Source organism: Kytococcus aerolatus (assembly GCF_900187395.1).
Lineage (GTDB): Bacteria > Actinomycetota > Actinomycetes > Actinomycetales > Dermatophilaceae > Kytococcus > Kytococcus aerolatus.
Genome location: NZ_FYEZ01000002.1, coordinates 168,837 through 281,085 on the forward strand (window position 1 = coordinate 168,837; position 112,249 = coordinate 281,085).

General features: G+C 72.2%; 104 protein-coding genes, 3 tRNA genes and 1 pseudogene (2 of these 108 only partly in view). 79 read left to right on the plus strand and 29 right to left on the minus strand.

Features of this window, described 5'->3' with window-relative positions; translation table 11 throughout:
- The 3 genes in view from CFT82_RS07775 to pepN are tightly spaced (at most 22 nt apart) and all read right to left on the minus strand, a layout consistent with a single transcriptional unit that may run on beyond the window.
- Positions 1–199, minus strand: partial view of a globin gene (locus CFT82_RS07775; protein ID WP_088818516.1) — the beginning only. Its footprint begins 344 nt before the window's first position; 199 of the gene's 543 nt are visible here — the first part of the coding sequence; its start codon is at positions 197–199; its stop codon lies off the left edge, out of view.
- Positions 183–1,085 carry a mechanosensitive ion channel family protein gene (locus CFT82_RS07780; RefSeq protein WP_088818517.1) on the minus strand — a complete coding sequence of 301 codons (903 nt, stop codon included), beginning with the start codon at positions 1,083–1,085 and terminating at the stop codon, positions 183–185. The genes CFT82_RS07775 and CFT82_RS07780 overlap by 17 nt, the downstream gene beginning before the upstream one ends.
- Before the next feature lie 22 nt (positions 1,086–1,107).
- Complete coding sequence (gene pepN / locus CFT82_RS07785; RefSeq protein ID WP_200815097.1) at positions 1,108–3,681, minus strand: aminopeptidase N; 2,574 nt, start codon at positions 3,679–3,681, stop codon at positions 1,108–1,110.
- Between the two features lie 106 nt (positions 3,682–3,787).
- Between pepN and CFT82_RS07790 the strand changes: the two genes are divergently transcribed.
- Both CFT82_RS07790 and CFT82_RS07795 read left to right on the plus strand, forming a co-directional pair.
- Complete coding sequence (locus tag CFT82_RS07790) at positions 3,788–4,438, plus strand: DsbA family protein (RefSeq protein ID WP_088818518.1); 651 nt, start codon at positions 3,788–3,790, stop codon at positions 4,436–4,438.
- An 87-nt stretch (positions 4,439–4,525) separates the two neighbouring features.
- Positions 4,526–5,008 (plus strand): ribose-5-phosphate isomerase, encoded by a 483-nt coding sequence (locus tag CFT82_RS07795; RefSeq protein ID WP_088818519.1) that lies wholly within the window; start codon positions 4,526–4,528, stop codon positions 5,006–5,008.
- A 325-nt stretch (positions 5,009–5,333) separates the two neighbouring features.
- Here the strand turns inward: CFT82_RS07795 and CFT82_RS07800 are convergent, their stop codons facing one another.
- Positions 5,334–5,534: an antitoxin gene (locus tag CFT82_RS07800; RefSeq protein WP_088818520.1), complete on the minus strand. Its 201-nt coding sequence runs from the start codon at positions 5,532–5,534 to the stop codon at positions 5,334–5,336.
- Positions 5,535–5,983: 449 nt separating this feature from the next.
- A tRNA-Gly gene (locus tag CFT82_RS07805) sits at positions 5,984–6,057 on the minus strand.
- Between the two features lie 95 nt (positions 6,058–6,152).
- On the opposite strand from CFT82_RS07805, the gene CFT82_RS07810 reads away from it, so the two are divergent.
- From CFT82_RS07810 to CFT82_RS07835, 6 genes are all read left to right on the plus strand, one after another.
- Positions 6,153–6,229, plus strand: a tRNA-Pro gene (locus CFT82_RS07810).
- A gap of 67 nt (positions 6,230–6,296) precedes the next feature.
- Entirely contained in the window at positions 6,297–7,592 is a 1,296-nt protein-coding gene (gene tig, locus CFT82_RS07815) for a trigger factor (protein WP_088818521.1), read from the plus strand.
- A gap of 120 nt (positions 7,593–7,712) precedes the next feature.
- Entirely contained in the window at positions 7,713–8,420 is a 708-nt protein-coding gene (locus CFT82_RS07820) for an ATP-dependent Clp protease proteolytic subunit (RefSeq protein ID WP_088818522.1), read from the plus strand.
- A gap of 53 nt (positions 8,421–8,473) precedes the next feature.
- A complete protein-coding gene (locus CFT82_RS07825) occupies positions 8,474–9,124 on the plus strand; it encodes an ATP-dependent Clp protease proteolytic subunit (protein ID WP_088818838.1) in 651 nt (216 codons plus the stop codon).
- 161 nt (positions 9,125–9,285) lie between these two features.
- Complete coding sequence (clpX, locus tag CFT82_RS07830) at positions 9,286–10,557, plus strand: ATP-dependent Clp protease ATP-binding subunit ClpX (RefSeq protein WP_088818523.1); 1,272 nt, start codon at positions 9,286–9,288, stop codon at positions 10,555–10,557.
- Between the two features lie 14 nt (positions 10,558–10,571).
- Positions 10,572–11,144 carry a hypothetical protein gene (locus CFT82_RS07835; RefSeq protein ID WP_088818524.1) on the plus strand — a complete coding sequence of 191 codons (573 nt, stop codon included), beginning with the start codon at positions 10,572–10,574 and terminating at the stop codon, positions 11,142–11,144.
- Positions 11,145–11,160: 16 nt separating this feature from the next.
- On the opposite strand, the gene CFT82_RS07840 is transcribed toward CFT82_RS07835, so the two are convergent.
- From CFT82_RS07840 to valS, 3 genes are all read right to left on the minus strand, one after another.
- A complete protein-coding gene (locus CFT82_RS07840; protein WP_088818525.1) occupies positions 11,161–11,502 on the minus strand; it encodes a hypothetical protein in 342 nt (113 codons plus the stop codon).
- A gap of 26 nt (positions 11,503–11,528) precedes the next feature.
- A complete protein-coding gene (locus tag CFT82_RS07845; protein WP_407656030.1) occupies positions 11,529–11,987 on the minus strand; it encodes a hypothetical protein in 459 nt (152 codons plus the stop codon).
- Between the two features lie 234 nt (positions 11,988–12,221).
- Positions 12,222–14,876: a valine--tRNA ligase gene (gene valS, locus CFT82_RS07850; protein WP_088818527.1), complete on the minus strand. Its 2,655-nt coding sequence runs from the start codon at positions 14,874–14,876 to the stop codon at positions 12,222–12,224.
- A gap of 193 nt (positions 14,877–15,069) precedes the next feature.
- Here valS and CFT82_RS07855 point away from each other — a divergent pair, with 193 nt between their 5' ends.
- From CFT82_RS07855 to CFT82_RS07915, 13 genes are all read left to right on the plus strand, one after another.
- Positions 15,070–16,641 (plus strand): alanine/glycine:cation symporter family protein, encoded by a 1,572-nt coding sequence (locus CFT82_RS07855; protein ID WP_088818528.1) that lies wholly within the window; start codon positions 15,070–15,072, stop codon positions 16,639–16,641.
- A 332-nt stretch (positions 16,642–16,973) separates the two neighbouring features.
- Positions 16,974–20,321 (plus strand): isoleucine--tRNA ligase, encoded by a 3,348-nt coding sequence (gene ileS / locus CFT82_RS07860; protein WP_088818529.1) that lies wholly within the window; start codon positions 16,974–16,976, stop codon positions 20,319–20,321.
- Positions 20,318–21,715: a bifunctional folylpolyglutamate synthase/dihydrofolate synthase gene (locus CFT82_RS07865; protein ID WP_088818530.1), complete on the plus strand. Its 1,398-nt coding sequence runs from the start codon at positions 20,318–20,320 to the stop codon at positions 21,713–21,715. The genes ileS and CFT82_RS07865 overlap by 4 nt, the downstream gene beginning before the upstream one ends.
- On the plus strand, positions 21,712–22,122 hold the full coding sequence (locus tag CFT82_RS07870) for a DUF4233 domain-containing protein (protein WP_088818531.1): 411 nt from the start codon (positions 21,712–21,714) through the stop codon (positions 22,120–22,122). Before CFT82_RS07865 ends, CFT82_RS07870 begins: the two co-directional genes overlap by 4 nt.
- A complete protein-coding gene (locus CFT82_RS07875; protein WP_088818532.1) occupies positions 22,122–22,964 on the plus strand; it encodes an undecaprenyl-diphosphate phosphatase in 843 nt (280 codons plus the stop codon). The genes CFT82_RS07870 and CFT82_RS07875 overlap by 1 nt, the downstream gene beginning before the upstream one ends.
- Positions 22,965–22,994: 30 nt before the next feature.
- Positions 22,995–23,456, plus strand: a complete 462-nt coding sequence (gene ndk, locus CFT82_RS07880) for a nucleoside-diphosphate kinase (protein ID WP_088818533.1) — start codon at positions 22,995–22,997, stop codon at positions 23,454–23,456.
- A gap of 85 nt (positions 23,457–23,541) precedes the next feature.
- On the plus strand, positions 23,542–24,573 hold the full coding sequence (gene mreB / locus CFT82_RS07885) for a rod shape-determining protein (RefSeq protein ID WP_088818839.1): 1,032 nt from the start codon (positions 23,542–23,544) through the stop codon (positions 24,571–24,573).
- Positions 24,573–25,829 (plus strand): rod shape-determining protein MreC, encoded by a 1,257-nt coding sequence (gene mreC, locus CFT82_RS07890; protein ID WP_088818534.1) that lies wholly within the window; start codon positions 24,573–24,575, stop codon positions 25,827–25,829. Before mreB ends, mreC begins: the two co-directional genes overlap by 1 nt.
- Positions 25,829–26,317, plus strand: coding sequence for a rod shape-determining protein MreD (gene mreD / locus CFT82_RS07895; RefSeq protein WP_088818535.1), 489 nt, complete (start codon positions 25,829–25,831; stop codon positions 26,315–26,317). The genes mreC and mreD overlap by 1 nt, the downstream gene beginning before the upstream one ends.
- Complete coding sequence (gene mrdA, locus CFT82_RS07900; protein ID WP_088818536.1) at positions 26,314–28,563, plus strand: penicillin-binding protein 2; 2,250 nt, start codon at positions 26,314–26,316, stop codon at positions 28,561–28,563. Before mreD ends, mrdA begins: the two co-directional genes overlap by 4 nt.
- Positions 28,564–28,656: 93 nt before the next feature.
- Complete coding sequence (gene rpsO / locus CFT82_RS07905) at positions 28,657–28,929, plus strand: 30S ribosomal protein S15 (RefSeq protein WP_088818537.1); 273 nt, start codon at positions 28,657–28,659, stop codon at positions 28,927–28,929.
- A gap of 175 nt (positions 28,930–29,104) precedes the next feature.
- Complete coding sequence (locus CFT82_RS07910; protein ID WP_088818538.1) at positions 29,105–31,630, plus strand: polyribonucleotide nucleotidyltransferase; 2,526 nt, start codon at positions 29,105–29,107, stop codon at positions 31,628–31,630.
- Positions 31,631–31,782: 152 nt separating this feature from the next.
- Positions 31,783–32,763, plus strand: a complete 981-nt coding sequence (locus tag CFT82_RS07915; RefSeq protein ID WP_088818539.1) for an acyl-CoA thioesterase — start codon at positions 31,783–31,785, stop codon at positions 32,761–32,763.
- A gap of 27 nt (positions 32,764–32,790) precedes the next feature.
- On the opposite strand, the gene CFT82_RS07920 is transcribed toward CFT82_RS07915, so the two are convergent.
- The gene (locus CFT82_RS07920) at positions 32,791–34,014 is read right to left on the minus strand and encodes a heparan-alpha-glucosaminide N-acetyltransferase domain-containing protein (RefSeq protein ID WP_159461892.1); all 1,224 of its coding nucleotides are present in this window, start codon (positions 34,012–34,014) and stop codon (positions 32,791–32,793) included.
- Between the two features lie 94 nt (positions 34,015–34,108).
- On the opposite strand from CFT82_RS07920, the gene paaA reads away from it, so the two are divergent.
- From paaA to paaE, 5 genes are all read left to right on the plus strand, one after another.
- A complete protein-coding gene (gene paaA, locus CFT82_RS07925) occupies positions 34,109–35,173 on the plus strand; it encodes a 1,2-phenylacetyl-CoA epoxidase subunit PaaA (RefSeq protein ID WP_088818541.1) in 1,065 nt (354 codons plus the stop codon).
- The gene (gene paaB / locus CFT82_RS07930; protein ID WP_088818542.1) at positions 35,170–35,457 is read left to right on the plus strand and encodes a 1,2-phenylacetyl-CoA epoxidase subunit PaaB; all 288 of its coding nucleotides are present in this window, start codon (positions 35,170–35,172) and stop codon (positions 35,455–35,457) included. Before paaA ends, paaB begins: the two co-directional genes overlap by 4 nt.
- On the plus strand, positions 35,454–36,383 hold the full coding sequence (gene paaC / locus CFT82_RS07935; protein WP_088818543.1) for a 1,2-phenylacetyl-CoA epoxidase subunit PaaC: 930 nt from the start codon (positions 35,454–35,456) through the stop codon (positions 36,381–36,383). Before paaB ends, paaC begins: the two co-directional genes overlap by 4 nt.
- A complete protein-coding gene (gene paaD / locus CFT82_RS07940) occupies positions 36,380–36,898 on the plus strand; it encodes a 1,2-phenylacetyl-CoA epoxidase subunit PaaD (protein ID WP_088818840.1) in 519 nt (172 codons plus the stop codon). The genes paaC and paaD overlap by 4 nt, the downstream gene beginning before the upstream one ends.
- Before the next feature lie 67 nt (positions 36,899–36,965).
- Positions 36,966–38,081, plus strand: coding sequence for a 1,2-phenylacetyl-CoA epoxidase subunit PaaE (gene paaE / locus CFT82_RS07945; RefSeq protein ID WP_088818544.1), 1,116 nt, complete (start codon positions 36,966–36,968; stop codon positions 38,079–38,081).
- A 184-nt stretch (positions 38,082–38,265) separates the two neighbouring features.
- On the opposite strand, the gene CFT82_RS07950 is transcribed toward paaE, so the two are convergent.
- Complete coding sequence (locus CFT82_RS07950) at positions 38,266–39,258, minus strand: dihydrofolate reductase (RefSeq protein WP_088818545.1); 993 nt, start codon at positions 39,256–39,258, stop codon at positions 38,266–38,268.
- A 212-nt stretch (positions 39,259–39,470) separates the two neighbouring features.
- Positions 39,471–40,265: a thymidylate synthase gene (locus CFT82_RS07955; RefSeq protein ID WP_088818546.1), complete on the minus strand. Its 795-nt coding sequence runs from the start codon at positions 40,263–40,265 to the stop codon at positions 39,471–39,473.
- Positions 40,266–40,371: 106 nt separating this feature from the next.
- Between CFT82_RS07955 and CFT82_RS07960 the strand changes: the two genes are divergently transcribed.
- The 3 genes from CFT82_RS07960 (at position 40,372) to CFT82_RS07970 (ending at position 43,579) form a co-directional block, all read left to right on the plus strand.
- The gene (locus tag CFT82_RS07960; RefSeq protein WP_088818547.1) at positions 40,372–41,094 is read left to right on the plus strand and encodes a B3/B4 domain-containing protein; all 723 of its coding nucleotides are present in this window, start codon (positions 40,372–40,374) and stop codon (positions 41,092–41,094) included.
- On the plus strand, positions 41,094–41,741 hold the full coding sequence (locus tag CFT82_RS07965; protein ID WP_088818548.1) for an FMN-binding negative transcriptional regulator: 648 nt from the start codon (positions 41,094–41,096) through the stop codon (positions 41,739–41,741). Before CFT82_RS07960 ends, CFT82_RS07965 begins: the two co-directional genes overlap by 1 nt.
- A gap of 155 nt (positions 41,742–41,896) precedes the next feature.
- Positions 41,897–43,579, plus strand: a complete 1,683-nt coding sequence (locus tag CFT82_RS07970; protein ID WP_088818549.1) for a ribonuclease J — start codon at positions 41,897–41,899, stop codon at positions 43,577–43,579.
- 64 nt (positions 43,580–43,643) lie between these two features.
- Here the strand turns inward: CFT82_RS07970 and CFT82_RS07975 are convergent, their stop codons facing one another.
- Both CFT82_RS07975 and mce read right to left on the minus strand, forming a co-directional pair.
- On the minus strand, positions 43,644–44,633 hold the full coding sequence (locus CFT82_RS07975; RefSeq protein ID WP_234994353.1) for an AI-2E family transporter: 990 nt from the start codon (positions 44,631–44,633) through the stop codon (positions 43,644–43,646).
- 119 nt (positions 44,634–44,752) lie between these two features.
- On the minus strand, positions 44,753–45,190 hold the full coding sequence (gene mce, locus CFT82_RS07980; RefSeq protein WP_088818550.1) for a methylmalonyl-CoA epimerase: 438 nt from the start codon (positions 45,188–45,190) through the stop codon (positions 44,753–44,755).
- 82 nt (positions 45,191–45,272) lie between these two features.
- Between mce and CFT82_RS07985 the strand changes: the two genes are divergently transcribed.
- The 4 genes from CFT82_RS07985 to CFT82_RS08000 all read left to right on the plus strand — a co-directional run bounded on the left by CFT82_RS07985 (position 45,273) and on the right by CFT82_RS08000 (position 49,719).
- Positions 45,273–46,844: an amidohydrolase gene (locus tag CFT82_RS07985; protein ID WP_088818551.1), complete on the plus strand. Its 1,572-nt coding sequence runs from the start codon at positions 45,273–45,275 to the stop codon at positions 46,842–46,844.
- A gap of 87 nt (positions 46,845–46,931) precedes the next feature.
- Entirely contained in the window at positions 46,932–48,137 is a 1,206-nt protein-coding gene (locus CFT82_RS07990) for an acetyl-CoA C-acetyltransferase (protein WP_088818552.1), read from the plus strand.
- Between the two features lie 5 nt (positions 48,138–48,142).
- Positions 48,143–48,445 carry a thiamine-binding protein gene (locus CFT82_RS07995; protein WP_088818553.1) on the plus strand — a complete coding sequence of 101 codons (303 nt, stop codon included), beginning with the start codon at positions 48,143–48,145 and terminating at the stop codon, positions 48,443–48,445.
- A gap of 203 nt (positions 48,446–48,648) precedes the next feature.
- Complete coding sequence (locus tag CFT82_RS08000) at positions 48,649–49,719, plus strand: co-chaperone YbbN (protein WP_088818554.1); 1,071 nt, start codon at positions 48,649–48,651, stop codon at positions 49,717–49,719.
- Between the two features lie 37 nt (positions 49,720–49,756).
- On the opposite strand, the gene glgB is transcribed toward CFT82_RS08000, so the two are convergent.
- Genes glgB through CFT82_RS08015 form a run of 3 tightly spaced genes read right to left on the minus strand, consistent with a single transcriptional unit; the run spans position 49,757 to position 57,362 of the window.
- A complete protein-coding gene (glgB, locus tag CFT82_RS08005) occupies positions 49,757–53,485 on the minus strand; it encodes a 1,4-alpha-glucan branching protein GlgB (protein WP_088818555.1) in 3,729 nt (1,242 codons plus the stop codon).
- On the minus strand, positions 53,482–55,239 hold the full coding sequence (gene treS, locus CFT82_RS08010; protein WP_088818556.1) for a maltose alpha-D-glucosyltransferase: 1,758 nt from the start codon (positions 55,237–55,239) through the stop codon (positions 53,482–53,484). Before treS ends, glgB begins: the two co-directional genes overlap by 4 nt.
- Positions 55,236–57,362 carry an alpha-1,4-glucan--maltose-1-phosphate maltosyltransferase gene (locus CFT82_RS08015; protein ID WP_088818557.1) on the minus strand — a complete coding sequence of 709 codons (2,127 nt, stop codon included), beginning with the start codon at positions 57,360–57,362 and terminating at the stop codon, positions 55,236–55,238. The genes treS and CFT82_RS08015 overlap by 4 nt, the downstream gene beginning before the upstream one ends.
- 93 nt (positions 57,363–57,455) lie before the next feature.
- Here CFT82_RS08015 and CFT82_RS08020 point away from each other — a divergent pair, with 93 nt between their 5' ends.
- Positions 57,456–57,833: a hypothetical protein gene (locus tag CFT82_RS08020; RefSeq protein WP_088818558.1), complete on the plus strand. Its 378-nt coding sequence runs from the start codon at positions 57,456–57,458 to the stop codon at positions 57,831–57,833.
- On the plus strand, positions 57,833–58,303 hold the full coding sequence (locus CFT82_RS08025; RefSeq protein WP_234994354.1) for a hypothetical protein: 471 nt from the start codon (positions 57,833–57,835) through the stop codon (positions 58,301–58,303). The genes CFT82_RS08020 and CFT82_RS08025 overlap by 1 nt, the downstream gene beginning before the upstream one ends.
- Here CFT82_RS08025 and glgX read toward each other — a convergent pair.
- Positions 58,275–60,530 (minus strand): glycogen debranching protein GlgX, encoded by a 2,256-nt coding sequence (glgX, locus tag CFT82_RS08030; RefSeq protein WP_234994355.1) that lies wholly within the window; start codon positions 60,528–60,530, stop codon positions 58,275–58,277. The genes CFT82_RS08025 and glgX overlap by 29 nt on opposite strands.
- Positions 60,531–60,610: 80 nt before the next feature.
- On the opposite strand from glgX, the gene CFT82_RS08035 reads away from it, so the two are divergent.
- The 6 genes from CFT82_RS08035 (at position 60,611) to hisS (ending at position 66,465) form a co-directional block, all read left to right on the plus strand.
- Positions 60,611–61,246: a T3SS (YopN, CesT) and YbjN peptide-binding chaperone 1 gene (locus tag CFT82_RS08035; RefSeq protein WP_088818559.1), complete on the plus strand. Its 636-nt coding sequence runs from the start codon at positions 60,611–60,613 to the stop codon at positions 61,244–61,246.
- The gene (locus CFT82_RS08040) at positions 61,243–62,034 is read left to right on the plus strand and encodes an enoyl-CoA hydratase/isomerase family protein (RefSeq protein WP_200815098.1); all 792 of its coding nucleotides are present in this window, start codon (positions 61,243–61,245) and stop codon (positions 62,032–62,034) included. Before CFT82_RS08035 ends, CFT82_RS08040 begins: the two co-directional genes overlap by 4 nt.
- Positions 62,035–62,215: 181 nt before the next feature.
- A complete protein-coding gene (locus tag CFT82_RS08045) occupies positions 62,216–63,004 on the plus strand; it encodes an electron transfer flavoprotein subunit beta/FixA family protein (protein WP_088818560.1) in 789 nt (262 codons plus the stop codon).
- A 26-nt stretch (positions 63,005–63,030) separates the two neighbouring features.
- Positions 63,031–63,984 (plus strand): electron transfer flavoprotein subunit alpha/FixB family protein, encoded by a 954-nt coding sequence (locus tag CFT82_RS08050; RefSeq protein ID WP_088818561.1) that lies wholly within the window; start codon positions 63,031–63,033, stop codon positions 63,982–63,984.
- 419 nt (positions 63,985–64,403) lie between these two features.
- Entirely contained in the window at positions 64,404–64,970 is a 567-nt protein-coding gene (locus CFT82_RS08055; RefSeq protein ID WP_088818562.1) for a type 1 glutamine amidotransferase domain-containing protein, read from the plus strand.
- Positions 64,971–65,055: 85 nt separating this feature from the next.
- Positions 65,056–66,465 (plus strand): histidine--tRNA ligase, encoded by a 1,410-nt coding sequence (hisS, locus tag CFT82_RS08060; protein WP_088818563.1) that lies wholly within the window; start codon positions 65,056–65,058, stop codon positions 66,463–66,465.
- A gap of 114 nt (positions 66,466–66,579) precedes the next feature.
- Here hisS and CFT82_RS08065 read toward each other — a convergent pair whose 3' ends face one another.
- Positions 66,580–68,181: a catalase gene (locus CFT82_RS08065; protein WP_088818564.1), complete on the minus strand. Its 1,602-nt coding sequence runs from the start codon at positions 68,179–68,181 to the stop codon at positions 66,580–66,582.
- Between the two features lie 196 nt (positions 68,182–68,377).
- On the opposite strand from CFT82_RS08065, the gene CFT82_RS08070 reads away from it, so the two are divergent.
- The 20 genes from CFT82_RS08070 to gatB all read left to right on the plus strand — a co-directional run bounded on the left by CFT82_RS08070 (position 68,378) and on the right by gatB (position 89,321).
- Entirely contained in the window at positions 68,378–68,689 is a 312-nt protein-coding gene (locus CFT82_RS08070; protein WP_234994356.1) for a YerC/YecD family TrpR-related protein, read from the plus strand.
- A 75-nt stretch (positions 68,690–68,764) separates the two neighbouring features.
- Positions 68,765–69,691: an ATP phosphoribosyltransferase gene (gene hisG / locus CFT82_RS08075; protein ID WP_088818565.1), complete on the plus strand. Its 927-nt coding sequence runs from the start codon at positions 68,765–68,767 to the stop codon at positions 69,689–69,691.
- Positions 69,691–71,016 carry a histidinol dehydrogenase gene (hisD, locus tag CFT82_RS08080; protein ID WP_088818566.1) on the plus strand — a complete coding sequence of 442 codons (1,326 nt, stop codon included), beginning with the start codon at positions 69,691–69,693 and terminating at the stop codon, positions 71,014–71,016. Before hisG ends, hisD begins: the two co-directional genes overlap by 1 nt.
- On the plus strand, positions 71,013–72,302 hold the full coding sequence (locus tag CFT82_RS08085; RefSeq protein WP_088818567.1) for an aminotransferase class I/II-fold pyridoxal phosphate-dependent enzyme: 1,290 nt from the start codon (positions 71,013–71,015) through the stop codon (positions 72,300–72,302). The genes hisD and CFT82_RS08085 overlap by 4 nt, the downstream gene beginning before the upstream one ends.
- Positions 72,299–73,381 carry a bifunctional histidinol-phosphatase/imidazoleglycerol-phosphate dehydratase HisB gene (gene hisB, locus CFT82_RS08090; protein WP_088818568.1) on the plus strand — a complete coding sequence of 361 codons (1,083 nt, stop codon included), beginning with the start codon at positions 72,299–72,301 and terminating at the stop codon, positions 73,379–73,381. Before CFT82_RS08085 ends, hisB begins: the two co-directional genes overlap by 4 nt.
- Complete coding sequence (gene hisH, locus CFT82_RS08095; RefSeq protein WP_088818569.1) at positions 73,378–74,109, plus strand: imidazole glycerol phosphate synthase subunit HisH; 732 nt, start codon at positions 73,378–73,380, stop codon at positions 74,107–74,109. Before hisB ends, hisH begins: the two co-directional genes overlap by 4 nt.
- A gap of 40 nt (positions 74,110–74,149) precedes the next feature.
- A complete protein-coding gene (locus CFT82_RS08100) occupies positions 74,150–74,971 on the plus strand; it encodes a 1-(5-phosphoribosyl)-5-[(5-phosphoribosylamino)methylideneamino]imidazole-4-carboxamide isomerase (protein ID WP_200815099.1) in 822 nt (273 codons plus the stop codon).
- Positions 74,968–75,765, plus strand: coding sequence for an imidazole glycerol phosphate synthase subunit HisF (hisF, locus tag CFT82_RS08105; protein WP_088818570.1), 798 nt, complete (start codon positions 74,968–74,970; stop codon positions 75,763–75,765). Before CFT82_RS08100 ends, hisF begins: the two co-directional genes overlap by 4 nt.
- Positions 75,762–76,376, plus strand: a complete 615-nt coding sequence (gene hisIE / locus CFT82_RS08110) for a bifunctional phosphoribosyl-AMP cyclohydrolase/phosphoribosyl-ATP diphosphatase HisIE (RefSeq protein WP_088818571.1) — start codon at positions 75,762–75,764, stop codon at positions 76,374–76,376. Before hisF ends, hisIE begins: the two co-directional genes overlap by 4 nt.
- A 65-nt stretch (positions 76,377–76,441) precedes the next feature.
- On the plus strand, positions 76,442–77,653 hold the full coding sequence (locus CFT82_RS08115; protein ID WP_234994357.1) for a cysteine desulfurase family protein: 1,212 nt from the start codon (positions 76,442–76,444) through the stop codon (positions 77,651–77,653).
- A 157-nt stretch (positions 77,654–77,810) separates the two neighbouring features.
- Positions 77,811–79,151, plus strand: a complete 1,341-nt coding sequence (locus CFT82_RS08120; protein WP_234994358.1) for an HNH endonuclease signature motif containing protein — start codon at positions 77,811–77,813, stop codon at positions 79,149–79,151.
- 136 nt (positions 79,152–79,287) lie between these two features.
- A complete protein-coding gene (gene mnmA, locus CFT82_RS08125; protein WP_088818849.1) occupies positions 79,288–80,433 on the plus strand; it encodes a tRNA 2-thiouridine(34) synthase MnmA in 1,146 nt (381 codons plus the stop codon).
- 118 nt (positions 80,434–80,551) lie between these two features.
- Entirely contained in the window at positions 80,552–81,925 is a 1,374-nt protein-coding gene (locus CFT82_RS08130) for an NAD-dependent succinate-semialdehyde dehydrogenase (protein WP_088818572.1), read from the plus strand.
- Between the two features lie 133 nt (positions 81,926–82,058).
- Positions 82,059–84,305 carry an NAD-dependent DNA ligase LigA gene (gene ligA / locus CFT82_RS08135; protein ID WP_200815100.1) on the plus strand — a complete coding sequence of 749 codons (2,247 nt, stop codon included), beginning with the start codon at positions 82,059–82,061 and terminating at the stop codon, positions 84,303–84,305.
- 3 nt (positions 84,306–84,308) lie between these two features.
- Positions 84,309–84,770, plus strand: a complete 462-nt coding sequence (locus CFT82_RS08140; RefSeq protein ID WP_234994359.1) for a glutaredoxin domain-containing protein — start codon at positions 84,309–84,311, stop codon at positions 84,768–84,770.
- Positions 84,767–85,153 (plus strand): DUF488 domain-containing protein, encoded by a 387-nt coding sequence (locus CFT82_RS08145; RefSeq protein ID WP_088818574.1) that lies wholly within the window; start codon positions 84,767–84,769, stop codon positions 85,151–85,153. Before CFT82_RS08140 ends, CFT82_RS08145 begins: the two co-directional genes overlap by 4 nt.
- A complete protein-coding gene (locus CFT82_RS08150; RefSeq protein ID WP_327078687.1) occupies positions 85,150–85,809 on the plus strand; it encodes a P-loop NTPase family protein in 660 nt (219 codons plus the stop codon). The genes CFT82_RS08145 and CFT82_RS08150 overlap by 4 nt, the downstream gene beginning before the upstream one ends.
- 10 nt (positions 85,810–85,819) lie before the next feature.
- Entirely contained in the window at positions 85,820–86,116 is a 297-nt protein-coding gene (gatC, locus tag CFT82_RS08155) for an Asp-tRNA(Asn)/Glu-tRNA(Gln) amidotransferase subunit GatC (RefSeq protein WP_088818575.1), read from the plus strand.
- Between the two features lie 8 nt (positions 86,117–86,124).
- Positions 86,125–87,753: an Asp-tRNA(Asn)/Glu-tRNA(Gln) amidotransferase subunit GatA gene (gene gatA / locus CFT82_RS08160; RefSeq protein WP_088818576.1), complete on the plus strand. Its 1,629-nt coding sequence runs from the start codon at positions 86,125–86,127 to the stop codon at positions 87,751–87,753.
- A 2-nt stretch (positions 87,754–87,755) separates the two neighbouring features.
- Positions 87,756–89,321 (plus strand): Asp-tRNA(Asn)/Glu-tRNA(Gln) amidotransferase subunit GatB, encoded by a 1,566-nt coding sequence (gatB, locus tag CFT82_RS08165; RefSeq protein ID WP_088818577.1) that lies wholly within the window; start codon positions 87,756–87,758, stop codon positions 89,319–89,321.
- Positions 89,322–89,376: 55 nt separating this feature from the next.
- Here gatB and CFT82_RS12085 read toward each other — a convergent pair whose 3' ends face one another.
- The gene (locus CFT82_RS12085; protein ID WP_234994360.1) at positions 89,377–90,066 is read right to left on the minus strand and encodes a hypothetical protein; all 690 of its coding nucleotides are present in this window, start codon (positions 90,064–90,066) and stop codon (positions 89,377–89,379) included.
- Positions 90,067–90,091: 25 nt separating this feature from the next.
- On the opposite strand from CFT82_RS12085, the gene CFT82_RS12090 reads away from it, so the two are divergent.
- The 5 genes from CFT82_RS12090 to CFT82_RS08190 all read left to right on the plus strand — a co-directional run bounded on the left by CFT82_RS12090 (position 90,092) and on the right by CFT82_RS08190 (position 94,360).
- Positions 90,092–90,466: a class F sortase gene (locus CFT82_RS12090; protein WP_234994361.1), complete on the plus strand. Its 375-nt coding sequence runs from the start codon at positions 90,092–90,094 to the stop codon at positions 90,464–90,466.
- 17 nt (positions 90,467–90,483) lie between these two features.
- Entirely contained in the window at positions 90,484–90,999 is a 516-nt protein-coding gene (locus CFT82_RS08175) for a SixA phosphatase family protein (protein WP_088818579.1), read from the plus strand.
- A gap of 27 nt (positions 91,000–91,026) precedes the next feature.
- Entirely contained in the window at positions 91,027–92,055 is a 1,029-nt protein-coding gene (locus CFT82_RS08180) for a 2-hydroxyacid dehydrogenase (RefSeq protein ID WP_088818580.1), read from the plus strand.
- Positions 92,052–93,146: a hypothetical protein gene (locus tag CFT82_RS08185; protein ID WP_088818581.1), complete on the plus strand. Its 1,095-nt coding sequence runs from the start codon at positions 92,052–92,054 to the stop codon at positions 93,144–93,146. The genes CFT82_RS08180 and CFT82_RS08185 overlap by 4 nt, the downstream gene beginning before the upstream one ends.
- Positions 93,147–93,238: 92 nt before the next feature.
- Positions 93,239–94,360, plus strand: coding sequence for a branched-chain amino acid aminotransferase (locus CFT82_RS08190; RefSeq protein ID WP_088818582.1), 1,122 nt, complete (start codon positions 93,239–93,241; stop codon positions 94,358–94,360).
- Positions 94,361–94,462: 102 nt separating this feature from the next.
- Here CFT82_RS08190 and CFT82_RS08195 read toward each other — a convergent pair whose 3' ends face one another.
- Positions 94,463–95,194, minus strand: a complete 732-nt coding sequence (locus CFT82_RS08195; RefSeq protein ID WP_088818583.1) for an alpha/beta fold hydrolase — start codon at positions 95,192–95,194, stop codon at positions 94,463–94,465.
- 69 nt (positions 95,195–95,263) lie between these two features.
- Here CFT82_RS08195 and CFT82_RS12275 point away from each other — a divergent pair.
- Together CFT82_RS12275 and CFT82_RS12280 are read left to right on the plus strand one after the other, a co-directional pair.
- Positions 95,264–95,437: pseudogene (locus CFT82_RS12275) on the plus strand (HTH domain-containing protein); the annotation flags it as partial.
- Positions 95,438–95,512: 75 nt separating this feature from the next.
- Positions 95,513–95,962, plus strand: coding sequence for a helix-turn-helix transcriptional regulator (locus CFT82_RS12280; protein WP_327078692.1), 450 nt, complete (start codon positions 95,513–95,515; stop codon positions 95,960–95,962).
- Positions 95,963–96,023: 61 nt separating this feature from the next.
- Here CFT82_RS12280 and CFT82_RS08205 read toward each other — a convergent pair whose 3' ends face one another.
- Positions 96,024–96,956 (minus strand): 3-methyladenine DNA glycosylase, encoded by a 933-nt coding sequence (locus tag CFT82_RS08205; protein ID WP_088818584.1) that lies wholly within the window; start codon positions 96,954–96,956, stop codon positions 96,024–96,026.
- Positions 96,957–97,013: 57 nt separating this feature from the next.
- Between CFT82_RS08205 and CFT82_RS08210 the strand changes: the two genes are divergently transcribed.
- Positions 97,014–97,640 (plus strand): M23 family metallopeptidase, encoded by a 627-nt coding sequence (locus CFT82_RS08210; protein ID WP_088818585.1) that lies wholly within the window; start codon positions 97,014–97,016, stop codon positions 97,638–97,640.
- 90 nt (positions 97,641–97,730) lie between these two features.
- Entirely contained in the window at positions 97,731–97,889 is a 159-nt protein-coding gene (locus CFT82_RS11750) for a hypothetical protein (RefSeq protein WP_159461893.1), read from the plus strand.
- On the opposite strand, the gene CFT82_RS08215 is transcribed toward CFT82_RS11750, so the two are convergent.
- Together CFT82_RS08215 and CFT82_RS08220 are read right to left on the minus strand one after the other, a co-directional pair.
- On the minus strand, positions 97,854–98,840 hold the full coding sequence (locus CFT82_RS08215; protein WP_088818586.1) for an IS481 family transposase: 987 nt from the start codon (positions 98,838–98,840) through the stop codon (positions 97,854–97,856). The genes CFT82_RS11750 and CFT82_RS08215 overlap by 36 nt on opposite strands.
- 69 nt (positions 98,841–98,909) lie before the next feature.
- On the minus strand, positions 98,910–99,275 hold the full coding sequence (locus CFT82_RS08220; protein WP_088818587.1) for a VOC family protein: 366 nt from the start codon (positions 99,273–99,275) through the stop codon (positions 98,910–98,912).
- Positions 99,276–99,363: 88 nt separating this feature from the next.
- Here CFT82_RS08220 and CFT82_RS08225 point away from each other — a divergent pair, with 88 nt between their 5' ends.
- The 7 genes from CFT82_RS08225 (at position 99,364) to CFT82_RS08255 (ending at position 105,171) form a co-directional block, all read left to right on the plus strand.
- Positions 99,364–100,347, plus strand: coding sequence for a helix-turn-helix transcriptional regulator (locus CFT82_RS08225; protein WP_159461894.1), 984 nt, complete (start codon positions 99,364–99,366; stop codon positions 100,345–100,347).
- 5 nt (positions 100,348–100,352) lie between these two features.
- Positions 100,353–100,823 (plus strand): HIT family protein, encoded by a 471-nt coding sequence (locus CFT82_RS08230; protein WP_088818589.1) that lies wholly within the window; start codon positions 100,353–100,355, stop codon positions 100,821–100,823.
- Between the two features lie 138 nt (positions 100,824–100,961).
- Complete coding sequence (locus CFT82_RS08235) at positions 100,962–101,741, plus strand: fumarylacetoacetate hydrolase family protein (RefSeq protein ID WP_088818590.1); 780 nt, start codon at positions 100,962–100,964, stop codon at positions 101,739–101,741.
- A 186-nt stretch (positions 101,742–101,927) separates the two neighbouring features.
- Entirely contained in the window at positions 101,928–102,746 is an 819-nt protein-coding gene (gene murI, locus CFT82_RS08240; protein WP_088818591.1) for a glutamate racemase, read from the plus strand.
- Positions 102,743–103,558 carry an MBL fold metallo-hydrolase gene (locus CFT82_RS08245; RefSeq protein ID WP_088818592.1) on the plus strand — a complete coding sequence of 272 codons (816 nt, stop codon included), beginning with the start codon at positions 102,743–102,745 and terminating at the stop codon, positions 103,556–103,558. The genes murI and CFT82_RS08245 overlap by 4 nt, the downstream gene beginning before the upstream one ends.
- Before the next feature lie 99 nt (positions 103,559–103,657).
- Entirely contained in the window at positions 103,658–104,464 is an 807-nt protein-coding gene (rph, locus tag CFT82_RS08250) for a ribonuclease PH (RefSeq protein WP_088818593.1), read from the plus strand.
- On the plus strand, positions 104,464–105,171 hold the full coding sequence (locus tag CFT82_RS08255; protein ID WP_088818594.1) for a non-canonical purine NTP pyrophosphatase: 708 nt from the start codon (positions 104,464–104,466) through the stop codon (positions 105,169–105,171). The genes rph and CFT82_RS08255 overlap by 1 nt, the downstream gene beginning before the upstream one ends.
- Positions 105,172–105,196: 25 nt before the next feature.
- Here the strand turns inward: CFT82_RS08255 and CFT82_RS08260 are convergent, their stop codons facing one another.
- The 3 genes from CFT82_RS08260 to CFT82_RS08270 form a co-directional block, all read right to left on the minus strand.
- On the minus strand, positions 105,197–105,571 hold the full coding sequence (locus CFT82_RS08260) for a hypothetical protein (protein ID WP_088818595.1): 375 nt from the start codon (positions 105,569–105,571) through the stop codon (positions 105,197–105,199).
- Positions 105,572–105,612: 41 nt separating this feature from the next.
- Complete coding sequence (locus CFT82_RS08265; protein ID WP_088818596.1) at positions 105,613–106,902, minus strand: DUF3238 domain-containing protein; 1,290 nt, start codon at positions 106,900–106,902, stop codon at positions 105,613–105,615.
- Between the two features lie 223 nt (positions 106,903–107,125).
- Positions 107,126–107,539 carry a hypothetical protein gene (locus tag CFT82_RS08270; RefSeq protein WP_088818597.1) on the minus strand — a complete coding sequence of 138 codons (414 nt, stop codon included), beginning with the start codon at positions 107,537–107,539 and terminating at the stop codon, positions 107,126–107,128.
- A gap of 313 nt (positions 107,540–107,852) precedes the next feature.
- Here CFT82_RS08270 and CFT82_RS08275 point away from each other — a divergent pair, with 313 nt between their 5' ends.
- Positions 107,853–109,019: an aminotransferase class I/II-fold pyridoxal phosphate-dependent enzyme gene (locus CFT82_RS08275; protein ID WP_088818598.1), complete on the plus strand. Its 1,167-nt coding sequence runs from the start codon at positions 107,853–107,855 to the stop codon at positions 109,017–109,019.
- Here the strand turns inward: CFT82_RS08275 and CFT82_RS08280 are convergent.
- A complete protein-coding gene (locus CFT82_RS08280) occupies positions 109,010–110,506 on the minus strand; it encodes an alanine/glycine:cation symporter family protein (protein WP_088818599.1) in 1,497 nt (498 codons plus the stop codon). The two genes, CFT82_RS08275 and CFT82_RS08280, sit on opposite strands and share 10 nt — an antisense overlap.
- A gap of 301 nt (positions 110,507–110,807) precedes the next feature.
- Here CFT82_RS08280 and CFT82_RS08285 point away from each other — a divergent pair, with 301 nt between their 5' ends.
- Entirely contained in the window at positions 110,808–111,893 is a 1,086-nt protein-coding gene (locus CFT82_RS08285; RefSeq protein WP_088818600.1) for an endonuclease/exonuclease/phosphatase family protein, read from the plus strand.
- A 10-nt stretch (positions 111,894–111,903) separates the two neighbouring features.
- On the opposite strand, the gene CFT82_RS08290 is transcribed toward CFT82_RS08285, so the two are convergent.
- Together CFT82_RS08290 and CFT82_RS08295 are read right to left on the minus strand one after the other, a co-directional pair.
- Positions 111,904–111,986 (minus strand) — tRNA-Leu (locus tag CFT82_RS08290).
- 26 nt (positions 111,987–112,012) lie between these two features.
- Positions 112,013–112,249: the 3' portion of an LSm family protein gene (locus CFT82_RS08295; protein ID WP_015778992.1), read on the minus strand. The gene runs 210 nt beyond the window's last position; only the last 237 of its 447 coding nucleotides appear in the window; its start codon lies beyond the right edge, outside the window — the gene reads right to left on this strand; the stop codon is at positions 112,013–112,015.

A 112,249-nucleotide genomic window follows, 5' to 3' on the forward strand; every position in this document is an offset into this window, starting at 1 on the left:
GGTCCTCCTCGGGGTACATGTCGCGCAGCGGCGGGTCGGCGGCGACGCCCTCGTAGAACAGGCGGGTGAGTCGCACGAAGGTCTCGTGCCCGCCGACCATCTCGTAGACGGTCTGCGGGGCCTCCTGGCCACCGGGGGCGGTCGTGTCGGCGGGGGTGCTCCCGACCGAGGGAGTGGGGTCGTCAGCGGGGCGGCTCATGGCCCCAGTCTCGCACCGGCGGTCCGGGCACCCCCGCGGCGTCCAGGGCCGCCTTCGCCGCCTGCCGGATCTCCCGGGCCGCCGCGTACTGCTGGCCCGGCACGCAGTCGGCCAGCACCCGGACGGTGAACATGCCGTCTCGCACGTCCTGCAGGCCAGCCACCGTCGGCCCGTCCCGGAAGGTGCCGGCGGAGCGTTCGCGCAGCCCGACCATCGCCTCGGTGAGCAGGTCGATGACGCGGCCCGGGTCGGCGCTGTAGGCCACCGGCACGTCCACGGTCACCACCGGGGCGCCCTGGCTGGTGTTGCCCACCCGCAGGATCTCGCCGTTGCGGATGTACCAGACCACCCCGTCGGCGGCCCGCAGCCGGGTGACGCGGAGGGTGACCTCCTCCACCTCGCCGGCGGCCTCGCCGAGGTCCACCCAGTCGCCCACGCCGTACTGGTCCTCCACCATGAGCATCACGCCGCTGATGACGTCCTTCACGAGCGACTGCGCGCCGAAGCCGATCGCCAGGCCGCCGATGCCGGCGCTGGCCAGCAGCGGGGCCAGCGGGAGGCCCACCTGGTCGGCCAGCATGAGGATGGCCACGGTGGCGATGGTCACCGAGGCCACGCTGCGCAGCAGGCTGGAGAGGGCCAGTGCCCGCTGGCGTCGACGCTCACGCCCGAGCGGCCCGCCCGCGCCGTGCTCGTCGACCATCCACCGGGTGAGCCGGGCGATGAGCCGCCGCGCCAGGGCACGCAGCACGAGGGCCCCGACGACGATGAGGACGATCGCCAGCCCGTGGCCGAGCAGCCAGGAACCGACCCGGTCGCCGACCGCCTGCACCCGGGGGTCCAGGGCGGGCAGGAGGCCGACGGCGGGTCCGGTCAGCGGGTTCATCGAGCTCAGCGGGGGCAGCGCCTCAGCAGGACGCGTCGAAGCGCTGGGCGGCCAGCGCGCGGATCGTGCCGTCGCGGTTCTCCGCGATGACGCGGCGCAGCGCACCGGAGGCACCCGGCTGGCTGTCGAGCCAGCTGTTGGCCGCGTCCACCAGCTCCTGGGTCACCAGGGCGTGCGGGTAGAAGCCGCCGGCGATCGCCTCGGCGATTGCGTGGGTGCGCTCGTCCCACATCGCCCCCACCTGCTCGAAGTAGGGGGCCACGAAGGGCTCCAGGTCGGCCGGGTCGGCCACCCGCTGCCAGCCGGCCCCGGTGGCTACGACCTCGGCGTTGGGCAGCGAGGGGGAACCCCAGACGGCATCCCACGCGGCCCGCTTGCTCGCGGCGTCCGGCCGGGCGGCACGGGCCCGGGCCAGGCGCTCGGCGCCCGACGCGGTCCGGTCCCGCTCGCCCTCCAGGAGGAGGGCGTCCTCGGTGAGCGCCCCGTTCTTCGCCAGACCGGTGACCAGGGCCCAGCGCATGTCGGTGTCGATCGGCAGGCCCGGCAGCTCCTCGGTGCCGTCCACGAGGGCCTGCAGGAAGCGCACGTCCTCCTCGCCGACGGCCGCGGCGGCCCAGGCGGTCGCCAGCTGCAGCTGCAGGTCGGATCCCGGGGCGGCCTCGCGGACCATCCGGCGCAGCTCGGCGGCCAGGTGGTGGGCGGCCTCCTGCCGGTGCTCGGGGGCCACGTAGCGGGAGGCGGCGGCCTCCATCTGCGAGAGCAGGATCCGCACCAGGGTGGAGTCGGTCTCCCCGGGCAGAGCGCGCAGGGCCAGCGCGAGGAAGTCGCGGGCGGACATCTGGGCGTCGCGGGTCATGTCCCAGGCGGCGCCCAGCACCACGGCGCGCGGCAGCGAGCTCGTGAAGGCGTCGACGTGGGCGGTCGCGGTGGCCAGGCTCACCTCGTCCAGGCGCACCTTGGCGTAGCCCAGGTCGTCGTCGTTGAGCAGCAGCAGGCCGGGGCGCTTCCGGCCCACCAGCTGCGGCAGCTCGGTGCGCTCGCCCTCGACGTCGAGCTCCCAGCGGTCGGTGCGGACCAGCTCGTCGTCCTGCAGGTCGTAGGCGCCGACCGCGATCCGGTGCGGGCGCAGCGTGGGCAGCACCGCGGTGGCGGTCTGCAGGATCGTGGCGGCGGTGACGGTCCCGTCGGTGTCGGCCTCGACGACCGGGGTGAGGGTGTTGACCCCGGCGGTCTCCAGCCAGGCCGCCACCCAGGGGGCCAGGTCGCGCCCGGAGGTGGCCTCCAGGTGGCGCATGAGGTCCACCAGGGTGGTGTTGCCCCACTGGTGCTCGCGGAAGTAGCTGCGCAGCCCCTCGCGGAACTCGTCCTCACCCACGTAGGCGACGAGCTGCTTGAGCACGCTGGCACCCTTGGCGTAGGTGATGCCGTCGAAGTTCACCTCGACGTCGGCCAGGTCGCGGATCTCCGCGACGATCGGGTGCGTGGAGGAGAGCTGGTCCTGGTGGTAGGCCCAGGTCTTCTCGCTGATCGCGAAGGTGGTCCAGGCGGTCTCCCACTGGGTGGCCTCGGTCTGGCAGGTGGTGGACGCCCACTCGGCGAAGGACTCGTTGAGCCACAGGTCGTTCCACCACTTCATGGTCACCAGGTTGCCGAACCACATGTGGGCCAGCTCGTGCAGCACGGTGAGGGCGCGGCGCTCCACCAGGGAGTCCGGCACGGCCGAGCGGAAGACGTAGATCTCGGCGAAGGTCACGCAGCCGGCGTTCTCCATCGCTCCCATGTTGTACTCGGGCGTGAAGATCTGGTCGTACTTCGTGAAGGGGTAGGGCTGGTCGAAGTACTCCTCGTAGAAGCCGAAGCCGGCCTTGGTGATGGCGAAGATGTTCTCCGCGTCGAGGTGCTCCTGCAGGCTCCGGCGGGCAAGGACGCCCAGCTCCACGATGCCCCGGCGGGTCTCCACCCGGTCCCCGCGGCGGATGTACGGGCCGGCCACCAGGGCCGTGATGTAGCAGGACATCCGGGGGGTGGGGGCGAAGGTCCAGGTGGCGCACTCCACCGGGGTGTCCCCGGTGAGGGTGCCCATGCCGGCCGGCTCGGGGGCCGGGGTCGGCTCGTTGGAGACGACCTCCCAGTGCGCCGGGGCGGTCACGGTGAACTGGAAGGTCGCCTTGAGGTCCGGCTGGTCGAAGACCGGGAACATGCGGCGGCAGTCGGCCACCTCGAACTGGGTGTAGAGGTACACCTCGCCGTCGGCGGGGTCCACGAAGCGGTGGAGGCCCTCCCCGGTGTTCATGTAGCGCCCCACGCCCTCGATCTCGAGCTCGTGCTCGCCCGGGGTCAGGCCCGTCACCGGGAGGCGCGCGCCGTCGAAGGTGCTCGTGTCCAGCGCGATCCCGTCGAGCGCGGCGGAGGTCACCGAGTCGCCGATGAAGTCCACGAAGGTCGCGCCGGCCTCGTGGCAGGTGAGCACGATCCGTGACCGGGTCGCGAACGTGGTGGGGCCGGTGGTGACGTCCACCTCCACCTCGTAGGAGGTGACCTCCAGGAGCGAGGAGCGCTGCATCGCCTCGTCGCGGGTCAGGTTCTTGCCGGGCACGGGGACCTCCGGGGTGGTGGTGGCGGGACGGCCAGAGTGTTTCACGGATGTGTCGATCATCACGTCCCCGGCCGAGCGGGCGGGGCCGGCTGGCAGGATGGGGTCCATGACTGCTGAGGCCACGACCCGCACGCCCGTCGAGATGTTCTTCGACCCGACCTGCCCATGGGCCTGGATGACCAGCCGGTGGCTCCAGGAGGCCGCCGAGCTGCGCGACCTGGACGTCACCTGGTCGCTCATGTCGCTCGCCGCGCTCAACGAGGGGCGCGACCTGCCGGAGGACTACGCCACAGCCATGGACCACGCCTGGGGGCCGGCGCGCGTGATCTCGGCGGCCGTCGCCGCCCACGGCCAGGAGGTCTCCAAGCCCCTGTACGACGCGATGGGGGAGCGCTTCCACCCCGGCGGTCGGGGGAACGTGGAGGAGGGGCCGGCCGTCATCGCCGAGTCGCTCGCCGAGGTGGGGCTCCCGGCAGAGCTGGCCGAGGTGGCCTTCCCAGAGGGCGTCGGCACGGTGCCGGAGGACGAGATCACCGCCGACCTGCGGACCCGCCAGCAGCGCGTCGTCGACCTGGTCGGCGGCGAGGTGGGCACGCCCGTCATCGCCCTGGAGGGCACCGCCTTCTTCGGCCCCGTCGTGACCCCCGCCCCCACGGGCGCGGAGGCGGCCCGCCTCTGGGACGGCTGCGTGCTCGTGGCCTCGACCCCCGGCTTCTACGAGCTGAAGCGCACCCGCGACGCCGGTCCGCAGTTCTGAGCCTTCCGGGGGGCGTCCGCCCGCCAGGGGCCCGTCCCCTGATCCGCTGATCCCCGCACGAACCGCCGAACTGACGAGGAGCACGTCGTGCCCGAGCCCACCCCTGCCCGCACCGTCCACATCGGGGGCGACCACGCCGCCTACGAGCTGCAGCGCGAGCTGGTCCGCTGGCTGGTCGAGGAGGGCCACCAGGTCGTCGACCACGGCCCGCTGGAGTACGACGCGGCCGACGACTACCCGGTCTTCGTGCTGCCGGCCGCCCGCGCCGTCGCCGCCGACCCGGAGGCGCGCGGCATCGTGCTGGGCGGCTCCGGGAACGGGGAGCAGATCGCGGCCAACAAGGTGGCCGGGGTGCGGGCCGCGCTGGCCTCCTCGCCGGAGCTGGCCGCCCTGGCCCGCCAGCACAACGATGCCCGGATCGTGAGCATCGGGGCCCGCTTCACGGACGTGGCCACCGCCCAGGAGATCGTGCGGGCCTTCCTGACCACGGAGTTCGAGGACGAGGAGCGCCACGCCCGCCGGGTGGCCATGCTCGAGGCCTACGAGGCCGACGGCACCCTCCCGGCCTGAGCCCGGGAGCCCGGGGGGAGGCCCCCTCCGGGCACGGTTGCGCGGGTCCGGACCGTCCTGGCCCTCCTGGCTGGTGGGGCCGTCGGGGAGAGGCCCTCGAGGATCTCGCCGACCTTGTCCTTCATGCCGCCGGAGTCGTTCGTGGCCATGGGGCCTACTGGTGCTGTGGGGTGTGCGCGCCGAGCGGCGCGATCCGCGTCAGCCTCACACGCGGCCCGGCGGGGCAAGGCGATCTCCGGGGCAGGTGGGCTGCGGCGCTGCTGGAGCGGGAACGACCGAGCCCCCGGAAGGGTTCCGGGGGCTCGGTGCGGGGTGGTGCAGGGGGTCAGGCGTTCTGGTCGCCGGAGAAGCCGTCGAGGGTCTCACCGACCTTGTCCGCGCCCTGGTCGATCTTGTCGCCGTGCTTGCCGCCGGTCTTCTGGTCGGCCATGTCAGCGGCCTTGTCCAGGCCCGCGTCGGCCTTCTCCTTGTTGTCGTCGTAGGCCTGGCCGGCCTTGTCCTTCATGCCGTCGAGGTTCATGCCCATGGTGTGCCTCCTGTGTTGCATCCGTCGGTCGGGCCCGTGGCCCGCGGTTCCTCACCACCCTCGCACAGGGGGCCGGAGGACACAAGGATGGGTGAGGGAGGCCACGTCGAGGGTTCGCCCTGGCCGTCGCCGCGCCACTGGGAGCAACCGGTCAACCCCGGGACTGTCGTGGGGTCAACCGGTTGCCTCCGGTCAGCCGCGGGGAGCAACTAGTTGACCCTGAGCGTGTCGAGCAGGGCCCGGGGAAGGAGCAGGTGGTGACCGGGCAGTCGAGAAGGTAACCGGTGCGCATCTCGTGCGTCATCGCGTGGCCGGATGCGGACCGGTACGCATGTGGACTGTCGGGCTGCGGACCGGTGCGCAGGTCGTCGAGCGGGGCGGCCGAGAGGGGCACGGGTGCGCGCGTGGTCCGGAGGGAGGGAAGCGTCCGCTGCGGCTGGGGCAAGACGTGGAGCGGGCGACGGGAATCGAACCCGCACAACCAGTTTGGAAGACTGGGGCTCTACCATTGAGCTACGCCCGCAGGACATCCGCCGGATCCTTTCCCGAGCCGCTAGGCGGACGGGTTGGTGGCGAACGACCGGCAGCGTACCCTACGCCGGTCCCCATTCCGGGTGACGGGGTATGGCGCAGTTTGGTAGCGCGTCCGCTTTGGGAGCGGAAGGCCGCCGGTTCGAATCCGGCTACCCCGACCACCTAGCATGACCAGCCAACGCAGGGTCGACGACCGCCCCTGCCCCCCACGCAACGGAGACGAGAGACGTGAAGAGTGCCGTCGAGAACGTGAACCCCACCCGCGCGAAGGTCTCGGTGGAGGTTCCGCACGAGGAGCTGAAGCCGGCCATGGACGAGGCCTACAAGGTCATCGCCGGCCAGGTGCAGATCCCCGGCTTCCGCAAGGGCAAGGTGCCGGCGCGCATCATCGACCAGCGCTTCGGTCGTGGCACCGTGGTCCAGGAGGCCGTGAACTCGGCGATGCCGGACCTGTACGCCCAGGCGATGGTGGAGAACGAGCTCTCGCCGATCGGTGAGCCGGAGGTCGAGATCACCGACGTCCCGGTCGCCGACGGCGACCCGCTGAAGTTCACCGTCGAGGTGGACGTGCGCCCGACGATCGAGCTGCCCGACACCGACGGCCTCGAGGTCGAGGTCGACGCCGTCGAGGTGTCCGACGAGGACGTCGAGAAGCGCATGGAGGACCTGCGGGAGCGCTTCGGCACGCTCAAGGGGGTCGACCGGGCCGCGCAGGCCGACGACCACGTCTCCATCGACCTCAAGGCCGAGATCGACGGCGAGGAGATCGACACGGTCGAGGGCGTGAGCTACCAGATCGGCCAGGGCACCATGATCGAGGGGCTGGACGAGGCCCTGACCGGCATGGAGGCCGGCCAGACCAAGACCTTCACCGCCCCGCTGGCCGGTGGCGAGCGTCAGGGCGAGGACTCCGAGGTCACCGTGACCGTCCAGTCCGTCAAGGAGCGCGAGCTGCCGGAGGTGGACGACGAGTTCGCCCAGCTGGCCTCCTCCTTCGACACCGTCGACGAGCTGCGGGAGGACCTGCGCAAGCAGGCCGAGCGCAACGCCGCCTTTGGTCAGGGCGTGGCCGCCCGCGACAAGATCCTCGAGAAGCTCCTGGCGGAGATCGACATCCCGGTGCCGGAGAAGATCGTCGAGGCCGAGGTCGTGGCGCACCTGGAGGGCGAGAACCGCCTCGACGACGACGCCCACCGTGAGGAGGTGCGCACCAGCACCGAGGAGGCGCTGCGGGCCCAGTTCCTCCTCGATGCCCTGGTGGAGCGCGACGAGGTCGAGATCGAGCAGAACGAGCTCCTCGAGTACCTCATGATGTCCGCCCAGCAGTCCGGCATGGACCCGAACCAGTTCATCGGCATGCTCGACCAGCAGGGCCAGATCGGGCAGGTCGTCGAGGAGGTCCGCCGTCGCAAGGCGCTGGCCAACGTCCTGGAGACCGCCAAGATCGTCGACACCAACGGCCAGCCGGTCGAGCTCGACGCGCTGGACGAGGACGAGGACGAGGCCGCCGACGCGGCCGAGTGACCTGACTCCCGCCCCCTTCCGCTGGGGGCGAACAGCCGCACCCCCGGGACGAAACCCGGGGGTGCGCGCGTTAGCGTCCAACGAAGAGACGCCCGACGTCCGACGAAGGAGAAGACGCACGTGAGCGAGCACAACGCACCGATCCCTGCCCAGGCCTCGGAGGGGGCCCGGCTGGCGGGGCTGGACGACCAGATCTACAACCGGCTGTTGAAGGAGCGCATCGTCTTCCTCGGCTCCGACGTGCGTGACGACAACGCCAACGCCATCTGCGCGCAGCTGCTGCTGCTCTCGGCGGAGGACCCGAATGCCGACATCTGGCTGTACATCAACTCCCCGGGCGGCTCGGTGACGGCCGGCATGGCGATCTTCGACACCATGAACTGGATCCCCAACGACGTCGCGACCGTGGCCATGGGCCTGGCCGCCTCGATGGGCCAGTTCCTCCTCTCGGCGGGCACTCCGGGCAAGCGGTACGCGACCCCGCACTCGCGGGTGATGATGCACCAGCCCTCCGGCGGCGTCGGTGGCACGGCCTCGGACATCAAGATCCAGGCCGAGCAGCTCCTGCACATCAAGCGCCAGATGGCCGAGCTCATCGCCCAGCACACCGGGCAGACCGTCGAGCAGATCACCCAGGACTCCGACCGAGACCGCTGGTTCACCGCGGCCGAGGCCAAGGAGTACGGCTTCGTCGACCACGTCTTCCAGACCTCGACCGACACGCGGGACGTGCAGAAGAGCGAGGTCGCCGGCGAGGAGCACGCCCACGGAGCCCCCGACCAGGGCGAGGGCGACCCGGCCTCGCCGTCCGGGGAGGGGGAGAAGTGAGCCTGCCCCTCGACCCCACCGCGTACCGCACGCCCCAGATGTCCGGAGGGACCATGAACCACGCCGAACACGGCCGCCTGGCCGTCCCTGGCCCCAGCTCCCGCTACGTGCTCCCGCAGTTCGAGGAGCGCACCGCCTACGGCACGAAGCGCCAGGACCCCTACACCAAGCTCTTCGAGGACCGCATCATCTTCTGCGGCGTCCAGATCGACGACGCCTCGGCGGACGACATCATCGCCCAGCTGCTGGTGCTGGAGTCGCAGGACCCGGACCGTGACGTGCTCATGTACATCAACTCCCCGGGCGGCTCGTTCACCGCGATGACGGCCATCTACGACACGATGCAGTTCATCCGCCCCGACGTGCAGACCTTCGTGCTCGGCCAGGCCGCCTCGGCCGGTGCCGTGCTGCTGGCGGCCGGTGCGCCGGGCAAGCGCTTCGCGCTGCCGAACTCGCGCATCCTCATTCACCAGCCCGCGATGGAGGGCATGGGCGGCATGGCCTCCGACCTGGAGATCACCGCCAACGAGGTGCTGCGCATGCGCACCTGGCTGGAGGAGACCTGGGCCAAGCACTCCGGGCAGACCGCGGAGAAGGTCCGCCAGGACATCGAGCGCGACAAGATCCTCTCCGCCGAGGAGGCCAAGGAGTACGGCCTGGTGGACGCCGTGCTGCCGAGCCGCAAGGCCGCGCTGGAGGGCTGATCCCCCCGGCACCCGCGCACCGCACGACGAGGCCGTCACCGGAGGGTGGCGGCCTCGCTGTCGGTGGGCGGAGGTAGCGTGAGGGCAACGCCCGACGGGGCGCCCGCAGGGGGCGTTCCCCGGTGCACGGACGTGCGGCGGGCAGCACGGGAGGAGTGGCCATGACGCGTTCCGGCACGGGTGCCGACTACCTGACCTGCTCCTTCTGCGGCAAGAGTCAGAAGCAGGTCCGCAAGCTCATCGCCGGACCGAGCGTGTACATCTGCGACGAGTGCATCGAGCTGTGCAACGAGATCATCGAGGAGGAGTTCCCCACCGCGACCGTGGAGAGCCTCGAGAAGATCCCGACGCCGCGGGAGATCCACGCCTTCCTGGGGGACTACGTGGTCGGGCAGGAGGCCGCCAAGCGGTCGCTGGCCGTCGCGGTCTACAACCACTACAAGCGGGTCGAGGCCAGCGGGTCCCGCCCGGAGGACGACGAGGCGCCGGAGGTGGCCAAGTCGAACATCCTCCTCATCGGGCCGACGGGGACGGGCAAGACCTACCTGGCCCAGACCCTGGCCCGGATGCTGCAGGTGCCCTTCGCCATCGCCGACGCCACCGCGCTCACCGAGGCGGGCTACGTCGGCGAGGACGTCGAGAACATCCTGCTCAAGCTCATCCAGGCCGCCGACGGGGACATCGCCCGCGCGCAGACCGGGATCATCTACATCGACGAGATCGACAAGATCACGCGCAAGAGCGAGAACCCGTCGATCACGCGCGACGTGTCGGGGGAGGGCGTCCAGCAGGCGCTGCTGAAGATCCTGGAGGGCACCACCGCCTCGGTGCCGCCGCAGGGTGGGCGCAAGCACCCCAACCAGGAGTTCGTGCAGATCGAGACGCACGATATCCTCTTCATCGTCGGGGGTGCCTTCGCCGGGCTGGAGGACATCGTCCGGGAGCGGGAGGGCTCCGGGGGGCTGGGCTTCGGGGCCTCGCTGCAGGTGCGGCAGGCCGAGGGGGAGCTGCTGCGCAAGGTGCGCCCGGAGGATCTGGTGCGCTTCGGGCTCATCCCAGAGTTCATCGGCCGCCTGCCGGTGCTCACCACCGTCGACGCGCTGGACACCGAGGCCCTGGTCGACATCCTCACCACCCCCCGCAACGCCCTGGTGAAGCAGTACCAGCACATGTTCTCCCTCGACGGGGTCGAGCTGGAGTTCACCGAGGGGGCCACCCGGGCGGTGGCCGAGCGCGCCATGGAGCGCGGCACCGGTGCGCGGGGGCTCCGTTCGATCATGGAGGACATCCTCCAGCCGGTGATGTTCGACATCCCCAGCGACGACGAGATCGAGCGGGTGGTGATCTCCGAGGAGGTCGTCGCCCACAGCGCCGAGCCGCTGGTGGTGCGCCGCGGCGAGGGCTCCAAGCGTTCCCGGCGCAAGAGCGCCTGAGAGGGGAGCCGGGCGTGCGGACCACCCTGGAGGCCGGGCAGCAGCTCCCGCGACAGTCCACCGGCGTGACCTGCGGGGCGGCCAGCCTCGTGGTGGCCGAACGGCTCCTGGAGGGGATGCCCCTGCCGGCCCCGGACGACACGGTGGAGGCCGAGGACTTCCGGGGAGCCGAGCTCACGCGCTTCGGCCGCACCAACAACCCGTGGGAGGCACGGGCTCTGCGCGCGCCCTGGCCGATGGCGCTGGGCACCCCGCCGTGGGGCGCGCTGGCCGAGCTGCGGGGCGTCGTGCGTCGGGAGCGGGGCGGTTGCCCGCGCTACGTGCTGCGCCAGGTGTGGCGCGGGGGAGCGGAGGCCCTCGCCGGGGCGCTGGAGGGGATCGCGGCGGACCTGCCCGCCCTGCTCTACGTCGGGCAGCGGACCATGCCCCGCCACGTCTGCGTGGTGGCGGCCGACTCCTCCGGCCGGTGGGTGCTCTACGACCCGGCGGCCGGCACCGTCGTGCCCGCCGACGTGGACGCCCTGGCGGCCGGGGAGCAGCGGGTCGCGGGCTGGCGCCAGCCCTGGCTCGTCATCGCACCCCGCTGACGAGCCAGGGGCGGGGTCAGGACCCCCGCAGCTCCGGTTGGTGCTTACCGATCCGCCACGGCAGCAGCCACGCCACCAGAGGGACGGCGGCCAGCGCCCAGAGGGCTGGCCACGGCAGGTCGGTCGCCCGCCATGCGGCCAGGGCGGCGAGGGCGGTGAGGACCGGCGGAACGATCGCCACGAACCGGTCGGCACCGCGCGGTTCCCCCTTCGTGCGGCCGCTGACGAAAGCCAGACCGGCCAGGAGGGACACCACGAGGCAGACGGCACCAACCACCAGGAGCCCCTGGCCCCCCAGCGACACGGCGGCCGACCCGAACAGAGCAGCAAGGAGCCATGGGATGTTCATGCGTGTCATCGGCTCGCCCCTCTCATGTTCGGGTGTTAGCGCGACCACGGAGTGGCGCACCACGCACCGCCGGCCGCGAGGGAGGCCGCGAGCCCCACAGCGCCGCCCTTGACGGCCTGGCGGCCCAGGAACTTGACCATCGCCTCAGCGGCGTCCTTCCACGCGTGCCGGTTGATGTAGCCAAGGATCGTACCTTCGGCTGAGCCGAAGATGAGACCGAAGCCGGTGTAGTTCAGGACACACTCGCCATAACTCGTTCCGGCTGTGTGTACCAGGCCATCCCGCTGGCTGGAGGAAGCATCGGTGCGCGCCACCTTCGTGAACTCATGAATGATGGCCCCGCCCTCGACGGGGCCAAAGCGCTCAATGATGCCAGCGCGGTCGATCACGAACGTACCGTCGGGGCGCTGCTGCATGCCATCGGTGAAGAGAGCCTCGAGGTCAGAGGCCAGCTGGTCGACCTCCTCCGGACTGACGGCATCGGAGGAGGTCACGCCCATGTCGTCTGTGGGTGTGGTTGGGGAGGCCGCCGCTGTGGAGACAGAGGTTAGACCGAGTGCCACTGCGGCAAGACCTGCGGGGACGGTTCGAGAGAACATGAAGTCTTTCTCAGGTTGCGAGGTTCTTGCCCGTGCACCCTGACAGGCGCCCGGGGGGGGGATGTCAAACTCCGGGTCCCCGCACAGCGCCCGGTGGTTGGGGCGGTTCAGGCTGTCTCGGTCGGCCTCTCAGTCCTTCTTCGGCTTCTCGACCTTGACCAGCTCGGTGTCGCGGACCTCGAGGGTGTCGGCCTCCACCTCGGTGACCTCGCAGACCACGTGCCCGGAGGCGACGACGTCCTCCCAGGCGCGGTGGGCGGCCTCCCGCTGGGCGGCCGGACCGGCCAGGGTCATGGCGGTCACCTGGGCGCGCATCCCCAGCTTCGCCTCGGACTTCGCCTTGCGGATACCGGCCAGCACGGCGGCGGCGGCCGCCTTCACCCCGGCGGCCTCGGTGGCGCCCTCGGGGGTCACCTCGGCGGCGGTGGGCCAGGCGGCGCGGTGCACGGAGCCGCTGTGCCACCAGCTCCAGACCTCCTCGGTCGCGAACGGGATGAAGGGGGCCAGCAGGCGCAGCTGCACGTCCAGGGCCACCCGCAGGGCAGCGCGCGCGCTCGTGGTCGCGGCGGAGGCCTCGGCCTCGTCGCCCCCGTAGGCGCGGGCCTTGACCAGTTCCAGGTAGTCGTCGCAGAACGACCAGAAGAACGCCTCGGTCACCTCGAGGGCCTTGGTGTAGTCCCAGGCCTCGAAGCCCGCGGTGGCCTGCTCGACCACCCGCGCCAGCTCCAGCAGCAGCGACTGGTCCACCGGCTCGGTCACCTGCGCGAGCAGCTGCTCCGGGTGCTCGGCACCGTCCACCTCGCCGAAGCCGAGGGCGAACTTCGAGGCGTTCAGGAGCTTGATGGCCAACCGGCGGCCGACCTTCATCTGCTGGGCGTCGAAGGCGGTGTCCACGCCCTGGCGGGCCGAGGCCGCCCAGTAGCGCACCGCATCGGACCCGTGCTCCTCGAGCAGGTCCACGGGGGTGACCACGTTGCCCTTGGACTTGGACATCTTCTTGCGGTCCGGGTCCAGGATCCAGCCGTTCAGGGTGGCGTTCCACCACGGCACGGTGCCGTGCTCGTGGTGGGCGCGCACGATGGTGGAGAACAGCCAGGTGCGGATGATGTCGTGCCCCTGCGGCCGCATGTCCATCGGGAAGACCATCTCGAACAGCTCGGGGTCGTTGCGCCACCCGCCGATGATCTGCGGGCTCAGCGAGCTGGTGGCCCAGGTGTCGAGCACGTCCGGGTCCGCGGCGAACCCGCCCGGCTGGTCGCGCTGGGACTCCTCGTAGCCCGGTGCGGTGTCGGTCTGCGGGTCGACGGGCAGGTCGGCATCGGCGGGCGTGATGGGGTTCTCGTGGTCCGGCTCGCCGTCGGCGTCCAGCGGGTACCAGATGGGGAAGGGCACCCCGAAGAAGCGCTGGCGGCTCACCAGCCAGTCGCCGTTGAGGCCCTCGATCCAGTTGGCGTGGCGGCGCTCCATGTAGGCCGGGTGGAAGTCCACCTCGGCCCCGCGTTCGATGAGGGCGCGGTTCAGCTCCGCATCGCGCCCACCGTTGCGGATGTACCACTGGCGGGAGGTCACGATCTCCAGCGGCTTGTCACCCTTCTCGAAGAAGTTGGCCTTGCGCTGGGTCTTCTCCGGCTCGCCCACCAGCTCGCCGGACTCGCGCAGCGCGGTGACCGTGTTCTCCCGCGCGGTGTGCACGGTCTTGGTCGCGAGCTGCTCGGCGTAGAGCTCCGCACCGGGGCCGTCGGCCAGCCACGCGGGGGTCTCGCCGGTGAGGCGACCGTTGCGGGTGATGACCGAGCGCGTCGGCAGCTGCAGCTCGCGCCACCAGGTCACGTCGGTGAGGTCACCGAAGGTGCAGCACATGGCGATGCCGGCGCCCTTGTCCATCTCGGCGGCCGCGTGGGCGATGACGGGCACCTCCACGCCGAACAGCGGCGTGCGCACCGTGGATCCGAACAGGTTCTGGTAGCGCTCGTCGTCGGGGTGGGCGATGAGGGCGACGCACGCCGGGAGCAGCTCGGGACGGGTGGTCTCGACCTCCACGTCACCCTGCGGCCCGTGGAACGCGATGCGGTGGTATGCGCCCGGGTAGTCGCGGGCCTCGAGCTCGGCCTGGGCCACGGCCGTCTGGAAGGTGACGTCCCACAGCCCCGGCGCCTCGGCGGAGTAGGCCTCGCCGCGCTGGAGGTTGCGCAGGAAGGCCTGCTGGCTGGTGGCCCGGGCGTTGTCGTCAATGGTGCGGTACTGGTAGTTCCAGTCCAGCGAGAGGCCCAGCCGGCGGAAGAGCTCCTCGAAGGCCTTCTCGTCCTTGACCGTCAGCTCGTGGCACAGCTCGATGAAGTTGGGGCGGCTGACCGGCTGCTGGTTGGCGGCCTTGGTGGACTTGCCGTCGCCCCCCCGCTGCGGCGGCTCGTAGCCCTCCACGTAGGGCTGGGTGATGTCACCGCGCACGCCGTAGTAGTTCTGCACCCGGCGCTCGGTGGGCAGACCGTTGTCGTCCCAGCCGATGGGGTAGAACACCTCCGCGCCGGTCATGCGCTTGTAGCGCGCCATGCAGTCTGCCTGCGTGTAGCCGAACACGTGCCCCACGTGGAGCGACCCGGAGGCCGTCGGGGGAGGGGTGTCGATGGTGAACAGCTGCTCGCGGGGGAGCGACGCGGCGCGGGCGCGGTCGAAGGCATAGGTGTCCTGCTCCTCCCATACGCCCGTCCACCGGTCCTCGAGGCCGTCGAGGGACGGCTTCTCGGGCAGGTGGGCGGGGCGGGTTCCGGCGGTGGAGTCAGTCATGGGGCCATCTTCGCACTTCCCGGCGCCCCGTCGGCAGCCCCTCGGAGAGGCGGTGCAGCGCAGGTTCGTGCCGGTGCCCCCCGGGGGCTGCTGGTCGGCGGAGGTCACCCTGAGGTGTCGGGTCGATAACGTTTTGTGCACGATGCGTCTCGTTTGCTAGTGGCCCGGGGCGGGTGTTGGTTCGGTGGCGAACATGAACTCACTCAGCCCCGTACCAGTCCGGGCGGACTGGAAGACATCCCTTGAACAGAACATCAACGATTTCTTCGATCCGATCCAGGAGAAGTTCGCGGAGATCATCTTCTACCCGATCACCTTCGGCGACGTCGAGGTCCCCTTCGTCGTGATCTGGCTGGTGCTCGCCGGCATCATCGTCACGCTGTACACCGTGTTCATCCAGTTCCGGGGCCTGCCGACGGCCCTGGACGTGGTCCGCGGCAAGTACTCCACGGAGTCCGACCCGGGCGAGATCACGCACTTCCAGGCACTGTCCTCGGCCCTCTCGGGCACCGTCGGCCTCGGTAACATCGCCGGTGTCGGTGTTGCCGTGGCCGTCGGTGGACCGGGTGCCACCTTCTGGATGATCCTCTGTGGCCTGCTCGGCATGGCCACCAAGTTCGCGGAGTGCACCCTGGGTGTGAAGTACCGCGAGGTCCGCGAGGACGGCACCGTCGATGGTGGTCCGTTCAAGTACCTGCCCGTGGCCTACGGCAAGATCCACCCCGTCGTGGGCACGCTCATGACCGGCCTGTTCGCCATCTCGATCCTGTTCTTCGGCGCGGCCGGCGGCAACATGTTCCAGTCCAACCAGACCTACGCGCAGATGAAGAGCGTCACCGGTGGTGACGACGGCTTCCTCGGCGGCGCCGGCGCCTCGCTGTTCTTCGGCCTGGCCCTCGCCGTGATCGTCGGTCTGGTGATCATGGGTGGCATCAAGTCCATCGGCAAGGTCACCGAGAAGCTGGTCCCGGCCATGGGTCTGCTGTACCTGGTGGCCTGTCTCGTGGTCATCGTGGTCAACATCGACCACGTGCCGGACGCCGCGACCCGCATCGTGACCGACGCGTTCAACCCCGAGGGCGTCGCCGGTGGTGTCATCGGCACGCTGATCGTCGGCTTCCAGCGCGCGGCCTTCTCGAACGAGGCCGGTCTGGGTTCGGCCCCGATCGCCCACTCCGCGGTGAAGACCCGTCGTCCGGTCTCCGAGGGCTTCGTGGCCCTGCTGGAGCCCCTGGCCGACACCGTCATCATCTGCACCATGACGGCCCTGACGATCATCATCGCCGACACCCCGGAGTACAACCAGTCCATCGCCAACGCGACGGACGACGACCCGGCCACCCAGGCCCTGGACGGCGTGCTGGTGACTTCCAACGCGTTCGAGACCGTGATCCCCTGGTTCCCGTACGTGCTGGCCGTGGCGGTGGCCCTGTTCGCCATCTCCACCCAGATCACCTGGGCCTACTACGCGATGCGTGCCTGGGCCTACCTGTTCGGTGACTCCCGCGGTTCGATGTTCGCCATCAAGGCCATCTACCTGTTCTTCACGGTCATGGGTGCGGTGCTGACCCTGACGGCGGTCATGAACTTCGCCGACAGCTGGTTGTTCCTCTGCGCCTTCGTGAACCTGCTCGGTGTGTACCTGCTGCTGCCGGTCATCAAGCAGGAGATGAAGGAGTACCTGGCCGACCGCAAGGCGGGCCGCCTGGACATCCTCGGCGAGGACGACCGCGAGGGTGCGACCCGCATGACGGTGGGCAGCTGACCCCACCGACTCCGGCCCCGGCCGGACAGATCCCCGGCGGCCCCGACTCACCACGAGTCGGGGCCGCCGGCCCGTACCCGGTAGCATCTGCACCACAGGCACTGATCCGGCCATCACCGGGGAGCCTCCGGAAGAACGGTGCAGGACCCCGCGGGGCCGGCGCTCAGTAGAACCGGGCGGGTAGGCCCGTCACAGCCGTCAGGAAGTGGTCGCACAAGGCCGATCGAGAGGTCGACCGGCGCGGCAAGCGAGGTGGTACCGCGGGACCGTCCCCACCGACGGGCTCGTCCTCGAGCAGAGTGCAGCAGCACCGCCCGAGGAGAGGACCCGCGATGAGCACCGCAGAACAGCCCCAGAGCACCCCCGCCGGGGACGACGCAGCCACCGCGCGCGGCGTGTACCCCCTGGCCCGCACCGGCACCCCCGGGGAGCCGGGCACCGGCGTGGCCGCCCCCTCCTTCCCGGAGATCGAGGCCGGGGTGCTGCGCCACTGGGAGGCCGGCGACGTCTTCCGTCGCAGCGTGGAGAACCGGGACGCCGGGGAGGACGGCAGCAACGAGTACGTCTTCTTCGACGGCCCGCCCTTCGCCAACGGCCTGCCCCACTACGGCCACCTGCTCACCGGGTACGTCAAGGACGTGGTGCCGCGCTACCGCACGATGCGCGGTCAGCGCGTGGAGCGCCGCTTCGGCTGGGACACGCACGGTCTGCCCGCCGAGCTGGAGGCGATGCGCCAGCTGGGGATCACCACCAAGGACGAGATCCTCGACCTGGGCATCGACCGCTTCAACGCCGCCTGCCGGGAGTCCGTCCTGCGCTACACCGACGAGTGGCAGGACTACGTCCACCGCATGGGCCGCTGGGTGGACTTCGAGAACGACTACAAGACGCTCAACCCCGGGTACATGGAGAGCGTCATCTGGGCCTTCAAGCAGCTCTACGACCGGGGCCTGGCCTACCAGGACTTCCGGGTGCTGCCGTACTGCTGGAAGGACCAGACCCCGCTGTCCAACCACGAGCTGCGGATGGACGACGACGTCTACCAGATGCGCCAGGACCCGGCGGTGACCGTCGGCCTGCGCCTGGAGACCGGGGAGATCGCCCTGGTGTGGACGACCACGCCGTGGACCCTGCCGAGCAACCTGGCGATCATGGTCGGCCCGGAGATCGACTACGTCGTCGTGGAGTCCGACCCGGCCACCGACCCCACCGGCTCCTCGCAGCGCTACCTGCTGGCCGAGGCGCGGCTGGAGGCCTACGCCCGGGAGCTGGGGGAGGACCCGGCCTCGCGGATCGTCGAGCGCCTCAAGGGCTCCGAGGTGGCGGGTCGCTCCTACACCCCGCCCTTCTCGTACTACGCCGGGGCCGAGAACGCCCACCGCGTGGTCGAGGCCGAGTTCGTCACCACCACCGACGGCACGGGGCTCGTCCACACCGCCGGCGCCTTCGGTGAGGAGGACAAGGTCGTCACCGACCGGGAGAACATCGAGCCGGTCATGCCGGTCGGCCCCGACGGTGCCTTCACCACGCCGGTGGACGAGTACGCCGGGATGCAGGTCTTCGAGGCCAACGCCCCGATCGTCGCCGACCTCAAGGCCGCCACCCGGGGGGAGACCGCCGGCAGCGTGTCCCCAGGCACCGTCCTGCTGCGCCACGAGACCTACGACCACTCCTACCCGCACTGCTGGCGCTGCCGCACCCCGCTCATCTACAAGGGCGTGGAGTCCTGGTTCGTCAAGGTCACGGAGATCAAGGACCGGATGCTCGCGAACAACGAGCAGATCACCTGGGTGCCGGAGAACGTCAAGCACGGCCAGTTCGGCAAGTGGCTGGAGGGCGCCCGCGACTGGTCGATCACCCGCAACCGCTTCTGGGGCAGCCCGGTGCCGGTCTGGGTGTCCGACGACCCCGCTCACCCTCGAGTCGACGTCTACGGCTCGCTCGCCGAGCTCGAGGCCGACTTCGGGGAGCTGCCGCGCAACGACTCCGGCGAGGTGGACCTCCACCGCCCGTGGATCGACCGGCTCACCCGGCCGAACCCGGACGACCCGACGGGCCGCTCGACGATGCGGCGTGTGGAGGACGTCCTCGACGTCTGGTTCGACTCCGGCTCCATGAGCTACGCCCAGAACCACGTGCCCTTCGAGAACGCCGAGTGGTTCGAGCACCACTTCCCGGCCGACTTCATCGTGGAGTACATCGGCCAGACCCGCGGCTGGTTCTACACGATGCACGTGCTGGCCACCGCCCTGTTCGACCGGCCGGCCTTCAGCAATGTCATCTGCCACGGCATCGTGCTGGGCAGCGACGGCCAGAAGATGAGCAAGTCGCTGCGCAACTACCCCGACGTCTCGGAGGTCTTCGACCGCGACGGCGCCGACGCGATGCGCTGGTTCCTCATGAGCTCCTCGATCCTGCGCGGCGGCAACCTCGTGGTCACCGAGCAGGGCATCCGCGAGGGCGTGCGGCAGGTGATGATCCCGCTGTGGAACGCGTGGTCCTTCTTCGCCATGTACGCCAACGCCGCCGCCGAGGGCGGCCACCGGGCCCGGTGGTCCACCGCCTCGGCCGACCCGATGGACCGCTACGTCCTGGGCGCCACGGGCGACCTGGTGCGGGCGATGACCGAGGCGATGGACGAGAACGACATCGCCCGGGCCTGCGAGGAGCTGCGCGACTTCCTCGACACCCTGACCAACTGGTACGTGCGCCGCTCGCGCGACCGCTTCTGGGAGGGCACGGACACCGCCGCCTTCGACACCCTGTTCACGGTCCTGGAGACGGTCGCCCGCCTGGCGGCCCCGCTGCTGCCCTTCGCCGCCGAGGAGATCTGGCGCGGCCTGACCGGCGGGGAGTCTGTGCACCTGGCCGACTGGCCGACCGCCGAGGACTTCCCGAGCGACGCGTCCCTGGCGGCGTCGATGGAGGCCGCCCGCCGGGTGACCTCCGCCGGCTCGGCCCTGCGCAAGGGCGCCGGCCTGCGCAACCGCCTGCCGCTGCAGAGCCTGACGGTGGTGCTGGAGGACCCGACCGTCCTGCGGGACACCGGGGCGCTCGTGGCCGACGAGCTCAACGTGCGCGAGGTGCGTCTGCTGGCCCTGGAATCCGACGAGGCCCGTGAGTACGGGGTCGAGCAGCGCCTGGTGGTCAACGCCCGTGCCGCCGGGCCGCGACTGGGCAAGGACGTCCAGACCGTCATCAAGGGGTCCAAGTCCGGGGACTGGTCGGTGGCCGAGGACGGCACCGTCACCGCCGGTGGCATCGAGCTCGTCGAGGGGGAGTACACCCTGGAGACGGTGACCGGTGACACCGCCGAGGGCACCGCCACCGGCATCCTGCCCGGCGGGGGCTTCGTGGTGCTGGACACCACGGTCACCGACGAGCTGGCCGTCGAGGGCACCGCCCGTGACATCGTCCGTGCCGTGCAGGGCGAGCGTCGGGCCGCGGGGCTGGAGGTCTCCGACCGGATCAGCCTCACCCTGCTGGGGGACGAGCAGGTGTGGGGCGCCGCGGTGACCCACCAGCAGCTCATCATGGACGAGGTCCTGGCCGTGCAGTTCGGTGCCGGCCCCCGGGACACCCCGGTGCCCGAGGGGGCCTTCGAGCACGTCGCCGAGGTCGACCTCGGCGAGGGCCGCAGCGTCCTCGTGCACCTCTCCCGGCAGGAGGGCGGCCGATGAGCCCCACCGGTTCGCAGGACGCCGCCAGGGCGGCCGCCGAGGAGCTGGAGACCCGGCGCCGGGTCCGCGAGGTGACCGACGCGCTCATGGCGCGCCTGCCCGAGTCCGACGCCGTGCCCACCCTGGACCGGGTGGCCCGGGCGATGGAGCTCCTCGGGGACCCGCAGCGCACCTACCGGGTCATCCACCTCACCGGGACCAACGGCAAGACCTCCACCACTCGCATGGTGGAGCGGATCCTCCGGGAGACCGGTCTGCGCACGGGGCGCTTCACCTCCCCCCACCTGCACAGCCCGCTGGAGCGGATCACCATCGACGGGGAGCCCATCTCCGGCGAGCACTTCCTCGCCGTGTGGGACGACGTGGCCCCCTTCCTGGCCATCGTCGACGCCGAGGCCGAGGCGGCCGGCAACCCGCCGCTGAGCTACTTCGAGTGCATCACCGTGCTCGGCCTGGCCGCCTTCGCCGACGCCCCGGTGGACGTGGCCGTCGTCGAGGTCGGGCTCGGAGGGCGATGGGACGCCACGAACGTGGCCGACGGCGACGTCGCGGTGCTCACGCCCATCGGCATCGACCACGAGCGCTTCCTCGGCAGCGAGCTCACGGACATCGCGGCCGAGAAGTCCGGGATCATCAAGCCCGGCGCCCGCGTGGTGAGCGCCGAGCAGGAGGAGGACGTCCGGGCGGTCATCGCCGAGGCCGCCCACGCGGCCGGTGCCCGGGTGGCGATCGCCGGGGTCGACTTCGGGGTCGACTCCCACGACGTCGCCGTCGGCGGACAGCTCGTGGGGCTGCGCGGGCTGGCGGGCTCCTACGAGGACCTGCTCCTGCCCCTCCACGGCCGTCACCAGGCGGAGAACCTGGCGCTCGCCGTGGCCGCCGTGGAGAGCTTCCTCGGGGACGGCGGTCAGGCGCTGGGCCCCGAGCTGCTGCGCGACGCCGTGGGCGACATGAGCACCCCGGGCCGGCTCGAGGTCGTGCGCCGCTCGCCCACCGTGGTGGTGGACTCGGCCCACAACCCGCACGGCATGCTCGCCCTCGCCCGGGCGATGGAGGAGTCCTTCACCTTCGCTCGGTTGATCGGTCTGGTGGCGATCTTCGAGGACAAGGACGTCGAGGGGCTGCTCTCGGCGCTGGGGCCGGCCGTGGACCACCTCGTGGTCTCGCGCAACACCAGCCCGCGCTCGATGGAGCCCGAGGCGCTGGGGAGGGTGGCCCGCGAGCTGCTCGGCGAGGACATGGTCACCGTGGTCCCGAACCTGCCCGACGCGCTGGACCTCGCCGCCGAGCTGGCGGACGAGGGCGGTGTCTCCGGGGGCGTCCTGGCGACGGGCTCGATCACGACGGCTGCCGACGTCCGCACCCTGCTGGGCATGGGAGACTCCACCCCGTGAGTTCCATCCCCCTCGTCGGTCCCCTCGGGAAGATGTCCCGTCGTTTCGCGGCGGTGACGCTCTTCTTCCAGTCGTTCGCCCTGTTCTTCGGGGCCCTGGCGGTGCGTGGTCTGGCCCATGCCCGTGGTGACGACTTCTCCACCTGGTACCTCGTGGGCGGCTGCGTGCTGGCGGTGCTCTGCCTGGTGACGATGGTGCTGCTCAAGAGCCGCCCCGGCGTCACCGTCGGGTGGCTGCTGCAGCTGCTCACCCTCGCCTGCGCCCTCGTCGAGCCGGCGATGCTGGCCGTCGGTGTGATCTTCCTGGTCATCTGGGTGCTCGCCCTGTGGCAGGGGGACAAGATGGACGCCCTGAGCCGACAGTTCGAGACCGGCACGCACCACGTGGCCGGGGAGGAGGGACGCTGATGGGTTGGCTCGAGGCCGTCGTCCTGGGGCTCGTGCAGGGGCTCACCGAGTTCCTGCCGATCTCCTCCAGCGCGCACCTGTCCATCGTCGGCCGCTGGTTCGGCGGGGACGACCCGGGTGCGGCGTTCACCGCCATCACCCAGCTCGGCACCGAGGCGGCCGTGCTCATCTACTTCCGGAAGGACATCTTCCGGATCATCAGCCGCTGGTGCCAGGCGCTGGTCGGCCGGATCCCGCACTCGGACCCGGACGTGCGCATGGGCTGGCTGGTCATCGTCGGATCCCTCCCGATCGGTCTCCTGGGTCTGCTCTTCCAGGACGTCATCGAGGGCCCGCTGCGCAACCTGTGGCTCACCGCCTCGATGCTGCTCTTCTTCGGTCTGGTCATCGGGTTCGCCGACCACCTGGTCGCCCGGCGCCCGGCGGAGCGGACCAAGGAGCTGGAGCACCTCTCCTGGGGCGACGGCCTGAAGTTCGGCCTCTGGCAGGCCCTGGCTCTCATCCCGGGCGTCTCGCGCTCGGGCGGCACGATCGCCGGTGGTCTCTTCATGGGCTACTCGCGCGTCGCTGCGGCCCGCTACTCCTTCCTGCTGGCCATCCCGGCGGTGCTCGCCTCCGGCGGGATGCAGCTGCTGAAGATCGCCGACGACCCGGTCGAGCCCGCCTGGGGCCCGATCGCGGTGGCGACCCTCATCAGCTTCGTGGTCGGCTACGCGGTGATCGCCTGGCTGCTGCGCTACATCTCGACGCACGACTTCAAGCCCTTCGTGATCTACCGGGTCGTGCTCGCGCTGGTGCTCTTCGGCCTGCTGGGCACGGGCGTCCTGCCCGCCACGGCCTGAGCGGGGTCGGGACGCCGCTAGGGTGGGGGCGTGACTGAGAACACCGCCGCCCCCGCCCAGAACGACGACCAGGTCGAGCGCTCGCTCGTCCTGGTGAAGCCCGACGGCTACCGCCGTGGCCTGACCGGTGAGGTCCTGTCCCGCATCGAGGCCAAGGGCTACCGCCTGGCCGCCCTCTCGGTGGTCGAGGCAACCCCCGAGCAGCTGGCCGCCCACTACGCCGAGCACGAGGGCAAGCCCTTCTACGAGCCGCTGGTGGAGTTCATGTCCTCCGGCCCGCTGGTGGCCGCGGTCATCGAGGGCCACGGCTGCATCACGGGCTTCCGCACGATCGCCGGGACCACCGACCCGACCACCGCCGCCCCCGGCTCCATCCGCGGCGACCTGGCCCGTGACTGGGGCCTCACGGTGCAGCAGAACATCGTGCACGGCTCGGACTCCCCGGAGTCGGCCGCCCGCGAGATCGCCATCTGGTTCCCGAACGGCCTGTGACCGGTGTCCCGACCGTGCCGCGTGTCACGTCGGCATGGTCGGGGCGCTCCCGCGGGGGTGGGGCGGGGGACATACGATGCCCCTCATGAGTTCTCCGTGGCAGCGGCTCCGAGGTGGAGACCTGGCGATCGATCTGGGTACCACCAGCACCCTGATCTGGCGCAAGAAGAAGGGGGTCGTCCTCGACGAGCCGTCCGTCCTCGCGGTCGAGGGGGGAACCGGGAAGGTGCTGGCCGCGGGGGAGCGGGCCCGGGGGCTGATCGGCCGCACGCCGGCCCACGTGCACATCATGCGTCCGGTGCGCGACGGGGTGATCGTCGATGCGGACGTCGCGGAGTCGATGCTCCGGACCTTCATCGACCAGGTCCACGCCGGCTTCCTCAACCGACCGCGCGTCGTCGTGAGCGCCCCCTCCCAGATCACCGCCGTCGAGCGGCGCGCGCTGGAGGAGACCGTGCTGCGCTCGGGGGCGCGCGAGGTCTTCGTCGTGGAGGAGGCGATGGCCGCGGCGATCGGGGCCGGCCTGCCGGTCAACGACGAGCGCGCCTCGATGGTCCTCGACATCGGTGGGGGGACCACCGACGGCGCCATCACGGCGCTGGGCGGCATCGTCCGCTCCGGCTCCGCCCGGGTGGGCGGTGACGACCTGGAGACCGCCGCCCGCGACCACCTGCGGGAGCAGCACGGCCTGCTGCTCGGGGAGCGCACCGCCGCCGAGGTCGTGACCGAGCTGGGCACCGCCGTGCCGCTGCAGGAGGAGATCGTGGGTACCGTCCACGGCCGCAGCCTGCAGACGGGTCTGCCGGAGTCGGTGCGTCTCTCCAGCGCGGAGCTCCGCGAGGCCCTGGCCGAGCCGCTCTCCGCCATGAGCGCCTTCGCCCGCGGACTGGTCGACCAGTGCCCGCCGGATCTGGCCGGGGACGTCCGGGAGCAGGGCGTCGTCCTCACCGGCGGGGTGGCCGCCCTGCGGGGGATCGACCACCGTATCTCGCGGGAGATCGGGGTGCCCGTGCACGTCGCGAAGGACCCGCGCCGTGCCGTGATCCGCGGCGCCGGCCGGTGCATCGACGACCTGGCCCGCCTCCGCCGCATCGTCGTCGGGGAGCAGCGCTACTGATGAAGGACCGCATCCGACCCGTGAGTGCCGAGCAGCTCCGCGGACGCCGGCGCGGGGACTCCCAGCGCCGCGTCCCGGTGGGGGTGGTCCGCCGCGAGGGCCTGACCGGGCGCCGTCTCGGCATGCAGCGGCGGGACCGCTCCGCCGAGCGGAAGGCGTGGATCGGCCCGATCGCCGCCCTGGGCCTGACCGGGGCGGCCGTCGTCGCCGACCTCCTCGCACCGGCGCTGCTCGACCCGGTGCGGGACGGCGCGGAGGTGGCGATGGCCCCGGTGCAGCGTGCGGTCATCGTGCCGCCCACCCAGGAGCTCGTGGCCGCCGAGGCCGAGCGCGACCGGCTGGCCGACGAGGTGGCCGCCCTGCGCGAGGAGCAGCACCAGGACACCGCCACCGAGGAGCTCTTCCAGTCCGACCTCGTGGCGGGTCGTGAGCTCGTCCCGGCCCGCGTCATCGGCTTCAGCTCCTCGACGACCACCTCGCCGGACCGGCGGATCACCCTGGACGTGGGGTCGCGGGACGGGATCGAGGCCGACCTGACCGTCGTGAGCCACGAGGGCCTGGTGGGACGGGTCATCTCGGTGACCCCGTGGACCAGCGAGGTCATGGTGCTCGGCGACCCGAAGCTCTCGGTGGGCGTCCGCTCCCAGGACTCGGCGATCGGGGTGCTCTCGGCGACCGCCCCGCCCGGGGTGCCGGCCCGCAAGACGGGCCAGCTCACGCTCCAGGCCTTCCAGCTGGGCAGCTTCGAGAAGAAGGACCAGCTCGTCACCATCGGCGGATCGACCTCCCCGTTCGTGGCCGGCATCCCCGTGGGACGGGTCGTCTCGGTCGACCCGGACAAGGGACAGCTGCAGGAGACCGCCGTGGTGCGTCCTGCCGTGGACGGCACCTCGCTGGACGTGGTGGGGGTGCTCACCACGAAGGAGCGCGACGAGTCCCGGCGCACGGCGACCATCCCGGAGGCGAAGCCCCCGAAGAGCTCGGACGGGTCCGGTGGCGGCGACTGGTCGGGCAAGAGCTCCTCGGCCAGCCCCACCTCGGGAGAGAAGGCCGCCGACTCGGCCGACGGGCCGCTGGACGGCAACACGCAGGACGACGAGGAGGTCCTGGTGAGCCCGACCGGTGACGCCTCGGTGGCCTCCGACGCCCCCGCCGACGCCGCCGAGCCGACCTCCGGTGGTTCCGCCCCAGCGCCCACCCAGGCGCCCACCGACGATCTCGTCCCCCAGCCCAGCGCCACCCAGGAGGCCGACTGATGCGCCTGCTCGTCGTCGTCATCCGCTTCGTGACGCTGGTCCTGCTGGCCGTCGTCACGGCCGGCCTGCTGCCGCGGCTGGCCTTCCCCGCCCCGGACCTGCTCCTGCTCGTCGTCCTGGGGGTCGCCCTGCTCCGGGGGGCGCGCTCCGGGCTCGTGTGGGGCCTGGTGGCCGGCTGGCTGGTCGATCTCGTGCCGCCCGGCGCCGGGGTGCTGGGGTCCACCGCGCTCACCTACGGTGCCGTGGGCTGGCTGGCCGGTGGGGTGGCCGCGACCGTCCGTCGCTCGTGGATCCTCACCTCGCTGACCGTCGCGGTGAGCGCGCTGCTCGTGCAGGGCGTGCGCTGGGTCATGGCGCTGGCCCTGGGGCACCAGACCGGTGACACCGTCGACCCCTGGGCCTGGCTCCTGACCACCCTCCTCGGCTGCGTGGTCGTGCCCGTCCTCATGCACCTGGAGAACGCCGCCCTCACGAGGAACGCCACATGATGCGCCAGCTCGCCACCGCCCGTCGCCGCACCGTGGTCATGGTCGTTCTGGTGCTGGTGGCCTGCCTCGTCCTGGTCGGTCGCATGGCGCAGATGACGGTGCTCGACCACGACCGCTACCAGAACGCGGCCGAGACGACGAACACCCGTGAGATCACCACCTCGGCCACCCGGGGCCGCATCCTGGCCGCCGACGGCACCCCCTTCGTCCGCAACGTCGCGCACGCCACGGTGACCGTGGACCCGCAGGTGCTGCGGGAGGAGGAGGACGAGGGCAGGGGCATCGTGGAGGCCGTGGCCCGCGAGGTCGGCGGGGACGAGAAGGAGATGTGGGCCCGCACCCGCACCTGCGGCGCGGACGACGCGCCCCGACCCCCGAAGTGCAACAGCGGGGCGGCCTACCAGCCGATCGTCATCGCCGAGAATGTCGACCCCGGCCGGCTGCTGCCGATCCTGGAGCGGCCCGAGGACTATCCCGGGGTGGCGGTGACCAACGAGTCCGAGCGGGGCTGGCCCAAGCCGGAGGGTGCGCTCGCCGCCCAGGTGCTGGGCTATCTCACCCGGGTCTCCCGGGAGGACATGGAGCAGCGGGACGAACTGCTGCCCACCGAGCTGGTCGGGCGGGACGGTCTGGAGGCCGAGTACGACGAGGTCCTCCGTGGCCGGTACGGCAAGACCACCGTGGCGGTGACGCCCAGCGGGAAGTTCCTGCGCGAGGTGAAGCACACCGAGCCGGTGGCTGGCAAGGACGTCCGGACGCACATCGACCCGACCGTCCAGAAGACGGCCGAGGACGCCCTCGCGCAGGCCAGCGAGATCGCCCGCGAGAACAACGAGGTGGACGACCCGAGCGACCCCGAGGTCAAGGGGGCCGCCCGCACCGGCGCGGCGGTGGTGATGAACGCCGAGACCGGGGCGGTGGTGGCCGCGGCCAGCAACCCCGGGTACAACCCCGAGGTGTGGTCCGGCGGGGTGAGCGCGAAGCAGCTCGAGACGCTCACCGACGAGGGTCAGGGCGTGCCGCTCACGAACAAGCTCATCCAGTCGGTCTGGCCACCGGCCTCCACCTTCAAGGCCATCTCCATGCCGGTGGCCTTCACCCAGGGGCTCGACCCGGACGTGAAGTACTCCTGCCCGGCCCGGGTGAAGGTCGGTGACCGCTACTTCCGGAACTTCGAGTCCAAGGCGCACGGCGACCTCACCCTGCAGCAGATCATGGAGATCTCCTGCGACACCGCCTTCTACCGGTGGTCCTTCCGCACCTGGCGCGCGCTGGGCGGTCTGGAGGCCAAGGACGTGCAGGATCCCTACGCGGACATCGCCCGCGGCTTCGGGCTGGGCTCGAAGACCGGCGTGGACCTGCCCAACGAGTCCGCGGGGCGGATCCCGGACCGGGACTGGAAGCTGAACTACTGGCAGTCCACCAAGGACGCCGCCTGCGAGCGGGCCGAGAAGAACGAGTACCCGGAGGCCAAGAGCGCGAAGCGGAAGAAGGAGCTCCGCGGGTACGACGAGGAGCACTGCCTGCGTGGCTACCAGTACCGCGGTGGTGACGCGGTGAACTTCTCCATCGGCCAGGGTGACGTCTCCACGACGCCCCTGCAGATGGCGGTGGTCTACGCCGCCATCGCCAACGGGGGGAACACCATCGAGCCGCGGATCGCGGCCGAGGCGTTGAACCAGGACGGCTCGGTGGCCGAGCGCTACTCCACGAAGGTCCGCAACCGGGTCGAGCTGGAGCCGGACGACCTGAAGATCGTCCGCGAGGGGTTGGAGAGCGTGGTCTCCCGGGGCACCGCCGCGTGGGCCTTCCGCGACTGGGACAACGACCGCTACCCGCTGGCCGGGAAGACCGGGACGGCGGAGGTCGACGGCGAGTCCTCCACCTCCTGGTTCGTGAGCTATGACGCGGGCAAGGACTCGAAGTACGTCGTCCTCGTGGTGATGGGGGACTCGGGCACCGGGTCGGAGTACGCCGCCCCGGTGAGCGCCTCGATCTGGCAGGCCCTCAAGCGGGAGGGCAAGCTCACCCCGCACCGGCCGGGCGACCCGCTCAGCTCGCAGGACTCCGAGCGGGACGTGAAGGCTGCCACCCAGCGGGCCAAGAAGGCCGGCGCCAAGGTGGTCACCGTCGAGGACGTCACGAAGGAGTCGCTGGTCGGCGAGGTCGACCCGGAGTACTCGTCGCCGGACACGCAGGGCAAGAAGGACTCCGGCAGGGGGTCGGGCCGCTCCTCCGGTGGCTGATAGACTGCTCTCTTGCCGTTCGATCGGCCACGGATGACGCAGAGCCCCGGAGAACAGGCCCGGGAGCGCCGTGCAACGACCCAGAGGAGTCACATGACCACGCTTGACCCTGCCAAGAAGAAGCAGATCATCGAGGAGTTCGCGACCAGCGAGGGTGACACCGGGTCGCCCGAGGTCCAGGTCGCCCTGCTCACGCAGCGCATCAAGGACCTCACCGAGCACTCCCGCCAGCACAAGCACGACCACCACACCCGTCGTGGCCTGCTGCTGCTGGTCGGCCGCCGCAAGCGCCTCCTGCGCTACCTGGAGGCCACGGACATCGAGCGCTACCGAGCGCTGATCCAGAAGCTCGGCCTGCGTCGCTGAGACTCCATGCCGCGGAGCGGCCCCCACCGGGGGCCGCTCCTTTGGTATGAACAGACAGTCGGCTCCGACCCGGGCCGACGACGGACCCCCGACCGTGGGGTCCGGTGGAACACCGGGCCACTGACACACGGCACAACGACGATGCCCGTGTGGTCACGACAGAGAGGAGGACCCCATGGAGGGTCCTGAGATCACCGCCACCGAGGCAACCATCGACAATGGTTCCTTCGGCACCCGCACCATCCGTTTCGAGACGGGCCGTCTGGCCCAGCAGGCCGCCGGTTCGGTGGCCGCTTACCTCATCGACGAGGACATCGACGACAGCACGATGGTGCTCTCGGCCACCACGGCCGGCAAGGAGCCGAAGGACCACTTCGACTTCTTCCCGCTCACCGTGGACGTCGAGGAGCGCATGTACGCCGCGGGACGCATCCCCGGCTCCTTCTTCCGCCGCGAGGGCCGCCCCGGCACCGACGCGATCCTGACCTGCCGGCTCATCGACCGCCCGCTGCGCCCGACCTTCACCAAGGGTCTGCGCAACGAGGTGCAGGTCGTCGTCACCGTGCTGGCCCACCACCCGGACCACCAGTACGACGTCCTGGCCATCAACGCCGCCAGCGCCTCCACCCAGATCTCCGGCCTACCCTTCTCCGGCCCGATCGGTGGCGTGCGTCTGTCCCTCATCGAGGGCCAGTGGGTGGCCTTCCCGAACTTCTCCGACGCCGCCCGGTCGACCTTCGACATGGTCGTCGCCGGCCGCATCACCGAGGATGACGACGTCGCGATCATGATGGTCGAGGCTGAGTCCACCGAGTCCACCTGGACGCTCGTCAACGACCAGGGTGCGACCGCCCCCACCGAGGAGGTCGTCTCCCAGGGGCTGGAGGCCTCGAAGGTCTTCATCCGCGCCCTGTGCGAGGCCCAGAAGCAGCTCCACGCCGCCGCCGGCAAGGAGGTCAAGGAGTTCCCGCTCTTCCTGGACTACCAGGCCGACGCCTACGAGGCCGTCGAGAAGGCCGCCTCCGAGCAGACCGCCGAGGCGCTGACCATCGCCGGCAAGCAGGAGCGCGAGAACCGTCTCGACGAGATCAAGGCCGAGCTGAAGGCCGAGTTCGTCGGCACCGAGGAGGACGCCGAGGGCAAGCCCTTCGCCGAGCGCGGCAAGGAGATCTCCGGGGCGTTCAAGGCGCTGCAGAAGAAGCTCATCCGCGAGCGCATCCTGCGCGACCAGGTGCGCATCGACGGCCGCGGCCCGCGGGACATCCGGGCGCTCTCGGCCGAGGTGCAGGCCCTGCCGCGCGTCCACGGCTCGGCGATCTTCGAGCGCGGGGAGACCCAGATCATGGGTGTCACCACGCTGAACATGCTGCGCATGGAGCAGCAGATCGACAGCCTGGGCCCGGTGTCGCGCAAGCGCTACATGCACAACTACAACTTCCCGCCCTACTCCACCGGTGAGACCGGTCGCGTCGGCTCCCCGAAGCGCCGCGAGATCGGCCACGGTGCGCTGGCCGAGCGGGCCCTGGTGCCGGTGCTGCCGAGCCGCGAGGAGTTCCCCTACGCGATCCGTCAGGTCTCCGAGGCGCTGGGCTCCAACGGCTCCACCTCGATGGGCTCGGTCTGCGCCTCCACCCTCTCGATGCTCAACGCCGGTGTGCCGCTGAAGGCCCCGGTGGCGGGCATCGCGATGGGTCTGGTCTCCGCCGAGATCGACGGCGGCACCCAGTACCTGGCGCTCACCGACATCCTCGGTGCCGAGGACGCCTTCGGCGACATGGACTTCAAGGTCGCCGGCACCTCGGAGTTCATCACCGCCATCCAGCTCGACACCAAGCTCGACGGGATCCCCGCCGAGGAGCTGGGCAAGGCGCTGACCCAGGCCCGTGAGGCCCGCCTGCACATCCTGGACGTGATGAACCAGGCGATCGACGCCCCGGACGAGATGAGCCCGAACGCCCCGCGCGTCATCGCGGTGAAGGTCCCGGTCGACAAGATCGGTGAGGTCATCGGCCCGAAGGGCAAGATGATCAACCAGATCCAGGAGGACACCGGCGCCGACATCTCCATCGAGGACGACGGCACCGTGTACATCGGCGCGACCGACGGCCCCTCGGCCGAGGCCGCCCGCTCGGCGATCAACGCGATCGCCAACCCGCAGATGCCGGAGGTCGGCGAGCGCTTCCTGGGGACGGTCGTCAAGACCACCACCTTCGGCGCCTTCGTCTCCCTGCTCCCGGGCAAGGACGGCCTGCTGCACATCTCCGAGATCCGCAAGCTCGTCGGTGGTCAGCGCATCGACGCCGTCGAGGACGTGCTGAACGTCGGCGACAAGGTCCAGGTGGAGCTCAAGGAGATCGACCAGCGCGGCAAGCTCTCGCTCGGCGCCGTCGTGGCCGAGGAGGAGGGCGAGGCCGAGGAGGCCCCGCAGGCCTCCGGTCGCATCGGTGGCGGTCGCCCGGCGGCGGACGCCCCGGCCACCGACGCCGGCGCCCAGCGCTCCGAGGCCGAGGTGAAGGAGGCCCCGGCGACTGCGGACGAGCCGGCACCGGCCGCGCAGGACGCCGAGGCGTCCGAGGCCGACGACTCCGACGAGGAGGAGGGCGGCCGTCGTCGCCCCCGCCGCCGTCGTGGTGGTCGTGGCCGTGGTCGCGGCGAGGGCGCCGAGGGTGGCGCCGCCTCCACCCCGGAGGACGCCAACTGATCCGGCTCACCTAGCCGAGGACGGCCGGAGGCCCCCACCACGTCCGCGTGGTGGGGGCCTCCGGCGTCCCTGCGCGCCGCCGACGGGGGTGTTGGGGCCACCGCACTGTCCCCGAGGTGCGCCGGGGAGCGGGTCTGCCGGAGACTGGGGCCATGGACCACTGCGACAGCCCGTCGACCCGGACCCGTGAGGACGACGCCAGCCCCCGGGCCGCGACCACCCTGCGTCTCCTGGCCGCCCCCACCGATGCGGGGCACTCCGGCCGGGTGAGCGCGGGCCGGGTGCTGGAGTGGATCGACAAGGCGGGGTTCGCGGCGGCCGCCGGCTGGAGTGGCGGCTACTGCGTGACTGCCTACGTGGGCAACGTCCGCTTCTCCCGGCCGGTCGCCATCGGGGATCTCGTGGAGGCGCGTGCCCGGGTGGCCCTGACGGGCACCACGAGCATGCACGTCATCGTCGAGGTGAGCTCCGGGGCGCCGGGTGGGCCGCTGGAGCCGGCCACCACCTGCCTGATGATCTTCGTCGCGGTAGACGACGAGGGCAGCCCGCGTCCCGTGCCGACCCTCGAGCCGCGGACCACGGAGGGACGGCTCCTGGCCCGGTGGACCGAGCGCCGCAAGGAGCTGCGGGAGCTCGTCCAGCGGGCCATGGAGGAGGTGGAGTACACCGGGGCCGGGACCGCTCCCCGGGTCCAGCTGCGCTTCCTCGCCGCCCCGACCGATGTCAACTGGGGTGGGAAGGTCCACGGCGGGATCGTCATGCGGTGGATCGACGAGGCGGCGCACGTGCTGGTGACCCAGTGGACCGGGGACGACGACAACGTCGCGATCTTCACCGGGGGAGTGCGCTTCTACCGGCCGCTGCACATCGGGCAGGTGGTCGAGGTGGAGGCCCGGCTGCTGCACACCGGGGACCACTCGCTGCACGTCGGCGTGCACGTGCGCTCCGGGGACCCCGCCGCCGGGCCGGGGGCGATGGAGCTCACGACCTACTGCCGGACCATCTTCGTGAGCCTCGACGAGGAGCGCCGCGCACGGCGGACGCGACAGTGGGCCCCGGTCAGCGAGGAGGACCGGGAGCTCGACGCGCACGCGGTGGAGCTGGTGGAGATCCGGGAGCGATTCGGGGACTGAACGCCCGTCCCGCCGTGGTGACCGCCGTCAGCGGGTGCCGCGGTGGACGACCGAGCGGCTGATCCGGGAGATGAGCGACTCCAGCGGCCCCCTCCGGTCGGTGAGGCGCACCAGCAGGGCCAGGAGGAACAGGACGGTCAGGTGCAGGGCGATGGCGACCGGACCGGTGTGCGCGATCTCCCCGCCGACGGTGCGCAGCACCAGGTGCACCGAGTAGGCCGTGAGGCTGATCGTGCCGATGGCCCCCAGGGCCGCCCACAGGCCGGCCGGGCGGGGGACGAGGTGGACCAGGAGCAGCATCGCCCCGAGGACGGCCAACGAGGTGCCCGTCGTGTGGAGGACGTCCAGCATGGTCGAGGCGTGGGGATAGGCGGTGAGCTGCCAGGCGGGGTCGGGGGGCGCGGCACCGTGGAGGCCGGGGCGGGCCAGGAGGTCCACCTCGCGGGGGCTCAGGGGGGCGTCGGCCGGCCAGCTGTCCACCAGGCGTTCACGCAGCGGGGCCCGGCTGGTCAGCACGCGGCTCGCACCCCACGCGGCGGTGGCCAGCACGGTGCCACCGGCGAGCAGTCCCGCCTGCACCCGGGGTCGGGCCAGCGGGAGCCGCCCCACGGCCATCCCGGCCAGCACGTAGCCGAACCACACGATCACCGGGTAGTACCCGTCGAGCAGCAGGCGCTGCGTGTTCGTCAGCCAGTTGCCGTGGTCGGGGAGGGAGTGGAGGGCCGACAGGGGGCCCTGCATGAGATGGCGCAGCAGGAGGGCGGCCCAGGGGGCGAGCAGCAACCAGCCGACCGCCCACCGGGTCAGGGTGCGGGTCCCCATCCCCAGGAAGGGCACGGCGAGCAGGAACATCGCGCCGTAGGCCGGGAGGATCACCGCGATCCCGGAGTCGAGCGAGTCGAGCAGGAGACCGATCACGTAGATGGCCAGCGCCCGCACCGCCAGGCTCATGCGGTGGGCCCGCAGGCGGGCGCCCCGGGCGGGCCGCGTGCGACCCGCGACGAGAGAGACCGACACCCCGGCCAGGACCGCGAAGAGGGCGGAGGAGCGCCCGGCAACGAGCCATCCCGGGGTGCTCCAGGGTTCCAGCACGGGAGTGACCGTCAAGTGGGCCACGACCATCCCGAGGACGGCGAGGGTGCGGGCCAGGTCGAGGCCGACCAGCCTGGCTCGGGGGGCGTTCGCCGGGGCCGCCCCGGAGGGCCCGGGGGCGGCCACGGCGGTGCGACGGGCCCCCACGGCGACAGACATGCGGGCCAGTCTCCCAGAACCCCGTGGGATCGCCCGGAGGCCGCACGACGCGCTGAGTGTTGGGTGGATCACATGTGCATGGAATACTCGCGGCATGTACGGGAACGATTTCGTGGACCCTGATGAGGCCCTCAACGCCGCCGAGACGGGCGACTACGAGGCGGCCCTGTCGCAGCACGCCGAGGGCGGACTCGACCGTGGGGAGGGCGACGACGCGTCCTTCGACGCGCTGATCGCCCGTGACCTCCGGATCGAGCCGCGTGACGCCATGCCGGAGGAGTACCGGGAGACGCTCATCCGGCAGATCGCCCAGCACGCGCACTCCGAGATCATCGGGATGCAGCCGGAGGGCAACTGGATCACCCGCGCCCCCAGCCTGCGGCGCAAGGCGATCCTCATGGCCAAGGTGCAGGACGAGGCCGGGCACGGCCTGTACCTGTACTCGGCCGCCGAGACCCTGGGCGTGGACCGGGCCGAGCTGCTCGACCGCCTCCACTCGGGGAAGCAGAAGTACTCCTCGATCTTCAACTACCCGGCGCTCACCTGGGCCGATGCTGGTGCGATCGGCTGGCTCGTGGACGGTGCGGCGATCATGAACCAGGTGCCGCTCTGCCGCTGCTCGTACGGCCCCTACGGCCGCGCGATGATCCGCGTGTGCAAGGAGGAGTCCTTCCACCAGCGGCAGGGCTTCGAGATCCTGTGGTCGCTCATGCAGGGCACCGAGGAGCAGCGGGCGATGGCCCAGGACGCGGTGAACCGCACCTGGTGGCCGGCGCTCATGATGTTCGGCCCGCCCGACACCGGCGAGGCGGCCACGACCGGCGGTCACACCGAGCAGTCGATGGCCTGGGGCATCAAGCGCTTCAGCAACGACGACCTGCGCCAGAAGTTCGTGGACATGACCGTCCCGCAGGCGCAGAAGCTGGGGCTGACCCTGCCCGACCCCGACCTGCGGTGGAACGCCGAGACCGGCCACTGGGACTTCGGTGCCGTGGACTGGGGCGAGTTCTGGCAGGTCGTGAAGGGCAACGGGCCGATGAACGCACAGCGGCTCGCACACCGGGTGCGGGCCCACGAGGAGGGCGCCTGGGTGCGCGAAGCGGCCACCGTGCACGCCGCGAAGCGCGCCCGCGGTGCCCGACAGGAGGTGGCTGCATGAGCGAGACGACCTGGCCCCTGTGGGAGGTCTTCGTCCGCGCCAAGCGAGGGCTGAACCACACGCACGTGGGCTCCCTGCACGCGCCGGACGCCGAGATGGCCCTGCGCAACGGGCGTGACCTCTACACCCGTCGGGGTGAGGGCGTGTCGGTGTGGGTCGTGCGGGCGGAGGACATCACCGCCAGCAGCCCCGACGAGCGCGACAGCTTCTTCGACCCCTCGGCCGACAAGGTGTACCGCCACCCCACCTTCTACAACGTGCCCGAGGACGTGGAGTACCTGTGAGCGACCAGCACAACCCCCCGGAGACGGCCAAGGCCGAGCCGCAGCGCTTCGAGGCGGAGGAGGGGGCGCCGACCCCCACCACGCCGGAGACCGTCGGTCGGGCCGCCGAGCCCTGGGAGCGGGCCGGTGACCCCGCCGAGCTGGGCGCCGACCAGCTGAGCGCCCGCTACCTGGTGGCGCTGGCCGACGACGCCCTGGTCTACGCCCAGCGGCTGGGTGAGTGGATCAGCCGTGCCCCGCAGATCGAGGAGGACATGGCCCTGGGCAACGTGGCCCTGGATCTCGTCGGTCAGGCCCGCGCCCTGTACGCGCGGGCCGGTGAGCTGGACGCCGGGATGCTCCCGGGCGTGCAGGAGCTGGCCGAGGACGACCTGGCCTACTTCCGCACCGACCGCGAGTTCCGCAACGTCTGGCTCGTGGAGCAGCCACGCGGTGACTTCGGGTACGAGATGGTGCGGATGCTCTGGTTCTCCGCCTACCAGCACGCGCTGTACTCGGCGATCGTCCGCACCGAGGGGGCCGACGCCGAGCTGGTCGCCATCGCCCGCAAGGCGGTCAAGGAGGTCGAGTACCACCGCGACCACGCCGCCCAGTGGGTGATCCGGCTGGGGGACGGCACCGACGAGTCGACCCGCCGCACGATGGCCGGGCTGCAGGCGGTCGAGCCCTTCGTCCCGGAGCTCTTCGCGGACGACGCCGTGGCCGTGGCCGCGGCCGACCGGGGCCTGGCGGCGCTGCCGAGCACGCTCCGCGAGCCGGCCGAGCAGTTCGTCACCGCGGTCCTGCAGCAGGCCGGGCTCGAGCGCCCGCAGGCCGGTCGCTGGACCGCCGCCGGCGGCCGCGTCGGTGAGCACTCCGAGCAGCTCGGCTACCTGCTGGCCGAGATGCAGTCCGTGGCCCGGGCGCACCCTGGCGCCTCGTGGTGACGAGCGCTCCCGAGCGCGCCCCGCTGGCCGAGGTGCTCCGCGCGCTCGGGGAGATCCCGGACCCGGAGATCCCCGTCATCACGCTGGAGGATCTCGGCGTGCTGCGCTCCGTGACGCCCGACGAGGAGCACGGTCGCATCCACGTGGAGATCACCCCGACCTACTCCGGCTGCCCGGCCATGGAGGTCATGGAGGGCCAGGTGGCCCGCGTCATCGCCCTGCGTGGCTGGGAGCCGGTGGTCGAGCGGCGGTTGGACCCGCCGTGGACCACCGACTGGATGTCCGAGGCCGGCAAGGAGAAGCTGCGGGCCTTCGGCATCGCGCCGCCCGGACCGGCTGCCCCCGGGCAGCACGACGGCACGGTGGGGCTGAGCCTCTCGGTGCGACAGGTCGACTGCCCCTCGTGCGGCTCGTCCGACACCGAGGAGCTGGCCCGCTTCGGGTCCACGGCCTGCAAGGCCCTGCGCCGGTGCCGCGCCTGCCTGGAGCCCTTCGACGAGTTCAAGCCTCTCTGAGACCACCTGGGGCGGGCGACCGCCCCGTCACCCCGCCCCTGACCACCTGTTGACACTGGAGCCCGAGATGAACGCCCTGAGCATCCCGACCCGCCGCCGTGCCTCCTTCCACCCGTTGCGGGTGTCGGAGGTCGAGCAGCTGACCGACACCGCGGTGGCGCTCACCTTCGACGTGCCGGACGAGCTGGCCGAGGAGTTCGTCTTCGAGCCGGGCCAGCACCTCACCCTGCGCGCCGAGATCGACGGGCAGGACGTGCGACGCTCCTACTCGATCTGCCTGCCGCGCTCGCGGGCGCTGCGGGAGAAGAAGGTGCGGGTGGCGGTCTCCCGGGTGCCGCAGGGCGTCATGAGCAACTGGATCGCCGACCACGTGCAGGTGGGCGACGAGATGCAGGTGATGACGCCGATGGGTTCCTTCGTGAACCCGGTGGATCCGACGGCCGCGCGGCACCACGTGGCCATCGCGGCGGGTTCGGGGATCACGCCGGTCATGTCCCTGCTGGGCACCCTGCTGGAGGAGGAGCCGGGGTCGCGGGCGACGCTCGTCTTCGGCAACCGCCGGACGGACTCGATCATGTTCCTCGAGGAGCTGGCGGACCTGAAGAACGCCCACCCGGAGCGCTTCCGGATGATCAACGTGCTCTCCCGCGAGCCGGGTGACGTGGAGCTCTTCCACGGCCGGATCGACGCCGAGCGGCTGGAGCGGATGTTCGACGGCCTCATCGACCCGGACGAGGTGGACCACTGGTACCTGTGCGGTCCCTTCGGGATGGTGGAGTCGGCCCGGGAGGTGCTGGGGAGCCGCGGCATCGCCGAGGACGTGGTGCACCACGAGGTCTTCCACGTGGACGACAACCCGCCGCCGCAGTCGGCCGAGCCGATCGACACCGACGCCGAGCCGGAGGCCGTGGTGACCGTCTCGCTGGACGGTCGTCGGACCGAGGTGGGCATGCCGAGCAAGGACGGGGAGACCATCCTGGCCGCCACGCTCCGCGAGCGTCCGGACGCGCCCTTCTCCTGCACCGGTGGTGTGTGCGGCACCTGTCGCGCCAAGGTGGTGGACGGCGAGGTGCGGATGGATCGCAACTACGCCCTGGAGCCCGACGAGGTGGAGGCCGGCTTCGTGCTGGCCTGCCAGTCGCACCCGGTCACCGAGCGCGCGGAGATCGACTTCGACGTCTGACCGGGCGCCGGAGCAGTCCCGGGGTCAACCGGTCGACCCCACGCCTGTCGCAGCCCCCACCGGGAGCAACCGGTTGACCCCGCGACTGTCTCGGGGTCAACCGGTTGCTCCCGGGTGGGGGCCGAGCACTCTGGGGGTCGACCGGTTGCTCCCGAGAGAGCACGCGGACGGGAGGCTCCCGGGCTCAGCGACGTCGGTACTCGACGATGTCGTAGCCCTCGGCCGGGGTGCGCTCGGCCTCGGCCCACCCGGCGTCGAGCTCGGGGAAGAAGGTGTCGCAGCCCGCGGGGGACTGGTGCACCTCGGTGAGCACGAGGCGGGTGGCGTGGGGGAGCGCCTCGGCGAAGACGCCCGCGCCCCCGACGACGAACACCTCGGTGTCCCCGGCCATGAGCAGCGCCTCGGCCCAGGAGCGGGCCACGAGCACCTCGGGGAAGCGCGGGCCGGCGTCGCGATCGCAGGGGTTGATCTGGCCGCCGGGCAGCCAGTCCCGGTCGCCGGTCATGACGATGCTCGTGCGCCCCGGCAGCGGGCGACCGATGGACTCGAAGGTGCGCCGCCCCATCACCATCACGCCGCCGTCGGTGGTGCGCTTGAAGTGCGCGAGGTCGCCGGGCAGGTGCCAGGGCAGGTCGCCGTCGCGGCCGATGGCGCGGTTCTCGGCCACGGCCACCACGAGGGTCAGGGACTGCTGGAAGCCCCGCGTCATCACCGGCGGGACGGGCTGCCCGGTGCGCTCGGACTCTGCGACGGCCTCCAGCACCTGCCGCTCGTGCGGCACCACCCGTTCGGGCAGCGCGTCGAGCGGGAACCAGCGCAGGTCGGCGGCCTTGTCCGCCTCCTGGAGGGTGGGCTCGCCGGACCAGTCCCGGGCGGTAAAGAAGGTGCAGTAGCGCTCCTCGAGCGGCCCGCTGACGGCGATGCGGCGGTGCAGGGTGGTGCGGGGCTCGAGGGCCTCGGCCGGCAGGTCGAGCCCGAGCTCCTCGCGGGCCTCGCGCTGCATGGCCTGCAGGACGGACTCGCCGGCCTCCACGTGACCCGCGGCCCCGGCGGACCACCAGCCGTCCATGTAGCCCGTGCCGCGGCGCAGCTGGAGCAGGACCTCGAGCCCGCGTGCGCCCTCGCGCAGCAGGAACAGGTAGGCGGACGGGACGACCTGGAAGCGCGGGGAGGGCATGGGCGGCAGTCTCCCAGAGTGGCGGGGTGTGCGGATCCCGACGCCCGAGAGGTGCACCGGTGCCGCTCTCGGGCGTCCGGCTCTCGTGAGATGCGCACCGATACGACGCTCGACGGTCGAGGTGCGTACCGGTGCGCCGGTGGGCTTGGGGTGACGGGTGAGATGCGGACCGGTGCGCATCTCGGGTGGCACCGGTCTCGGCCGCGCCGCCCTCAGACCGCAATGGGGGCCTTGATCGCCGGGTGGGGGTCGTACCCGTGGAAGACCACGTCGTCCAGGTCGAAGGCGTCGATCTCCCGGACCTCCGGGTTGAGCTCCAGCGTCGGCAGCGGACGGGGCTCCCGGGCGAGCTGCTCGCGGGCCTGCTCGAGGTGGTTGGAGTACAGGTGCAGGTCCCCGAAGGTGTGGACGAAGTCGCCCACCTCCAGCCCCGTCACGTGGGCCACCATGTGGGTCAGCAGCGCGTAGGACGCGATGTTGAACGGCACGCCCAGGAACAGGTCGGCGCTGCGCTGGTACAGCTGGCAGCTCAGGCGGCCCTCGGCCACGTGGAACTGGAAGAGGGTGTGGCAGGGAGGCAGGGCCATCTCGTCGACCTCCGCGGGGTTCCACGCCGAGACGATGTGGCGCCGGCTCGCCGGGTTGTTGCGGATGGACCTGATGACCTTCGCGATCTGGTCGATGGTCCCACCGTCGGGGTCGGGCCAGGAGCGCCACTGGGCGCCGTAGACCGGCCCGAGGTCACCCTCCTCGTCGGCCCACTCGTCCCAGATGTGGATGTCCCGCTCCTGCAGCCAGCGCACGTTCGTGTCCCCGCGCAGGAACCACAGCAGCTCCCCGACCAGTCCCTTGCGGTAGACCCGCTTGGTGGTCACCAGCGGGAAGCCCTCGCGCAGGTCGTAGCGGGTCTGGCGCCCGAAGACCGCCAGCGTGCCGGTGCCGGTGCGATCCTCGGTGGGCAGGCCGTGGTCGAGGACGTCCTGCAGGAGAGCCTGGTAGTGGCGCATGGGAGCCAGTCTCCCAAGCGGCTCCGGCGCCGTCCAGAGCGGGTCGCCCGCCGTTGCTTCCCGACCGTCCTGGCGGAGACCACGGCGCGCTCCGTAGGCTCGGGCCATGAGAGACACCGCTGCGCTGCAGGACTTCCTGGCCACCTGTTCCATCGCTCCGCAGGTGCTCGAGCTGCGCCCCGACTACCGGGTCCTGCTCCTCGCGGTCGACGGCATCGAGCCCGGCCCGACCGACGCCGCCACGGAGGCCTTCCTGGCCCGCGCGGACGCCCACGCCGCCGAGCTGCTGACCGAGACCCCGGTGGAGGAGCTGCCCCACGTCGCCGCCTGGCGCGAGGCCTACCGGGCCTTCGGGGCCAAGCCGCAGCGCACCCGGAACAGCCTCGAGGCCCTGCTCCGCCGGGCCGCCGCCGACGGCCTGCCCCGTGTCAACCGCCTCACGGACCTGTACAACGCGATCTCCGTGCTCCACGGGATCCCGCTGGGCGGGGAGGGCCTCGACCGCTACGAGGGGCCGGCCCAGCTGGTGCGCGCCAGCGGTGAGGAGGAGTTCACGGTCATGTCGTCCGGGGAGGAGAAGGTCGAGAACCCCCGCCCGGGCGAGGTGGTGTGGCGCGACGACGCCGGGGTCACCTGCCGGCGGTGGAACTGGCGCCAGGGGCCGCGCACCGCCCTGCGGGAGGAGACCACCTCGGCGCTGTTCATCCTCGACGCGCTGGGCCCGGTGGACGACGCCGCGCTCACCGCCGCGGGGGAGGAGCTGCGCGACCTGCTGACCGGCTGCGGGGCCGACGTCCGGACGGCCACCCGCGTCGTCCCCGCCGCGTGATGTACCTGGCCCGGGAGTACGACCCGCGCGACGAGGCCGAGTGGCGGGAGTGGCTTGCCGGCCCCGAGCTCTTCGGCCAGCTCGTGGTGAACAACAGCGACCCCGCCGGTCCGCCGTGGGTCACCCCGCTCCACGCCACCCTGCGGCAGGACGAGCTGGTCCTGCACCTGGCCGTCGTCAACCCCTGCCTGGCGGACCTGGAGGTGGCGAGCCGGGTGCGCTTCGTGGTGACCGGGGACTCCGCCTACGTGCACAACCAGTGGCGTGCCAGGCCGGGCGTGCCGCCGGAGCACGGCGTGCCCACCAGCTACTACACCTCGGTGCAGGTCGTCGGCACGCCACAGGTGGTGGACGACCCGGCCGAGATCGCCGAGATCCTCGAGCTGCAGTTCGAGGACCTGCAGCCCGACGGCGGCTGGGCCGAGCTGTCCGCAACCGACGGCCCGTACGCGGCGATGCTCCCGGCGATCCGGGGGCTGCGGATCCCGCTGGAGCGGGTCGAGGCCACCTTCAAGTACGACGACGAGAAGCCCGCCGCGCACCGGGAGCGGGTCGTCGAGGAGCTGCGCCGGCGGGGTCGACCGGGCGATGCGGAGGCCGCCGACGCCGCCCGCCGACGACTCGACGGGTCGGCCGAGTACCGTTGACCCTGTGCGTCCGACCCCGTGGCCGAACCCGGTGCAGCAGCTGCCGCCCCGCCACCAGACCTCCGCGTCGGCGCACTCCCATGACTTCACCGCCCACATCACGGCACCGATGACCTGTGACGGGCACCCCACCATCCCCTGACGTGAGGAATCACATGACCCCCCGCACCATGCTCCCCGAGCCTCCCGCGCTGCCGAAGAACGGCGTCCGCATCGTCGCCCTCGGCGGCCTGGGCGAGGTCGGCCGCAACATGACCGTCGTCGAGTACGGCGGCAAGCTGCTCATCGTCGACTGCGGCGTGCTCTTCCCCGACGAGACCCAGCCGGGCGTCGACCTCATCCTCCCGGACTTCGAGTACCTCGACGGCCGCTGGGACGACATCAACGCCCTGGTGCTCACCCACGGCCACGAGGACCACATCGGCGCCGTGCCCTACCTGCTCAAGAGCCGCCCGGACATCCCCGTGGTCGGCTCCAAGCTGACCCTCGCCCTGGTCGAGGCCAAGTGCAAGGAGCACCGGATCACCCCGCGCCTCATCACCGTGCGCGAGGACGACATCGAGAACTTCGGCAAGTTCGAGTGCGAGTTTGTGGCCGTGAACCACTCGATCCCGGACGCCCTGGCCGTGTTTGTGCACACCCCCGGCGGCACGATGCTGTTCACCGGTGACTTCAAGATGGACCAGCTGCCGCTGGACGGCCGCATCACCGACCTGCGCGCCTTCGCCCGCCTCGGCGAGGAGGGCGTGGACCTCTTCCTCACCGACTCCACGAACGCCGACGTCCCGGGCTTCACGACGCCGGAGCGCAACATCGCACCGGCCATCGAGCGGGTCTTCGCCAAGGCCGAGCGCCGCATCATCGCGGCCTGCTTCTCCAGCCACGTCCACCGGGTGCAGCAGATCCTCGACGCCGCCGCGGCGACCAATCGCAAGGTGGCCTTCGTGGGCCGCTCGATGATCCGCAACATGGGGCTGGCCGCCGAGATGGGCTACCTGAACGTCCCGGACCGGGTGCTGGTGGACGTCAAGAAGCTGGCCAAGCTCCCGCCGAACCAGATCGTGCTCATCTGCACCGGCTCGCAGGGTGAGCCGATGGCCGCGCTGAGCCGCATGGCCAACCAGAACCACCAGATCGAGGTGGGGGAGGGTGACACCGTCCTGCTGGCCTCCTCGCTCATCCCGGGCAACGAGAAGTCCGTCTACAAGGTGATGAACGGGCTCATGAAGCTCGGCGCCAACGTGGTCCACAAGGGCAACGCGATGGTCCACGTCTCGGGCCACGCCAGCGCCGGCGAGCTCCTCTACGCGTACAACATCGTCAAGCCGAAGAACGTCATGCCGGTGCACGGCGAGTGGCGCCACATGCTGGCCAACGCCGAGCTGGCCCGACAGACCGGCGTGCCGGCCGAGAACGTGGTCGTCGCCGAGGACGGCGTGATCGTCGACCTCGTGGACGGCCAGGCCAAGATCGTCGGTCAGGTGCCGGCAGCGCACATCTACGTCGACGGCGGCAACGTGGGCACCTCCGACGAGGAGCTGCTCAAGGACCGCCGCATCCTCCGCGACGAGGGCTTCATCTCGATCGTGGCCGTCCGCGACGCCGAGACCGGGGACATCATCTCCGGCCCGGACATCCACGCCCGGGGCGTCTCCGAGGGTGAGAAGATCCTGCAGCGCGCCGTCCCGCGGATCGAGAAGGCCCTGGCCGAGGCCCGCAACGAGGGCATCACCGACGTGCACCAGCTGCAGCAGGCCATGCGGCGGTCGATGGGTGGCTACATCGGCGGCAAGCTCAAGCGCCGTCCGATGATCATCCCGGTGGTCATCAACGCCTGACCGGGCCGACGACGAAGGGGGCTCCCGACCTGAGTGGTCGGGAGCCCCCTTCGTCGTCCCGCGCTCAGCGCTTCTCCTGGCGGGGGACCAGGACCTCCTCGTAGAGGAGCAACAGGCCGGCGGCCGTGGGGATGGCCAGCAGGGCGCCGAGGATCCCGAGCAGCGTGCCGCCGATGAGGGCCGCCACCACGGTGACCGCTCCGGGCACGGACACCGTGCGCTTCATGATGTTCGGCACGATGACGTAGTTCTCGATCTGCTGGTAGATCCCGTAGTAGACGAGCACGATGATCGCCGTCTTCACCGACACGCTCAGCGCGATGAGCCCGACGACCACGGCGCCGATCGTGGCACCGACCAGCGGGATGAGTCCCAGGAAGCCCACGAGGACGGCGAGCACGGCCGCGTAGGGGATCCCGAGGACGGTCATCATGACCCAGCTGCAGGCGGCGTTGATGGTGGCCACCAGGAACTGCCCGGCGGCGTACCCGCCCACGCGGGCCATGATCCGCTCCGAGAGGTCCTGCACGCGCGTCCGGCGGGAGGCCGGGACCAGGGCGTACCCGGCACGCTTCACCTGCGGCAGCGTGGCGAGCAGGTAGAGCGTGAGCACCAGCACGGTGAAGGCACCGAAGGCCCCGGTGGCCACGACCCGGCCGGCCCCGAGGACCCCACCGGTGACCTGGCTGGCGAGCTCGCCGGAGGCCACCCGCTTCTGCAGCTCGTTCTGGAAGCGGTCGGTCAGCTGGAAGTCGCGGTCGGCCTGCTGGATCCACTCGTGCTCCAGCAGCTGCTGGGTGTAGGTGGGCGCGTCGTACATGAGCGCCGTCGACTCGTCCACGATGGGGGGGATGACCAGCGCACCGATCCCGGTGATGGCCACGAGCAGCCACAGGAAGACCACGCTTACGGCACCGCTGCGGCGCAGCCCGCGCCGCATGAGCATCTCGACCAGCGGGTTGAGCGTGAGGGCCAGGAAGATCGCGACGATGAGCAGCGTCACGACGTAGTCGAGGCGTCGCACGGCCAGGGCCAGGGCGATGGCGGTCAGCACCCCCAGGGCCCCGAGGAAGCCCAGGGTGAACGCGCCGTGCCCCCCGAGGAGGCGCTGGGATGCGCCCTCGGAGGGGGACGGCGTGACGTCCGTCGCGCTCGGCGGGGTCGGGGGAGTGCTCAGTGGGACCCCTCGGCGGGCTGCACGAGCTCCACCAGCGCGCCCCCGGCGTCCTTCGGGTGGATGAAGTTGATCCGGCTGTTGGCGGTGCCGCGGCGGGGCTCCTCGTAGAGCAGGCGCAGGCCACGCTCGCGGAGGGTGGCGCACACGGCCTCGATGTCCTCGACGCGGTAGGCGACCTGCTGGATGCCGGGGCCCTTCTTCTCGAGGAAGGTCGCGATGGTGGACTCCGGGGTGAGCGGGGCCAGCAGCTGGATGCACGAGTCGCCGATGACCATCATCGCCTCCCGGACCCCCTGCTCGGGGTTCTCCTCGGTGTGGGCCAGCTCCATGCCGAGGACGTCGCGGTGGAAGGCGATCGCCTCGTCGAGATCGGTGACGGCCAGACCGACGTGGTCGATGGCGGTGAACAGCGGGGCGGAGGAGTCGTGTGCCATGGGCGCAGCCTAGTCCGCCCGGTGGTGCCGGCGGTGGGCTCCTCCGCGGGGCCGGCCCCGTCCCCGGGCCTAGCGTGGGGCCATGGGTGAGCTGGTGGTCAGGCAGGTGCATGTCGTCCCGCTCGACGCGGCGCCGAGCGCTCCGGGGACGGAGCCCGTCGACCTCCTCCTGCGCGACGGTCGCCTCACCGCCGTGGGGCCGGGCCTGCCCCGCCCGGCGGGGGCCGAGGTCCTCGAGGCCGACGGGCGCTGGGTGGTCCCCGGTCTGTGGGACCACCACGTGCACGCCGGCCAGCTCGGTGCCACCCGCGGCCGGCTCGACCTCTCGGCCGCCCGGTCGCCCCAGGAGGCGGCGCAGCGGGTGCGGGAGCGGCTCGCCGCGGCACGGCCCCTGCCCGCCACCGGGGTGCTCACGGGGTGGGGGCACCGCGCCGACCGGTGGGCGCAGGCCCCGACCCGGGCGCTGCTCGATGAGGCCTCGCCCCGGGTGCCGGTCGTGCTCATCAGCGCTGACGGGCACCACGGGTGGCTCAACAGCACGGCGCTGACCCTCCTCGGCGGGCCGTACGACCGGAGCGGGCTGGTGCGGGAGGCGGAGTGGTTCGCCCTCTACGACCGGCTCAACCACCTGCCCGGGGCGCAGGAGACCACCGAGCAGGGGGTGCGGGAGGTCGTGGCGGAGGCGCACCGGCTCGGCATCGTGGGGATCACCGACCTGGAGCTCGGTCGCCCATGGGTGGACTGGCCGCGCCGGCTGGCCGAGGGGGTGGGGCCGCTGCGGGTGCGCACGGGCGTGTACGTGCCGGGGCTCGAGGAGGTGGAGGCCGCCGGACTGCGCACCGGCGACGCCCTGCCCGGCACCGAGGGCCTGGTGCGGATGGGGCCGCTCAAGCTCTTCGGCGACGGCTCCCTGGGCACGCGGACGGCTTGGTGCCGGGCCCCGTACGCGGACGCCCCCGGTCGGGACGCGGAAGGGCGGGGCGAGGGCAGCGCCGGTGGGTCGTCGGTCGCCGGCGCCCCGCAGCTGACCTCCGCCGAGCTCCACGACCTGCTGGGCCGGGCCCGCACCCACGGTCTGGAGGTGGCCGTCCACGCCATCGGGGACGCGGCGGTGGGGCAGGCGCTCGCGGCCCTCGCCGCCACCGGGGTGGTCGGAAGCGTCGAGCACGCCCAGCTGGTGGGAGAGGAGGAGCTCGCCCGGTGGCGTGGCCTGCCGGTGCGGGCCGGGGTCCAGCCGGCCCACCTGCTCGACGACCGGTCCGCCGCCGAGCGGGCCTGGCCGGACCGCACCGGGCAGGTGCTGCCGCTGCGCCGCCTGGTCGACGCGGGCGTCGAGCTCGCAATGGGCTCCGACGCGCCCTTCGGCACCCCCGACCCCTGGCTGGCGGTGGCCGCCGCCGTGCACCGTGCCCGGCCGGGGGAGGACCCCTGGCACCCCGAGCTCGCCCTGACGCCGCGGGAGGCGCTGGCCGCCTCGGTGGACGGTCAGCGGGTCCGGGCCGGGGCACGGGGCGACCTGGTGCTCCTGGACGCCGACCCCCTCGGCGCGGACCTGGCCGCCCCGACCAGCAGCGATCTCGCCGCCCGGCTGGAGAGGGTGGGCGTGGCCGCGACGGTGGTGGCCGGCCGGGTGGTCCACCAGCGGGAGGGCTGACCGGCCCGCCTCCGCACAGCGTGGCCGGGGTCACATCGGGGTAGTGTGCGGGGCGCACCACACGTCACCCCGTACCCGGAGGTACCCATGAGCCAGTCCGACCCCACCGTCATCGTTTCCGGCGCCCGCACGCCGATGGGCCGCATGCAGGGAGCCCTGGGCAGCCTGTCCGGCGCCGAGCTGGGTGGTGTGGCGATCAAGGCTGCCCTGGAGCGTGGCACGGTCGACGCCGCCGAGGTCGACTACGTGATCATGGGCCAGGTCCTCACCGCCGGCGCCGGCCAGATCCCCGCCCGCCAGGCCGCGGTCGCCGGTGGCATCTCCATGGACGTCCCGGCCCTCACCATCAACAAGGTCTGCCTCTCCGGCCTGAACGCCATCGCGCTGGCCGACCAGACCATCCGCGCCGGCGAGTTCGAGTGCGTCGTGGCCGGTGGTCAGGAGTCCATGACCAACGCCCCGCACCTGCTGCCCAAGTCCCGCGGCGGGTTCAAGTACGGCGACGTGACCCTCAAGGACCACATGGACCTCGACGGCCTGTGGGACGTGTTCACCGACCAGGCGATGGGTGGCCTCACCGAGTCCGCCAACCGGGAGGACCGCGGCGGTGTGCTGACCCGCGCCGAGCAGGACGAGTTCGCCGCCCGTTCCCACCAGCTGGCCTCCGAGGCGGTGGAGAAGGGCGTGTTCGCCGAGGAGATCGCCCCGGTGAGCGTCCCGCAGCGCAAGGGTGACCCGATCGAGGTCACCACCGACGAGGGCATCCGCCCCGACACGACCGTCGACTCGCTGGCCAAGCTGCGCCCCGCCTTCAGCAAGGAGGGCACCATCACCGCCGGCTCGGCCTCGCAGATCTCCGACGGTGCCTGCGCCGTGGTGACCATGAAGAAGTCGAAGGCCGAGGAGCTGGGGCTGGAGTGGATCGCCGAGATCGGCGCCCACGGCGTGGTCTCCGGCCCGGACTCCAGCCTGCAGCTGCAGCCGGCCAACGCCATTCGCGCCGCCCTGGCCAAGGAGGGCGTGGCCGTGGAGGACGTCGACCTCTTCGAGATCAACGAGGCCTTCGCCGCCGTCGGCATCGCCAGCGCCCGCGACCTGGGCGTCAGCGAGGACAAGGTGAACGTCAACGGTGGCGCGATCGCCCTGGGTCACCCCATCGGTGCCTCCGGTGCCCGCCTGGTGCTCACCCTCGCCCTGGAGCTCAAGCGCCGCGGCGGCGGCATTGGTGTGGCCGCCCTGTGCGGTGGTGGCGGTCAGGGTGACGCCCTGGTCCTGCGCGTGCCGAAGGCCTGACCGGCGTGCTCGTCGCCTTCAGCATCGCGCCCTCCGCGGAGGACCCCGAGGGTGGGGTGAGTGAGGCCGTGGCCCGGGCGGTGGGCATCGTCCGGGCCTCCGGCCTGCCGAACCGCACCGACGCGATGTTCACCACTCTCGAGGGGGAGTGGGACGAGTGCATGGCGGTGATCAAGGAGTGCGTGGACACCCTGGCGGCCGAGTCGCCGCGGGTGTCGCTGGTGCTCAAGGCCGACATCCGTCCCGGGTGGACCGGGCAGCTCCAGGCCAAGGTGGAGCGCGTGGAGCGGCACCTGGCCGAGGGCTGAGGCCCACGACCAGGAGCACGCCGAGACCCACCACGAGGGCCGGGCCGGGACGGGGAACCGTTCCGGCCCGGCCCTCGGCGCTGGGTGGGGGCGCCGCCACTGCGTATCGTGGGGCCCAGCCGAGTCCGTGTGGACTCATGACCGTTCCGGCCCCTGGGCCGACCCCGACGACCCGTCGGCCGCCCGGCCGACCAGGAGGAAACATGTCTTCCCAGCCCTTCTCCCGCGCCAGCCTCGCCGGGGCGGTGGACCTCACCGGTCTGAAGCAGCAGCAGGTCCAGCAGCAGGTGGCGGACGCCCGCCAGGGCGGCGCTCCGACCGGGGCCGCGCAGCCCGCTGGCGGTCCGTCCCAGCCCGGAGCGGCCCAGGCCGCACCGGCGGGTGCCCCGGGGCAGCCCGACCCCCGGGCCACTGTGGTGGCCGTCGACCTCGACAGCTTCGGTCAGGTCCTGCAGGACTCGGCGGTGGTCCCGGCGCTGCTCGTGCTGTGGAGCCCGGAGATCCCCGGGGCGCTGGAGTTCGTGCAGACCATGGAGAAGGTGGCCCTGGAGCACGAGGGGCGCTACCGACTGGCCACCGCGAACGTGGCTGCCCACCCGGAGATGATGCAGGCCTTCCAGATCCCGGAGCTGCCGGAGGCGATGACGATCGCCGTGCTCCAGGGCCAGCCGATGCCGCTCTTCGGCGGGGCGCAGCCGGAGGAGGTCGTCCGCCAGGCGATGGCCGAGTTCCTCAACGCCGCGGCGCAGTACGGGGTCACCGGGCGGGCGAACCCGGGCGTCTCCGGGTCGGTCTCGGACCCGGAGGGGCAGTCCACCGCGCCGCTCGGCGAGGGGGAGGCCGCCGCGGCGGAGGAGTCGCTCTCGCCGCACCTGGAGGCCGCCTACACGGCCATCGACGCGGGGGACTTCGATGCGGCGCTGGCGGCCTTCGACGCCCAGCTCGCCGAGCAGCCGGAGGACGAGGAGGCCCGGCTGGGCCGCCAGCAGGTGGTGCTCCTGCAGCGCGCCGGCTCGCTGGACGCCACCGCCGTGCGGGAGGCTGCGGCGGCGAACGCGCAGGACGTCCAGGCCCAGATGCAGGCCGCGGACCTGGACCTGCTCGGCGGCCACGTCGAGGATGCCTTCGACCGCCTCATCGACACCGTGAAGGTCACCGCCGACGAGGACCGCGACGCCGTGCGGGCCCGTCTGCTGGAGCTCTTCGAGATGGTCGGCTCGGTCGACCCGCGCGTGCGCAGCGCGCGTAGCCGCCTCATGAGCGCCCTGTTCTGAGGGCGCCGGCCGGTTGGAGTGCCGCCGCCCCGCCCGCTCAGCCTTCCTGCGCCGGGGTGAACCAGACGGCGCCCAGCGGGGGCACCCGCACGACGGCCGAGGCGGGCAGCCCGTCCCAGGGCACCTCCTCGGCCACCACCGAGCCCAGGTTGCCCACCCCGGAGCCGCCGTACTCGGTGGCGTCGGTGTTGAGCACCTCGTCCCAGCGGCCGGCGTGCGGGAGACCCACCCGGAACTCCTCGTGCGGGCCGCCGGAGAAGTTCACGACCACCGCCACCGTGCCGCCGGCGGAGTGGGGTGCCTCGGCGAAGCGCAGGAAGCTGATGACGTTCCCCGCCGCGTTGTCCGCGTCGATCCACCGGAAGCCGTTCGGCTGGTGGTCCACCTGCCACAGGGCCGGCAGCTCGGTGTAGCGGGCGTTGAGATCGCGCACCACCTGCTGCACGCCGTGGCGCAGCGGGTCGCCGGAGATGTCGAAGTCCAGCCCCGAGCCGTCCGACCACTCCCGCGGCACACCCAGCTCGTTGCCCATGAAGAGCAGCTGCTTGCCGGGGTGGGACCACATGAACGCCAGGTAGGCGCGCACCCCGGCGTACTTCTGCCAGGTGTCACCGGGCATCTTCGCCACCAGCGAGCCCTTGCCGTGCACGACCTCGTCGTGGCTGATCGGCAGCACGTAGCGCTCCGAGTAGGCGTAGACCATGGAGAAGGTCAGCTCGTGGTGGTGGTGCTGCCGGTGGACCGGGTCCTTCTGCACGTACTGCAGCGAGTCGTGCATCCACCCCATGTTCCACTTCATGGAGAAGCCCAGACCGCCCTCGTGGGTGGGGGCGGTGACGCCCGGCCAGGCGGTGGACTCCTCGGCGATCGTCACGATGCCGGGGTGCAGCCGGTGCGCGGTGGCGTTGGTCTCCTGGAGCAGCTGGACGGCCTCCAGGTTCTCCCGGCCGCCGTACTGGTTCGGCGCCCACTGGCCCTCCTCGCGGGAGTAGTCCAGGTAGAGCATCGAGGCCACGGCGTCCACGCGCAGGCCGTCGAGGTGGAACTCCTCCAGCCAGTACAGGGCGTTGGCCACGAGGAAGTTGCGCACCTCGTGCCGGCCGAAGTCGAAGACGTGGGTGCCCCAGTCGGGCTGGTCGCCGCGACGCGGGTCCGGGTGCTCGTAGAGCGGCTGCCCGTCGAAGCGGGCCAGCGCCCACTCGTCCTTCGGGAAGTGCCCGGGCACCCAGTCCACGATCACGCCGATCCCCGCGGCGTGCAAGCGGTCCACCAGGTGACGGAACTCGTCCGGCGTGCCGAAGCGGGAGCTCGGCGCGTAGTAGCCGGTCACCTGGTAGCCCCAGCTGGGGCCGTAGGGGTGCTCGGCCACGGGCATGAGCTCCACGTGGGTGAAGCCCATCTCCTGCACGTAGTCCACGAGCTCGTCGGCCAGCTCCCGGTAGTCCAACCCCTGCCGCCAGGAGCCGAGGTGCACCTCGTAGGTCGACATCGGCCGGGTCTGCGGGTCGGTCTCCGCCCGGTCGCGCATCCAGCGATCGTCGGTCCACGCGAAGGCGGCCGCGCTGGAGTCGTCCACGATCGAGGCGGTCGCCGGCGGCACCTCGGTGCGGCGCGCCATCGGGTCGGCCTTGGTGAGCACCTGCCCCTCGGCGGTGGTGATGCGGAACTTGTACCGCTCCCCGGCGCCGATGCCGGGCACGAACAGCTCCCAGACCCCGGAGGACCCCAGGGAGCGCATGGCGTGCGCCCTGCCGTCCCAGTGGTTGAAGTCACCCACCACCTGCACCCCGCGGGCGTTCGGGGCCCACACGGTGAAGGCCACTCCGGTGGAGTCGCCCATCGGTCCGGGGGCGGTGCGCACGTGGGCGCCGAGGAAGGTCCACAGCTGCTCGTGGCGGCCTTCGGCGAAGAGATGCAGGTCCATCTCGCCGACGGTCGGCAGGTGGCGGTAGGGGTCGTCCTGGGTGATCGGCTCGCCGAGCGAGCCGTCGGCGGTGGGCCAGGAGACCTCGAGCCGGTAGTCGCACGGGTCCACGCCGCGCAGGTGCGCGCCGAAGACGCCCTCGGCGCGGTGCGGCAGCTCGTGGCGGCTGCCGTCGGACAGCACGGCCACGACGCGGCGGGCGTCGGGGCGCAGGGCCCGGACCACGACACCGTCGGAGACCGGGTGCATGCCGAGCGTGGCGTGCGGGTCGTGGGCCCGTCCGCGGCTGAGGCGGTGGGCCTCCTCGCGGGTGATGTGCGCGGGGTCGGAGTGCGTCAGGGCCAGGTGCATGCGGGTGGCTCCGCCCTGCGCCTCCCCACCGGGGGCGGGGGTCTCCTCGGGATCCAGCGGGATGTCCAGGAGGCGCTCCAGCCCGGCCACCGGGATGCCCACCCACTCGGTACGGTTCTGGGACTCGTAGGCCACCTCGTAGCAGGCCTTGTCCACCTCCAGGGCGTCCAGCAGTGCCTGCGGGGCCAGGGAGTCCTCCCCGGCCACGGCCGTGTACCCCTCGAGGAAGGCCGCCCGGACCCGCCGGGCCCAGGTGGTCACTCGCTCGGCCTCGGCGGGGTCCGCGGCGGCCACGGTGCCGGCCACGTAGTCGAAGGACCGGAGCATGCCGGCCAGGTCGCGCAGCGGCAGGTCGTACGCGCGCCGCTCCTGGACGGGGCGGAGCGGCTCGCCCTCGAAGTCGATGACCACCCAGCCGCGGTTCGGGACGTCCATCACCTGTCCGAGGTGGAGGTCGCCGTGGATGCGCTGCAGCGCCGGCCAGGGCAGGTCGGCCAGGGCGTCGATGCGTGCCCGCGCCTCCGCCTGGAGCGGGGCCAGGCGGGGAGCCTGGGCGACCGCCCGGTCGAGCCGGTCGTGGAGGCGACGCAGCAGCTCGGCGCGGTGCTCCTCGTCGGGCTCCACGGTGCCCAGGGCAGCCGCGAGGTCCTGGTGGACGCTGGCGGTCACCTCGCCGAGGCGGCGGGCCCGCTTGCGGAAGCCCCGTCCCTCCCGGCAGGCGGCGAGGGCCACGCGCCAGGCGTCGTCCACGTCGCCGAGGTACTCGTTGGCGAAGGCGAGCTGACCGGTGACCTGCCCCTCGCCCTCGGTGTCGGGCCAGGTGCCGTCGATCGCCCCGATGGGCGTGGGGATGTAGTCCGAGCCGTGCTGGGCCAGCTGCATCTGCAGCTCGATGTCCGGGTTCTTGCCCGGCTGGAGCACGCGGAAGATCTTCACCGTGGCGCTCTCGCGGCGCTGCCGCTTGAGCCCACCGCCCATGGTGGTCACGGCGATCGTGGTGTTGGACTGCTCGCCGGTGAGCACGCGGGCCCCGGTCACCACGTAGGGCGGCTTGTAGGCACGGCGGCGCTTGAGCGGGGTGCCGGTCATGGTGCACACGCCCTGTCCGTAGCTCGTCTCCCGGTCCGACATCGCCATGATCGAGGCGGCGTAGGCCGGGTCGTGCGCACCGTCGTAGACCAGGCCGGTGGCCTCCGGGTCCTCCGAGAGGCCCAGGGCCGCCAGGCGGATCTCGCCGAGCAGGGCCTTCTTCGCCCCCTTGAGCTTGGCGGTGCGGATGGTCAGCGGCACCTGGTAGATGGTTGCCGGGGAGCTCGCACGGTCGGCCACGAAGAGGGTGGAGAGCGCCACGCTGGTGCCCTCGGGGTCCACCACGTCGCCCATCCGGACGGTGCCGATGCGCTGCAGCCGCGGCTCGTGGGTCCGGCCGACGAACCACCGCTGCCGCGGCATCCACTCGGTGAGGAGGTGCTTCAGGGTGCTCGGGCTCATGCGTCGCCTTCCGGGCTGCTGTCAGGGGTGGGGGCGGGGGCGGTCCGGTGCAGGCCGAACCAGAAGAACTGGCGCGAGCCGAGGGTCAGGTGGACCGACCCCTGCTCGTCGAGGGAGGGGAACCCGCGGCCACCGAAGAGGTCGACCAGCTCGGTGCCGGCGTGGCCCGCGCCCAGCTGGAGGTGCACGCCCTGCGGGCGGCCGGAGAGGTTCATGACGCAGAGGATCTCGTTCTCGCCCACCACGTGGACGTCCTCGTCCAGGGTGGCCGGGTCGATCCAGCGGGTGAAGCCCAGCACGGCGGGGTTGTCCCCCTCCACCACGGTGAAGTCCCCGAGCCCGAAGACGCTGTGCTGCTTGCGCAGGGCGAGCATGCCGCGGGTCCAGTGGAGCAGCGAGTGGCCCTGAGCCATCTGCGACTCGACGTTCACCGCCGTGTGGTTGTAGGCCAGCGACTGGACCACCGGGAGGTAGAGCTTGCCCGGGTCGGCGTCGGAGAAGCCGGCGTTGCGGTCCGGGGTCCACTGCATCGGGGTGCGCACGGCGTCGCGATCGTCCAGCCAGATGTTGTCGCCCATGCCGATCTCGTCGCCGTAGTACAGGCAGGGGGAGCCGGGGAGGGCCAGCAGCAGCGCGTTGATGAGCTCGATCTCGGCGCGGGAGTTGTCCAGCAGCGGGGCCAGCCGGCGGCGGATGCCGACATTGGCCCGCATCCGCGGGTCCGGGGCGTACCAGCCGTACATGGCCGCCCGCTCCTCGGAGGAGACCATCTCCAGGGTGAGCTCGTCGTGGTTGCGCAGGAAGGTGCCCCACTGGCCGCCGCTCACGGGGATCTGCGGGGTCTCGGCGAGCACGTCGACGATCGGGGCGGCCTTCTCCTCCCGCAGCGCGTAGTAGAGGCGCGGCATGACGGGGAAGTGGAAGCACATCTGGCACTCGGGGCGCTCCGGGGTGCCGAAGTAGTCGACCACCTCGTCGGGCATCTGGTTGGCCTCGGCCAGCAGGATGCGCCCGGGGTACTCGCGGTCCACCATCTCCCGCAGGTCGGCGAGGATCTCGTGGGTCGCGGGGTCGTTCTCGCAGCTCGTGCCCTCGGTCTCGATGAGATAGGGCACGGCGTCGAGGCGGAAGCCGTCGATGCCCAGGTCGAGCCAGAAGCGCACGACGTCGAACATCGCCTCGCGGACGGCCGGGTTCTCCCAGTTGAGGTCCGGCTGGTGGGAGAAGAAGCGGTGCCAGTAGAACTGGCGGCGGACCGGGTCGAAGGTCCAGTTCGACTCCTCGGTGTCCACGAAGATGATGCGCGCCTCGGCGTACTTCGTGTCGTCGTCGGACCACACGTAGAAGTCGCCATAGGGGCCGTCGGGGTCCGAGCGGCTGGCCTGGAACCACGGGTGGGCGTCGCTGGTGTGGTTCATCACCAGGTCGGTGATGATCCGGATGCCGCGCTCGTGCGCCTGGGAGACCAGCTCGGTGAACTCCGGCAGGGTGCCGAACTCCGGGAGCACCGCGGTGTAGTCGGCGATGTCGTAGCCGCCGTCGCGCAGCGGGGAGGCGTAGAAGGGCGGGAGCCAGAGGCAGTCCACGCCGAGCCACTGCAGGTAGTCCAGCCGCCGGGTGAGCCCGGAGAAGTCCCCGGAGCCCGACGCGGTGGAGTCGTCGTAGGCGCGGGTGAGGGCCTCGTAGAAGACGGCCGTGCGGTACCAGGTCGGGTCGTGGCGCAGACCGGGCTGGTGCAGCTCCATCGGGTTCATCGGAGGACCTGCGCGAGGTGGATCGGGGTGCTGTCGATGCCGACCCGCACGTACTGGTGGGCGCCCCACTCCCAGGTCTCCCCGGTGACGGCGTCGTGGACGGTGAAGGTGCTGTCGGGCTCCAGGCCGAGGGCGGGCAGGTCGAGGTGCACCGTCGCCTCGACGGTGGTGTGCGGGTTGAGATTGGCCACCACGAGGACGACGTCCTCGGTGCGGACCCCGCGCTCGTCGGTGAGGGTGCGGCGCTTGGAGTAGGCGATGACGTCGCGGTGGTCGGTCTCGTGGAAGTGGAGGTTCCGCAGCCGGGCCAGGGCCGGGTGGGCGCGGCGGAAGTCGTTCACCATCCGCAGCCAGCCCGACAGGTCCGGTCGGTCACCGGCTTCCGGCGTGCCGTCGATCTCCCACCGCCGGTCGACGTACTGGTACTTCTCGTTGTCGAGGTGCTCCTCGGCCCCGGGCCGGGCGACGGACTCGCAGTGCTCGTAGCCGGCGTAGATGCCGTAGGTGGGCACGAGCGTGGCGGCCAGTGCCGAGCGCAGCCGGTGCGCGGTCTCGCCGCCGTGCTGCATGAAGGGGGTGAGGATGTCGTGCGTGGTCGGCCAGAAGCTGGGCCGCATGTAGGCGGCCGCCGGCCCGGCGAGCTCCCGGCAGTACTCGGTGAGCTCCTCCTTGTCGTGCCGCCACGCGTAGTAGGTGTACGACTGCTGGAAGCCGACCTTGGCCAGCGTGTGCATCATCGCCGGACGGGTGAAGGCCTCGGCCAGCCAGATGGTCTCCGGGTGGGTGCGGCGCACGTCGCCGATCAGCCACTGCCAGAGCTCGACCGGCTTGGTGTGCGGGTTGTCCACCCGGAAGATGCGGATGCCGTGGTCGAGCCAGACGCCGATGACGCGGCGGATCTCGGCGGCCAGGCCGGTGGGGTCGGTGTCGAAGTGCAGGGGGTAGATGTCCTGGTACTTCTTCGGCGGGTTCTCGGCGTAGGCGATGGACCCGTCGGCCCGGGTGACGAACCACTCGGGGTGCTCGCTCACCCAGGGGTGGTCGGGGGAGCACTGCAGGGCGAGGTCCAGCGCCACCTCCAGGCCGAGCTCGGTGGCGCGGGCCACGAAGGCGTCGAAGTCCGCCCAGTCCCCGAGGTCCGGGTGGAGGGCGTCGTGACCACCCTCGGCGGAGCCGATCGCGTAGGGCGAGCCGGGGTCCTCCGGGCCGGCCTCGAGGGTGTTGTTCGGACCCTTCCGGTGCGTGCTGCCGATGGGGTGGATCGGCGTGAGGTAGACGACGTCGAAGCCCATGTCGGCGATCGCCGGCAGGCGTTCGGCGGCCGTGGCGAAGGTGCCGGAGGTCCACTCACCGGTCTCCGGGTCCTGCCGGGCACCCTCGGAGCGGGGGAAGAACTCGTACCAGGCGCCGGCCAGGGCCAGCTCCCGTTCCACCCAGAGGGGAGTGCGGGGGGAGCTCGTGACGAGCTCGCGCAGCGGGTAGCGGGCCAGGGCGGTGCGGACCGCGGGGGAGGTGGCGGCGGCCAGGCGCTCGCCGGCCGGGGTCCCGGTGTCCTGCAGGGCGGTCAGCGCGGCGCGCACCGTCTCGAGGGCCTCGGGGCGGGTGGGGGCCGGGCTCCCCGGAGCGGCGGCCGAGGGGGCGGTCGGCTCGGTCGTCGGGTGGCCGGGGGCCGCCACGAAGGGGGCGCCGTCGGCCACGGCCTCGAGGGCCCGGGTCAGGACGATCCCACCCTCGGCGAGCATCAGCTCCACGTCGATCCCGGCCTCCACCTTGACGGTGGCGTGGTGCGCCCACGTGGCGTACGGGTCCGACCAGCCCTCGACGCACAGGGACCAGGTGCCCGGCTCACCGGCAGCCACCTCGGCCGCCCAGGCGTCGAGCCCCCGGTTGGTGCACTCCAGGGCGGTCCGGTGCTCGCTGCCGTCGGGGGCCACGAGCAGGGCGGTGGCGTTCACCGCGTCGTGCCCCTCGCGGAAGACGGTGGCGGTGACGGGGAACTCCTCGCCGACCACCGCCTTGGCGGGGCGCGCCCCACCATCGACCACGGGGTGGACGTCGAGGACGGGGATGCGACCCAGCGGGGTCTGGCCGTCGTGGGCGAAGGGGCGCGCGATGGTGCTCACGCTGCTGACCCTAGGGGAAGAAGGGGCCCCGGAACACCGCTGGGCGCGAGTTGTGGTCGGGGTCTCGCACCCGGGAGACCTACACTGCGCGGCGTGATCCCCGCTCTGACCACCGCGCTCTTCGCGGTCCTCGTCCTGCTGACCCTGGTCGCCCTGGTCTACGTCGTCGTCGGACGCCCGGTCGACAACCTCGTCCTGGGGGTCACCGGCCTCACCGGCCTGGTGCTCCTCGTGCAGACCGTGGTGGGTCTGGTGATGGGGGTGCGCACCGAGCACGACATCCCGTTCTGGGAGTTCGCCGCCTATCTGGTGGGCATGCTCGTCATGGTGCCGATCGCCTTCCTGTGGGCCGTCGCCGAGCGGGACAGCCGGTGGGGGATGGGCGTGCTGGCTATCGCCGGCATCAGCCTGCTGGTCATGGCCGAGCGGCTCGTGGCCATCTGGTACCAGTTCCCGACGGTGACCGGCTGATGGCGCCGCGCGCGCAGGACGGTGCGACCACCGCGGCCCCAACCCCTCCAGACACCGCTCCCGGCGCCCGGCCCCAGGGCCGGCTCGCCGCGGGCTTCGGGCGGGTGCTCGTCGCGGCCTACGCGGTGCTGGCCCTGGCGGCCACCGGGCGGTCGATCATGCAGCTGGTGGCCTACTTCGAGCGGGCCCCGCTGGCCTACCTGCTCTCCACCGTGGCCGCGCTGGTCTACCTGGTGGCCACGGTGGCGATGGTCGTCGGTGGCCCGCGGGGGCGCGCAGTGGCCCGGGCAGCGGTGACCTTCGAGCTCGTGGGGGTGCTGGCCGTCGGCGCGGTGAGCCTGCTGCACCCGGAGTTCTTCCCCGACGAGACCGTCTGGTCGGACTTCGGCGCCCAGTACGGCTACGTGCCGCTCGTGCTGCCGGTGCTGGGGCTGTGGTGGATCACCCGCGGCGCAGACTCCACACGATGACGCTGGGGCCGCTCACCGGCAGCGCCTGACCGGGCTGCGGGTCCGCGTCGCTGTCGGGGTGGTCGGGGTGCTCCCAGGCGGCGGACCACTCCAGGGTCGCCCGGGTCAGGTCGCCCAGCTGCGGGAGGACGACCTCCCCGGCGCCACCGGCGTGCAGGGCGATGACGACGGCGGCCTCGTCGCCGTCCTCGACCTCGTCGGCCGGGGGGACCAGGGCCACGGTCACGCTCCGCCGGGCCGGGTCGGCCCACTGCTCACCGGTCATGGGCTGGCCGTCCTGGGCGAACCAGGCCGCCTGCACCTGGGCGACGCCCCCGGGACGGCCGAACTGCTCGTCGAGCGGCTCGGAGAGCTGCTCCGCGAGCTGCTCCGCGTCGCCCTCCGGGGTGGGGCTCCACGGGGCGTAGAAGCGCTGGTGGCCGATCGCGGCGAAGCGGCGGCGCAGCTCCAGCAGGCGGCGCGTGGTCTCCAACAGGTCGGTCTGCCAGGTCTCCCAGCCCCAGTCGAGGGCTGCGTCCTCCCGGTTCTCCGGGGTGAGGGCGTAGAGGTTGTTGTTGCCGCCCTGGGTGCGGCCGAACTCGTCACCGGCGGTGAGCATCGGCGTGCCCGTGGCGAGGATCGTGGTGGCGAGCAGGTTGCGCATCGAACGGCGGCGGGCAGCCGCGACGACGCGGCCCTGCTCGGTGTCCGGGACCGGGCCCTCGACACCGTGGTTGGCCGAGCGGTTCTGGTCCGAGCCGTCCCGGTTCTCCTCGCCGTTGGCCTCGTTGTGCTTGTGGTCGTAGGCGGTGAGGTCGTGGAGCGTGAAGCCGTCGTGGGCGGTCACGAAGTTCACCGAGCTGGTGGGCAGCCGTCCGTGGTGGTCGAAGAGGTCCGAGGAGCCGGAGAAGCGGGTCGCCAGCTCGCTGATGGTGGCCGCCCCGGTGAGCCAGAAGTCCCGGGTGGCGTCGCGGAAGCGGTCGTTCCACTCGGCGAAGGGAGGCGGGTAGGAACCGGTCTGCCAGCCGCCGGGGGAGACGTCCCAGGGCTCGGCGACGAGCTTCACCCCGCTGAGCACGGGGTCGGTCCGCAGCGCCACGAGCAGCGGGTGGTCACGGCGCCAGGCGCCCCGCTCGTCACGGGCGACGGCCGAGAGCAGGTCGAAGCGGAAGCCGTCCACGTGGTACTCGGTGACCCAGTGCCGCAGCGAGTCCAGGACCATCCGCAGCGTGTCGGGGTCGTTGGTGTCCACGGTGTTGCGGCAACCCGTGTGGTCGACGTCCCGGGCCACGTCGTCCAGCCGGTAGACGCCCCGGGCGTCCAGGCCGCGCCACGAGTAGGTCGGACCGGCGGCCATCGACTGCTCGCAGGTGTGGTTGTAGACCACGTCGAGGATCACCTCGAGACCGGCGGAGTGCAGGGCGCGGACCATCCCCCGGAACTCGTCGACCACCGCCAGCGGGTCGTCGGTGGCCGCGTACCCGGGGTGCGGGGCGAACCAGCTCAGCGAGTTGTACCCCCAGTAGTTCTCGTGGCCGCGGGCCATCAGCTCGGTCTCCGAGGCCTTCGCGTGCACCGGCAGCAGCTCGATCGCCGTGGCGCCCAGGTTCCGGTAGTGCTGCAGGACCGCCGGGTGGGCGAGGCCCGCGTAGGTGCCGCGCAGCTCCTCGGGGAGGTCGGGGTGGCGGGCGGTGAGGCCCTGCACGTGGCCCTCGACGACCACCGTGTCCCGCCACGGGGTCCGCAGCGGCTCGTCCCCCTGCCAGTCGAAGGCCGGGCCGTCGGCGGGCACCACGTTCCACGGCACGGCGTCGCCGGAGTCCACCTCGCTGCGCTGGGCGCCCCCGTCGACCGGCTCCAGGGAGTCGTCGACCGCGTGGGCGAAGATCTCCGGGCCGAGCCGGGGCTCACCGGTGACGACCGTCCCGTAGGGGTCGAGGAGGCGCTTGGCCGGGTTGAACCGGTGGCCGGCGGTCGGGTCCCACGGGCCGTCGGCGCGGAAGCAGTAGCGGGTGCCGGCGGGGACGTCCTGGACGTGGTCGAACCAGGCTCCGTGGACCCGGTGCCGCAGCGGCTCGCGGCGCTCGGAGCCGTCGGGCTGCTGCAGGCACAGCCAGACCGCGGTCGCGTCGGGGGCGACCACGCAGACCTCCACGGGGTCGACGGCGGCACCGGCCGCGGGTCCGCTGAGGCGACGCAGGCCGGGGGCCGGGGCGATGTCGGGGGAGGGGCCGGGGAGGGGAGCCATGGGAGAAGCGTAGGAAGTGCAGCGCCCTGCTTCCGCAGGCCCGTCCAGTGGCGCTGGTCACAGCAGGTAGTTTGGTGGCCATGACTGATCCGACGAACCTCCCGAACTTCCCGATGGGCGACGACGCCGCGGGTGGTCAGACCCCCCAGCTGATCGACCAGGTGAAGGAGCGCCTGGAGGCCGACGGCATGAAGCCGCAGGTCGACAAGGACGGTGACATCGGCTTCGACGTCCAGGGGCAGACGATGTTCGTCCGCGTCACCGAGGGTGATGTCGACATCATGCGCGTCTTCGGCCAGTGGCAGATCGGCAGCGACGTCCCGCAGGACGTGGGGCGCTGGCTGCAGAACACCAATGACATCACCCTGGGCGCCAATGTCATCAAGATGGGCATCGTCGGCAGCACCCTCGTCGTCTCCGGTGAGCACCTGATGCTCAAGGGCGACAGCCCCTCGCCGCGTCTCCAGCTGACCGTCAACATGATCATGCAGGCGGTGCAGATCTGGCACGAGAACGTCATGAAGGACGACGTCCAGCACGCCACCGCCGCCCCCATCGGCAACCCCGGCCCGGCCTCTCCGGGCGCCGCCGCCCAGCAGCAGGGTCAGGCCCCCGGCGGCCTGCAGGGCGTCGAGCCCGGCGCCCGCGGCGGCTCCTCCTCTTTCAGTCTCAACCTGGGTGACGACGCCCAGGGCAACGAAGGGAACAACGCATGATCGATCAGATCACCGAGCTCGTCCGCCTCGAGGTCGCCGACGGCATCGGCACCATCCGCCTCGACCGCCCCAAGATGAACGCCCTGAGCGTGCAGCTGCAGGACGAGATCGCCATCGTCGCCCAGCAGGCTGCCGAGGACCCCGAGGTGCACGCCGTCGTGGTCTACGGCGGCGAGCGCGTCTTCGCCGCCGGTGCGGACATCAAGGAGATGCAGCAGATGTCCTACGCGGACATGATCGCCCGCGCCTCCAAGCTGCAGTCCTGCCTGACCGCCATCGCGCAGATCCCCAAGCCGACCGTGGCCGCCATCACCGGCTACGCCCTCGGTGGTGGCTGCGAGCTGGCCCTGGCCTGCGACTTCCGCGTCGTGGCCGACAACGCCAAGCTCGGCCAGCCGGAGATCCTGCTCGGCGTCATCCCGGGTGCCGGCGGCACCCAGCGCCTGCCGCGCCTCATCGGCACCGCCAAGGCCAAGGACCTCATCTTCTCCGGCCGCCACGTGGACGCCGCCGAGGCCCTGGAGATCGGTCTGGCCGACGAGGTCGTGCCGGCCGAGGAGGTCTACACCAAGGCCGTGGAGCGCATGACGCAGTACGTGGGTGGCCCGGCCATCGCCCTGCGCGCCGCCAAGGAGTCCATCGACCGCGGTGTCGAGGTGGACCTCACCACCGGCCTGGAGATCGAGCGCATCGCCTTCGCCGGTCTGTTCGCCACCGAGGACCGCCAGCTGGGCATGGACTCCTTCGTGGAGAACGGCCCCGGCAAGGCCAAGTTCGTCGGTCGCTGAGTCGACGCGGCCCGATCGGGGCGAATCCGTGCTGATCTGAGCCGAACCGCACGCCATCCCGCGGAAAGCGCGGAGTGACGTGCGACACTGGGAGGGTGTCCCGCTGGTCGGGGCACCCTCCCAGCAACCACCGGGCGCCGCGCCGCGAGCAGCCCGACAGAAGCCATGAGAGAGGCGATCGATGAACATCGTCGTGTGCGTGAAGCACGTCCCGGACGCCCAGGGTGACCGGGCCTTCGGTGAGGACCACCTGACCGACCGGAGTGGCGACGGGCTGCTCTCGGAGCTCGACGAGTACGCCGTGGAGGAGGCCCTGAAGCTCACCGAGGGGCAGGACGACGCCCGCGTCACCGTGCTCACCATGGGCCCGGCCGACGCCGAGGAGGCCGTGAAGAAGGCCCTCCAGATGGGCGCCACCGAGGGCGTGCACGTCACCGACGAGGCCCTCGCCGGCTCCGACGCGCTGTCCACCGCGCTCGTCCTGGCCGAGGCCGTCAAGAAGGTCGACGAGGTCGACCTCGTGCTCTTCGGCATGTCCTCCACCGACGGCACCATGGGTGTCGTCCCCGCCATGGTCGCCGAGCTGCTCGGCGTGCCCGCGGTGACCCTGGCCAACAGCCTCGAGTGCTCCGGGGAAACCGGTGGCACCATCACCATGAAGCGTGACACCGCCGAGGCCACCCTCACCGTGGAGGCCACCCTGCCGGCCGTCGTCTCGGTCACCGACCAGATCAACGAGCCGCGCTACCCGAGCTTCAAGGGCATCATGGCCGCCAAGAAGAAGACCATCGAGTCCTGGGGCCTGGCCGAGCTCGGCCTCGACCCGGCGCTGGTGGGCTCCGCCAACGCGTGGGCCGTGGCCGACGGCGCGGACAAGAAGCCGCCGCGCGAGGCCGGCGAGATCATCACCGACGAGGGCGACGGCGGCGCGAAGCTGGCCGAGTTCCTCAAGCAGCGCAAGTTCATCTGACCCCAGCGACCACAGGAGACCGAGACATGAGTGAAGTTCTGGTTCTGGTCGACCACTCCGCCGGAGAGGTCCGCAAGACGACGGGGGAGATGCTCACCGCCGCCCGCCGCATCGGGGAGGCCTCCGCGGTCTTCGTCGGTGAGGGTGCCGAGGCCGCCCAGCCCGCGCTGGCCGGCATGGGCGCGGCGAAGGTGTACGCGCTGAACGCCCCCGAGCTCGACGAGTATCTGGTGGCCCCGACCGCCGAGGCGCTGGCCCAGCTGGTGCAGCGCACCGGGGCGGCCGCCGTGGTGCTGCCCTCCACCCCGGAGGGCAAGGAGATCGCCGGTCGGCTGGCCGTCATGACCGCCTCCGGCGTGATCACCGACGCGATCGACCTGCAGGCCGGTGAGGGCGGGGTCCAGGTGACCAAGTCCGTGTTCGCCGGTGGGTGGACCACCACCTCCCACGTGGCCAAGGGCGTGGCGATCGTGACCCTCAAGCCGAACTCGGTGACCCCCGAGCCGGCCGAGGGCGCTGCCGCCGTGGAGTCCGTGGAGGTGGAGTTCTCGAACGTGGCCCGCGGGGCGCGCATCGTGTCCTCCGAGGAGAAGCAGGCCTCCGGTCGCCCGGCGCTCACCGAGGCCGCGATCGTGGTCTCCGGTGGTCGTGGCACCAGCGGTGACTTCGGCCCGGTCGAGGCCTTCGCCGACTCGCTCGGTGCCGCCGTGGGTGCCTCGCGCGCCGCGGTGGACTCCGGCTGGTACCCGCACTCCACGCAGGTGGGGCAGACCGGTGTCACCGTCTCGCCGCAGCTCTACGTGGCGGCCGGCATCTCCGGTGCGATCCAGCACCGCGCCGGCATGCAGACCTCCAAGACGATCGTCGCGGTGAACAAGGACGAGGAGGCGCCGATCTTCTCGATGGTGGACCTCGGCATCGTGGGCGACCTGTTCGAGGTGCTCCCGCAGGCCACCGAGAAGGTCAACGAGGCCAAGTGACCCCGGGGGTGGCCGCTGGTCGCCCGGGCCGCGGAGGCCGCTGAGCCCCCGGCCCGCCGCCCCAGCACCCCCAGAACGGCACCGGTCCGCATCTCAACAGTCGAGATGCGGACCGGTGCCGTTCTGGCAACCGGCCGACACCCGAGATGCGCACCGGTGTCCTCCTCGGCACAGCGGACCCCTTCTCCTCGGCCCAGCCCAGCCCTCAGATGCGGACCGGTGCCGCTCTCGTGGCCTGCGGGGCGGGAGGTGCGTACCGGTGCCGCGGTCGACGGTCGAGGTGCGGACCGGTGTCCCTCTCGGGGGAGGGTGACGGTCGAGATGCGGACCGGTGCGCACCTGGGCCCGCGGCGTGGGGATGCTCACAGCCCCCGGCGTTCCGATTGCGAGGCCTCGGGGGATGGGCGAACAATGAAGGCATGACCGAGAACGCGAACGCCAAGACCGTGTACTTCCTGACCTCCGCCGAGGGCATCGAGGCCTCGGAGCTCACCGAGCCGTGGAAGGCCGTCACCGAGGCCGGTCACAGCGCGAAGCTCGTCTCGCCGGAGGGTGGCGAGGTGGAGCTCGTCCACCATGGTGACCCGGCGGGCACCCGCACCGCGGACCTGACCCTGGCCGAGGTGGACGCCGTGGACATCGACGCGCTCGTCCTGCCCGGCGGCGTGTTCAACCCCGACACGCTCCGTCAGGACAAGACTGCCGTCGCCCTGGTCAAGCAGGTCCACGAGGCCGGCAAGCCGGTGGCCGCCATCTGTCACGCCCCGTGGGTCCTCGTCGAGGCCGACCTGCTGAGGGGCCGCCGCGCCACCGGTTACACCTCCATCGAGACCGACGTGCGCAACGCCGGTGCCGAGTGGGTGGGCGACCAGGAGGTCGTCGTCGACGGGAACCTCATCACCAGCCGCAATCCCGACGACCTGCCCGCCTTCAACGGGGCGGTCCTCGAGGCGCTCGAGCACGGCGGTGCCGCGCCGCAGGGCTGAGCCACGGGGGCACGTCCTCCTGATCCACGAGGGGCCGACCGGGCACATCGGTCGGCCCCTCGTGCGCGGCGCCTAGAATCCGGGCATGGCTCAGATCACCACGCCCCGCCCCGCCCAGGGAACGCTCGAGCTGCTGCCCCGGGAGCAGATCGCGTTCAACCGCATGGCCGACGTGATCCGCCGCCACTTCGAGGCCGGGGGCTTCCTGCCCATCGAGACCCCCGCCTTCGAGCGCACCGACGTGCTGCTCACCAAGTCCGGTGGCGAGACCGAGAAGCAGGTCTACTTCGTCCAGTCCACCGGTGGTCTGGCCAACGATCGCGAGGCCGTGGCGTCCGGTGAGGAGGCCGGCCTGCCCGATCTGGCCCTGCGCTTCGACCTGACCGTCCCGCTGGCCCGCTATGTCGCCCAGCACGAGGGCCGGCTGACCTTCCCCTTCCGCCGTTTCCAGATGCAGCGCGTCTACCGCGGGGAGCGCCCGCAGCGGGGCCGCTTCCGGGAGTTCGTGCAGTGCGACGTCGACATCATCGGCAAGGACACCCTCTCGGTCCGCCACGACGCCGAGCCGCCGGCCACCATGCACGCGATCTTCCGTGAGCTGGACTTCGGCCCGTTCACGATCCACCTCAACAACCGCCGCCTCCTGCGCGGCTTCTTCCACAGCCAGGGCGTCACCGACGAGGCCCAGCCGCTGGTGCTGCGCGAGGTGGACAAGATCGACAAGCGCGGCACCGAGTGGCTGCGCGAGGAGCTCACCGGTGAGCGCTTCGGCCTGGCCGGCGAAGTGGTCGACGCGATCGTCGAGTTCGTGGGAACCCGCACCAGCACCCACGCCGAGGCGCTGGAGGTGCTCGCCGGGCTGGAGGGCCGCGACGAGGAGCTCGACGCCGGCGTGGCCGAGCTGCGCGAGGTCCTCGAGCTGCTGCGCCACATGGGGCTGCCGGAGAGCGACTACTGCCTGAACCTGGCGATCGCCCGCGGCCTGGACTACTACACCGGGACGGTCTACGAGACCTTCCTCGACGAGCACCCGGAGCTCGGATCCATCTGCTCCGGTGGCCGCTACGAGAACCTCGCCGGCGCCTACACGAAGTCCTCCCTGCCCGGCGTGGGCATGTCGATCGGCCTCTCGCGCCTCTTCTGGCAGCTCATGGACAACGGGATGGTCTCCGACGAGCCGTCCACGGTGGAGGTCCTCGTCCCGCTCGTGGCCGACGAGCTGCTGCCCGAGGCGCTGGGCCTGGCCACCGAGCTGCGGGCGGCCGGTCTGCGGGTGGAGTCGGTGCTGGAGCCGGCGAAGATGGCCAAGCAGTTCAAGCACGCCGACCGGTCCGGTATCCGCTTCGTCGCGGTGCTCGGCCAGCGGGAGCTGGAGGCCGGGGCGGTGACGGTCAAGGACATGGTCCGTGGCGACCAGTACGAGGTGCCGCGGGCCGAGCTCGCGCAGTCGCTCCGCGTCGAGCTCGCCCAGCCGGTGGTCACCGCGGCGGAGTGATCCTCCGTCCGGCGGGTCGACCCGCCGGACGGCCCCCGCACGACGAGGCCCGCCCCGGGGAGGGGGCGGGCCTCGTCGTCGCGGCCGGACCGCCACCGGCCTGCGGGGTCCTGCTCAGCGGGAGCCGTCGGCGTCGGTCGCTCCCTGCTGCGCGTGGGCCTTCGCGTCGTCCGCCTCGCCCCCGGGGTTGTCCGCCGCCTGCCCGGCCCGCACGGCGGCCTCGATGCGGGCGCCGATCTCGGCGTCCACGGCCTTCCAGTAGTCGAAGGCGCGCTCGAGCACCTCACCGTGCACGCCGCCCAGCAGGTGGCCGGCCACGGTGTCCACGAAGCGCTCGCGTTGGGCGTCGTCGAAGACCTCCCGCACGAGGATGCCGGGCTGGGTGAAGTTGTCGTCCTCCGCGCTGCGCACGGTCTGTGCGCGGCGCACCAGGTCGCCGGAGACCGGGAAGGAGTCCTCGGCCGGGCCGGTGCCGTCGGAGTAGGGGGTGCCCTGGGTGTTGGCCGCGTAGGTCGCCGCGTCCCCGGAGTGGTCGTAGGCCATCGGGCCGTCGTAGGTGTACGTGTGGCCCGCGGTGCGCGGCCGGTTGACCGGCAGCTGCAGGTAGTTCGGGCCGATGCGGTGGCGGTGGGTGTCGGCATAGGAGAACACCCGCCCGAGCAGCATCGTGTCGGGGGAGAGGCCGATGCCCGGGACGGTCGCCGAGGGGTCGAAGGCCGCCTGCTCGATCTGCGCGAAGAAGTTCTCCGGGTTGCGGTCCAGGGTCATGACGCCGACCTCGTGCAGCGGGTAGTCGGCGTGGGAGACGGTCTTGGTGACGTCGAAGATGTTGGTGCCGTAGGTGAAGCCCTCCTCGAAGGGGATCACCTGCACCGAGAGCGTCCAGCGGGGGAAGTCGCCGCGCTCGATGGCCTCGAAGAGGTCCCGGCGGTGGACGTCGGCGTCCTCGCCGGCGACCTGCGTGGCCTGGTCGCCGGTCATCCCCTCGACGCCCTGCTGGGAGTGGAAGTGGTACTTCACCCAGAACTTCTCGCCGGCCTCGTTGATCCACATGTAGGTGTGGGAGCCGTAGCCGTTCATGTGGCGGTAGGTGCGCGGGATGCCCCGGTCGCCCATGAGGTAGGTGACCTGGTGGGCGGACTCGGGGTTCATGGTCCAGAAGTCCCACTGCATCTGGTTGTCGCGCAGGCCGCTGGCGCCGCGTCGCTTCTGCGAGCGGATGAAGTGGGGGAACTTCATGGCGTCGCGGATGAAGAAGATCGGCGTGTTGTTGCCGACGAGGTCGTAGTTGCCCTCGGAGGTGTAGAACTTCAGCGCGAAGCCGCGCGGGTCGCGCCAGGTGTCGGGGGAACCCATCTCACCGGCCACGGTGGAGAAGCGGGCGAGCATCTCGGTGGTGGTGCCGGGCTGGAAGACCGCCGCCCTGGTCCACCGGCTCACGTCACCGGTGACCTGGAAGGTGCCGAACGCGCCGGAACCCTTGGCGTGCACGACGCGCTCGGGCACGCGTTCCCGGTCGAAGTGCGCCATCTGGTTCACGAAGTGCGCGTCGTGCAGGACGATCGGGCCGTCCTGGCCGGCGCGGAGGGACTGGCGGTCGGAGGGGGCGGGGGCGCCCCAGTCCGTGATCGACCCGGAGGCGTCGGCCGAGGCCGGACGCGGGTCCTGGGCGTCGGCCGGGTCGCCGGGGGCGGGGGAGTTCTCGTAGGTGGTCATGCACCCATCGTGGCAGCCGGTGGGCTCGGCAGCATCCGCTGGGGCGGGGGCTGGTGAGGCATCTCACCGACCACTGGTTCGGCGCGACTGTCACAGCGTGCTAGCGTGCTACTACATTGATACATGGAGCGGCGACGCCGACACGGCCCCGATCCCGCATCCGGACCCACTCACCACGACACCCAGGAGGCACGGCGTGAAGCGACGCCAGGGAGGGCGCAGCACCGAGGAGGTGCTCCGCGAGCTCACCGATGTCCTCACGGCCATGGCCGACCCGGTCGAGACGGCCGCCTTCCTGGAGGACCTCTGCACGCCGGCCGAGCTCGAGGCCCTCGCCGACCGGTGGGCCGTCGTCCCGCTCCTGCAGCAGGGCATGAGCTATCGCGCCATCCACGAGGCCACCGGGGTGTCGGTGACCACGGTCGGTCGGGTGGCCCGCTGCCTCGAGGGCGGCGCGGGTGGGTACGTCGCGGCCCTGCGACATCGCGACACCGCCCCCGCCACCTGAGCCCCTTGTTCTCGCGCGTCCCGCGCCTCGCCGTCCTTCCCCCACCGCCCGCACCCGCGGGCCCAGGAGACCCCCGTGCCCCCCATCGCTGCCCGTGAACCCCGCGACCGCCTGCGCGTCGCCATCCAGAAGTCCGGCCGCCTCGGCGACCCGGCTCGTGACCTCCTGAGCGCCGTCGGCCTCACCTGGCGGGAGAGCCGCGACCGGCTCTTCTGCTTCGGGGAGGGACTGCCGATCGACCTCCTGCTCGTCCGCGACGACGACATCCCCGGGCTGCTCACCGAGGGGGTGGCCGACTTCGGCATCCTCGGTCGGAACGTACTGGCCGAGACCGGCCTGGACGGCACCGCCCCCGGCCTGGAGGAGGTGCGCCAGCTCGGGTTCGGCCCCTGCCGCCTGGCCATCGGGGTGCCCGAGGGCTGGGACTACGAGGGGCCCGCCCAGCTGGAGGGTCTGCGCATCGCCACCAGCTACCCGGCGATCACCCAGGACTGGCTGCGCCGCCACGGGGTGGACGCCCGGACCGTGACCCTCAGCGGCTCGGTGGAGATCGCCCCCAGCCTCGGCCAGGCCGACGTGGTCTGCGATCTCGTCTCCTCCGGGGGCACCCTGCGTGCCAACAGCCTCAAGCCGGTGGAGACCCTGCTGGAGAGCGAGGCCGTGCTGGCCGCGCCCCCCGGCCGCCCCGAGGGCGTGCGCGGGGAGCTGGCCGACCTGCTCCTGCGCCGCCTCGACGGCGTGCGCCGCGTGGCCGACTCCAAGGTGCTCACCGCCCGGGTGCCCCGCGGGCGGGTGGCCGAGCTGGTGGGGCTCCTGCCCGACGCCGAGGCGCCGATCCTCACCCCCGCCCTGGAGCTGGGTCCCGATGGACCGACCGACTCCGGCATGTTCGCCGTCCAGGCCCTCTGCCACGGCGAGGTGTCCTGGGCCGTGCTCGAACGGCTGAAGGCCGCCGGGGCCGAGGGCCTCACGGTCCTCCCGGTCGAGGGGATGCTCGTCTGATGCGCGTGCTGCGATGGAACGAGCTGGACGCGACCGCCCGGACCGAGGCGCTGCGCCGCCCCGCCCAGGTGGTGGGCCAGGAGGTGCGGGCCACCGTGGCCGACATCCTCGAGGCGGTGGAGCGCGAGGGTCTGGCGGCCGTCGTGGACGCCACCGAGCGCCTCGACGGCATCCGGCGGGAGGACCCGCTGCTCACCGAGGGCGAGATCGACGCGGCCGTGGCCCGGGTCCCGGCCGAGGTGCGCGCCGCCATCACCGCGGCGGCGGACAACCTGCGGGCCTTCCACGCCCCGGGCGGGTACACGCCCTATCTCCGCGAGGTGGTCCCCGGCCTGGTCTGCGAGCGCGCGGTCCGCCCGGTGCGCACCGTGGGTCTCTACGTGCCGGCCGGCAGCGCCCCGCTGCCCAGCACCGCGCTCATGCTGGGGGTCCCGGCCGTGCTGGCCGGCTGCCCCGAGATCGTGGTCTGCACCCCGCCGACCGCCGACGGGGGTGCCGACCCCACCGTGGTGGCCTCCTGCGTGGAGCTCGGTCTGCGGCGGATCGCCGTCGTCGGGGGTGCCCAGGCGGTCGGGGCGATGGCCTTCGGGGCCCCGACCGGCCAGGAGGGGCAGTCCGGCGGCATCCCGCGCTGCGACAAGATCTTCGGGCCGGGCAACACCTTCGTCACCGAGGCCAAGCGCCAGGTGGCCGGTCTGCAGGGCGGCCCCGGCATCGACCTGCCGGCGGGCCCCAGCGAGCAGCTGGTCATCGCCGACTCGGGCGCCGACCCGGTCTGGGTGGCCGCCGACCTGCTCAGCCAGGCCGAGCACGGCCCGGACTCCCAGGTGCTCTGCGTGAGCGACGACGGGAAGCTCCTCGACGCCGTGGCGGCCGAGCTGGACCGGCAGGCCGCCGAGCTGCCCCGGGAGGAGACGGTCCGCGCCGCCCTGGAGGCCTCCCGGCTGGTCCTCACCCGCGATCTGCAGGAGGCGGTGGCGGTCTCCAACGAGTACGCCCCCGAGCACCTCATCCTCGCCGTCCGCGCGCCGCGCGCCCTGCTGGACGACGTGGAGGTGGCCGGGTCGGTCTTCCTCGGTGACCACACCCCGGAGTCGCTGGGCGACTACTGCTCGGGCACCAACCACGTGCTGCCCACCAGCGGCGCGGCCCGGTACACCGGCGGGGTCACGCTGGCCAGCTTCCAGCTCTCGATGACGGTCCAGTCCGCCACCCCCGCGGCGCTGGGGGAGATGGGCCCCACCGCGGTGACCCTGGCCCGGGCGGAGGGCCTGGAGGCCCACGCCCGTGCGGTGACCCGCCGCCTGGAGGGGGACGCCCGATGAGCGCGAACCAGCCCTCGGACCAGCCCGCGGGCCAGCCCGCCGCGGCCCCCGCGGCCAGCCAGTCCTTCCCCGCCGCCTACCTGCGCGCCGACCTGCTCGGCTTCACCGGTTACGCCAGTGCCCGCCGGGTGCGGGCGACCGAGCACCAGACGGACGCGCCACCGGCGTCGGGACCGGAGCGGGTGCCCCCCGTCGAGCGCATCTGGCTCAACGCCAACGAGGCCGCCGAGCCGAACGCCGCCGACCCGCAGGCCACCACCCGCCGCTACCCGGACGGTCAGCCGGTGCTGCTCCGCGAGCGGCTCGCCACGCTCTGGGGAACCGCGGCGGACGAGCTGCTCGTGACCCGCGGGAGCGACGAGGCGATCGACCTCCTCGTGCGCACCGCCTGCGAGCCCGGACGGGGCGCGATCGTCACCACCACCCCGACCTTCGGCATGTACGCGGTGGCGGCCCGGCTGCACGGGTGCTCCGTGGTGGACGTGCCGCAGACCCTCGAGCCCGACCCGTCCGAGCCCGCCCACCAGTGGGCCCGCCTCGACCTCGCGGGCGTGCTCGACGCCGTGGAGGAGTCCGGGGCCGGGCTGGTCTTCGTGGCCACGCCGGGCAATCCCACCGGCCAGTCGCTGCCCACGATGGCGCTGACCCGGCTGGCGACCGCCCTGGAGGGCCGGGCGCTGCTGGTGGTCGACGAGGCCTATGCCGACTTCGCCGGGACCCCCTCGGCAGCGGGGCTGCTGCGGGAGCACGAGAACGTCGTGCTCCTGCGCACCCTGAGCAAGGCCCACGGGCTGGCCGGGGCCCGCATCGGTGCAGTCCTGGCCCGGCCGGAGCTCATCGAGCTGCTGGGCACGGTCATCCCGCCCTATCCGCTCGCGGCGCCCGCCACCGCGCTGGCCGAGGCGGCCACCGAGCCGGACGCGCTGCGGGACACCACGGAGCGCGTGGAGCGGATCGTCGCCGAGCGGGAGCGGATGACCGGCGCCCTCACCGGGATCGTCCGGGAGGGCGCCGGTGAGAGGGGGCAGGCCGTCGAGCAGGAGGCCCTCGACGAGGCGCCCCGCCCCGGCTCGCTGCGACTCACCGCGCTGCTGCCCTCGGCCGCCAACTTCCTCACGGTCCGCTGTGAGGACCCCGAGGCCGTCTTGATGGTCCTCGACGAGGCCGGGGTGGTGGTGCGCTCGCTCGCCTCCCACCCGGGCCTGGCCGACGGGGTGCGCATCACCCTCGGCACCCCCGACCAGAACGACCTCGTCCTGAGCCAGCTCAGCAAGGAGACCCCATGACCACGCCCCTGCTCCTCGTCGACCGCGACGGCACGATCATCGCCGAGCCGGCGGACCACCAGGTCGACGCGCTGTCGAAGGTGCGCTTCTTGGAGGGCGTCGTCCCGGCCCTGCGCCGCATCAGCGAGGCCGGGTGGGACCTGGTGATGGTCTCCAACCAGGACGGCCTGGGCACGGACGCCTTCCCGCAGGAGGACTTCGACGCCCCGCACGCCCTGGTGATGCAGGTGCTCGAGAGCCAGGGGGTGCGCTTCCGGGAGGTCCTCATCGACCCGACCCGGCCGGAGGACAACGCCCCGACCCGCAAGCCGGGTGTCGGGATGCTGGTGCACCTGCTCAAGGACCACGGCATCGACTGGACCCGCACGGCCGTGGTCGGCGACCGGGACACCGACGTGCAGCTTGCCGAGAACCTCGGGGTGACCGCCTACCAGCTGGCCACCGAGGAGGAGCTCGGCGGCACCTGGACCTGGGAGGGCATCGCCCACGACCTGCTCGACGCCCCGCGCCGCGCCCACGTGGAGCGGGTGACGAAGGAGACCCGCATCGTCGTGGACGTGGACCTCGACGACCCGCACCCGGCGCGCGTCTCCACCGGGCTCGGCTTCTTCGACCACATGCTCGACCAGCTCGGCAAGCACGGCGGGTTCGGCCTGGCGGTGAGCTGCGAGGGCGACCTGCACATCGACGAGCACCACACCGTGGAGGACACGGGGCTCGCCATCGGCCAGGCGATCCGCGAGGCGCTGGGGACCAAGCGCGGCATCGGGCGCTACGGCTTCACCCTGCCGATGGACGAGTCGCTCGCCCAGGCCGCGGTGGACGTCTCCGGGCGCCCCTTCCTCGTCTTCGACTGCGAGTTCACGCGCCCGATGGTGGGGGATCTGCCGACCGAGATGGTGGAGCACTTCTGGCGCTCCTTCTGCGAGGCGGCCGGCATCACCCTCAACCTGAGGGTCGAGGCGGAGAACGACCACCACCGCGTCGAGGTCGGCTTCAAGGCCGTCGCCCGGGCGCTGCGCCAGGCCCTCGCCCGCACCGGTGGGAACGACCTTCCGAGCACCAAGGGCATGCTGTGAGCCCGGGCTCCCCGAATGTCGTCCTGGTGGACGCCGGTGGGGCGAACATCGCCTCGGTGCGCTTCGCCCTGCAGCGTCTCGGCCTGGACGCACCACTCACCGCCGACCCCGCCCGGATCCGGGCGGCCGACCGGGTGATCCTGCCCGGGGTCGGGGCCGCCGGGGCCGCGATGCGACGGCTGCGCGAGCTCGGTCTGGTGGAGCTGCTGCGCTCGCTGGAGCAGCCGGTGGCCGGTGTCTGCCTGGGCCTGCAGCTGCTCTTCGAGTCCTCCACGGAGGGCGAGGACGGGCGGTCGGCCGGATCCCCGACCGAGTGCCTCGGGCTGGTCCCGGGGGAGGTGCGGGCGATGACCCCGGCCCCCGGTGTGCGGGTGCCGCACATGGGATGGAACGTGCTCGCCGCCGGCCCGGCGCTGGACGGACCGGCCGGTCAGGACGAGGCCGGCCGGCGCGTGGCGGCCCTGCTGCGCGGGGCCGGTGCGGGCGCCCCGGCCGGTGCGGGGGGCGCGGAGCCGCGGGCGTACTTCGTTCACTCCTACGCCGCGGAGGTGTCCGAGCACACCCTCGCGGTGACCACGCACGGTGCACCCTTCGCCGCGATGGTGCGGCGCGGCGACGTGTGGGGCATGCAGTTCCACCCGGAGCGCTCCGGCTCCCTGGGCGCCGGCCTGCTGGCCGCTTTCTGCGGCGTGCCGGGCCCGACGCCCGGGTCTGGCGGGGCGAGATGACCTGTGACGAGACAAGGCGTGACCGGACGACGAGGACGACATGACCACTGACGAGGACCCCATGACCTTCACCCCCTACCCGGCGCTCGACCTCCGCGACGGGGCGGTGGTCCGCCTGCAGCAGGGGGACTACGACCGCCAGACGAGCTATCCGGTGGACCCGGTGGCCCGGGCGGCCCGGTACGCCGCCGAGGGGTCCGCCTGGCTGCACCTGGTGGATCTCGACGCCGCCCGCACCGGCGGCTGGGGGCAGGGCGAGCTGGTGCGCCGGATCGTCGCCGAGACCGGGCTGCGGGTGCAGACCGGCGGCGGGGTGCGGAGCCGGGAGGACGTCGACACCGTGCTGGCGAGCGGCGCCGAACGGGTCGTCATCGGCTCGCTTGCGGTGCGCGAGGCGGAGACGGTGGCCGGCTGGGTCGCCGAGCTCGGTGCCGAGCGGGTGACCGTGGCCCTCGACGCGCGCCCGGTGACCGACGACCCGAACGCCGACGCCGGGGAGGGCAGCACCCGCTGGGAGCTCCCGACGGCCGGGTGGACGCAGGACTCCGGGGTGGACCTCACCGGGCTGCTGCGCCGCTACACCGAGGCCGGGCTGCGGCACGTGCTGTGCACGGACATCAGCCGCGACGGGATGATGAGCGGTCCGGGGCTGGCGCTCTACGAGCACCTGCGGTATCTCGCGCCCGGGCTGGCCGTGCAGGCCAGCGGCGGGGTCCGTGACCTCGCGGACGTGCGGGCGACCCGCGCGGCCGGTTGCGCTGGTGTGGTGCTCGGGCGCTCGCTGCTCGAGGGCGCGCTCACCGTGCGCGAGGTCGTGGCCGACGGGCTGGCCGGCCTGGCCGACGGGGAGGGGGCCCGATGACCCATTCCACGACACCCGGCTCCCGCCTGGCCCGCCGCATCGTGCCCTGCCTCGACGTCCGCGACGGGCGGGTGGTCAAGGGCGTGCGCTTCACCGACCACCGTGACGTGGGCGGCATCGAGGAGCTGGCGCTCCGCTACCGCGAGGAGGGCGCCGACGAGCTGGTCTTCTACGACATCTCCGCCAGCCCGCAGGGGCGCACGGTGGACCGGGAGTGGGTCGGGCGCGTGGCGCGGATCCTCGACATCCCCTTCTCCGTGGCCGGCGGGATCCGGAGCGTCGAGGAGGCCCGCGCCGTCCTGCACGCCGGGGCGGACAAGGTCTCCGTGAACACCCCCGCCCTGGAGCGACCCGAGCTCGTGGGTGAGCTGGCGGCCGAGTTCGGGGTGCAGTGCGTCGTGGTCGGCATCGACTCGCTGCGGGACGCGGACGGCACCTGGCGGGTGCGCTCGCACACCGGGGACCCGGACGCGATGCGGGAGGCCGGCCGCTCCACCCTGGACTGGGTGCGCGAGGTGGTCGACCGGGGCGCCGGCGAGGTGGTGCTCAACTGCATGGGCTCCGACGGGGTGCGCACCGGGTACGACCTCGAACAGCTCGCGGCGGTGCGGGAGGTCTGCCCGGTGCCGCTGGTCGCCTCCGGCGGTGCGGGCAGCGTGGAGGACTTCGTGCGGGTGTTTCGCGACGCGGATGTCGACGCGGCCCTGGCGGCGAGCGTCTTCCACTCCGGGGCGCTGGCGATCGGACAGGTCAAGGACGAGCTGGCAGCGGCCGGTGTGGAGGTGCGGCGATGAGCGTGGACGTGCAGGCGATCGACTTCTCGAAGGCGCAGGACGCCGGCCGTGGGTTGGTGCCGGCGGTGGTGCAGGACGCGGACACCCTCCAGGTGCTCATGCTCGGATGGATGGATGCCGAGGCCGTGGACGCCTCCCGGGAGACCGGGCGGGTCACCTTCTGGTCGCGCTCCCGGCACGAGCGCTGGGTGAAGGGTGAGACGAGCGGCAACACCCTGCAGCTCGTGGACCTCCGGCTCGACTGCGATGCCGACACCGTGCTGGTGCTGGCGCGCCCGACCGGCCCGACCTGCCACACCGGGACCGACAGCTGCTTCGAGGGGGCACCGTCCTCGGAGGTGCACCGCCTCGACGCTCTCGTGGCCCGGCGGGAGGCCGAGCGGCCAGAGGGCTCCTACACCACCTCGCTCTTCGAGGGTGGGACCCGGCGCATCGCCCAGAAGGTCGGCGAGGAGGGCGTCGAGACGGCGCTCGCGGCCGTGGACGAGGGGGACGAGGAGCTCGTCGGAGAGGCCGGTGACCTGGTCTTCCACCTGCTCGTGCTGCTGCGCGACCGGGGGCTGGGGCTGGCCGAGGTGGAGGAGCTGCTGCGGAGCCGCCGCGGCCGGTGAGCCGTCGCCCGTGCCACCATCGGCGGCACCCCTCCCGGCCCGCGGGAGGGACCGAGGAGGCGACCGTGACCGCATCGACCCTGCACGCATCCACCCTCACCTATCTGGACCACGCGGCGAGCTCCCCGCAGCGGCCGGAGGTGACGGCGGTGATGGCCGAGCTGGCCGGCCTACCGGGCAATCCCTCGGCCACGCACGCGGCGGGACGGCGGGTGCGGGCCCGGGTCGAGGAGGCCCGGGAGGAGCTGGCGGCGGCCATCGGCGCCCACCCGACGGAGATCGTGTTCACCTCCGGGGGCACCGAGGCGGACAATCTCGCGGTGCTCGGCGCCCACGCGGAGTGCGTGGCGCAGGGGGCACCGGTGGTCACCACCCCGGTGGAGCACGCCGCCGTGGCGCGGGCCGTGGCGCACCTGGCAGGGCGGGGCATCCCGGTGCACGAGGCCGCGCTCGACGAGGGCGGGCAGGTGGACCGTGCGGCCTGGGAGGAGGCGCTGTGCGGGGCCGGCCCGGCGACGCTCCGGGGTGCCGGGCCGGCCGCGGCTTCCGCGCTGGCCACCGTGGCCTGGGTGCAGAACGAGACGGGCGTGGCGCAGGGCGTCCCGGCGCTCGCCGAGGTGGCCCGGCGCCACGGGGCGGTGGTGCACAGCGACGCGGTGCAGGCGATCGGCCACGTGCCGGTGGACTTCGCGGCCTCCGGGCTGGACCTGCTCTCCCTGGCCGGGCACAAGGTGGGCGGCCCGCAGGGAGTCGGCGCGCTCGTCGTCCGGCGCGGGGTGCGGCTGGCCCCCATCGGGTTCGGGGGTGGTCAGGAGGCCCGCGTGCGCTCGGGGACGGTTCCGGTGGCGCTGGTGGCGGGGCTGGCGGCGGCGGTGCGGGTGGCGGTCGAGGAGCTGGCCGACGAGGGCGAGCGGGTGCGCGGGCTGCGGGACGAGATGGAGGCGCGCGTGCTGGCGCTCGACCCGGGCATCCGGGTGACCGGGGCCGGTGCCCCTCGGGCGAGCCACATCGCCCACCTGACGATCGAGGGCTGTCGCAGCGAGGACCTGCTCTTCCTCCTCGACGCGCAGGGGGTGTGCGTGTCCGGGGGCTCGGCCTGCTCGGCGGGGGTGACGCGGCCCAGCCCGGTGCTGCTGGCGATGGGTCACGGTGAGGCCGAGGCGGAGTCGGTGCTCCGGGTGTCCCTGGGGTGGAGCTCGACGCCGGAGGACGTGGAGCGTCTCGTCGCCGTGCTGCCGGAGGTGGTCGAGCGGGCGCGGGCGGCGGCGCGCGTGTGAGGTTCCCCAGGCCGGATGCGGCCCCTGCACAGGTCATAGAACATGTGTTGTGCAGAAAGTGGGCCACCTGTACTGTGAAGGTGTCGTCAGGGGCACCCGTCGGAGGGTGACGGTGGGGTCCCGGGGGTTCTGACGAGCGCACCGAGGGGGTGGGGCCGTGACGACCGTGGTGGAGATGCGGGAGCAGGGTGCGCCCGCGGACGTCTGGGGGCTGCTCGAACGGGCCCGCGAGCTGGCGCCCGCGCTGGAGACCGTGCGGCCCCACCTGTGGCGACTGGGGGAGGGCGATCTCGCGGGGGCCGTCGAGGCGCTGGGAGATCTCGTGCGGGCCGCGGAGGCCGCCATGACCGGATTGACGGCGGAGGCCGTGGGCCGGGGGACGGTGCAGGCCTCCCGGGCCGCCTCGCCGGCCGACTGGGTGCGACGACAGGGCGGTGTCGTCGAGCCCGGCCGCGCCCGCAGCGTAGCCGTGGTCGCCGAGGCCTCGCTGGAACCGGGCACGGCCTCCCTGCAGCAGGCCGTCTGGGGCGGGGGAGTGAGCGTCGACCACGCCGCCGTGGCGCTGGAGGAGTCCGCGAAGGTGCTTCCCCTCCTGCCGGGTGCCGATCGTTCCGAGGTGCTGGGCCACTACCTGGTGCGGGCCTCCGCCGCCGACGCCTCGCGGCGCGAGCTGCGCCGCCTCACCCGGGAGATCATGGCCCGGTACGGCGACGACCGACTCGACGACCTGGACGCCCGCGCGAAGGAGTGCAGCGGCCTCACCGAGCGAGCGCTCCCGACGGGCCTCGTGCGCTTCCAGCTGGACCTCAACCAGCCGGACGCTGCCCGCGTCCGGGCCGCGGTCGACGGCCTCTCGGGCCCTCGCTCGGAGCGGGGGTCGGACGGTGAGCCGGTGCGGGATCCGCGGAGCCCGGCGCGTCGTCGAGCGGATGCCCTGCTGGAGCTCGTCGAACGGGCCCAGGCGGCCGACGACGACCCCACGGCGGGTGGGTGTGGCCTGTCCGGCTCGACGACGCTCGTGGTGACCATGACAGCCGAGGGGTTGGCGGAACGGCTCCGAGAGGTCGGGGCGCGGCGGACCGGATGGGCGCGCGGCGTGGAGGAGCTCACGGACGACGGGGCGGTCACCTTCGGGGTCACCTCCCTCGGGGACGTCCTCACTGCTGCCCAGCTGCGACAGGCCGCCTGTGACGCGGGGATCGTGCCGATGGTGCTCGGTGCGGACGGCACACCGCTGGAGACCGGACGTGCGAAACGCCTGGCCACCGACGCCCAGCGGGCCACCCTGCTGGTCCGCGACGGTGGGTGCACCTTCCCCGGCTGCACGAGGCCACCGGGCTGGTGCCACGCCCACCATGTGCGGCACTGGGCCGACGGCGGACCCACCGACGTGGACAACCTGGCGCTGCTCTGCGAACGGCACCACACGGTGGTCCACCGGGACGGGCTCACGGCCCGGAGGGTCGACGGACGCTGGGAGTGGGAGGAGCCGCCGTAGCGGGTGGGTGCAGGGCGCGAGATGCGTGAGCCGAGCCGGTGGGGGCGCTCCGTAGACTGGGTGACCCATGAGCGCGCCCGTCCTGTCCTCCCTCGAGACCGCCCCCGAGGGTGCCCCGGCACCCTCCGGGCGACGTCTGCGCGTGGTCGCGGCCATGAGCGGTGGTGTGGACTCGGCGGTCGCGGCGGCGCGCATGCTCGACGCCGGGCACGAGGTCACCGGAGTGCACCTGGCGCTCAGCCAGTCGGCCGAGACCCTGCGAACCTCCGCCCGGGGCTGCTGCACCCTGGAGGACGCCGCGGACGCGCGACGGGTGGCCGATCGGCTCGGCATCCCCTTCTACGTGTGGGACATGGCCGAGCGCTTCCAGCACGACGTGGTCGAGGACTTCGTGCGGGAGTACGAGGCAGGGCGCACGCCCAACCCCTGCCTGCGCTGCAACGAGTCGATCAAGTTCGCGGCCCTGCTCGACAAGGCGGTGGCCCTCGGCTTCGACGCGGTGGCCACGGGGCACTACGCGCAGATCGTGGAGCGGCCGGAGCGGGACGCCGCGGGGGAGCCCACGGGCGGGACCGTCCGAGAGCTCCACCGCGCCGTGGACCCGCAGAAGGACCAGAGCTATGTGCTGGGGGTCCTCGACACCGACCAGCTCGCCCGGGCCTTCTTCCCGCTGGGTGACACCACCAAGCCGGCGATCCGTGAGGAGGCGACGCGACGCGGCTTCGCCGTGGCCCGCAAGCCCGACTCGCACGACATCTGCTTCATCGCCGACGGTGACACCCGCGGCTACCTGGCCCGGCGGCTGGGGGAGCGGCCGGGGGAGATCGTCGACGTCGACGGTCGGGTGCTCGGGGAGCACCGGGGAGCCCACGGGTACACGGTCGGGCAGCGCAAGGGGTTGGGGCTCAAGGTGCCGGCCGAGGACGGCGCCCCGCGCTACGTGCTGCGCACCGACCCGGCGACCAACCAGGTCGTGGTGGGGCCGCAGGAGATGCTCGGGGTGGACGTGATCCTGGCCGACCACGTCCGCTGGTGCGGCCCGGCCCCCTCCGGCGAGCAGCGTCTGGGGGCACAGATCCGGGCGCACGGGGTGGAGCACCCGGCCCGGGTGGTGGTCACCGAGGCGCCGGACTCCGAGCCGGTGCTGCGGGTGGAGCTCGAGCAGCCGGTGCGGGGCGTCGCGCCCGGCCAGTCCGTGGTGCTCTACGACGGGACCCGCGTCGTGGGCTCGGGGACCATCGCGGCCACCGAGCGCGTGCAGCCCGCCGTCGCCGCTCCCTGACCCGTGACCGTGACCCGTGCCGGACCGCTGGCAGGTCCCGCGGGTCCTGGGACCGGGAACAGAACCCCCGGGGGCCCGTCGTTGACGGAGGGGACAGCGATTCGCGAAGGAGCGCACCATGAGCACCTACCGCACGCAGAACCCCGCCACGGGGGAGCTCGTCGAGGAGTTCGCCGAGCACTCGGCCGAGGAGGTCGAGCAGGTCCTCGCCACCGCCCACGAGGCCGCCTCCACTTGGCCGACCGTCCCCCTGGAGGAGCGGGCCGCGCTCCTCGCCCGGGTGGCGGACGCCTACCGGGAGCGGCAGCAGGAGCTGGCCGAGGCCATCGCGCTGGAGATGGGCAAGCCCGTCCCGCAGGCGATCGGCGAGGTCAAGCTCGCCGCGTCCATCTACCGCTGGTACGCCGAGCACGGGCCGGACCTGGTGGCCGATCGCGAGCTGGGGCTCGCCCGGGGCGCCCAGCGGTCCCTCGTGCGCACCCTGCCGCTCGGCGCCCTGCTCGGCGTGATGCCGTGGAACTACCCCTACTACCAGGTGGCTCGCTTCGCGGCTCCGAACATCCTGCTGGGCAACACCATCGTCCTCAAGCACGCCCAGATCTGTGCCGCCTCGGCCGAGCTCATGGAGGAGCTCTTCACCGCCGCCGGTGCGCCGCCCGGCGTGTACCGCAACGTCCGGGTCGACAACGACCGGGCTGCCGAGATCATCGCCGACGATCGCATCCGCGGGGTCTCCCTCACCGGGAGCGAGCGGGCTGGTGCTGCGGTCGCGGAGCAGGCGGGCAAGCACCTCAAGAAGGTCGTCCTCGAGCTCGGTGGCTCCGACGCGATGATCGTGCTGGACGACGCCGACATGGTGGAGGTGGCCGAGACGGTCGGCCGGGCCCGCATGAGCAACTGTGGTCAGGCGTGCAACTCGCCGAAGCGTATCCTCGTGCCGGACGACCGGGTCGAGGAGTTCACGCGCGCCCTCACCGCCGCGGTGGAGGCCCAGACCGTCGGGGACCCGCTGGCCGACGGAACGGACATCGGGCCGCTGTCCTCCTTCGAGGCCCGTGACGGCCTCCTCGAGCAGGTGCAGGACGCGATCGACCACGGCGCCACGGTCCACACCGGTGGGCGCGCGGGTGAGGGGGAGGGTGCCTTCGTCGAGCCCACGGTGCTCACGGGGGTCACCCCGGAGATGCGTGCCTGGAGCGAGGAGCTCTTCGGTCCGGTGGCGATGGTCTTCGGGTACGGCAGCGTGGACGAGGCCGTCGAGCTCGCGAACTCCTCGGCCTACGGGCTCTCCGGGTCGGTGTGGACCTCCGACCCGGAGCGCGGGCAGGAGGTCGCCGGCCGCCTCGACGTGGGCATGGCCTACGTCAACGAGCATGGGACGACCATGCCGGCCCTGCCCTTCGGTGGCGTCAAGCGGTCCGGGTTCGGTCGGGAGCTGGCGGAGTTCGGGGTGTCGGAGTTCGCCAACCACCAGCTGGTGCGGGTGCACTGACTCGTTCCTGCTCCTCCTCGTCCACCTGCTGCCACCTGTCGGCGCGGCCTGTGGGCCCTGACCGGACCGGTGGAGCCCGACGACCTCCCGCCCGTGGCGGGAGGTCGTCGGCTCCGTGAGGGAGGATGACGTCGTGAGCGAGCAGAACGCAGAGCCCGAGGTCCCCACCGAGACGAGCGCCCCCCAGGCCCCGGCCAGCTCCGCCGACCGGCACCGGTGGGACGAGCTGGCCGAGCAGGTCCGCCAGCACCGGGAGGCCTACTACCTCGGCCGCCCGACGATCTCCGACGCGGCCTTCGACGAGCTCTACCGCAGCCTGGAGGCGCTCGAGGAGGAGCACCCCGACCTGCGGGTGCCCGAGAGCCCGACGCAGGAGGTGGGTGCGCCGCTGGCCACCACCTTCGACGCGGTGGACCACGCGGAGCGCATGCTCAGCCTCGACAACGCGTTCACGTCCGAGGACCTGCAGGCCTGGTTCGACCGCTCCCGTGCCGACGCCGGGACCACCGACCTGCACTACCTCTGCGAGCTGAAGATCGACGGCCTCGCGGTGAACCTCACCTACGAGGACGGTCGCCTGGTCCGGGCCGCCACGCGTGGTGACGGTCGGACGGGGGAGGACATCACCCTCAACGTCCGCACCATCGAGGGCGTGCCGCACGAGCTGCGCCGCCCGGCCGATGCCGACGACGCCGACACCGCGACGGTGGACGTCCCGCCCCTGGTGGAGGTGCGGGGCGAGGTCTTCCTGCCGATCGAGGCCTTCGGCGACCTCAACGAGCGCCAGGTGGAGGCCGGGAAGGCCGCCTTCGCGAACCCCCGCAACGCCGCGGCCGGGTCCCTGCGGCAGAAGGACCCGCGGGTCACGGCCTCCCGCCCCCTGCGGATGATCGTCCACGGCATCGGTGCCCGGGAGGGCTTCGACATCACCCGGCAGTCCGAGGCCTACGAGATCCTCGCCGGCTGGGGCCTGCCGGTCACGACGCACAGCCGGGTCGTGACCTCCCTGGGGGAGGTCACCGAGTACATCGAGCACTGGGGGGAGCGCCGGGAGAGCGCCGAGCACGAGCTCGACGGCGTGGTGGTGAAGATCGACGAGGTGGCCGTGCAGCGTCAGCTCGGTGCCACGTCGCGGGCCCCCCGGTGGGCGATCGCGTGGAAGTACCCGCCGCAGGAGGTGAACACGAAGCTCCTCGACATCCAGGTGAACGTGGGGCGCACCGGGCGGGTCACCCCCTTCGGCGTCATGGAGCCGGTGACGGTGGCCGGGTCGACGGTCTCGATGGCGACCCTGCACAACGCCCACGAGGTGCGCCGCAAGGGGGTGCTCATCGGCGACACGGTGGTCCTCCGCAAGGCCGGTGACGTGATCCCGGAGATCCTCGGCCCGGTGGCGGACCTGCGCGACGGCACCGAGCGGGAGTTCGTCATGCCCACCCACTGCCCCAGCTGCGGCACCGAGCTTGCCCCGGCGAAGGAGGGCGACAAGGACATCCGCTGCCCGAACCAGCGCACCTGCCCCTCCCAGCTGCACGAGCGCCTCTTCTCGCTCGCCGGGCGGGGGGCCTTCGACATCGAGTCCCTCGGCTGGGAGGGGGCCGGGGCCCTGCTCGAGGCGGGCGTCCTCACCGACGAGGCGGGCGTCTTCGAGCTCACCGCGGACGACCTCCTGCAGACCGACCTGTACACCCGGGCGGTGAAGAAGGCCGAGCTGACGGCAGCCGAGGAGGGGGATCCCGAGGGGGTCCTGCCGCCCGGTGGGGTCCGGGAGGGGCGCGTGCTCTCCGCGGTGGGGGTGCGCCTGCTGCAGAACCTGGAGCAGGTGAAGGAGCAGCCCCTGTGGCGGGTGCTGGTCGCCCTGTCGATCCGACACGTCGGCCCGACCGCGGCGCGGGCGCTCGCGGCGCACTTCGGCAGCCTGGAGGCCATCCGCTCGTCGACCACCGAGGAGCTCGCGGCCGTGGAGGGGGTCGGCCCCACGATCGCCGAGGCCGTCACGGAGTGGTTCACCGGCGAGGGCACCGACTGGCACCGGGACATCGTGGACCGCTGGGCCGCTGCCGGGGTGCGGATGGCGGACGAGCGGGACGAGTCCGTGGAGCGCACCCTGGAGGGGCTCACCGTGGTGGTCACCGGGTCGCTGGAGGGTTTCAGCCGGGACGAGTCCAAGGAGGCGATCCTCATCCGCGGTGGCAAGGCCTCCGGGTCGGTCTCGAAGAAGACCGACTACGTCGTCGTCGGGGCGAACGCCGGCTCGAAGGCCGCCAAGGCCGAGGAGCTGGGCGTGCCGATGCTCGACGAGGACCAGTTCCGCGAGCTGCTCGAGACCGGTCGCGTCGAGGGCGTGACGCCGTCGCCCCCGGCACCCCCGGCGGACTGAGCCGTGGATCGTTGGGTCTGGATCCTGCAGGTGCTGGCCGGCGCGTGGGCGGTGTGGACCGCCGTCCACGCGGGGCACCCCGGGCTGGCCGTGCTCGGCGCCGCGTTCTTCGGGTTCATGGCCTGGTGGTCCTCGCCCTGGTGGGGCGGGCGCAGCCTGACCCACCAGGAGGCGCACGCCCTGCCCGCCGACCGACGGCAGGTGGTCGTCTACTGGCGGCCGGGGTGCCTGTACTGCGCCCGGCTGCGCCGTGAGCTGAAGGGCCTGCGCGAGCGTGCACGGTGGGTGAACATCTGGCAGGACGCCGAGGCCGCCGCCTTCGTCCGCTCGGTGAACGGTGGCGACGAGGTGGTGCCCACCGTGGTGCTCGACGGTGAGCCGCACACGAACCCGGATCCCACTCTCGTCCGCCGGCGTCTGGAGCAGCGGGGCTCCGGGGCCACCGGGGGAGGAGACGCTCGATGACCACCGTTCGCACCCGCCGGGTGGCGGACCACGTCGAGGACCCCGACGGCACCGAGGGCCTCGCTGTGCTCGTGGACCGGCTCTGGCCGCGGGGCGTCCGCAAGGAGGCGCTCCCGCACGACCTGTGGCCCAAGGCGGTGGCCCCGTCGACCGAGCTGCGCCAGTGGTTCCACGCGGTCGAGGGGGAGGAACGAACAGCCCGGTTCGAGGAGTTCGCAGAGCGCTACACCGCGGAGTTGGCCGGGGGCGAGCCGCACGAGGCACTCCGGGAGCTCGCCCGCGAGGCCCGACAGGCGGACGTGGTCACCCTCCTCTTCGCGGCTCGCGACACCGAGCACAACCATGCCCAGGTGCTGGCCCGAGCTCTGCGCAGGCTCCTGTGAGCGGGCCCGCCGGCCCCGGCCCCGAGCCCTCCCCGGTGGCCGCTGCGTCGTCCTCGCTCGCCGGCACCCCACCGCCCGCCCTCCTCGGACCGGACGACCCGCTGCCGCACCGGCCCCGGCGGGTCCTCGTGGTGGGCACCTCCGGGTCGGGCAAGACGACGCTGGCCTCCCGGGTCGCGCCCCGGCTGGGCCTGGAGCACGTGGAGATCGACGCCCTGTTCCACGGCCCGGGCTGGACGCCCCGCCCCACCTTCGTCGAGGAGGTGGAGGCCTTCACCGCCGGTGACGGTTGGATCACCGAGTGGCAGTACTCCCAGCAGCTCGGCGACCTGCTGCCCCGGCGGGCGGATCTCGTGGTCTGGCTGGACCTGCCCCGACACAGGGTGATGCGCCAGGTCGTCCGCCGCACCCTGCGCCGCCGCCTCCGCCGCGAGGTCCTGTGGAACGGCAACACCGAGGGGCCGCTGCGGGACGTGCTCACCGACCCGGAGCACATCGTCCGCTGGGCGTGGAGCACCCACCCGAAGGCGGCACGGCGGGTGCAGGCCCTCCGCACGACCCGTCCGGAGGTGCCCGTGGTGCGCCTGCGCTCCCGTCGCGAGGTGGACCGCTGGGTGGCCGCAGCACCCCCGGGACCCGCGTCGGCCCGCCCGTAGACTGCGGGGCATGTCAGCACTCTCCCGTGACGACGTCGCGCACGTCGCCAGTCTCGCGCGCATCCACCTCGAGCCGGACGAGCTCGATCGTCTGGCCGGTCAGCTGGACCAGATCGTCCAGTGGGTGGACCAGATCAGCGACGGCGCCTCCGAGGACGTCCCCGCCATGTCCCACCCGATCCCGATGACCAATGTCATGCGCCCGGACGAGGTGCGCCCGGGGCTGACCCAGGAGCAGGCGCTCGCCGCGGCTCCGCTGGCCGAGGAGGGTCGCTTCGGCGTCCCCCGCATCCTGGACGAGGAGTGAGCGCACCGATGAGCACCGACACCACCACCCCGCCGGTCGAGGGTCTCGACCCGCTGATCACCCTCTCCGCCCTGGAGATGGCCGAGAAGCTGCGCGCCGGGGAGATCACCTCCGAGCAGCTCACCCGGGCCCACCTGGACCGGATCGCGCAGGTCGACGGTGTGCTCCACGCCTTCCTGCAGGTCGACGCCGAGGGGGCGCTCGCGACCGCCCGCGAGGTCGACGCCGCCCGGGCCGCCGGCGAGGAGCTGCACCCGCTGGCCGGCGTCCCGATCGCGGTGAAGGACATCGCCTGCACCGAGGGCCTGCCCACCACGGCCGGCTCGAAGATGCTCGAGGGCTGGGTGGCGCCCTACGACGCCACCATCGTGCGTCGACTCCGGGACGCCCGGATGCCGATCCTCGGCAAGACGAACATGGACGAGTTCGCGATGGGCTCCTCCACCGAGCACTCGGCCTTCGGCCCGACCCGCAACCCGTGGGACGTCACCCGCATCCCGGGTGGTTCCGGCGGTGGCTCCTCGGCGGCCGTGTCCTCCTTCATGGCCCCGCTGGCGATCGGCTCGGACACCGGCGGCTCGATCCGCCAGCCCGCGGCCGTGACCGGTTCGGTCGGCGCCAAGCCCACCTACGGCGGCGTCTCCCGCTACGGGATCATCGCCCTGGCCTCCTCGCTGGACCAGATCGGCCCGTGCTCGCGCACCATCGCCGACGCGGCCGCCCTGCACGAGGTGATCGGCGGTCACGACCCGCTGGACTCCACGAGCATCGACGCCCCGGCCCCGGCCGCGCTCGAGGCGGCCCGCACCGGCGCCGCCGAGGGCGGCTCGGCCGCGCTGAAGGGCCTGCGTGTCGGCGTGGTCAAGGAGCTCGTCGACGGCGAGGGCTTCCAGGCCGGCGTCAAGGAGCTCTTCGAGGCGCGCCTGCAGCAGCTGCGCGAGGCCGGTGCGGAGATCGTCGAGGTCTCCTGCCCCTCCTTCGCCCTGGGCATGGCGGCTTACTACCTGATCCTCCCCAGCGAGGCCTCCTCCAACCTGGCCCGCTACGACGCGATGCGCTACGGCCTGCGGGTCGGCCCCGAGGGCGTGGACGCCCCCTCGGCCGAGCAGGTCATGGCCGCCTCCCGCGACGCCGCCTTCGGCGACGAGGTGAAGCGCCGCATCATCCTCGGCACCTACGCGCTGTCCTCCGGCTACTACGACGCCTACTACGGCAAGGCCCAGAAGGTGCGCACGCTGATCCAGCGCGACTTCGACGCGGCCTTCGAGCAGGCGGACGTGCTGGTCTCCCCGTCGGCGCCGACGACGGCCTTCCCGCTGGGGGAGAAGCTGGACGACCCCCTGGCGATGTACCTCAACGACATCGCGACCATCCCGGTGAACCTGGCCGGTGTGTGCGCCCTGTCCCTGCCGATGGGCCTGGCCCCGGAGGACGGTCTGCCGACCGGCTTCCAGGTGATCGCCCCGGCGCAGGCCGACGAGCGCATGTACTCCGCCGGTGCCGCCGTGGAGGCCCTCATCGAGGCCGCCGACGCCGCGGCCGGTGGCCAGCCGGTGCGCCTCCGCGTGCCGGAGGTGCCCGCCGAGGTGCCGGGTGAGTCCACCGGTTCCGCCCACGACCAGACGCAGGAGGCCTGAGGATGGCGACGCAGACGAGTGACAAGGTCGTGCCCTTCGAGAAGGCGATGACCTCCTGGGACCCGGTCATCGGGCTCGAGGTCCACGTGGAGCTCAGCACGAGCACGAAGATGTTCTGCTCCTGCCCGACGGAGTTCGGTGCCGAGCCGAACACGCAGGTGTGCCCGGTCTGTCTGGGGCTGCCCGGGGCGCTCCCGGTGGTGAACTCCGCCGCGGTGGAGTCGGCCATCCGGATCGGTCTGGCGCTGAACTGCCAGATCGCGGAGTACTCGCGCTTCGCCCGGAAGAACTACTTCTACCCGGACATGCCGAAGAACTTCCAGACCTCCCAGTACGACGAGCCGATCGCGTACGACGGGTACCTGGACGTCGAGCTCGACGACGGCGAGGTCTTCCGCGTGGAGATCGAGCGCGCCCACATGGAGGAGGACACCGGCAAGTCCACCCACGTCGGTGGTGCCACGGGCCGCATCCAGGGCGCGACGCACTCGCTGGTGGACTTCAACCGTGCCGGCATCCCGCTCATCGAGATCGTGACCCGTCCGATCCTCGGTGCCGGCGACCGGGTCGGGGAGGTGGCCCGCGCCTACGTGGCCACGCTGCGCGACCTGCTCAAGGCCCTCGACGTGAGCCACGTGCGGATGGAGCAGGGCAACGTCCGCTGCGACGCGAACGTCTCGCTACGCCCGAAGGCCGGCTCCGAGCACGTGCTGGGCCAGGTGAACGCCGAGCAGGCCGTCGTGCCGCTGGGCACCCGCACCGAGACGAAGAACGTCAACTCGCTGCGCAGCATCGAGCGGGCGGTCCGCTACGAGGTCACCCGCCACGCCGCCGTCCTGGAGGCCGGTGAGGAGATCCTCCAGGAGACCCGTCACTGGCACGAGGACACCGGGGTCACCACCTCGGGTCGTCCGAAGTCGGATGCCGACGACTACCGCTACTTCCCGGAGCCGGACCTGGTGCCGGTGGCCCCGGAGCGGGACGTCGTGGAGACCCTGCGCGAGTCGCTCCCGGAGATGCCGGGCAAGCGCCGCGCCCGCCTGCAGGCGGAGTGGGGCTTCACCGACCTGGAGATGCGGGACGTGCTGAACGCCGGGGCGGTGGACCTCATCGAGGCCACGATCGCCGCCGGGGCGAAGGCTGCCGGGGCCCGCAAGTGGTGGTCCGGCGAGGTGGCCCGTCGCGCGAACGACGCGGGCCAGTCGGTCGAGGAGTACGCCACCGAGGTCGGGCTGACCCCGGCCGCCGTGGCCGAGCTCGACGGCATGGTCGCCGAGGGGCGCCTCAACGACTCGATGGCCCGTCAGGTGCTCGACGGCGTCCTCGCCGGCGAGGGCTCGCCGACCGAGGTGGCCGACGCCCGCGGGCTGGCCATGGTCTCCGACGACGGTGCCCTCCAGGGCGCGGTCGACGAGGTGATCGCGGCCAACCCGGACATCGTGGAGAAGATCCGCGGTGGCAAGGAGCAGGCCGCCGGCGCCCTCATCGGTCAGGTCATGAAGGCCATGAAGGGTCAGGCCGACGCGGCGCGCGTCCGGGAGCTGATCCTGGCCACCGTCGCGGGCTGACGGCCGGGGCCGGCGAGTCCGCCGCGGGGACCATCCGGACTGGTCCCCGCGGCGGCTACCCTCGGAGGGTCCGGCATGGACCGGGCACAGGTCCTGACGATGGGGAGACGACGATGAGCAACAAAGCGATGACCGTGGGCGGTCTCGGCCTGGCCGGTGCCGGCGTGGTGGTGCTGGCCGGCAGCGCGCTGGGCTGGTTCGACGGTGGGGAGCCCCCGGTGGAGGAGCACTCCCCGGTGGTCGCGGCCTCGCCGGAGGCGGGGGAGTCCTCGGAGGGTTCCTCGTCCAGCAGCAGCGAGAGCTCCACCGGCTCGTCGAGCTCGTCGTCCACCGGCTCGTCGAGCTCGTCGTCCACCAGCTCGTCGAGCTCGCCCGACTCCTCGAGCAGCTCGCCCTCGACCGCCCCCACGTCCGAGACCTCCGCGGCGGAGGCCTCGACGGCGGAGAAGTCGGCCTCGGTGGTGCCTGCCGCCCCGACCTCGAAGGAGCCGACCGGCGCGCCGACGACCTCGCAGGAGGCCCCGGAGCCGGCCCCCACGACCGAGAGCAGCACCGCCGCCCCGAGCCCGAGCTCTAAGGAGGAGGCGCCGGAGCCGGCCCCCTCGACCTCGTCGGCCGCGCCCTCGCCGAGCAGCTCGAAGCCGGCCCCCAGCCCCAGCTCCGCGCAGCCGGCGCCGGACTCCGGGAATGTCGCGCAGCCGGGTGACCCGGTCGCGGCCCCGACGCGCCTGAAGATCCCCAGCATCGGGTTCGACCGCGAGGTCTCCGAGGTGGGTCTGACCTCGAAGGGCACGCTCAACCCGCCGCCGGGCATCACCGGCTGGTACGGCAAGACGGTCAAGCCGGGGGAGAACGGCGTGAGCGTCATCGCCGGTCACGTCACCTACGGCCCCCCGGACGTCTTCTACCACCTGCCGAATGTCAAGGTGGGAGAGAAGTTCACGATGACCGACGCCAACGGCAAGGAGCGGGAGTGGAAGGTGACCGTGGTCGAGGAGATCGACAAGGTCGCCCTCTCCAAGGACTCGCGCATCTGGGGTGACTCGCCGACCCCGAAGGTCGCCCTCGTGACCTGTGACCCGGACTCCCCACGGACGGGCGGGCACTCGTCCATCAACGTCTTCGTGCTGGCCGAGCCGGCCTGACGCGGGAGGGGCCACGCATGCCGACGCACGCCGGGGTCCGGCTCCATCAGCTCGTGCTGGTGCGGCACGGGGAGGCCCTGCCCCCGGCCCCCGGGCAGGCCGACCGGGAGCGCGACCTGACCGCGCGGGGCGAGGAGCAGGCCCGGGCGGCCGGCGAGCGGATCGCAGCTCGCTGGGCCGGGAGCGGCCCCGGTCCACGGGGTGGGGCGGCCCTCCTCCTGCACTCCACCGCCGTGCGCACCACGCGGACGGCCGAGCTGCTGGCCGCCGAGCTCCCGGTGGCCGAGACCTGGCCGGCACCTGCGGTGTACGACGCCTCCCCGGAGGACCTGGTCCGGGTGCTGGCGGACGTGCCGGACGAGGTGCACCGGGTGGTCTTGGTCGGCCACGTGCCGGGGCTCCCGGCGCTGGTGGGGCAGCTGACCGGGGAGTGGCCGGAGGTCTGGGTGCCGGGCTCCCACGCCGTGCTGGAGCTCGAGGAGGGCACCAGCTGGGAGGGGCTCGCCCCGGACTGCGCCCGCCTCGTGGGCTGATCGACCCTCCTCGGATACGGTGGTGCCGTGTCCGAGAGCGATCCTGTGCAGCAGACCGACGGCGAGTCCACCGGGACCGTCACCCTCACCGTGCCGAACCCGGACTGGGTGGCCGAGCTGACCGGGGGGAGCGGTGAGCTCACCGGCGCGGCCCGCACGGTCCGGGTGGCCCACTGGGACGGTTCCACCCCCTGGGTGCACGACCCGGCCGCGCCGCTGGTGGCAGCGATCCCGCAGCAGTTCAGCATGGCGCCCGACGCCCTCGCGGAGCTGGCCGCGGTGCCGACCCTGCGCTGGGTGTGGGCGCTGAGCGCGGGGACGGACCACCTCACGAAGCGCCTGCCCGAGGGCGTCGGCATCTGCAACGCCAAGGGGGTGCACGAGGAGAGCACGGCCGACCACGCCCTGGCGCTCACCCTCATCGGGCTGCGCTCCCTGGAGACCCTGCGCGACGCGCAGGTCGCCGGGGTCTGGGAGAACCGGGTGACGCCCGCCTGGCAGGCGCGCAACCGTTCGCTCCACGAGTCGCGGGTGCTCGTGGTCGGGTACGGCGCGATCGGGCAGGCGATCGCCCGGCGGGTCCACGCGTGCGGTGCCCGGGTCACCGCGGTGGCCACCACGGACCGGCCGGGGGACGAGTACGTCGAGGCCGTCCACTCCAGGGCCGACCTGCACGCCCTGCTCCCGGAGCACCACGTGGTCATCCTCATCACCCCGCTCACCCCGGAGACCAAGGGGCTCATCGGGGCCGAGGAGATGGCGCTCATGCCGGAGGGCGGGCTGCTGGTGAACGTCGCCCGGGGCGCGGTGGTCGACACCGACGCGCTCGTGGAGGCGTGCGGGTCCGGACGCATCCGGGCGGCGGTGGATGTCACCGCCCCGGAGCCGCTGCCGGAGGGGCACCCACTCTTCAGCACCCCCGGGGTGTTCCTGACCCCCCACCTGGCCGGCATCACCGCGGAGATGGCCGACCGCCAGCTCCGCCTGGTGCGGGCCCAGCTGCAGCGCCTGGCGGACGGTCAGGCCTTCGTCAACGTCGTCCGGGAGCCCCAGTGACGCCCTCCAGCCCCGCCTCGTCCTCCGGGCCGTCGCGCCCTGCTGCGCCCGCCCTGCTGCCGTCCGGGTCGCAGGGGGCCGACGCCGGGGGGAGCGCTCACGGCACCACCTGGTGGACCCCGGAGATGGTGGACCGCTCCGTCGTGGCCGAGCGGGAGGTGGCTGTCATCGGCTTCGACCCGGCCGCCGAGCTGCACGCCCAGAACCTCCGTGACTCCGGCGTGGACGTCCGCATCGGTGCGCCGGAGGGCGGGCCGGAGCACGCGGCTGCCGTCGACGAGGGCTTCTTCACCCTGCCCGTGGCCGATGCGGTCCAGGACGCCGAGGCCGTGGTCACCACCGGGGCCCACATGGCGGAGGTCGGCCCGGTGCTCACCGACGACCACCTGCTGGTCCTGACCTCGGCCGCGGCGGGGCGGGCGCTGCGGGCCTCCCGGATCCGCCACCGCGGGATGATCGTGCTCGTGGAGCTGCTCGGGGAGCCGGAGGCCACCCGGCAGGCCTACGTCGACGGGCGGGGCGCCCCGGCGGTCGTCTCGGTGGTGGCGCGGGGGAAGGCCGCCGGCCCGGACCTGCTGCACCGCTGGGCCACCCGCATCGGTCAGGCCCCGGCCGTGCCCACCACGCCCGAGGAGGCCGCAGCGGTGGACGCCCGCGCCGATGCCCTCCCGCAGCAGCTGGCCGTGGCCTACGCCGACGCGCTGGGCGCCACCCGGGCCGCCGGCATCGAGGTGGACGCCCTGGACTGGGCAGCCGCTGCTGATCACGCCGACACCCGCGTGACCCCGCTCCTGGAGGCCGTCCTGGCCGCCGGGCGGGACGACCTGGTGGCCCGGGGCTTCGACCCGGTCGTGGCGGACCTGGCCGTCGTCCACCGTCTGGAGGCCGAGCTGGACCGGCTCCGGCAGGAGGGCATCCGCCCGTCGGCGGCCGGCCCGCGGCGCGAGCACCTGGTGGCCCTGATCGGTTCCGCGCCCGCCAGCCACACCGGGCAGCCGCAGGCGGCCGGGGAGACCGACGAGCAGGCCCGGGAGCGTCACCTGCGGCTGCGGGAGACCTTCGGGGGGACGGACCGCCCCCACGGGTGGTGACCGCTCTCACAGGCGGGTGGTCGCAGGGGTAGCGTGGGCCCCGGACCCAGGCCCACCGGCCGGTCACCCGTCTGATCCGAGGAGTTCCCCGCATGACCAGTTCCACCACGGACTTCGCCATCACCCGCAACGAGTCCCCGAAGACCGAGGCTGAGCGCGCTGAGATCCTCGCGAACCCCGGGTTCGGTGTGCACTTCACCGACCACATGGCGACCGTCGAGTTCACCGAGGAGCAGGGCTGGCACAGCCCCCGCGTGGAGCCCTACGGCCCGCTGCAGCTCGACCCGGCGGCCTGTGTCCTGCACTACGCCCAGGAGATCTTCGAGGGCATGAAGGCCTACCGCCACGCCGACGGCTCGGTGTGGACCTTCCGCCCGGAGAAGAACGCCGCCCGCATGCGTCGTTCCGCCGAGCGCCTGGCCCTCCCGCAGGTGCCGGAGGACGTCTTTCTGGAGGCCATCAAGGAGCTCGTGAAGATCGACGAGGTCTGGGTCCCGGACGCCTCCACCGGTGAGGCCTCCCTGTACCTGCGTCCCTTCGAGATCGCCACCGAGGCCTTCCTCGGGGTGCGCCCGGCCAAGGAGGCCCGCTACTGCGTGATCGCCTCCCCGGCCGGCCCGTACTTCCCGTCCGGTGTGAAGCCGGTGGACATCTGGGTCTCCCGCAACTACCACCGCGCGGCCTTCGGCGGCACCGGCTTCGCCAAGTGCGGTGGCAACTACGCCGGCTCGATGGCCGCCCAGGTGGAGGCCGCCGAGCACGGCTGCGCCCAGGTGATGTTCCTCGACGACCGCGAGGAGAAGTGGGTCGAGGAACTGGGTGGCATGAACCTGTTCTTCGCCTTCTCCGATGGCCGCATCGTCACCCCGCCGACCGGCGGCACCATCCTCGAGGGCGTCACCCGTATGTCCCTCGTGGAGCTGGCCCGCGACGCCGGCCACGAGGTCGAGGAGCGCCCGATCAGCATCGACGAGGTGAAGGCCGGCATCGAGGACGGCAGCCTCACCGAGGTGTTCGCCTGCGGCACCGCCGCCGTCATCACCCCCGTCGGGTCCTTCAAGGACGGCGACGACGTGTGGACCGTCGGCGGTGAGGGCCGCTCGGAGGAGCTCGAGGAGTCCTACCCGGTGACCATGAAGCTGCGCACCACGCTGACCGACCTGCAGTACGGCCGCGCCGAGGACACCAAGGGCTGGCTCGTCCGCCTGGTCTGAGACCAGTCGGTTCTCCCCAGCACTGCGGTGGTGACTCCCGGGAGTCACCGCCGCAGTGCGTTGCCGGGTTCGCTGGAACCCTCTGGGGCGTGGGCGCCGGGGCTACCGGGCAGCAGCGTCGTGGATGATGCGGGCCAGGTCGGCGGGGCGGCTCCACATGGGCCAGTGACCCGTCGGCAGGTCGACCTGATCGACCTCAGCGAGCTGCGCGACCTCCGCGAACATCGGGTGCCCGGCTTCGCTCAGCTCCGTGACCTGGGCGCTGCACAGCGAGCAGCACACCAGGGTGGTGGGCACCTGTCGTCGTGCCGGGTTGGACAGGTGGAGGATGGCACCCGCCACGGGGCCGGGCTGGGGCACCGCCAGGGTCCGGAACCGCTCGAGCTGCTCCGGGGTGAGTCCGGCGAGGCTGGCCTGTGCTCCCAGCTCGTCGAAGGACGGCAGGGGCACGTCCTCGCAGGTGTCGCCCGGCTGCGTCGTCGGGATCCCTCCGGGGGCAGCCGGACCGGAGTCGACCCAGACGATGCGCCTGATCTGCTCCGGGTTCCGGTCCGTCACGAGGCTCACGGGCGCGTTTGCCCCGCTGTGGGCGACGAGGACCGCGGTTCCACCGGCAGCGTCGAGGGCGGCCTGGATCGCCGCGGCCTGGTCCTCGAGGGTTCGGCTGGATCGATGGGGGTCGTCGGCGTCGAGCCCGGGCAGTGTCAGGGGGACGGCGCGAAGGCCTGCGCCGACGAGCTGCTCGAGCACCTCGTCCCAGGCCCAGGCGCCGAGCCAGTGGCCCGGGACGAGGATGACGGTGGGGGATTCCGGCTGCTGTGTTCGCTGTGTCATGACGTCATGCTGACAGCGGGGGTGGACAACCCTGTGTCACCATTTGTGGCATGAATGGAGTGGGTGGGGATGAAGCGGGCTGAGCGTCTCCACGCGCTCTCGGAGGCACTGCGACGGAGTGGAAGGCGCGGCCGTACTGCCGAGCGGCTGGCGGAGGACTTTGGCGTGTCGGTCCGGACGATCAAACGGGATCTGGATGCTCTGGAGAACGCCGGTCTTCCCCTCTGGTCCCGTCCCGGGCCGGGTGGCGGGTACGGGGTGCGCCCGGCGAGTGCCCTCCCACCGGTGCACTTCTCGCCTGCTCAGGCGGTGGCTCTGATGGCGGCCGTCTCGGCGTCGTCGGAGGCGCCCTACTCCGACCTGGCGACAGCCGGGGTGCGCAAGATCGTCGACGTGCTCGATCCGGGAACCCGGCAGCAGGCCGACCAGCTGGCTGCGCGCATCTGGGTCAATCCCCGCTCGGGTCCCTCCCGGTCGGTGAGGTCAGCGCTCGAGGAGGCGATGCTCGACCAGCGTGTGATCCGGATCCGCTTCGTCTCGAAGGAGGGCGTGGCAACCACTCGCCCGGTCGAGCCGATGATGTTCGCGTCGACGCAGGGCGAGTGGTTCCTCATCGCCTGGTGTCGTCTGCGAGAGGCGGTTCGCTGGTTCGCGATGAACCGGGTCGAGAGCGCGACGGTGACCACCGAGCCGTGTGCCGGCCACGACCTTCGGGAGATCGGGACACCCCCGCCTGCCGCTCGCAGCGTCGGCGGTGGTCGGCCGTGATGGGAGGGGCAGACGCGAGGAGAGGGTCCTGCTCCCGGCCCTCCGTCACGCCTGCGGCCGGTCAGCCCTGTGACAGCGCCCGGCTCGTCACCTGCACGAGCCGGGCGCGCAGGGCTTGGCCGCGCTCGCTGAAGCCGCGCTGGGCGGCCACGTACGCGGCCTTGCCCTCGGGGGTCTCGATGCGGACCGGCTCGTACCCCCAGTCCCGTAGGTCGTACGGGCTGGCGCGCATGTCCAGCTCCCGCACGTCGCGGGCCAGCTCCAGGCAGTCGACCAGCAGCTCGCCGGGCACCAGCGGCCCGAGGGTGGCGGCCACCTTGTAGAGGTCCATGGTCGCGTGCAGGCAGCCGGGCTGCTCGAAGGCGGTGCGGTTCTCGGGCCCGGGCCGCAGGGTGTTCAGGTCCCGTGAGCTGTCGGTGAAGAACCGGTAGGCGTCGAAGTGGCTGCACGCGATGGTGTGGCTCTCGGTCACCGCGTCCGTCGCCTCGCGCCCCAGCCGCAGCGGGACCCCGCCGTGGCGGCGGTCGTCCGCCTCGAGGCCGTGCACCATCGCCCACTCGTGCAGGCCGAAGCACCCGAACCGCGCCGGCCGGTTCGCCGTGGCCTGCAGGATGCCGTGCCAGCGTTCGACCGCCTGCCCGCGGCGGGTCATGAACGCGGCCACGTCCACCGTCACCGGGACGGCGGCTCCCGCACGCCCCGTCCAGCCGGCCGCCTCGCGCTCGGCCGGGGTGAGCGGGCGGTGCTCCTTCCACGTGGCGCGCTCGCCCGCATCGGCCAGGGCGCCCCCGATGCCGGGGTGCCAGCGCCGCACCTCGGCCGGCCGCCAGCGGTAGTACACCCACAGGAAGTCCTCGACGGGGTGCTTCTCCCCGCGCCGGCGGCGCTCCAGGTGCGGGTCCGCGATCGCGTCGACCCGGGCGTGGTGCGCGGCCTCCCGGGCGGACCAGGTCTCGCGGTCCAGCACGGTGAGGGGAGCGGGGGAGGCGGGCATCGTGCCGGCATTCTAGGTGGGCAGGGCGAGCTGCCCCCGGGCTGCGATGCTGGCCTCATGGACGCGCTGCTGGTACGGCCTCTCGATCTGGTGAACCCGCTGGAAGGCCCGTGGACGGTACGCCACAGCCCGGCCGATCGCGTGCCCAGCCATGGCACCACCGCATCCGCCACCGCACTGTCGGTGGACCTGGTGCCCGTCGATGCTCGTGGGCGCAGCGGGCGGATCACTCCGCGCACGTGGATCGCCCCGGAACGCCCGGAGCGCTTCCCGGGGTTCGGGCGAGCAGTTTTTGCTCCCTGCCAGGGCACCGTGGTCTCCGTGACCGCCGACCTCGAGGACCACGCCGCGTACCGCGGTCTGCCGTCGGTGGGGTATGCCCTCACCCAGAGACGTCGAGCTGCCGACGGGTGGGGAGCCCTGGCCGGCAACCACGTGGTCATCCGGGCAGCTGCCGGTCCCGTCGTCGCGCTGTGCCATCTGCAACAGCACAGCGTGCGCGTCCGCCCGGGGGACAGGGTGGACGCCGGAGTGCTGGTGGCCGGGTGCGGGAACTCTGGCAACAGCACCGAGCCGCACCTCCACCTCCAGGCGATGACGGACCCAGATCCCAGCACGGCGCGGCCGGTGGGATTCACCCTCCACGGCCGGATGCCCCGAAACGGCGAGATCGTCGCTGGGTGATCACCCGGTCAGCGCTGTGTGCGAGGCGGGGACTCGTCCACCGGGTTGCTGCCCGCCTGAGGACAGTCTCCAGCCGTGTCAGGATGCGCCATGGACTCCCAGCGCCCCGCCTCCTCGCCCTTCCACGACCGCCTCGAGCCGGGCCGGGTCCACGACGCCTCGCCCCTCACCGAGGGCGGCATCTCCATGTTCTCGAGCGTGGAGCTCCAGCCCCTAGATGTACTGCCCGGGGACGTTGGTCAATCGTGAGAAGGGCGGCTGGTTGCTGCAGGCTGTGTGGGGCCGGTGGTGGTTGTAGTAGTGTAGCCAGCCGTCGAGTTCTCCGCGGCGTTCGGTCTCGCTGGTGTAGCAGCGGGCGTAGGCCCAGCCGTCGGCCAGAGTGCGGTGGAAGCGCTCGATCTTGCCGTTGGTCTGCGGCCGATAGGGCCTGGTGCGCTTGTGCTTGATGCCGAGCTCTGCGCAGGTGTCTCGCCACATGTGCGACCGGTAAGCGCCACCGTTGTCGGACAGGACCCGCTCGACCGTGACACCGCGCGCATTGAACCACTCGACCGCCCGGACCAGGACAGCGGTGGCGGTGAGGGCGGTTTCGTCGTCGTGGATCTCGGCGTAGGCGACGCGGGAATGGTCGTCGATGACAGTGTGGACGTAGGCCTTGCCCATCAACGGGTCGCTGTACTTGTTCTTGGGCTTGCCCGGGGTGGCGGCGCGGTTCTTCTCGCCCTGCTGGCGGCCGACGTAGCGCCAGCCGCCGCCGTCGGGGATGTTGCCGAGCTTCTTCACGTCGACGTGCAGCATCGCCCCGGGGTGGTCGTGCTCGTAGCGGCGGACCGGCTCCCCGGTTGCCCGGTCGACATGCGAAAGCCGGTTCAGGTGCGCGTCGACGAGGATCCGGTGAACCGTCGACGGAGCGATCCCCAGCCGGCAAGCGAGCTGCACGGGTCCTTCTCGAAGACGGAGACGGAGCTGGATGCAGCGCTTCATCGTCTTCGCGTTGGTCTTGTTCGGCGAGTGATGCGGCCGTGACGAGCGGTCCTGCATCGACTGGCCGGCGCGATAGCGGTCGGCCCAGCGCTTCACAGTGGGCCAGGAGACCTGGAAGCGGGCGGCGACCTCGCTGATCGGCCAGCCGTCATCGACGACAAGACGGCCGACGATGAGGCGGTGGCGGGGTGTGAGAGTGGCGTTGGGATGTGACATGGAACCTCGTGCAGACATAGTCGTGGCGGCGAGCTGGTGCTCGCCGCCACGTGGGAGCCTCTTGTCGGGTCAGTCGATGGGGCTGACTCGGATGAGGTTGCCGTCGGGGTCGGCGATCACGAAGGTGCGACCGAACACGTCGTCGTGGGGTTCCTCGACAATGCGTACGCCCTTCGCGGCCCACTCCTGGTAGACGTGGTCGATGGCCGAGGCAGGACCGGGGACCATGAGTCCAATCTCGCTCGTACGAGGCGTGTCTGGGGTGGTGTTCTCGTTGCCGCCGGTCCAGATGGCGAACAGCACCCCGGGCGCCACCTCGAAGGCGACGTAGCGCGGGCTGGTGAAAGTGGGCTCGATATCGAACAGGTCGCTGTAGAAGGCGGTGGACCGTTCGGCGTCGCTGACGTAGATCAGGAACAGGTTGGGTGCCGACATGATGTCTCCTCGGATCGGTGGATCAGGTGGCCTCATCCGACCAGCCAAAGACGACACCTTCTGTCATGTTTTGTGTGAGGATCGGGCCATGAAGTCCTCGCGGCTGTTGTCGATCCTGCTGCTTCTGCAGACCCATGAACGGATGACGAGCAAGGAGCTGGCCCGCCGGTTTGAGGTGTCACCGCGCACGATCCTGCGTGACGTCGAGGCCCTGTCAGCCGCCGGCGTGCCGGTCCACACCGAGCAGGGCCGGGGCGGTGCGATTGTGCTGGACCGTCGGTCCCGGCTGGACGTGGCGCGCCTCGATCCGGCCGAGCTGCAGTTGCTGACCGTCGCGGGTCTGGACGCCAACCTTCTCGAGCAGGTCGGGCTGCAGGCAGTCAACGCCAGCGCCCAGGAGAAGCTGACGGCCGTTGCTACGAGAGGGCAGGTGCCCACCCGCTCGCACTTGTCCGAGGTGCTTCTCATCGATCCGTCAGGGTGGTTCACGACCGGCCGGGAGCTTGACCTGACCGATCTGCTGGCCGCCGCGCGGGAACGGCGACGCATCCGCCTGCGCTACCGACACAGCGGAGAGACCACTGGACAGTGGCTCACCTCCGACCCCTACGGGCTCGTGAACAAGGCCGGCTCCTGGTACCTCGTCGCCGACGTCAACGGGAAACCCCACATGTTTAACACAACCCGCATCGAAGATCGCGAGGCCCTCACGGATACCGCGGTACTGCGAGCGGACTGCGATCTCCGCTCGGTGTGGTGGGATCTGCTGACCGACTTCCAGTCGGCACCCGGTATCGAAGTGCACGCGCTGCTGCGCTCAACCCGCCTGGACCTGGCTCAGCGAATTCTCGGAACCCGCATCGCCAACATCACCAACACCGACGAAGAGTGGACCACTATCACCGTCCGCTATCCCGACGTCGAATCGGTCCGGCAACTCCTCCAGTTCGGCGACCACATCCGCATCCTGAGTCCGGTTGAAGCGGTCACCCGGTTCCACGACGTCGCCGCCCAGATCATGCAGGCCCACTCCTCGAACAGCTCAACCAACGTCCCCGATCAGTACACCTAGAGGAGATGCTCGTTCCGGAGCGGCCGCGTTCCGGCGAGACCGATCCTGCGGAGTGCTGGCACTGTCGCCCCGACCCCAGCACCATCTGGCAGGACGACCTGTGGCAGCTCCGCTCGGGGGGCCTGCCCACCGGGTTGCCCTTCCTCGGCGGCTTCGCCCCCCGGGAGCACGTGCTGCTGGAGGACGCCCCGCTGGAGGTGCTGGCCGCCCTGGGGCCGCTGATGCAGCGGATCTCCAACGCGGTCAAGGAGGTCCCGGGGGTGGCGCGCTGCCACTTCGGCCGCTGGAACGACGGCTCGGCGCACCTGCACCTGCACGCCCTGGCCCGCCCCGCCGGCATGATGCGGGCCCGCGGCGTCAATCTCGCCTACTGGGACGACGTGCTGCCCCCGCTGGAGCCGGAGCTGCAGGCCGAGAACATCCGCCTGGTCGCCGCCGCCATGGCCGCCGGCGGGGGAGAGGACCTCACCGCCTGAGCGTGGCTCTCCCGCTGGAGCCGGTCACCTGAGGCACGCCACCATCACCAGAACCGGTGACCGTGGTGCGCGTCAGGTGATGTTCGTGGGCGGTGCAGCGGGTCGGACCGCCCCGACCCGCGCTCGTAGACTCCACCCATGCGCATCTGCCGGTTCACTGACGACTCCGACGAGCCCCGCTTCGGCCTGATGGACGGGGAGGGGGCGAAGATCGCCGAGATCACCGGCGACCCGCTCTACATGCCCATCGAGCTGACCGGAGCCACCCTGGCCACCGAGGACGTCCGCCTCCTCTCCCCGGTCATCCCGCGCTCCAAGGTGATCGGTGTCCGCCGCAACTACGCCGACCACGCCGCCGAGCTGGGCAACGAGGTCGATGCCGAGCCGGGCCTCTTCCTCGTCCCGAACACGGCGGTCTGCGGCCCCGGCGACCCGGTGGTCATCCCGTCCTTCGCCCGGGAGATCTCCTACGAGGGGGAGCTGGCGGTCATCATCGGCCGCATGTGCAAGGACGTGGAGCCCGAGGACGCCCGCAGCGTCACCTTCGGCTACACCTGCGCCAACGACGTGACCGCCCGCGACCTGCAGAAGGCCGACGGCCAGTGGGCGCGCGCCAAGGGCATGGACACCTTCTGCCCGCTCGGCCCGTGGATCGAGACCGAGCTGGAGACCGCCGACCTTGTGGTCCGCACGCGCCTCGACGGCGAGATCGTCCAGGACGGCCGCACCGCCGACATGGTCTTCGACGTGCCGCGCATCATCTCCCACGTCTCCAAGGCGTTCACCCTGCTGCCCGGAGACGTGATCCTCACCGGCACCCCGGCCGGCGTGGGACCGGTGACCGCCGGCCAGCGGGTCGAGGTGTCCATCCAGGGCATCGGGCGCCTGGCCAACCCCTTCGTCGACGCGGAGGCCTGAGACCGATTCCTCCCGAGACCCGGACGGGCCGTGGGGGCCCTGCCGGATCCCTGCGTACCGCGAGGTCACGACGAGGTCACGAAGCCTCCGCGCACCGTGTGGGTTTGATCACGAACGCACGGTCTGGAGCCGATTCTCGGGGGTGGGTCCGGGAAATCCCCCACGGTCCGGCATAACCTTCCGGGCATGTCCACGGCTCCCATCGGTATCTTCGACTCCGGCCTGGGGGGACTGACGGTCGCGCGGGCGGTCATCGACCATCTCCCGCACGAGTCGACGGTGTACCTCGGCGACACGTTGCACACGCCCTACGGGCCACGCCCGATCGCGGAGGTGCGCCGGCTCGCCCTGGACTCGCTGGACGCCCTCATGGAGCGGGGCGTCAAGGCCCTGGTCATCGCCTGCAACTCCGCCTCGGCGGCCGTCCTCCACGACGCCCGGGAGCGCTACGACGTGCCCGTCATCGAGGTGATCCGCCCCGCGGCCCGACGTGCCGCCGGGATCACCCGCACCGGCCGGGTGGGCGTGATCTCCACGCAGGCCACCCACACCTCCGGGGCCTACCGGGACGCCTTCGCCGCCGTTCCGTCGGTGACGCTCGAGTCGCAGCCCTGCCCCCGTTTCGTGGAGTTCGTCGAGTCCGGCACGGTCTCCGGCCCGCAGGTCTTCGCCGCGGCCACGGAGTACCTCACGCCGCTCAAGGAGGCGGGCGTGGACACGCTCATCATGGGCTGCACCCACTACCCGCTCCTGCGCGGTGTCATCGCCTACGAGATGGGCCCGGAGGTCTCGCTCGTGTCCTCGGCCGAGGAGACCGCCGCCGAGCTGCTGCGCGAGCTCGCCGAGGCGGGTGACCTCGCCGGGGACGACCACGAGCCCACCCACTCCTTCCTCACCACCGGTGACCCGGGGCAGTTCTCCGCCCTGGCGCGGCGTTTCCTGGGCCCGGAGGTGCGCACCGAGAACACCTCGCGGCTGGCCGACCCGACGGGAGGTGTGGCATGAGGGTGCGCGTCGTCGGCTGCTCCGGCAGCTTCTCCGGCCCCCGGTCCGCGGCCTCCTGCTATCTCGTGGAGCACCGCGAGGGGGAGCGCACCTGGCGGATCGTCCTGGACCTGGGCTCCGGTGCCCTGGGCCAGCTGCAGAACTACTGCGACCCCACCGAGGTGGACGCGTACGTCATCAGCCACCTGCACCCGGACCACTGCATCGACCTGTGCGGGCTGTACGTCATGCACACGTACGATCCGCACCAGCCGCACCCGGAGCGGATCGACGTGCACGGCCCGGCCGACCTGGCCGCCCACATCGACCGTGCCTACGGGGTGCACGACGGCGGCACGCTGCGCACCGCGATGGACTTCCACCCGGTCACCGACGGGCACACCACCCGGATCGGGCCCTTCGAGCTCCTCTGGCGCCGGGTGAACCACCCGGGCGACGCCTACGGGGTCCGGGTGACCGCCGGCGGACACACGCTGGCCTTCACGGGGGACACCGACGACACCCCGGCGCTCGACGAGCTGCTCCGCGACGCCCACCTGGTGCTGGCCGATGCGGCGTTCGTGGAGGGTCGGGACAGCGCCGAGGGCATCCACCTCACGGGGCGCCGGGCCGCGCAGGCTGCCCTGCGCGCCGGTGGGGTGCGCGAGCTGGTCCTCACGCACATCCCGCCGTGGAACGACCAGGGCGCGGCGATGGGGGAGGCCCGCGGCATCTGGACCGGGCCGCTCCACCTAGCTATGCCGGGGCTCATGTTGGACCTCGAGGAGGTCGACGGGGAGCCCTGCCCGACCACCCGGGCCGTGTCCGTCTGAGGGGATCCTGCGTGGGCTTGTCCCGTCCTGGGCTGCCCCGGCGTGGGCCGTCCCGGGCCAGCCCGCCCGCTCGGGGCGGCGCTCCGTAGGCTGGACCCCATGAGCCAGCACAGCGTCGAGTCCACCGCCCCCCGCCACGACGGCCGCACCCCCGACCAGCTCCGGGAGGTGCGCATCACCCGCGGCTGGCTGGACCACGCGGCCGGGTCGGTGCTCGTGGAGTTCGGCCGCACCCGCGTGCTGTGCGCCGCCTCCTTCCAGCCCGGCGTGCCGCGCTGGCTCAAGGGCCAGGGCACTGGCTGGGTGACCGGCGAGTACGCGATGCTCCCGGCGGCCACGCACACCCGCAGCGACCGTGAGTCCGTGAAGGGCAAGGTGAAGGGCCGCACGCAGGAGATCTCGCGCCTGCTGGGCCGCGCGCTGCGGGCGGCCGTGGACACCGCCGCGCTGGGGGAGAACACCATCGTCATCGACTGCGACGTGGTGCAGGCTGACGGCGGCACCCGCACCGCGGCCATCACCGGGGCGTGGATCGCCCTGGCCGATGCGGTGACTGCTGGCAAGGCGTCAGGGGACATCCCCGCCGACGCGCAGGTGCTGCGGGACGCGGTTCAGGCCATCAGCGTCGGCATCGTGGACGGGCGTCCGGTGCTCGACCTGGACTACCCGGAGGACTCCACTGCCGGGGCAGACATGAACATCGTCATGACCGGGTCGGGGGACCTGGTGGAGGTGCAGGGGACGGCCGAGGGGCAGACCTTCGACCGGGTGCTGCTCAACGAGCTGCTCGACCTGGCCGAGGGTGGCTGCGCCACGTTGGCCGCCGCCCAGCAGGCCGCGCTGGGCCTCGAGGCGGGGGAGCGCCTCGTGGTGGCCTCCGGCGAGACGCCCAAGATGGACGCCTGATGGCCGCGCGCCGCATCGTCCTGGCGACTCGGAACGCTGGCAAGGTGCCGGAGCTGCAGCGGATCCTCAGTGAGGTGCTGCCCGGTGGCGTGGAGGTGGTGACCCTGGCCGACGTGGCTCCGGATGCGCCGGACGTGGTGGAGGACGGCACCTCCTTCGAGGCGAACTCGCTGCTCAAGGCGCGGGCCGCCTGCGAGCTCACCGGGCTGCCCGCCATCGCGGACGACTCGGGGCTGTGTGTGGACGTGCTCGGCGGGGCGCCGGGCATCTTCTCGGCACGCTGGTCGGGCGGGCTTGTGGACTCCACCGGCCAGGGTCCGGGCGCGGCGAAGGACGCCGACAACAACGCGCTCCTGCTGGCCCAGCTCTCCGACGTGCCCGACGAGGCCCGCGGGGCGCACTTTGCCTGCGTCATGAGCTATGTCGATCCCCAGGGCTCCGAGCTCACCGCGCGCGGTGAGATGCACGGTTCCATCCTGCGAGCGCCCCAGGGGGAGAACGGTTTCGGCTACGACCCGGTGTTCGCCGTGGCGAGCCAGGAGCTGGCCGAGGCGCGCTTCATCCCGGTGCAGGGGCCGGTGAGCAGCGCCGAGCTGCCCGCCGAGGTGAAGAGCGCCATCAGCCACCGCGGCCGCGCCACCCGTGAGCTGGCCCGCCTTCTGGCCGAGCGGGCCTGGGGGGTGAGGCGGTGCGGCCCCGTGACGTGATCGCGTCACGGGGCCGCAGCGTTCCTCAAGGGGCGTCCGGGAGCGGCTCTCCCTCGGGGTGGGTCCACTGCGGGCGTCGGCCGATCGCGAGCAGCGGGCACAGCAGGGCGGTGGCCCCCGGGAGGTAGGTCCCGAAGAGGCCGAATCCGTTCTCCGGGATGGGCCACAAGTGGAGCCACACCAGCAGCACGATGACGAACAGGACCGGGAGGGCCAAGAAGGCTGCGCCGACCCCGCCACCCCACCCGTCGCGCCGCACCAGGACGCGCCAGCAGTGCACCACCCCGAAGGTGATGAGCGACACCCACAGCACGTGGAGCGCCCCGATCCACTCGTACCAGACCGTCTCGAGGAGTGCGACCAGCAGACCCAGTGCCAGCAGCGCGCTGCGGATGTCCAACCCTACGTCTCGGGGATGCCCGTCCTGTGAGATACCGCCCATCAGATGGTCTTGTTGAAGTACGCGGACCAAGCTCGTTGTCCCGGGCACCTCGTCACAGGTGAGATAACTTGGGGGGCACTCAGGCACATGAAACTCGTAGAAGACCGCTGCTTCACCTTGCGCCATGTGCCTCGACGGTCGCTCATGGCATAGACCTCGTGACGAGGGACGTCGATGGAGTGTCCGTAGTAGCTGGCGCTCCCGTTGCGGTAGACGGTTGCGCGCAGCTGATAGGTGATGGGACCCGCCGAGAAGCACAGGGGGTTACCGATCTTGTGCTTGAGGGTGAACTGAGCCGACCTGCTGTTGATGGCGACGGCGCGCAGGTACATTCCCTGTGGGCTGGCGGTCGCCGAGGCGACGGGGCGGGTGCTGGTGCCGTCGGCATAGCGCACGGTGGGGTTCACGCGCCGTGTGAGGGTCACCTCCCGCTTGCCGTTGCGCCAGTCGGCAACCACGAGGGCTGCTGTGCGTGACCGCGCGGTCTGGTTGTGACCCCAGACCCAGGAACGGTTGTCTCCCTTGAACCAGACTTTTCCCGCGGTCCAGCGAAGGTTGCACAAAGTGCCGATGGGGACTGAAGCCCGCGGGCCCGGGATGTAGGTCTTGTAGGACGTGTACATGGCGCCGTTGAGGGCAGCCGTTGAGGCGGCGTCGTTGATGGTGACTGACTGCATCTCCCCGTTAGGGGTTTCGATCGTGAACTCGTAGCTGTCGGTGGCCAGCAGGCTCGGGTCGTCGTCGACGACCGAGCCGTCTTCCGACACCGTGCCGATGGGTTCCCCATTCTTGGTGACGACGGTTCCTGCGGTGGAGGTCGTGGGCATGGCCAGGACCGTGCGGTCGGTTCCCTCCACGAGGGTTGCCACCGGCGCGAGCGCTGGCCGGACGGTCGTGCTGCCGGTGTACGTGACTTGGTCGGAACGACTGTCGGTGATCGTGTCGGCCTTCTCCGTGGAGAAACCGGCGGTCTCGGCCTCCTTCACCGTTTGGGCACTGTCCGCTCTGCTGTCGAGGGCGACGGCCGCGTCGGCCTCTGCGAGGTATTCGGTGGCCTGGTACCGGTGACCGTCTGCGTCCTGGAGCACCATGGTGCGCACCAGCGGATCGGAGCTGTCGGTGGAGAGGATCGTCACCGGACGACCGTCCACCGTGATGTGCACCTCATCGCCGGAGTAGGTGGCAGACACACCCTCCTCGGCCGCTCTGGCAGGGAGGCTCAGCCCGGTCAGCGAGCCGGCGACGAGAGCGGTTGCGGTCAATGACCGCAGGATGTTGTTCGGCAGCATGATCATCCTCAAGATGGGGCGCACCGTCGGCGCCGGTGATGGAACAGTAGGGCCGCAGGATCACTGGGGATCTCCACCCGGGGGGGGATGCCGTCAGGTCCCTGTGTGGGCGGGGTGTCGCGGACGCGCCCCCGGGAACTGGCCCGCCTCCTGGCCGCCCGCGGCTGAGTGGTGAGGCGTGGCGGCCCCGTGACGTGATCGCGTCACGGGGCCACCACGTTCCTCAAGGGGCGTCCGGGAGCGGCTCTCCGTCGGGGTGGGTCCACAGTGGGCGTCGGCCGATTGCGAGCAGCGGGCACAGCAGGGCGGTGGCCCCCGGGAGGTACCACCCGAAGGTGCCGAGGGAGTCGGGCGGGAGTGGCCACAGGCGCAGCAGCACCAGGACCAGAACCACGAGGACCACCGGGATAGCGAGGAACGCGGCTGCGACGCCCCCACCCCAGCCGTCGCGGCGCACCAGTGCACGCCAGACAAGCACTACGGCCGTGGTGATGAGGGAGACCCACATCAGGTGCACCAGGGCGATCCACCGGGACTTGTCCGTGTCGAGTGTGGCAACCATGAGGCCGAGCGCGAGGAAGGCACTGCGGATGTCCAGCCCCAGGTCCCGGGGGTGGCTGTTCTGCGATGTGGCCATCAGGTGAGCTCGTATGCCGTCGTGTGGGGAAGCATGGCCGTCCTTCTCGCGGGCGCACTCTCGGCGCGGATGGGAGCAATCTAGGGGCAGCGGTGTCTGTGGGATCTCCACCCGGGGGATGCCCTTGGGCCCCTGTGTGGGCGGGGTGTCGCGGCCGCGCCACCCGTGAGCTGGTCCGCCGCTTGGCTGAGCGAGGCCGCGGGTGCGCGCACTCACCGTCCTCGTTCAGGATCACCGTTCTCTCACGGTGGGATCCACCGAGGACGGTGACCCTGCCGGGTGACTGCGGCGGAGCGACGTGCAAGGGTGGGGCATGGACACACCCCTCGTCGCCCGCATGCAGCCCTTCGGCACCTCGATCTTCGCCGAGATGACCCAGCGCGCCGTCGCGGCCGATGCTGTGAACCTCGGCCAGGGCGCCCCCGACTCCGGTACCCCGCCGGAGCTCGTCCAGTGGGCGCACGAGGCGATGCTCGACGGCCGCAACCAGTACCCGCCCTTCCTCGGCGTGCCCGAGCTCCGCGAGGCGATCGCCGCCCACCAGCAGCGCTTCCACGGCCTGGCCGTCGACCCGGCGCAGGTGCTCGTCACCGTTGGTGCCACCGAGGCCCTCACCGCCTCGATCCTCGCCCTCGTGGAGTCGGGTGAGGAGGTCGTCGTCATCGAGCCGGCCTACGACTCCTACGCCGCCGCCGTCGCGCTGGCCGGGGGAGTGGTCCGCCCCGTGCCGCTGACCCTGCCCGGCTGCGAGCTCGACCTCGACGCGCTCGAGGCCGCGTTCTCCGAGCGCACCGCGATGGTCGTCGTCAACACCCCGCACAACCCCACCGGTGCGCAGCTCACCCGGGAGGAGCTCGCCGCCATCGGCCGGCTGGCCGAGCGGCACGACGCGGTGATCCTCTCCGACGAGGTCTACGAGCACCTCGTCTACGACGGCGGAGCCCACCTCGGCCCGGCGATGGTGCCGGAGTGCGCCGAGCGGACCCTCACCGTCTCCTCGGCCGGCAAGACCTTCGCGGTGACCGGGTGGAAGGTCGGCTGGGTGCACGGCCCGCAGCCGCTGGTCGACGCCGTGGCCAAGGTCAAGCAGTTCACCACCTTCGGCGTCGGCACCCCGCTGCAGCCCGCCGTCGCGAAGGGCCTGGCCCTGCCCGACGCGGTCTTCACCGAGCTGGCCGCCACCCACCAGCGCCGCCGCGACCTGCTCGTGGAGGGCCTGCGCGGGGTCGGCTTCACCTGCGAGACCCCGCCGGCGGGGTACTTCGTCATCGCCGACGCGGCCCCGCTCGGCGTGACCGACGCTCTGGCCTGGTGCCGGGCCATTCCCGACGAGGCCGGTGTGGTGGGGGTGCCGGTGCAGGCCTTCTGCTCCGACCCCGCGCACGCCCCCACCCTGGTGCGCTTCGGCTTCTGCAAGCCCGAGGAGAGCATCACCGAGGGCGTCCGGCGGCTCGCGGCCTGGGCCGAGCGTCAGGGCTGAGCGCGCTCCACCCTGGACCCGGTGCCCGCGTCCTCGTGCTCCGCGCGGTAGCGGGCACCGATCTCGTCCCAGACCGGGGCGTTGTCGATGCCGATCGCGCGCGGGTCGAAGACCGGGTCCAGGCCCTCCTTGCGCTGCCGGTCGTAGTCACGGAAGACCCGCACCACCACCGGGCTGAGCAGCACCAGGGCGATGAGGTTCACCCAGGTGTAGAAGCCCAGGCCCAGGTCCGCCCAGGCCCAGGCGGTCTCCGAGCTGCGCAGCGAGCCGAGCACGATCGAGACGGCCAGGAGGATCCGGGCGACCGCGATCGCGGCCGGCTGCCAGTGGTGGTCCTTGAGCAGGTAGGAGACGTTGGTCTCGGCGTAGAAGCCGAAGGAGAGCAGCGTCGTGAAGGCGAAGAAGAACATCGCCACCGCCACGAAGCCCGCCCCGAAGCCGGGGAAGACGGTATCGATCGCCGCCTGCGTGTAGTTGGCCCCCGGGTTCTGGCCGGGCATGAAGTCCACCAGCAGGGTCCCGGAGGGGTCGGCGACGCTGTAGCTCTTCGTGAGCAGGATCATCAGCGCGGTGATGGTGCAGACCAGGAGGGTGTCCACGTACGCGGAGAAGCCCTGCGCCAGGCCCTGCTTCACCGGGTGGGAGACCTCCGCGGCCGCCGAGGCCTGGGCCGCCGAACCCGTGCCTACCTCGGAGGAGTAGATGGCGCGCTTGACGCCCCACATGATGACCGCGCCCATCATGCCGCCGAAGAGGGCCTCGCCCCCGAAGGCGCTGCGGAAGATCAGCGCGAACATGGAGGGCACGTCCTCCCAGCGCACCGCCATCATGGCCAGCCCCACGAGGATGTAGGCGGCGGCCATGAAGGGGACCATCATCTCGGTGACGCGCCCCAGGCGGTGCATGCCCCCGAAGGCCACCAGGCAGAAGAGCACGGCCACCACGGCGCCGCTGACCCACATCGGGATGCTGAACGCGGCGAGGTTGGAGTCGGCGATGCTGAACGACTGGATCGACGGGCCGGTGATGGTCGTCGCGAAGATCGTGCCCACCGCGTAGAGCACGGCCAGCCACTTCCAGCCCAGCCCCTGCTCGATGTAGTAGGACGGGCCACCGCGGTACTCGCCGTTGATCTCCCGCTTCCACACCTGGGCCAGGGAGCTCTCGGCGATGGCGACGGTGGCGCCGAGGAAGGCGGTCACCCACATCCAGAAGACGGCACCGGGGCCACCGAAGTGGATCGCCGTGGCCACACCCACGATGTTGCCGACGCCGACGCGGCCGCCCAGGGCGACGGCGAAGGACTGGAAGGAGGACAGTCCGCGGCGGGAGTCGGCGCCGTGGACGAGGGCCGAGATCATGTCCGGGAAGCGACGGATCTGCGGGAGGGCCAGAGCGACGCTCAACCCCAGCCCGAGGGCCAGGATGAGGGCGATCATGGGGGTGGACCAGAGCAGCTCGTTGGCCCGGGTGAGCAAGGTCTCCATGGGCAGCGCCTTTCGTGGGGTGCGCTCGAGCGTAGGGGGAGGGGGCCCGGGTCGCACCCGCCCCGAAAGTGCCGGGGTGCACCCCGCCGGACATCTCCGGGTCGTCGGAGCCCGCGGCCGGAGGTCTTCCGGTGCCCGGCTCCCTCACCGCAGATCCACGCCGGGTGAGGACTTTCCGCCGGATGGCGCCGCCTCGGCGTGTCGGGGCGGGGCGTGGCCCGGCGCAGGGCGGTGGCGGATTCGTGGGGGCGCGCTCCGTTCCGCTGCTAGCATCCGGGTGCCAGCAGGCGAGGGGGGAGAGATGGCGTGGCGGACGGACGTGGGACGGGTCACTCCCGGTCAGGTGCTCGGGGGTGTCCTGGCCCTGGTGTGCGGTCTGGGGGCGCTCCTGCTGGCGGTGCTTGCCTGGGCCCCTGACCTGGCGCTCTCCCGGCGGGCCACCGTGCAGCCGGGGGTGGCGCAGGCCATCGCCTTCCCGGTGCCGCTGGGGGTCGGGGTGCTCCTGGTCAGTGCCCTGGTGCTCGGGGCGGCCCTGCTGGTGCGCCGCTGCGGAGGCGGCCCCCTGGCCTCCGCATTCGCCCTGGCGGCCGTCCCCGGTCTCCTCGCCGGGACCGGGTTCGTGGCCCACCCGGACGGGCCGCCGTGGACCAGGGTCCACTCGCCCGAGGTGCTGCCCACCATCGGCCAGGAGGCCTCCGACGGCTCGACCCTCTCGGTGGTGACCTACAACAGCCTCATGACCCTCACCGGTGAGGACCTGGACGAGCTGGAGGGGCGCTTCCAGCCAGACGCGGTCGTGCTGCCGGAGACCTCACCGGAGCGGGCCCAGCGCGCGGTGGACGCCGCCGGGTGGCCGGGCACCGTGGTCTCGCACGGCCCCGAGGGGCGGGACCAGCCGATGGGCGAGGGGGTCGAGCAGACCTCGGTGCTCCTGCGCGACGGGTTGCCCGAGTACCGCAGCGCCCGGACCGAACCCTCGATGCTGGGCAACCTGCGGCTGGAGCCGCGGGCCGCGGGCTACCCGGTCCTGCTCGGTGTGCACTACGCGCCTCCGGTGCCCGGCTTCATGGGCACCTGGCGGGATGACCTCTCCCGTTCGCTGGCCGAGGCGGAGCAGGCGGCCACCACCGGGCCGGTGCTCCTGGCCGGCGACCTCAACGCCACCCCGCGCCACGGGGGCATGGCCCGGCTGGAGGGCCTGGTGGACACCGCGCGGGAGTGTGGTCGGGCCGAGGGCACCTGGCCGAGCGACTGGCCCGCCTGGGGGCGCAGCGCCATCGACCACGTGCTCGTCTCCGAGGGGGCCGAGGTGCTCTCGTGCCAGGCCCTTCGGCTCTCCGGGTCCGACCACCTGGCCTACGCCACGACGGTCCGCTTCCCCGGCTGATCCCGGGGGCTGGTGCGCGAGGCGGGACTCGAACCCGCACGCCGGAGCACAGGAACCTAAATCCTGCGTGTCTGCCAGTTCCACCACTCGCGCGCGCCGGTCATTGTGCCGGATGCGGCCTAGGACTCCAGGTGCTGGCGCACCGTCGCGAGGCGGAATCCGGCCCCAACGCCCAGGAGGTCCGTCTGGTCGGCCGGCGGCAGCTCCGTCCCGCCGTCGGACTGCGGGGCGTCGAACACGGTGACGAGCAGGTGGAGATCGTCGCCCAGCCCGTGCTCCTCGGCCACCGCCACCAGCACCCGCAGCACCTCCCGCACGGCGTCCACGAGCTGCCCGGAGGAGGTGGCCGGGCGGAC

Coding starts and splice junctions, on each gene's coding strand:
- glgX (WP_234994355.1), bottom strand. CDS start 60,530: ATGGCTCCCCTCCCCGGCCCCTCCCCCGACATCGCCCCGGCCCCCGGC.
- valS (WP_088818527.1), bottom strand. CDS start 14,876: ATGACTGACTCCACCGCCGGAACCCGCCCCGCCCACCTGCCCGAGAAG.
- CFT82_RS07855 (WP_088818528.1), top strand. CDS start 15,070: ATGAACTCACTCAGCCCCGTACCAGTCCGGGCGGACTGGAAGACATCC.
- hisF (WP_088818570.1), top strand. CDS start 74,968: ATGACCCATTCCACGACACCCGGCTCCCGCCTGGCCCGCCGCATCGTG.
- CFT82_RS07970 (WP_088818549.1), top strand. CDS start 41,897: ATGACCCCCCGCACCATGCTCCCCGAGCCTCCCGCGCTGCCGAAGAAC.
- CFT82_RS11750 (WP_159461893.1), top strand. CDS start 97,731: ATGGACTCCCAGCGCCCCGCCTCCTCGCCCTTCCACGACCGCCTCGAG.
- CFT82_RS08235 (WP_088818590.1), top strand. CDS start 100,962: ATGCGCATCTGCCGGTTCACTGACGACTCCGACGAGCCCCGCTTCGGC.
- hisD (WP_088818566.1), top strand. CDS start 69,691: ATGCGCGTGCTGCGATGGAACGAGCTGGACGCGACCGCCCGGACCGAG.
- CFT82_RS08050 (WP_088818561.1), top strand. CDS start 63,031: ATGAGTGAAGTTCTGGTTCTGGTCGACCACTCCGCCGGAGAGGTCCGC.
- CFT82_RS08220 (WP_088818587.1), bottom strand. CDS start 99,275: ATGTCGGCACCCAACCTGTTCCTGATCTACGTCAGCGACGCCGAACGG.
- CFT82_RS08035 (WP_088818559.1), top strand. CDS start 60,611: ATGACTGATCCGACGAACCTCCCGAACTTCCCGATGGGCGACGACGCC.
- glgB (WP_088818555.1), bottom strand. CDS start 53,485: ATGAGCCCGAGCACCCTGAAGCACCTCCTCACCGAGTGGATGCCGCGG.
- CFT82_RS08055 (WP_088818562.1), top strand. CDS start 64,404: ATGACCGAGAACGCGAACGCCAAGACCGTGTACTTCCTGACCTCCGCC.
- CFT82_RS08040 (WP_200815098.1), top strand. CDS start 61,243: ATGATCGATCAGATCACCGAGCTCGTCCGCCTCGAGGTCGCCGACGGC.
- CFT82_RS08175 (WP_088818579.1), top strand. CDS start 90,484: ATGCCGACGCACGCCGGGGTCCGGCTCCATCAGCTCGTGCTGGTGCGG.
- CFT82_RS08190 (WP_088818582.1), top strand. CDS start 93,239: ATGACCAGTTCCACCACGGACTTCGCCATCACCCGCAACGAGTCCCCG.
- mrdA (WP_088818536.1), top strand. CDS start 26,314: ATGATGCGCCAGCTCGCCACCGCCCGTCGCCGCACCGTGGTCATGGTC.
- CFT82_RS08065 (WP_088818564.1), bottom strand. CDS start 68,181: ATGACCACCTACGAGAACTCCCCCGCCCCCGGCGACCCGGCCGACGCC.
- CFT82_RS12085 (WP_234994360.1), bottom strand. CDS start 90,066: ATGCTGGGGATCTTCAGGCGCGTCGGGGCCGCGACCGGGTCACCCGGC.
- CFT82_RS08245 (WP_088818592.1), top strand. CDS start 102,743: ATGAGGGTGCGCGTCGTCGGCTGCTCCGGCAGCTTCTCCGGCCCCCGG.
- CFT82_RS07955 (WP_088818546.1), bottom strand. CDS start 40,265: ATGCGCCACTACCAGGCTCTCCTGCAGGACGTCCTCGACCACGGCCTG.
- CFT82_RS08195 (WP_088818583.1), bottom strand. CDS start 95,194: ATGACACAGCGAACACAGCAGCCGGAATCCCCCACCGTCATCCTCGTC.
- gatA (WP_088818576.1), top strand. CDS start 86,125: ATGAGCACCGACACCACCACCCCGCCGGTCGAGGGTCTCGACCCGCTG.
- treS (WP_088818556.1), bottom strand. CDS start 55,239: ATGAACCCGATGGAGCTGCACCAGCCCGGTCTGCGCCACGACCCGACC.
- CFT82_RS08215 (WP_088818586.1), bottom strand. CDS start 98,840: ATGTCACATCCCAACGCCACTCTCACACCCCGCCACCGCCTCATCGTC.
- CFT82_RS07915 (WP_088818539.1), top strand. CDS start 31,783: ATGGACCACTGCGACAGCCCGTCGACCCGGACCCGTGAGGACGACGCC.
- ileS (WP_088818529.1), top strand. CDS start 16,974: ATGAGCACCGCAGAACAGCCCCAGAGCACCCCCGCCGGGGACGACGCA.
- CFT82_RS07985 (WP_088818551.1), top strand. CDS start 45,273: ATGGGTGAGCTGGTGGTCAGGCAGGTGCATGTCGTCCCGCTCGACGCG.
- paaE (WP_088818544.1), top strand. CDS start 36,966: ATGAACGCCCTGAGCATCCCGACCCGCCGCCGTGCCTCCTTCCACCCG.
- paaB (WP_088818542.1), top strand. CDS start 35,170: ATGAGCGAGACGACCTGGCCCCTGTGGGAGGTCTTCGTCCGCGCCAAG.
- hisIE (WP_088818571.1), top strand. CDS start 75,762: ATGAGCGTGGACGTGCAGGCGATCGACTTCTCGAAGGCGCAGGACGCC.
- paaA (WP_088818541.1), top strand. CDS start 34,109: ATGTACGGGAACGATTTCGTGGACCCTGATGAGGCCCTCAACGCCGCC.
- CFT82_RS08145 (WP_088818574.1), top strand. CDS start 84,767: ATGACCACCGTTCGCACCCGCCGGGTGGCGGACCACGTCGAGGACCCC.
- CFT82_RS07990 (WP_088818552.1), top strand. CDS start 46,932: ATGAGCCAGTCCGACCCCACCGTCATCGTTTCCGGCGCCCGCACGCCG.
- CFT82_RS08045 (WP_088818560.1), top strand. CDS start 62,216: ATGAACATCGTCGTGTGCGTGAAGCACGTCCCGGACGCCCAGGGTGAC.
- CFT82_RS08225 (WP_159461894.1), top strand. CDS start 99,364: ATGAAGTCCTCGCGGCTGTTGTCGATCCTGCTGCTTCTGCAGACCCAT.
- CFT82_RS07920 (WP_159461892.1), bottom strand. CDS start 34,014: ATGTCTGTCGCCGTGGGGGCCCGTCGCACCGCCGTGGCCGCCCCCGGG.
- CFT82_RS08210 (WP_088818585.1), top strand. CDS start 97,014: ATGGACGCGCTGCTGGTACGGCCTCTCGATCTGGTGAACCCGCTGGAA.
- CFT82_RS08255 (WP_088818594.1), top strand. CDS start 104,464: ATGGCCGCGCGCCGCATCGTCCTGGCGACTCGGAACGCTGGCAAGGTG.
- CFT82_RS08205 (WP_088818584.1), bottom strand. CDS start 96,956: ATGCCCGCCTCCCCCGCTCCCCTCACCGTGCTGGACCGCGAGACCTGG.
- CFT82_RS07800 (WP_088818520.1), bottom strand. CDS start 5,534: ATGGGCATGAACCTCGACGGCATGAAGGACAAGGCCGGCCAGGCCTAC.
- hisS (WP_088818563.1), top strand. CDS start 65,056: ATGGCTCAGATCACCACGCCCCGCCCCGCCCAGGGAACGCTCGAGCTG.
- murI (WP_088818591.1), top strand. CDS start 101,928: ATGTCCACGGCTCCCATCGGTATCTTCGACTCCGGCCTGGGGGGACTG.
- clpX (WP_088818523.1), top strand. CDS start 9,286: ATGACGCGTTCCGGCACGGGTGCCGACTACCTGACCTGCTCCTTCTGC.
- CFT82_RS08265 (WP_088818596.1), bottom strand. CDS start 106,902: ATGCTGCCGAACAACATCCTGCGGTCATTGACCGCAACCGCTCTCGTC.
- gatB (WP_088818577.1), top strand. CDS start 87,756: ATGGCGACGCAGACGAGTGACAAGGTCGTGCCCTTCGAGAAGGCGATG.
- CFT82_RS07840 (WP_088818525.1), bottom strand. CDS start 11,502: ATGACACGCATGAACATCCCATGGCTCCTTGCTGCTCTGTTCGGGTCG.
- mreB (WP_088818839.1), top strand. CDS start 23,542: ATGAGTTCTCCGTGGCAGCGGCTCCGAGGTGGAGACCTGGCGATCGAT.
- CFT82_RS08100 (WP_200815099.1), top strand. CDS start 74,150: ATGACCACTGACGAGGACCCCATGACCTTCACCCCCTACCCGGCGCTC.
- rph (WP_088818593.1), top strand. CDS start 103,658: ATGAGCCAGCACAGCGTCGAGTCCACCGCCCCCCGCCACGACGGCCGC.
- CFT82_RS08130 (WP_088818572.1), top strand. CDS start 80,552: ATGAGCACCTACCGCACGCAGAACCCCGCCACGGGGGAGCTCGTCGAG.
- CFT82_RS08230 (WP_088818589.1), top strand. CDS start 100,353: ATGCTCGTTCCGGAGCGGCCGCGTTCCGGCGAGACCGATCCTGCGGAG.
- CFT82_RS07950 (WP_088818545.1), bottom strand. CDS start 39,258: ATGCCCTCCCCGCGCTTCCAGGTCGTCCCGTCCGCCTACCTGTTCCTG.
- CFT82_RS08280 (WP_088818599.1), bottom strand. CDS start 110,506: ATGGAGACCTTGCTCACCCGGGCCAACGAGCTGCTCTGGTCCACCCCC.
- hisB (WP_088818568.1), top strand. CDS start 72,299: ATGACCACGCCCCTGCTCCTCGTCGACCGCGACGGCACGATCATCGCC.
- mreD (WP_088818535.1), top strand. CDS start 25,829: ATGCGCCTGCTCGTCGTCGTCATCCGCTTCGTGACGCTGGTCCTGCTG.
- CFT82_RS12280 (WP_327078692.1), top strand. CDS start 95,513: ATGGCGGCCGTCTCGGCGTCGTCGGAGGCGCCCTACTCCGACCTGGCG.
- CFT82_RS07790 (WP_088818518.1), top strand. CDS start 3,788: ATGACTGCTGAGGCCACGACCCGCACGCCCGTCGAGATGTTCTTCGAC.
- CFT82_RS07865 (WP_088818530.1), top strand. CDS start 20,318: ATGAGCCCCACCGGTTCGCAGGACGCCGCCAGGGCGGCCGCCGAGGAG.
- CFT82_RS07825 (WP_088818838.1), top strand. CDS start 8,474: ATGAACCACGCCGAACACGGCCGCCTGGCCGTCCCTGGCCCCAGCTCC.
- CFT82_RS07960 (WP_088818547.1), top strand. CDS start 40,372: ATGAGAGACACCGCTGCGCTGCAGGACTTCCTGGCCACCTGTTCCATC.
- mce (WP_088818550.1), bottom strand. CDS start 45,190: ATGGCACACGACTCCTCCGCCCCGCTGTTCACCGCCATCGACCACGTC.
- CFT82_RS08000 (WP_088818554.1), top strand. CDS start 48,649: ATGTCTTCCCAGCCCTTCTCCCGCGCCAGCCTCGCCGGGGCGGTGGAC.
- CFT82_RS08025 (WP_234994354.1), top strand. CDS start 57,833: ATGGCGCCGCGCGCGCAGGACGGTGCGACCACCGCGGCCCCAACCCCT.
- gatC (WP_088818575.1), top strand. CDS start 85,820: ATGTCAGCACTCTCCCGTGACGACGTCGCGCACGTCGCCAGTCTCGCG.
- CFT82_RS07875 (WP_088818532.1), top strand. CDS start 22,122: ATGGGTTGGCTCGAGGCCGTCGTCCTGGGGCTCGTGCAGGGGCTCACC.
- mreC (WP_088818534.1), top strand. CDS start 24,573: ATGAAGGACCGCATCCGACCCGTGAGTGCCGAGCAGCTCCGCGGACGC.
- CFT82_RS07965 (WP_088818548.1), top strand. CDS start 41,094: ATGTACCTGGCCCGGGAGTACGACCCGCGCGACGAGGCCGAGTGGCGG.
- CFT82_RS07780 (WP_088818517.1), bottom strand. CDS start 1,085: ATGAACCCGCTGACCGGACCCGCCGTCGGCCTCCTGCCCGCCCTGGAC.
- CFT82_RS08285 (WP_088818600.1), top strand. CDS start 110,808: ATGGCGTGGCGGACGGACGTGGGACGGGTCACTCCCGGTCAGGTGCTC.
- CFT82_RS08275 (WP_088818598.1), top strand. CDS start 107,853: ATGGACACACCCCTCGTCGCCCGCATGCAGCCCTTCGGCACCTCGATC.
- CFT82_RS07910 (WP_088818538.1), top strand. CDS start 29,105: ATGGAGGGTCCTGAGATCACCGCCACCGAGGCAACCATCGACAATGGT.
- CFT82_RS08270 (WP_088818597.1), bottom strand. CDS start 107,539: ATGGCCACATCGCAGAACAGCCACCCCCGGGACCTGGGGCTGGACATC.
- rpsO (WP_088818537.1), top strand. CDS start 28,657: ATGACCACGCTTGACCCTGCCAAGAAGAAGCAGATCATCGAGGAGTTC.
- CFT82_RS08085 (WP_088818567.1), top strand. CDS start 71,013: ATGAGCGCGAACCAGCCCTCGGACCAGCCCGCGGGCCAGCCCGCCGCG.